A 115,343-nucleotide genomic window follows, 5' to 3' on the forward strand; every position below is an offset into this window, starting at 1 on the left:
ATTCGTTCATGAACACGATGCTCGCGCCAGGCGATCACATGATCGTGCATATGCCGGGCTATCAGTCGCATTACACGTTGGCCGAGGCGCTGGGCGTGAGCGTTGCGCCGTGGAAGGCGCGCGAAGAAGCGGGCTGGTCGCTCGATCCGGCGGAACTCGAAACGCTCGTCACGCCGGCCACACGCGCGCTCGTGATGTGCTTGCCGCACAATCCGACCGGTTATCTGCCGTCGCGCGACGTGTTCGATGCGATCGTCGCGTTCGCGCGCGAGCATGGACTGTGGCTATTCAGCGACGAGGTATATCGCGGGCTCGAACATGATCGCGCGGATCGTCTGCCCGCCGCATGCGATGTGTACGAGCGCGCGATTTCACTCGGTGCGCTCTCGAAGACGCACGGGCTCGCCGGCCTGCGCCTCGGCTGGATCGCGACGAAGAGCGCGCAAGTGCTCGAACGCGTGAGCACGTTCAAGGACTATCTCACCATCAGCAACAGCGCGCCGAGCGAGTATCTGTCGGCGATTGCAGTGCGCCACACTGATGCGCTTATCGAACGCAATGTTTCGATCATCCGCGCGAATCTGGGCGTGCTAGACGCCTTCTTCGCGCACCATGGGGTAAGTGTACTTTCCGTGCAAAAAATGGCGGTTCAAGGGCGCTGAGCCGCCTGCAGCAAGGCTTTGACACTCTCGGGATTTCGCGTAGGCGCTGCAATTGCAAGTTATTGATCTTTCGAGATTTTTCAGAGCTAACCGCCATTTCCTGCACGAAAAGGACGACCACCCCACGTCCTGCTCGCGAAGGGCGCAAAGGTGGTAATCAGCGGACGACGGCCTGACGCGTTGGCGGACGCTGTGCGGCAGCTTCAGGGAGAGGCTTCAACGGTCTGGGGCGTAGCCGCGGACGCAGCAAGCCCTGAAGGCCGCGCAACGACGCTAGAGTACGCCGTGACCGTGCTGGGTGGCCTCGACATTCTGGTAAACAATGCGGGTCGTGTAAGAGCCGGACGCCTGGAGGACACGCCTGAAGTCGAACTGCAGGCCATGATCGATGTGAACTTGGTGTCACCCATCCTATTGACGCGTGCATCCCTCCCATCGCTGCGTGCGAGCGGTGACGCGCTGATCGTGAACATTTCCTCCGGGATTGCCCTAGTCGGCGCACCGTTCTACGCGACCTACGCCGCTGCTAAGGCCGGTGTTGCCCATTTCGGTGAGGCTTTGCGGCGCGAACTCAAGGGAGAGGGTATTCATGTGTTGACCGTTTATCCAGGAGGCACGGACACGCCGATGATGAAAACGAACCGGGCCGGGCCCGAGCTTGGCTTCTCCCGGGAACCTGCAGCGGCCGTCGCCGCCGCGATCGTCGAAGGCATTGAGACGAATGCGTTTGAGGTAATCCGCGGCGGCGAGCTACGGGCCCAGATGATTGCGCTGAACCGCGATAATCCCGCGGCAGTGGACGACCGTCTAGCTGCGCTCAAAGCTGCGCTCGAAGATGCGGTGAAAGACCATTCTGCCCTGTGAGCCGAATCAAATAAAGCGGTTTCCGCCAGTAAATGCATGGAACCCCTGTCGGCCCTGATGATTGACAAGCGCGTCGAGGAACGGAGGCGCGTGGGAAGTAAAGCCTGGCAGACTTATCGAGCCCCCATCGGAACGCCTGATCCACTGCCGAATACCGAGACCATGCGCGCGGCTCTCCAACGGAATCTCTGCATAGACTCGGCCGGCACTAAGGTGCGTCACGAGCTTCAGCCAATGAACGCGCGATTAACCGCTGGGATGAAGGCTGGGCTGATGCATCCATCCCGCCAGACAACGCTCAATTACTACCTCATCCTGGGTCGCTGGTCTATTGATTTGCAATGATTCAAATCTCGGGGATTCTAGCAGTCCGATGTGAGCAGCGGAGTTGTGCGCGTCAAAGTGTACAGGAGACCGGATGGCGGTGGTTTCAGTTGATCCCTCTCTGTGCGGCGTGCGGTGCGGAGGGCGTCGCCCGCAGCGCCGAACGCCGCCCGCCGCTATGCAGCAGCGCGCAAGAAGATCCTCCCAATACGCGTACGCCGCTTTAATCTCTTCGTTCAAGCGCTCGAGCATGTTGGTGAAATTCAGGTGCTTGTGACGCGACGAGGCAGCCGGTAGAACGTCAGCGTCTTGGCAACGTTGCCTTCCTCCCAATACGACGCCGCGTGTCTGCGCTTAGTCAGGGCGTTATACAGTGAAACGTATGAAACGTGGCTGGAAGACAAGCTTCGGTCAGCACCTCACCGATCGCCTTCTTCAGCCCCGCGTGGTCGTCCGAGGCGACGAACTCGACGCCTGGCAGGCCACGATTCTATAGTGCCAGAAGGAACTCTTTCCAGCTCGACTGGCTTTCGCTGTGACCAGTTCCACAGCCAGCACCTGCCGGTAGCCTTCCCAGTTGATGCCGATGGCAATCCGCACCGCCTGCGAACAATCACGCCCGGTTCGCGCACCTTCTCATAGCGCGCATCGACGATCAGATACGGATACGCTTCCTCTAACGGCTGATGCGCGAACTTGGCCAGCGTTGCCCTCCCGCAGCTCCTTGTCGCACATCGCGCGATATGCGGCGAATCGATGACTTTCGACTTGCCGCCTCAGACCCCCAATCGCATATCACCACGTCCGACGGAGGTCGGTTGCAATGCCGCGCCGCTCTGCGGCCGCGAGTGCAAACGAGGTCGAGCACCACACGGCGTTCGGCTTGTAACTTCCATGCGAGATACGTCGATCTACCCTTTGTCACGGCTCCAGTCCGGTCGCCACTACCGGAGATTCGGACCTCGCTAGCCGTCAACTCGGACGCGGCTACTCGCTCCGATCATAAAGAGGACATCGTTATGAAACGGTCTTATCTGATGTGCACCCTTTTCGCCATCTTCGGAGTATTTTGCGCAGCCAGTAATGCTTCGGCCGACGGATTAACCCGTGCCCAGGTCCGCGCTGAGCTGATTCGCCTCGAGCAGGCCGGCTATAGTCCCGGTCACGGTGACGACTTCAACTATCCTGCTGACATTCAGGCTGCAGAGGCGCGTGTCGCAGCCGCCGATAGTGCAAGCAAGTGGGCCCGCGCGGCGGCTGGAACCAGCGTCTCACAATCCTCGGTAACGTCGCCGTTGCCTGCTCCTAGTAGTGCCCTGCAGTGAGCGGCGTCGATGCTTAAACAGTGAACTAACGCTTGCTTATCCCGCGCCTGACGGATCACGTATCGTTTGTAACTTTCGCCCGGCGTCCGGCGATTTACGAATTGTCGCTCCTCCATCCCGCAACGTCATGACCAGGTGTACATAAATAGGATCACTAAGCGTAAGCCGACTTTGCAACCTGTCTCGGTAGGAACGCGACGCCTACTCAAATTGAACTAGAAATTTTCCAGGAGATCTGACACGTGAAACGAATGCTCATTATCTTTGCTGCCGCGATGCCTATCGCGACGCTGGCTAACGCCCAGGGAAGTGTGACCTTATATGGCCTCATCGACGAAGGTTTTGAAGGGATCAGCAACGCTACAACGTCGGGCGGCGCTCCTGGTGGCAGGCAGTTCCGGCTGGACGCGACCAGCGGACTTAACAGTTCGCGATGGGGGCTAAAAGGACGGGAAGATTTGGGCGGCGGACTGGCCGCGTTGTTCCAACTTGAGAACGGGTTCGAACTGAACAATGGCCGACTTGGGCAGGGTGGCGCTCTATTCGGTCGGCAGGCGTTCGTCGGCATTGAAAGCAAGCAGTTGGGTACCGTTACGCTCGGCCGCCAGTACGACAGCGTGATCGACTATGTCGGCAAGCTTGAATTCGGCGATTCAAACGTCGGAACTGGTCATAGCGCACATCCGGCGGACCTTGATAACTTCAACAACAGTCGCCGAACCAACAATGCTGTCAAGTACACCAGCAACGACTACGGTGGGCTAACGTTCGGCGGCATGTACAGTTTGGGCGGCGTTGCAGGTTCAGTCGCGCGCAATCAGGTTTTCTCGCTCGGCAGCGGCTACCGGGCCGGCCCGGTTACATTGGGCGTCGCCTACCTGCAGGCGCGCAACCCGGCGACATCACTGTTTGGGAGCAACCCGAGCGACACGCCCACTTCTAATGGTTTGACAGGGACCCCGGTCTTGAGCGGCTATGCGGGTGCAAGCGCATACAACGTAATCGGTGCTGGGGCGCTCTACACATTGGGCGACGCGATAATTGGCGCGAACTACTCCAATGTCCGCTTCTCTAGCATTCCTGCGCTCGGTAACACCTCTGCCATTTTCAACGACTTCGAAGCCAACCTGCAATATCACTTCTCCCCGAGGCTGCTGGGAGGAATTGCATATAACTATCTACACAGTAGCCACGTATCGGATTCCGTCGGAGGCGCCAACTATAGCCAACTGAGTGCAGGCATGGACTATACGGTGTCAAGGCGCACTGATCTTTATGCGGCTCTCCAGTATCAGACGGCCAATGGGCACGACTCGACGGGAGCCGTCGCCGTAGCCAGTATAGCCGGCGTCTCGCCATCGTCGAGCCGGCAGCAGACTGTCGGACGCGTGGGTCTACGTCATCGATTCTGAATGCACTGCGAGTTCGAGAGGGGCCAAGCCGCATCGTATAGCGGCGTTATTCCCGCCATTGCCACGGATATGGGGCATGGCGGGCTTTTTCGCTTTGACGTGCGAATTCAGATGTGCACTACTAGTCATGGACTCGTGGCGGAGTTTTGCGACGACAAGCAGCTCTCCTCTACATTTATAGGCGGCAACCGCATTAGGTCGCAAGACGAGTCCCTCCGCTGTGCGTCGGCACGACGCGTTCTTCCTCATCAGGCTGTTAGCTTTGCGAAGCTACGATCTGCCGTCGGTACTTTGCGGAGCCGTCATTCCCCAGTAAAGCGGCTTTTAATTTCCACAGCCGCGCAAAGCGTTGAGAGCATCATGAATGACTCTGCTCTGCGTTACTGCCTAACGCAACGAAGAACTAAACCTAATCGGCGTCCTGTCGTAATCAATCGTGTCTGTGAACAGATTGTTCGTTGGGCTGACCGCCAGAGAGGCAATTTGCAATCGAGAGGGTATTGATGGCGCTTTCGAATTCTGAACGACAGGAGAGATATCGCAGGTCTCGCCTCGGCATTGGGGGTGAATATGAACGGATAAGTTGCATCGTAGCAATTTCTACAAAGAGAAGCGTTGAGCGATTAGCTGCGCATTTCGGATGCAGCATTACCGAGATGATCGAGCGCCTCATCACTGAGAAGACAAAATCGGTATTGACGCAACTCGACGACGATGGTCAGCAGCGCTTTTACGCAGAGGCAACCCGAGGTAACAAGTGATACCGCTCGGACTTAGCCAATCACGTGCTTGTTCGCCGCGAATACACCAAGCAAACAATGAACATGACAATCTCCAGATGGCTGGCGGTAGCGCTCGCCATCACGACACTTTCTCTCATCTTGGTTGGAACTGCGGGCCTCGAGGAGCTAAAGCAAGCGCAGCAACGATTTGAAGACTTTCAAGAAAAAATTACAGGGTCTGTCGATGACTTGAATGCCGCTATTTCACATATTTACAAGAACCGTGTGTTGCTGATGCGCTGGGCGCTTCAGCGCGATGCAGCGGCCAAGAAGACAATCGAAACGCAGATTGCGGACAACGTGCAGTCTCTGAATGTGGCGCTCGACAAGTTCGAACGTGATGATCTAAGTGATAGCGTGGAGAGAACTCTGCTAGATGACGAGCGAGCGAAGGTCGCAGCTTTCGTCACGCAGCAGCAAAGTTTCATCTCGGCATACTCAGGCGGGAACATCGAAGGCGCATTGGCCATGTTAGACGACGGCGGTTCCGTCCGAATGGCGAGCTTGGCCATTCAGACAGCTATCGAGCAACATATTGCGAGGAAGGTGAAGGGTGGAGAACTCCTTCGCGAAGAGAATCGCGAGGCCTACAAGACCGCGTTGCTGACTCTTCTGGGAATTATAGCGGTCGGGACGATCATCAGCGGCGCTCTGGCATTGCGTCTGCAACGTTCGATTGTCCACAGTCTCAAGGGCATTCAAGCGACTTTAACCAACGCTCGGGAGACTCTCGACTTGACAAACGAAGTGCGGATCGAGCGTATGGACGAGGTCGGGGAGACAGCCGAGGCCTTCAACGCGTTGCAGAACCAGGTCTCTCAGGTCATCGCGTCCGTGCGTCAGGCCGCTGACGCAGTCCAAATCGCGTCGCGAGAAATCGCAAGCGGGAACGTTAACCTCTCCTCGCGGACCGAGGAACAAGCTGCCTCGCTCGAGGAAACGGCGTCGAGCATGATCCACATCAGCGAAACGGCGAAAGAGAATGCAGCTAACGCGCGTCGCGCGAGCTTATTAGCAGGCAACACGAGCAGCCTTGCTGACGACGGGAATCGGGCCGTTATCGCCATGGTTCAGACGATGCGTGACATTAGCCATAGCTCGGGCAAAATCTCCGAGATCACGAGCGTCATTGAGAGTATTGCCTTTCAGACAAACATTCTCGCGTTGAACGCCTCCGTAGAAGCGGCTAGAGCGGGAGAGGATGGTCGAGGCTTCGCCGTTGTTGCAAGCGATGTCCGATCGCTAGCCCAGCGTTCCTCCACTGCAGCTCGGGAAATCAAAGGTCTCATTGAGTCGTCGGCAGCCACGATACAAGAAGGTTCAGAGCGCACTCGTGAGGTCGGCGCGACGATGAGCCGCGTTAAGGAAGCGATTGAGCAGGTGTCCGGTATCGTCGAAGCTATCGCCGCCGCCTCAAAGGAGCAAGAGACCGGTATCGGCCAGATCAGCCAAGCTGTGAGCCAAATGGACGAAGTCACTCAGCAGAACGCCGCACTTGTGGAGCAAGCTGCCGCTGCTGCCCAATCGCTTGACGAACAAGCAACGTCGCTTCGAAACGAAGTGTCAATGTTTAAGGTGAGGCACGTGTTGCCGCAAACTGTTTCTTCCCACGTTGACTCAATCGCACGTCTATCCTTGCTTGGAGCGGCATCAACAACAAGGCCATTTGCGGAGCACGATTCGATTCCGAACGTGCGAAGCGCTTACCGTCGCGCGACGGCCAACGTTCGAGAGGTAACTTCTTGGGAGAGGTCTTGATACATCAGCATCGCCAGGCGGCGGCGCCGTTACTGCAGAGAAACGGACCTGTCCACCGTGCAAAGGCGCGCGCAAAGCCTCCGGAGCATCAAGAAGCCGGGCCGCCGATTATGCTCGATACACGTACGAAGTAGGAAAAGCCCTTCAAACCTTGCGCCCGTACGCGGCGTTTCCTGGAGCTTGGGAAGCCGCCATGCCGGTCGCCTTGGCGCCGGATCACAGGCTGCAACGCTCCAAGGTCAATGGTGCAGCAAAAGATGCGCGCAAGGGTCCCGGCAAGTCGCAACCTTCGCGAGGCGTCAATTGCTCTTAGCTGACAGTGACAATCCGGCATGATTTGCCGCGAGACACCGGTGGGGCGGACCGCGGCAAATCTCGGGTGACTGGTGCCAGCCAGCGCATCACGTACCGCCCCTCTTGGGAACAAACGTCCGAGAAGGAATGATCCGTTCCCGCCTCAAACGGTCGAAGAGCGCGAAAAACGCATCTCGCGTCGACTTGTAATCAAGGAAACCGGCTTTACGGCTCTTGGTCATATCGGTCAGCACTTCCATCGGCCGCCCCAGGTCGGCATCCGTATGCCACCACGACACGAGCTTGTCGATTTCCGCTTCCTTCAATTGGTAGCGGCGCGCGATATCCGCCCACTGCTTGCCCGCATCCTGCATGCGATGTTCGAGCGGACGCGTCTCACCGTCGAAAGGCGCGGGCTGGATGCCGAAATACTGCGCGATCTGGGACCACATCCATTTCCACCGGAACACGTCGCCGTTGACGACGTTGAAGTCCTGGTTGCGCGCGGCGGGTGTAGTGGATGCCCACTCGAGATGCCGCGCGAGCAGTCGTGCGTCAGTCATATCGGTGAGACTGTTCCATTGCGCCGCCGAGCCCGGAAACACGAACGGCTGCCCCGTTTCCTTGCACAGCGTTGCGTAAACAGCGAGCGTGACGCCCATGTTCATGGCGTTGCCAAGCGCGAAACCGATGATCGTATGCGGTCGATGCACGCTCCAGCCGAAGTTATACTGACGCGCGGCCTCGAACAACCGGTCTTCCTGCTCGTAGTAGAAGTTATCAACGGGTTGCCGGCCTTGTTCCTCGCGAAACGGCGTGATCGGAACGTTGCCTTGCGCATAAGCTTCAAAAGGCCCCAGATAATGCTTCAAACCCGTGACGAGCGTGGCGTGTTCGAGCTTGCCGGATGGACCCAGCGCATCCAGCACGTGGCGGACCATTGCGCCGTTCACTTCAATGTTCTCGCGCTCGGTAGCCTGTCGCGACCACGCGGTGAAGTACACGTGAGTGAAATGCCGCCCTTGCAGCGCATCCATAACGGATTCCGAGGAGGTGAGATCCGCCGTGATGGATTCGACGCCATCGGGCACTTTCGTGCGTCCGCGCGACAGACCCGTTACGTGCCAGCCTCCGGATGCCAGCAGATGTTGCGCGAGATTACCGCCGACGATGCCCGTCGCGCCGATGATGAGTGCCCGTTTGTTCATGAAGATCGATGTCGAGAGTAACAGTGTTGGCAGGAAGAACCTGCGGATGCGCGCTTTCGCCAGCGGAAGCGGACTACACGATAGGAAAGGTCCGGCTGTCGGGCCGTTTGCCGTCGAAAGCACATATCAGCAGGCGATGCACCGCTGCATGCGATAGTGGTCTGGGGTTGTAGTAGGGAGCCAGCATTGCCGCCGTGGCGGCGGCATCGATGTCGGTCAAACGAAGGCCTAGGGCGCGGAGAGACGCGGGGGCATCGATCGAGCGGCCAAGGTCATGCAGCGCTGCCGCGGGTTCTGGCGTTTCCAGTGCCTTGCACAGCCGTTCCCGTGCGTCTGGTGCGGAGGGCAGATTGAATGCCATCGAATAGGGCAGCATGACCGCATGGGTCTCCGCATGCGGCAGATTAAACATTCCGCCGAGCGTGTGACAAAGCTTGTGATGCAGCGCCATGCCGACACTCCCGAGTACGGTTCCGCACAACCACGCACCATACTGGGCGGCTTCGCGTGCCGCAGTATCGTCCGGTTGCCTGACGATACGCGGCAAGGCTTTCGCGAGGCTGCGAATGCCTTCTTCGGCGAACAGCGACATCACGGGATTGGCATCTTGCGCATAGAGCCCCTCGGCCGCATGTGCAATCGCGTTGAGCCCACTCGTCGCCGAGAGCGACGCGGGCAAGGTCAGGGTGAGGCACGGATCGTAGATTACGGTGCGCGGTAGCACGCGATAGCTCTTGCCGGTTTTCTTCTCGCTCGCTGACGTCATGCCGTAGATAGGCGTGACCTCGGAGCCGGCATACGTGGTAGGAATCGCGAGAATCGGCAAAGAGGTTTCGAGCGCAATGGCTTTCGCCAGTCCGAGCGTCGAGCCGCCGCCTGCTGCGACAAGTCCATCCGCACCCGCTGAGAGCGCCGCAGCGACGCCCTCGCGCGCGGTTTCGACGGGTATATGCATGACGGCCCGATCGAATATGTCGGCGCAGCGCTCGCCTGCGAGCTTGCGCACGCGATCAGCAAGAAAGCGCTGCTCGGGCGTGCACAGCACGAGCGCACGCCGGATGCCCAGTTCGTCCAGCTCATCGGCGAGGCGCTCGATCGCCCCTATGCCGAAGACAATGCGGCCGGGCCGGCTGGTGTAGGTAAAGGAAATCATGAGGATTGACTCAGGACGAAGTCGAACGAGAGCGTGCTGAATGGCGTCGTCATCACCGTGCCGTCGGGCGCCGTGCCGCAATCGTGATGGATCCAGGGCGCGATCAGTGACGAACGCACGCCGAATACCGCGTCCGAGTCCAGATAACGATCGCCGTCCCGGAACACGTGCGTGACGAGTCGGTCATATCCGGGCGCCGTGATCATGAAATGCAGATGTGCCGGACGCCAGGGATGACGCGCCAGCGCCTTGAGCATGCGTCCGACCGGACCATCGTGCGGAATGGGATAGGGCTCTGCCACGATCGACCGAAAGTGATAGCGGCCATCGGCGAGGCTATGCAGCACACCTCTTGCGCGATGCGTCTCCGCGTCGCCTGTCTGGACGTCGTAGAAACCATCGGCATCCGCCTGCCAGACTTCGATGCGCGCGCCGCTCACCGGCTCCCCGCCCTGGCCGCGCACCACACCCGACACGAAGCACGGTTCGCCGCGCGCGCCGTTGGCGACGTCCTCGCCGTTACGGTATTCCGGCGCATTCTCGACGAAAAACGGGCCAAAGACGGTTGCTTCCGTGCAGCCATCGGGCTTGTGATGCGCCATTGCCGTCACGAGCATCGACAGGCCCAGCGTATCCGACAGCAGAATGAACTCCTGACGGCGCTCGTCCGTGACATGGCCGACGTCGGTCAGAAAGCGGATGCCGGCTTCCCATTCGCGTTCGGTCAGACCGACTTCGCGAGCGAAGGCGTGCAGATGCCGCACTAGGCTCGTGACGATCGCCTTGAGCCGCTCATCGGCTGTATGCTCGTGGCGGGCAAGTACCGCATCCGTGATGGTGTTCTCGTCGAGGTTTCGCATGAATCGATTGAGTTGGATATGACTAGCGGTTGTCGACGCGCTTGAGGAAAGGACGGATATCCACGCTGCGCCAGATCCCCGCTTCGTTAAACGGATCGTTGCTGTTAAAGCGCATCACCTCGCCGATCTCGTCCGCCTCGAAGAGAAAGAAGCTGCCAATCATCGTTTCCTGGTCGCCCGCCAGCAGCGGGCCCGACATGACCATCTTGACGGGCGAGGTGGCCAGATAAGCCTTGTGTTGTTCGTAATGGGCAAGACGGCGTTCGACCATATTGTCATGGTCGAGGCAGTAGACGGTGTAGTGCATCGCAACTCCTGAATGAGGTGAGAAAAGAATTCAGCGGCAAATCCCGGCTTGCGCTTCGACAGCGCGCACGATGGAGAAGAAGTCCAGATCCGCGCCGTCGCCCTCTCCGTAGCGCGCGAACTGCTCGCGCACGAGCGCCGCCGCTGTCATCGGCACGCCGGCCTGCGCGCCCGCGTCGACCACGAGCGACATGTCCTTGAGCATTTGTCGCGATGAGAAGGCCGGGGAAAAGTCGCGCTTCTTCAGCGGATCGAGTTTGTATTTGACGAGCGGGGACGCCGCGACGCTATCGCCGATCACCTCAAGCATCTCGGCCCAGTCGAGGCCGCCCTTTGTGCCGAGCGTCAGCGCTTCAGCCAGCAGCACGGCCGTCGAGCCGACCAAATGATTGATGGCGAGCTTCAGATAACGTGCCTGCTGGTCCTCGCCGACGTAGTACTGGCGTGCCGACATGGCTTGGAAGACGGGCAACGCGCCGCTGTACGCGTCTCGCGGGCCGGATGCGAACACGGTGAGCTGCGCCTTCTCTGCAAGGACGGTGCTGCCCGAGACGGGCGCGCAAATATAGCCAATTCCGCGCTCGCGCGCCGCGTCGCGAACTTCACCCGACGCTGTCGGCGAGACTGTGCTCATGTCGATATAGACCGCGCCGTCGGGTGCGTTTTTGATCACACTGTGTGCGCCGAGCGCGACCTTACGCAATACGGCGTCGTCGGGGATGATCGAGAACACGAGCGGGACCGAACGCGCGACGCTGGCGAGGTCCTCGGCGCCGCGGGCGCCAAGCCGAACCGCCTCGTCAATGCGCGCTGGGTCGACGTCATAGACGGTCACGTCGAAGCCCGCGGCGAGAAGATTGCGCAGGATTGGCGCGCCCATCTTGCCGAGGCCGATCCAGCCGATCTGTTGTGCGTTGTGTTTCTCTTGCGTTTGGGGCATGTCGTCACCGTAGCTGGGGATTGATGAGAATTTTCATCTTGTCGCTGCCTTTGTCGCTCAGCACGTCAAAGCCTTTTCCGACGACATCGTCGGCATCGATCAGGTCGTGGATGAGCTTTTCCACCGGAAATTTGCCGTTCGCAATCATGCCAATGATGCGCGGCCAGATGGTCACGGGGTAACACCACGTTCCCTCGATTCGAATGTCCTTCAGCGACCATTTCATTGGGTCGACCCTTGCTGTGCCGACGTGCAGACCTGCCTGGACCACGGCGCCCGCCGAACGCACGGCATCGACGCAGGCGTTCAGCGCATGCTGGTTGCCCGCGCATTCAATCGCAACGTCGACGCCCACGCCTTCCGTCAAGTCGCGAATCTTCTGCGGCAGGTCGCCGTCGGAGGGATCGAAGATTTGAGTCGTGACGCCGAAGCCGGCCATCTTCGCGGCGCGCGCCGCGTTGGGTTCGCTGACGAAGATCTTCGTGGCTCCCGCTGCGTGACAGGCGAGGGCAGCAAGCACGCCAATCGGACCCGCCCCTGTAATCAGCACCGTCGAGCCGACCGTGGCGCCACCCCGGTCCACGGCATACAGTGCGACGGCCGCTGGCTCGATCAGCGCACCCTGCTCGTCGCTGACGGTGTCTGGCAGACGGTTCGCGTGATAGTCGTTGAGCACTGTGTATTCGGCCATACCGCCGCCGTCCCAGCTGAGCCCGACGCAACCCATCTTCGTGCAGAGATGGCGCATGCCGCGCGCGCAGTAATAGCACTGACCACACGACGCGAGCGGCATCACCGAGATACGGTCGCCGCGCTGCACGTTCTTCACGTCCTTGCCGACTTCGACGACCTCCGCACTGAACTCATGACCCAGAACCTGAGGCGCTTTTGCTCCCGTCAATGCATGCGGCTCGGTCGGCACGACGATGGGACCCGCCTGATACTCGTGCAGATCGGTGCCGCAGATGCCGCACCACAGCGGTTTGACGATCATCTGGCTCGCGCCCATGCTCATCGGGTCGGGTACGTTTTCGACCCGGATATCGTGCGCACAGTGAAAACGCACTGCTCTCATATTCGACTCCTTGGTTAGACGGGCCATTTCGAATGGCCTCGTATGGATCTGGAAGATTCAGCGTTGCCGGCGGCTCACGTAGCACGCCGATGCGCCGATGATGATGACTCCCTTGACAATGATCTGCGCCTGCACGGGCATTCCGATCAGCAGCACGATGTTGAAGACGATGACGAGAATGGCTGCACCCGCGAGGCCGCCCAGCAGCGAGCCGCGGCCGCCGGAGAGCGCGAGCCCGCCCATCACAGCGGCGACGATCGAATCGAGTTCGAAACCGCGCCCCACCCAGTTGTCGACGATGCCGACATAGCCTGACAGGATCAGTCCCGCCAGCCCCGCAAGCAGCGCACTGATCACGTAACACGCGATACGCACGGTGTCGGGGCTCACGCCGACTAGCCTCGCGGCAACGGCGTTGCCGCCCACCATGTACACGCGCCGTCCGAACGTGGACAGATGCAGCAATGTGCTGAACACGATCGTGCACGCGACTAGCAACAGCACGTTGACGGGCACTGCCGCGATCGAGCCTGTTCCCATCAAGTGAAAGAGCGGTGGTACGTTGCCGGAAGGCGCGCCCTGCGTGTAGGCGAAGCGCAGGCCGTCGAGCACGACGGCGGTGGCGAAGGTCGCGAGAAACGGCGACACCTGACGCTTCGTGACAAGCAGGCCATTGAGCAGCCCGGCACCCATGCACAGCACGAGCGTGACGCCAAACACGGCTGGGGCCGAATGGTTCGTGTCGTCGAACGCAGTGGCGATCACGGCCGCCGTCGCCATCACGGAGGCCACGGACAGATCGAGTCCGCCCACGAGAATCACGAACACCTGGCCAATCACGACGATGCCAAGCGGCGCGAACTGCACCAGCATGTTGACGACGTTATCGGCACGAAGGAAAGTGGGCGACCACGCGCCCGAAAGCGCAATCAGCACCACGAGAAACAGATAGATGCCATAGCGCTGTACGACACGCAGCGACAGCGTGCGCACCCGTGTGGCTTCGCTGCGCGGAGCAATCGAGTTCATGCGAGCCTCCGTTTCTGCTGAACGTTGACGCAGACGGCCGCGATGATCGCGATGCCCTGTACGATGAGCTGATACTGGGACGGCACGCCGGCAAAGTTGATCAGGTTGTTGAGCATGCTGAGCAGGTACACACCAAGCAACGTGCCGACGACGCCGCCGCGCCCCCCGCTCAGAATCGTGCCGCCGACGACCACGGGCGTTATGGATGCAAGCGTGTAGTTGGCGCCGAGATACGGTTGACCCGAGCCGAACTGGGCGGCGAGATAAATGCCCGTGAGGCCGGCGCAGAGCGATGAGAACGTGTAGACCGATAGAATCACCCGTTTGCGCGGAATGCCCGAGAGCGTTGCCGCGTTGTCGTCGTCGCCGACGAGATAGACGTACCGGCCTAGGTGCGTATTGCGCATGAAGTACGACACGCCGGCATAAAGAAGCAGCACGACGGTGGCGGTGACGGGCACGTTGGCGTAGCGGCCGTAAGCCAGCGCGTCGAAGCCGTCCGGCACGCTGCCTGCGGGGCCGTTCGCGTAGTACAGGATGCCGCCTTGCAGAATGGCGCCCATACCCAGCGTGATGATCAGCGGATGCACGCGCAGCGAGAGCACGAGCAGACCATTGGCCAGTCCCACCATCACCGACAACGCAATCGCGGCCGAAATCGCCATGCCCCAACCGCCGTGGGTCGCATCGGAGATGCCGGATGTTAGCGTGGCTGTCACGCTGATCAACGAACCAACGGACAGATCGATGCCGCCTGTCAGAACGGCGAGCGTCTGCCCCAACGCGACGAGCGCAAGGCCCGTCGCCTGCTGATGGACGTTCAGCAGATTGGACAGCGTCGAAAAACGGTCGTTGACGTTTGTGCCCGTGACGAACAGCACCGCGATCAGCACTGCGACGATAAACGGCGCTGCATTCTGCGAGACGTGGCGTCTAATGAGCGTACGCATGAGCGCCTCCCGTCTGCGTGAGCTGCGTGCCGCCCGTTGCGAGCGCCATGATGTCGTGCTCGGTCAACTGGTGGCCGCTGACTTCGCCCGCGATACGCCCTTCGCGCATCACCAGCACGCGGTTGGACATGCCGATGACTTCCTGTAACTCGGAACTGATCATCAGGATGCCGAGGCCGCGATTCGTCAGTTCGCGCATGAGGCGATAGATTTCCGCCTTTGCGCCGATGTCGACCCCACGGGTCGGTTCGTCGAGAATCAGCACGCTGGTGCACACGCGTACCCATCGGCTGATGAGTACTTTTTGCTGGTTGCCGCCCGACAGCGTTGCGACGCTGCCCGCCGGTCGGGCGCCTGCGATGCCGTATTCGCGGATGGCATCCGCGCCTGCCATGCGCTCTTCTTTGGGTCTCAGCAACCCGAAACGGGACACGCGTCGCAGGGTAGTCGCCGTGACGTTCTGCGCGACGTTCAGGTACATCAGCAAACCTTCGGATTTACGGTCTTCCGTGACGAAGCCGAGACCGAGGCGGATCGCCGTTGCCGGCGTCATACGCGTATGGCGCGTGCCACGCACTTCGACCATGCCGCGTGCGGGCAGCGCGCCGAACAAGCCGGATGCGAGTTCCGTGCGGCCCGAGCCGACCATACCCGCGAGCCCGACAATCTCGCCAGCGCGTACACAAAGCGACGCGTCAAAGACGCGATCTTCAACGTTCAGACCTTCGACCTTCATGAGCACCGTGCCCCCAGGGGGCAGCGTGGGCTTGGGCGGATAGATGTCTTTCATTTCGCGGCCGACCATCATGCGCACGAGTTCGGCGCGTGTCGTTTTGGACACGGGGTGTGTACCGATCTTGCGGCCGTCCTTCATGACGGTCACGCGGTCGCACAATTCAAAGATTTCGTCGAGTCGGTGCGAGATGTAGATAATGGCGACGCCTCGCGCGCGCAGCACGCGCAGCCGTTCGAACAGGAGTTGCACCTCCTTGCCGGCAATGACGGCAGTCGGTTCGTCGAGGATGAGGACGCGTATCTCGCTCGCCATCGCCTTTGCGATTTCAACCATCTGCTGGCTCGCGACAGAGAGCGCGCCGACCCGCTCGCGCGGATCGAGTTGTACGCCGAGCTCGTGTAGCAATTTGGCGGCGCGTTCGTTCATCGTGCGGTGGTCGATCGTGCCGAGCCGTGTGCGGGGCTCGATCCCCGCGAAGATGTTCTGCGCGACGCTCGACTGCGGAAACAGCACGAGTTCCTGATAGATGATGTGAACGCCGTGCGCCTTTGCGTCTGCGGGGGACTTCCACGCGACGGGCCGACCGTCGAAGCACAATGCGCCTTCGTCCGGCAGGTACGCGCCAGCGAGCACTTTCATCAGTGTCGATTTGCCCGCGCCATTTTCGCCGACCAGTGCGTGAATTTCGCCGCCGCGCACGCCGAAGCTCACGTCGTCGAGGCTCTTGACGCCAGGGAACTGCTTGACGATGCCACTGACCTGGATGACGTCGGGCGGTGGCGCAACGCCATCACCTGAAAAACCCGATATGTGCGCGTTCATTTCTCACCCGGCAGCTTGATCTTGAACGTCGACGGGTTGTAGTCCGCTCCCATGCCGCCATCGATGATCTTGTCAGGCGGGCCCTTCGCATCGACCACCTGATCGATGTACTGGTCGGGATGCGGCACCGATGCCGTCTCGTCGCCGCGCGTCAGCGCGATCTGCGGGCTGATCTCGTAGATTTTCGGCAGCGGTTGACCCTGCAGCGCCTTGAGCGCGACATCGAGCGACGTGCCGCCCATCGAAGGCGGATAGCCGATCTCGAGCATCGGAATCTTGTACTTCAACGCCAGTTGCAGGGGACCGTTGAGGTCGGCTGTCGTGTGCGGCGGAATCTCACCGGGCTTGAAGCCTGCCGCAAGGAACGCTTCGATCGAGCCCGCGACAGGCAAGCCGTGAGCGCACCATACGGCGTTGATGGTGTGCCCGTACTTTGCGATCATCGCCTGCATCTGCTGCTTTGCCTTCACGGGGCTCCAGTCTGAGTAGACTGTGTCAAGCACTTTGATGCCGGCGTATTGCGAGAACACTTGGTGCGCGGCCGCTTCACGGTCGGCGCTGACGCTGGAGCCCGCCTGGCCCGCCAGCATGATGACGTTGCCCTTGCCATGCAGCTTCTCGACGATCCATTGCGCCCACACGCGGCCCATCATCGCATCGGAACCCGTCACGAATGATACGAAGTTGTCCGATGAAATACGCCGGTCGACCATCACGACGGGAATGCCCTGTTTCATCGCACGCGTGACAACGGGGTCGAGCGCCTTTTGCGTGTTCGCACTCACGATGAGCAGGTCCACGCCGCGCGAGATCAGATCCTGAATGTCCGCGGCCTGTTTAGCGTCGTCCATGTTCCCGTTGGTGATGAGCAACTGCTTGATCTGGTCTGGATGGTCTGCCGCAGCTTTCATCAGCGAGTGTTGCATTACAACCCGCCAGCTGTCGCCGAGTCCCGCATTGGAGAAGCCAATCACATAGGGCGGCTTCTTCTTGAACTTCGAGGTATCGGAGAACGGAATCTGCACCGCGGGATTGAACAGGAAGGTGCGCGCGGCGCCAGTGTAGTCTGCTCGCACGGCACAGGAAGCCGTCAGTGTGATTGCTGCAGCGGCAAATAGGATTGCGCGCTGAAAGCGGGTCGAACGACGCATGAGTGTCTCCGTAAATGTTCTAATATCCGTCGGGAGACGCGCGTCGTTGTTCGGACTTTCCAACGCGTCTAGCGGTCACAGGCACCGGCAACCGCTTCGACGCTCCGCCCTGCGGCCGTCTCAATACAGCGTGCTTCCCGACGGCGTCAATGTGGCACGGTTGACGAAGCGCATCTAGCAATTGGCATTACTAGTAATGGCAGTAACAGGGAAAAGAAGAGGAGACGAAACATGGAAAAACAGCAGCGCCTGAACGAACTGGCCGATTTCCTCAAGACACGTCGAGCACGTCTTCGGCCCGAGGACATCGACTTTCCGAGCGGCACCCGTCGCAAGACACCAGGACTGCGCCGGGAAGAGGTTGCGGAGCGCGCCGGTATCAGCGTGACCTGGTATGCGTGGCTCGAGCAGGGCAGGGAAGTGAATGTATCGTTCAAGACGATTGAAAGCCTCGCCAATGCACTGAAACTTTCGCCGCACGAGCGCACGCATTTGTTTGAGCTGGCCAATCACTACACGCCGCCTGGCCCGTATCCGATCGCACAGAACGTGACGGACACAGTTCGACGCATGCTCGATCAGCTAGGCAACATGCCAGCGTATGTCGTCGACGGCAACTGGAACTATGTGACATGGAACGAAGCCGCTGTGCGGGTGTTCACCGACTTTCGCAAGATGCCTGCGGGTCGCTGCAATCTGCTGTGGTTCACGTTTCAGAAAGACGGCGCGCGTGCGCTTTTTCAGGGGTGGGACGCCTACGCGAAATGCGTGTTGGCGCAGTTTCGCGGCGATTATATTCTTCGGCCCTCCGGAGAGGTTTTTCTGCGCGATCTCGTCGAAGAACTCAGCGATACCGATGCGGACTTCTGCCGCTGGTGGGCGGAGCACGAAGTGCTTAAGCGCAGCGACTGGCGCAAGGTGATCGAGCATCCGGTGGCAGGGTTGCTCGAACTGGATGCGCTATCGCTGGAGGTGCCCGATGCGCCGGGGATGCGCATCATGGTCTACACGCCGGCGCCGTTGACGGATACCACTCAACGGATCGAGGCACTGATGAATGCCAGCAATGCGACTGCCATTCCCGTTCATGCTGCAACGGTACTCGATACCTTCCGAAAATCCCGGGCGTCGAAATCCGGGCGCAGCGGATGATCTTCGAAACGTCGAACTGTTCGATCTTCGGACCATACTAGAGCTAAGGACTTGCTGAATGACAGAGGGCATATTCTCGGTCGTCAGCAAATGTACCCGCGCACACGTCTCCAGCTTACGGAGGGGCGAAGGCAGCCTAGAGGAGCGCTGTGCTATGTTGGGTGAGCGACTGGCCGGCGCGCGCGCCAGGCATCCTGGACGCCCTCCCGAGCAGCGGGCGCGACTTCGAAGCACGGGTGCTCAACCGTACCCTTAAGCACAAACCCGCCGGCGGCTTGCCAAACTCGATCATCCAAAGGCTCGCGCCGAGATCGGCGACGTGTCGCCCTCATGCGTGCGCGTTGGCGCGAGCACGGCATCAAGCCGCAACAGTCGAGAGCAGCACATGGTCTCTAACAGCCCGGGCCGACGTCATCGGGCTCTACCTGGCTCTGCGGGCGCGCGCTGCGGTGTTCGGTGGACTCGACCGCGAGGACCGGATGTTGCCGCGGTCCCGTGGGGGCGACGAGAGGTCCCGCCTTCGACTGAAGCGCAACGGGAGACTTGGCTTGACGTTGACACCGAGAGTGGGTTGTCCGACTTTATGGCGTACCTTGAGCCGGACCAGTCTTCATGGGTAGGTCAAACATAAGGAGCTACGCAAAAGTAGCAAAATCAAATTCTGGAGGCGGCGTCCTGAAGCGGGTGGCCTGTTCAAAGTCGTAGGCAAGCGCCAGAATTTCCGCCTCGGCAAAGCGCTTCGAGCCGACGATATCGATCGCAACAGGGCGACCGTCCTCCGAATACCCTGCGGGCACGGTGACAACGGGAAGGCCAAGCTCGTTGACCTCTGTCCCGACGACTTGATCACCAAGATACTCGGGCGTGTTACCGTTGAGATTAGGGAGCGGTTGTGTTGATCGGGGCATCAACAGAGCGTCGATTTGCTTGTCCGCCATAATTTGCTCATAGCGCTCGGTGAGCGAACGAGCGTCTTGAAGGACAACACTCATCTCCTTGCTGTCTCTGCGTACGTTGATCGCTGGGTTAGCCAGAAGGGCGAAAAGCGGAGCGGTGGTACCCAGCCCAATCGGGAACCCGGCGCGTTCCTCGAACTCCTGGCGCGAGGCCGGGCATCCGTTTCCAAGCGTCGCAAAGAATTCGTCGACACCGTCAAGGTAGGCGTTGCATTGCGGAAACGCGGTTCGAGAAATCCAACGCTCCCGCCAGTCTGTGTCGCCGAACACGGTTTGGACGAGGCTTGCGCCCATCGATCTAACTTTCTCTAGGATCGACGCGTAATGAGCGCGTATGCTCGGATGCAACTCGGCTGCCCAAATCCCAGCCTCGAAGACTCCGATTCTCTTTCCGTGCAAAGCACCAGCAAAAAGCGATTTTGAAATATCCGGCGTCTTACTACCCTGCGCTGCAATTACATCTAATACTGCTGCGACGTCTTTTACCGTCCGAGCGATCGGGCCGGCGACATCATGATTGAACAGGCCCGGATAGATGCCCTCTGTCGCGACAAGCTCGTAGGTGGGCTTTAGCCCAACGAGGCTCTGTGCTGAGGCGGGGAACAGGATCGATCCTGCTGTGTCCGTTCCGAGGCCGACGACGCCCATGCCGGAGGCAACAGCAGAAGCGCTGCCCGAGCTGGACGCGCCGGGCGCAAAATTCGAGTGATACGCGTTGAACGTGTCGCCGTTGTAGCTTGATTGCGCGCGCAGACCATCGAGTCCAAAGTCTGGAAGATTGCTTTTTCCGATAAGGATTGCGCCGGCGTCCTTCAGGGACTTGACGAGCGACGCGTCCCGTGTGGGATACAGGTCAATGCCGTTGAAGGCGCCTTTAGCCGGGTCGAGCACTCGACTGTCTGATGCGAAACCGGCGTAACCCGCCGTTGTGCGGCTCCCACCAGATTCATGTTGTCTTTAAGGACGATGGGCACACCATGCAGCGGGCTCCGCTGTCCTCCGCGCTTGATTTCGGCTGCCGCGCGTTCTGCATCTTGCTGCACCTTTTGGTTGAGCCATATGAAGGCGTTCAAGTAGGGCTCGGCAGCGTTAATTCGAAGCAAGCACGCCGCAGTAGCCTCGATCGGCGTGAATTCCCCCGCCTTGAAAGCAGCGCTGATCGATTCGATCGACAATGCCTGCGGTTCAATCTGGAGGGCAGCCGACCGGATGTCTTCGGATATGCTAAACGGTTTGAAGTGACGCATTGACCCTCCTCGGTTGGGTGAAGAACGAAAACACAGGTGCGCGGTCAGTAGCACACACGCGTTGTTGGGTGTGACGTGGGTCCGCGCCAGTGAATTTTGAGGACAAAGGGGCTGGCGCAGACAACCGTTGAGTCAGCGGCGATGCGGCGCGCTCCTGCACGCCAAAATTAGGACGCTACAACCGTAGCCGCGACCAGCGAAGGAATGCCGTCAAGGCCTTCGACCACATAGTGGGGCCTAACGCCGAGTTGGTCAAACGTGTTACCGACTCGATTAACCCAGCAAACTTGATATCCGAAATGCGCCGCGCCGGCCGCATCCCAAGAGTTGGATGAGACGAAGAGAATCTCATCGCGGGGGAAGTTGATTGTCTGCTCCGCCATCTCGTAAACGGATGTGTGCGGTTTGAAAACCTCAACTCGATCGACGCTGATCAGGTGATCGAAATGGTGCTGCAGGTGAGAACTCTCGACCACCGACCTAATCGAAAAATTCGAACCGTTTGAAAGGATCGCGAGGGGCACGCCCTGAGCCTGTAAAGCGCAAAGCGCCGAGTCGGTTTCAGGGAAGGGTTGCAAGCGCAGATACTCGTCGCACAGCTGGGCGTGCTCTTCTGGAGAAAGCGCCAGCTTGAGATGAGACACGACATAGTCTAGTGCGTCTTCGGTAGCCTTCTCAAACGACACATACTGACCCATAAGGCTTCGCAGCCACGTATATTCGAGTTGCTTTTGCCGCCATAATACGCTGATTTCGAGACCGCGACCGGGATACCATTCGCCGCAGCGGACGGCAACAGAATGGACGTCGTAGAGGGTACCGTAGAGGTCGAAAACGACTGCTTTGATTGGCTTCATGTGGAGTGTCCTTGATTGTCCTAGATGTTACGCAAGAAAAAATGTCGCACGTAAGGAACGTCGGTTATCGTTGTTGACCGCGGAGCGTTGCGTCTGTGCTGTCGAATCCGCTTTGCGCTTTAACGAAGAACGCATCGAAAGCGTCCATGTGGCTCGGCGCCGGGTGAGATAGCACTGTGCATAGCCATGCGCCCAAAAATCCGATCGGCATACTTGCGATTGCTGGATTCACAATAGGAAAGATCGCGTGTTCTTTCATGAATGCTGGCCCCATGAAGGCGAGTGCGATCGAAGAAATGAGACCGGCTGCGACGCCGCCTATCACTCCGGAGGTGTTGAACCGGCGCCAAAAAATCGAGAGCGCGATGATTGGGAAGTTTGCTGATGCGGCAACCGATATCGCAAGGATGACAAGCACGCCTACGTTCATGCCCTGTGCAAGGAGGCCTAGCGAGACCGCCGCAATTCCGACGAGCAACGTCGAGAGACGTGCAACGCGCACTTGCTCTTTTTCACTGACGGACCCGCCGCGTATCACGTTGACGTAGAGGTCATGCGCGATTGCTCCGGAGGATGCCAGTGTCAGCCCGGCTACGACCGCAAGAATCGCAGCAAACGCGATCGCACAGATGCAAGCGAGAAATACCTGGCCCCCAATGGACCCGGCACCCCCTCCCAGGTATTGAGCCAGTAACGGAAGAGCAAGGTTGCCGCCCTTATCCGCGGCCCGGATCGCGTCTTGGCCAACAAAAGTCGCTGAGGCGAAGCCTATTAGCGTAGTCACCATAAAGAAACCGCCAGCGAGGAACATCAGCCACAGTACAGAATTTCTTGCTGTCTTTGCATCCGGCACGGTGTAGAACCGTGTCATGATGTGTGGCAGACCTGCAACGCCAAAGATAAAAGAGATAAATAGCGAGAGCGTGTCGAGCGGATGCTTGAAGTAGCCTCCAGCCGCAAGCATCTTGGCACCGTAGAGCTGCTCTACGGACGAGAAAAGCTTGAGAGGATCAAAGTTGACCGCAGCCAAGAGCATGCACACTAAGACTATCGCTGCGGCAAGGAGCAGTACGGCTTTCACAATCTGCACCCATGTCGTCGCCAGCATGCCACCGAAGAGGACATAGATGATCATGCCCACTCCGACCAGCGTAACAGCGACGTCGTACGGCACGCCTAGCATCAACTTTATTAGCGCGCCCGCGCCTGACATTTGCGGGACCATATACGCGATGTTCACCACAATTGTTCCGATGATCGCCGCCAGTCGCGCACTTGGCCGTTTCATACGCTCAGCGATGACATCGCCGAATGTGAAGCGTCCCGTGTTGCGTACGGGCTCCGCAACGAGCATCAGAACGACAAGGAAGGCAGCCAGCGCTGCCACCGCATACAGTGATCCGTCCATGCCATAAAGCGAGATTAAGCCGGAGAAGCCGAGAAATGCTGCCGCGCTCATCCAGTCGCCTGCAAGAGCGAAGCCGTTCGCGCGGGCGCTTAGCTTGCCTCCTGCCGCGTAGAACTCGGACGTGGTATGGGTCTTACGTGCCGCCCAGAAGGTTATGACCAATGTGACGGCGAGGATGACTAGAAAAATAGCTATCGTTAGAATCTTCATCATGCATCTCCTCGGAACGCGTCCGCTACCAGTTCTGCTTGAACGTCGAACATTCGGTTGGCCAGCACAACATAGGCAACTGACAGCACCCAACACATCACGTAAATCATCGCAACGAGCAGATAGCCGAGCGTGAACGATCCCGCAACCTTCCTTGCCATCAGTTCTGGCGCAAACCCCGACAAGAGCGCAACCCCAAAGGCGTAAGCGAGGCCTACTCCAAGGAGCGGTGCAGACGTACGACGCTTGATCGACATCAACCTGCGAAAAGCTTGCGAGTGAATGACCACTCTCGATCTTTCCGACGATCCGTCTTCAGCAACTGATTCATAGTCGTTAAGCATCGCGACGCGCGATAGTTCGATCATCTCTGTCTCCATGTCTTGTTTAATGAGACGGCAAGCGAGTGAAGCAGCTGGCCGCCTGGGCTGTTATCTGCAAGGTCCGGACCAATTTGACCATTTCGTCTCGGCCACGCGCTGGACGGTATGTCCGCAATGGCGCGGCGGGTTGCAACGATCAGCGAAGCGACGGTAGACAATCAGGGGCGGCGAACCGATACAGAATCGGATGAGTCAGATATGACTCAGGTCAAGATGGCGGGCAAGGCGTGAGCCAAATGCTGGGTTATCCTCTTGCATCGGAGAGGAGTTTGAGATGGCGATTCAATTTTTGGAAGCGCTGCTGGATGAACATCCGATCGGCTTTGTAGCCTGCAGAGCGGATGGAGACGTGGTCTATATGAACGCGACAGCGCGCGAGCTTCATCAGACGTTTCCGGAAGAGGTGCGGCGCACGTGGCCGACGGATGGGGAGGGGCGGCCCGGTGCACGCGCCGAATCGGATTTGCTAAAGGCAGGCAATAAGGAGTATGCCATTGGGCACTACCGAACGGGCGCGGGATCACTAACGATGCTGGTGCCAGTCGGCACGGACGCTGGCGTACTGGAAAGCATTGATCGGCTCCAGCAAGCAGCGCTTGACTTCGAAGAGATTTTTCGACATTCATTCGATGGCATCTTTGTAGCTGATGGAGCTGGCTACACGTTGATGGTCAACGAAGGCTGCGAGCGAAACTACGATCTTCGGGCCTCGGACATGATAGGCAAGCATGTCTCGGAATTTGAAAAAGCCGGTTGGATTCGTCCGGTTGTCGCTGCCCAGGTCGCCAGAACTGGCCAACGCATTTCCACGACGCAATATACTCATACGGGCAAGACCATCCTGGTGACCGGCATTCCGCTGGTTGATGCGGCTGGAAAGGTTCGCAAAGTCATCATCAACTCTCGTGACACGACAGAGCTTAGACAGTTGCAGGACGCACTTGCGCAAACGCGCGAGAAGCTCCGACGTGTAGATGAAGAGAATGAGGCGTTGCGCCTGCAGAACCTGCGCGTTGACAACGTCGTGCTAAGAAGCGAGCCGATGAGGCGAGTTGCAGAACTTGCGGCGCGCGTGGCGCGAGTAGACGCGACGGTCTTGATTACAGGGCAGTCCGGCGTTGGGAAAGATGTCATTGCAAGCCTCATCCATCGCCGCGGCCTGCGTTCGGCGGGCCCCTTTATTAAAATCAATTGTGGAGCGCTTCCGCACGACCTGTTAGAGTCGGAACTCTTTGGCTATGAGCCGGGAGCTTTTACAGGAGCGCAGCGCAGCGGAAAGAGCGGGCTCATCGAACTGGCTAATCGCGGGACGCTCTTTCTTGATGAAATAGGAGATATGCCGCTTGACCTCCAAGTGAAGCTGCTACAGGTGCTTCAAGACCGAACGATTGCCAAGGTCGGCGGCACGAAAACGAGATCTGTCGACGTCCGCATAATTGCTGCGACAAACCGTGACCTCAAGCAAATGGTAGAACAGCGAACGTTCAGAGACGACCTTTACTATCGACTGAATGTGGTGCCGATCCCTGTTCCCCCTTTAGTCGACCGCAAGGATGATATCGCACCTCTGGTGCTTCACTTCGTTCAGGAATTCAATGAGCGCTATGGCTTTCGACGGGTGGTGTCTGAGCAGGCGATGGCGCTCCTTCTGGATTATGGCTGGCCCGGCAATGTGCGTGAATTAAGAAACGTCATTGAGCGGTTAGTCGTGACAAGCGAGAGTGACGTCATCGATCCGCAATTTTTGGATGGCGTCCTGCCCGTCGATGCGATTGATGTCGAGCCTAGTTCATTCCGTCACCGCGTTGAACGCTTCGAGCGCCGTCTCGTCGAGGAAGCGATGCGCAAAGCGGGTAACACTCGAGACGCCGCGCGGGCGTTAGGGTTGAGCCAATCGAGCGTCGTGCGGAAGTTGAGAACTGGCCGAACTTGAACGCCCATTTTTCGAAAGACGCACTTCCACGAATCGCGGCGATCTGCGGGGAACGATAGCCTTGGATCCGGCCTCGCTTCAACATACAGCAATCATGTGGCGATCATCCTTTTTCACTAATTGACGGGAATAAATAAGTCGATTGGAGTGCCTCCCACTCGCGACTATGAGATCAGAGGATCGTGGACCCTCAGGGGCCAACGGCATCGATGTGCCCAAGTGGAAAATGCTCGCATTTCCCGCCAACTGGAGGATCCAAAATGAAAGATACGCCAGTTGGAATTGACATTGCGTAGAGCGTGCTCCCGGTGCATTCAGCCCGAACACTATCGAAGAAGGGGCGTTGCGGCTGCGTCGCCGTCGTCGTCGCTACACCGAAGACTTGAAGGCGCGCGTTGTTGCCGCTGGCCAGGGTACCGGTGTGTCAGTGTCGGCCGTGGCGCTGGAACATCGGCTCAACGCGAGTCGCTCGCGCCGCTGGCTCAATCAGGCAGAAGGCAGACTTCCGAAGCGCTCGTCTGAACGGCTGGTAGAGGCCGTATCGAACCAATACCGGCGTTCGTTCCTGCCGCTATGGGCGCCAACGCGGAAACCTCGCCGGATATCCGTGGCAAAGTTCGCCGGGCAACAGTCGATAACGGTGAGCGGCCCGGTCTCCGAAGCCGCAATGCGCGACGTGGATGACAAAAGATTTGACGAACGTCTGTAACCGAACGCCCCGCACGAACGAACTTCAACACTTGGGTTTTCGGACCCAAATTCCAGTTGAAAATCGCCGACAAGGAGCGAAGGATGAAGCAAAAACGATTGATCGTAGCCGCAACTGCGACTGCGGCGTCTCTGATTTTGGCCGCCTGCGGGGGAGGATCGGACAACAATTCAGCCAAGACGCCCCAGCTATTTGCTCAAACTAACGACGCGACAAATGCAGTGATCCATTTTGTGCGTAACGCAGACGGCACTCTGAATCCTAAAGGAACCGTGCTGACAGGCGGTAAAGGCACGAATGGCGTTAACTACTTTATGGGAAACATCGTTGCGCCCGATGCCCTAACAAGCAACAACAGCGTCATCGTCTCGCCAGATGGATCCCGCCTTTTCGTTGCGAACGCAGGTGACAACACTGTGAGCGTGTTGTCAATTGGCCCGGCCGGCGAATTGGTGTTGCTCGCTGTGTCTCCGACTGGCGGAATTCGGCCGACGTCCTTGGCTTATCTCAACGGCGTGCTTTACGTCACTCATCAGCAAGGTGCTCAAGAGTTAGGAGCCTTTAAGGTCGGTACCGACGGCAAACTGACGGCGATCGGTCAATACGCAGTAGCGGTGCCGGATGCGCTCCCCACGCAAGTTGCAGTCACCCCAAACGGTAAGTTCGTAGTAGTCAACGGATTTTTGAGAACCGTCGCTCCGGCACAGCCGCTAAACATGCTCCTGTCGTATCCCATCAATTCTGACGGGTCCCTTGGGCAACCGGTGTCAAGCCCATCATCAGGCGTGGGACCGTTTGGAGGTCGATTTGGTTCGGGCCCACTGACGTCTGTGTATGCCGTAACGGAAGCCGCAGGCGGGACAGCAAGCTCCTACTCTATGGCCGCAGATGGAAGCTTCGCGAGCCTGAGCGGGCCGATAGACGTGATCGGACAACAAGCGCCATGCTGGATCTCACTAACGCCGGACAATCGATTTGCTTTCGTTGGAAACGGCAGTGGGGCGGTTTCTCTTTTCAGCATCGACACGGCAGGAAAAATGACACTCGCCAATCCGATTGCTGCAACAGAGACCCCTATTTCGGGTCAGACGTCTGCTTTTGCAAACGATTCATGGATAAGCCCGGACGGTAAGTACCTTTACCAAGACTACGCGGGAAATGACAAGATCGTCGCCTATGCAATTTCTGCCGACGGTAGCTTGCGCAAGCTTGGTGAGCAGCCGGCCAATACAGCGTCAAAAATCGGCTTGCAGGGACTGGCCGGCACCTGAGCATTCCGACGCATTTTGGTGTGACGTGCGAGCGCCGCTCGCACGCAATGCATCCGATTCGCTTCAAGAACTTATGTCGCATTTAGTCACACGTCTGCGCCGGGCTCTCTCCGTTTCAAGCGACAGCCGAAATTGGAAGGGATGTCACGGTTGGAAGCCGGGCAAATCAACCGTATATGGCTGATTGAATGCAGCCGAAGTGCTGACTGACCTACCATGCAGCGGCTTCCGCGGTCTGCTGCCTCGTGTATTCTTGCGAAGATCCGGCCCAATCGGTCGCGAAACCGCTCGACTCAACGACAAGGTACTTGATGCGGAGAGGAGCCGTTTCTGACTAGAGCACATGAGTAAGGCCGCCCACCGCGAATTTGCGGCTTGGTAGCAATCGAGGCCAGTTGCGCCGCTGTAGTCGCCCCTGCAATTCAGGGCACGCGGACACCATCAGGTTGACGATGCCGCAGCCCGTCTGCTCTCGCGAGACGGTCACAAGGCGTCTTCCGATGGTGACCGAGTTCACGTATCGTGACTAACGCGTGCCGCTTTTCTTACTCTCTGGATCGAAGTGCGCGCCACGACCGTGCCTGATTCTAAAGAATACGGTCTGCGATGCACGCCGTCTGTTCGTTCACAGCGATGTCGCGCGCGGCCTTCGCCTCGCTGATTCTCAGTTCATGTGGTATCACTATGCCGTTCTTGGCCGCGGTTACTTCGGCGAGTATCGATATCGCAATCTCCGGCGGCGTGCGACTGCCGATATAGATGCCTGCGGGCCCGTGCAACCGGCCCACTTCTTCCGCGCTCAGGTCAAAATACGATTCGAGCCGTTCGCGTCGAGCCATGTTGTTCCTGCGCGAGCCGAGCGCGCCGACGTAGAACGCAGGGGTTTTCAACGCTGCCATCAGCGCGAGATCGTCGAGCTTCGGATCGTGCGTAAGCGCGATCACGGCAGAGCGGTCATCGAGTTTCATGTCGAGCACGGTGTCGTCCGGCATGGTTCGCACGAGCGTCGTGCCCGACACGTGCCATGTATCGCTATACTCCTCGCGCGGATCGCAGACGATGACCCTGTAGTCCAGCCCCAGCGCGATCTCGCACAGATAGCGCGAAAGCTGGCCCGCGCCGATCACGAGCATCCGGTAATGCGGGCCGTGAACCGTCCGCAAGCGGCGCCCATCGAAAACGATGCCTTCGGCCGACGCGCCCGGCGCGAGTGTCACCGCGCCGCTCGTCATATCGAGCGAGCGCATGACCACCTCGCCGGCGATCACGCGGGCGCACAGATCTTCGATCCGGCTATCGTGCGATACCGGCTCGAGCACCAGTTCGATCGTGCCGCCGCACGGCAAGCCGAAACGATGCGCCTCCTCGGCCGAAATCCCGTATTTGATGGCTTCCGGATGCGTCTGCTGAATGCCGAGCCGCCGCACCCGATCGATCAGATCGTCCTCGATGCAGCCGCCGGACACCGAGCCCGCGACCGAGCCGTCTTCGCAGATCGCCAGCATCGCGCCTTCAGGCCGTGGCGACGAACCCCACGTCCTGACGACGGTGACGAGCAGCACGCGGCGCCCGCTTTGGAGCCAGCGGGCGCTGGCCTTGAGCACATCGAGATCGATGCTGTCCATGTTCGGAAGCTGCCCGCTAGTGCCGCGACAGCGCCGAGCGCGAGGACATCTCTCGCGCCACTTCCGGCGTGATCGTCCGGTTGAGCATGAAACAGGCGACGCCCGCCGCCAGCAACGGCAACGCACCGAGCAGGAAGATCGTGGCGATCGGCGTACCGATGGCGATGAGCACACCGGCGAGCAGCGGTCCGATGATCGCACCAATACGCGCCACAGCGAACGACGCGCCCGTCGCCGTCGAGCGGATGAAGGTCGGATAGATCATGCTCGAAATGGCGTTGAGGCCGATGTTGCCGCCCAGCACCAGCAGACCCGACGCCAGCGACATCGCCATCGTGAGACTCGCGCCCGATCCGACGGCCAGCCCGAGGGCCGCGACGGGAAGGGCGCCGAAGATCATCGTCAGCGTCATCACCTGCACGCCTTTCTTGTCGATCATCCAGCCGAAGAAGAAGCTAAAGCCTGCGCCGAGCTGAAACAAGGCCTGGCTGCGGGCCGCATTGGCAAAGCCGATTTCGTCGGTCAATAAGGTCGTCATCCACTGCGACAGGAAGAAGTGCGTGACGAAGGAGAGGCCGAGCCCGAGCCAGAGGAAAGCGGTCATCGCGCCCCGGCCTTCGGTGAAGAGGTGCTTCACCGGCACGCCCGTGCGCACCTGTTCCTGAATCGTGAAACGCGTGTCGTCGGCGAATTGCGCGCTAGGCTTCAGCTTGCGGGCATAGAGCAGAATACGGTCGCTCGTGGGATTGCGCAGCGCGAGATAGCGAATGGACTCGGGCAGACCGATGAACAGGATGATGCCCACCACCACCGCGCCCGCGCCGCCCAGATAGAAGACCGAGCGCCAGCCATAGACCGGAATGATCTCCGCCGCGAGCAGGCCGCCGCCGGACGAACCCGCCGTGTAGCCGAGATAGAGCAGGGTGATGATCAGCCCGCGATTTGCCGAGCGGGCGTAGTCCGTGATGAGCGAGACGGCCATCGGCATGCCGCCTCCGATGCCGAGCGCGGCGCAAAAGCGCATGATCGACAGTTCGACCAGATTGTGAGCGAACGGCACGGCGAACGTGAAGCCGCCGAACACCACGGTGGCGAGCAGAATGGCGCGCCGCCGCCCGATGCGGTCTGCCAGCATGGCGAAGAGGACCGACCCCGCCATCCAGCCGACGATGCTGATGTTGAACACGGGCGTCATCAGCGCCCGGTTGATGCCCAGTTCCTTGATGATGCCGGGCGCGGCGTAATTCAATGCCTGATTGTCGAAACCGTCCGCCAGCATGACGAGGGCGCACAGGATGAACAGGCTCGCAGTGAACCAGCTGCGCCCCTGCGTCTCGACGACTTGAGCGATATCGACGGTAGGTGATTGGGTCATGGCGTCTCCGAATGTCTTTTCTCTGGCAGCCTGGGCAGAACCCGCGGGCGCGTCGCTCGCCGAACCGGTTCGGAAGCGACCACCGCTCGGGTGCGATTGCCGAAGGCGCTTATTCGCCGTGACTGCCCGACGCTTCGCGCACTGGCGTTTCCGGCTTCACGCCGCCGCGCCGGTTGGCCCAGGTGCGCTCGCCGGTCTCGCGCCAGCCGCCCGATGTGGCCGCCTCCGCGTATTCATCCCAGCGTTTGTCCCAGTCGCCCAGGTGATAGCCATACCAAGGCGGCTGCGGCGTGAGACCCGGAAGCTGCAACTCTTCCCAGATCTTGCGTGCGGCGCTCATGTACGGCTCCGTCGGCAGCGCGAGCGGCGGCATGGCGTGCTTGAGCGTCGCGTCGATAAGAAGCGTGCTTTCGAGCGGCGCGCGGCCGGACTTGGGCCCGTGGCCGCTCGTGCGATACGGCGTTACGTGCAGGTCGTGGGTGAAATCCGAGCGATACGCGAGCGACCAGAAAATCGCATCGGCGTTTTCCGGGTTGATGTCCTCGGACACCGCGATAACCAGCTTGCCGCACTGCGCCTGCAGCGTCGCCGCGCCTTGCAGGCCGCGCCACACTTCCGCCTGCTGCGTGCCGCGCGCGAACTGGAGGAAGATCACCTTGCGCAGGTTGGTGAGCGGCTCGTGCATCACCACGCGCTTGATGCCGCGCACGCCCATCACCCTGCTCAGGTGTTCGAAGTACAACGGCTCGTAGGCCACCTTCTTCAGCACCGAGCTTTCGCTGGGCGTCACCTGGCTGATGATCGAGACGAAGACGGGTTTCTTCTTCATCGTGATCGCGGTGACGTGCATCGACATGTTGTAGTCTTCGAGCGCGATGTGGCCGTGGCTCTCGCCGAACGGTCCTTCGGGTTCGAGCGCATCGGTGTCGATCAGGCCTTCGATGACGATTTCGGCGTCGGCGGGCACGGCGAGATCGATGGTCTTGCAGCGCACCACGTCGACCGGCGCGCGCATCAGGCCGCCCGCGACGGCCATTTCGTCCTGATCGATCTGCAGCTTCTGCGGCCCGGTGAAGAGCACGGCGGGCGCGCAGCCCAGCACAATCGCGCAGGGCATCTGCTCACCTCTCGCGCGATATTTCTCCCAATGGAGATAACCGCCCGCGCCCGAAAGACGGCTCGCCATGCGCACGCCGAGCCGGTTTTCCGATTTCAGCGCGGCGCGGTACGTGCCCATGTTCTGCACGCCGTTCTCGGGGTCCTTAGTCACGCAAAGTGTCGCGGTCAGATAGGGCGCTGCGTCGAAGCCGGGCGTGGAGACCGGCACCGGCAGCCGCGACAGGCCTTTTTCCTTCAGCGCGTCGCCGCTGATCACCACTTCCTGACAGGGCGCGCGCTCGATCATCACGGGGGGAACCGGCTCGGCGATCGCGCCCGTCCAAGCACGGCCGATCTGCTCGACCGGCAAGCCGAGACCGGTCGCGTAGATTTCCGGCGATGCGGCCAGACCGCCGATCAGCACCGGAATGTCATAGCGATGACCGTCGCCGTCGACCACGTTGGTAAACAGAAACGCGCGGCGCTGGTCTTCGTGCAGCCCGCCCTGAAACTGCCAGCGCGCGAGCGGGTGCAGCTCCGTGTCCTTGTTGATCGGGCGATCGATGCGCGTCAGCAAACCCTTGGCTTCCAGGCGCGCGATGTGTTCCTGCAAGTCGCGCGGGGCGCCCTCGGCGGCGGCCGCTGGCGAAATGTCGCGAGGCAAAGTTGACATGCTTTCTCCTTCGTGTGAGACCCGGCGAACGGGGTCGTCACGGTGATTGTTGAATTCGTGTCGATGCGAGGGGCGCTCAGAGGCCGCCCATGCACAGGTATTTGAGTTCGAGGTATTCCTCGATGCCGTACTTCGAGCCTTCGCGGCCCAGCCCCGACTGCTTGACGCCGCCGAAGGGCGCGACTTCGTTCGAGATCAGGCCGGTGTTGATCCCGACCATGCCGTATTCGAGCGCCTCCGACACGCGCCAGATCCGCCCGATGTCGCGGCTGTAGAAGTACGCCGCCAGACCGAATTCGGTGGCGTTCGCCGCGTCGATGGCCTCGCGTTCGTCGCGAAAGCGAAAGAGCGGGGCGACCGGGCCGAAGGTTTCCTCGGTCGCGAAGCGCATCGATGCCGTGACGCCGTCCATCACGGTCGGCTCGAAGAAGAGCTTGCCGGCAGCATGACGCTTGCCGCCGGCGATCACGCGTGCGCCGTGCGCGAGCGCGTCCGCGATATGCGCTTCGACTTTCCCGACGGCCGCCTCGTTGATGAGCGGGCCTTGCGTGACGCCGTTCTCGAAACCGTTGCCCACTTTGATACGACTCACCGCCGCCGCGAATTTGTGGGCGAAGGCGTCGTACACGCCGTCCTGCACGTAGAAGCGGTTCGTGCAGACGCAGGTTTGCCCGGCGTTCCGATACTTCGAGGCGAGCGCGCCTTCGACCGCGGCGTCGAGATCTGCGTCGTCGAAGACGATGAACGGCGCGTTGCCGCCCAGTTCGAGCGAGAGCTTCTTGATCGTCGGCGCGCACTGGCTCATTAGCAGGCGGCCGACCGGCGTCGAGCCCGTGAACGACAGCTTGCGCACGATCGGGTTGCCGGTCATCTCCGCGCCGATCTCGCGCGGATCGCCGACGACCACGCTGAACACGCCCGCCGGTACGCCCGCGCGATGCGCGAGTTCGGCCAGCGCGAGCGCCGAGAGCGGCGTGGCCTCGGCCGGCTTGACGATCATCGCGCAACCGGCGGCGAGCGCGGGCGCGGCCTTGCGGGTGATCATCGCGGCGGGGAAATTCCACGGCGTGATCGCGGCGCAGACGCCGATCGGCTCCTTCGTAACCAACAGCCGCTTGTCGGCGGCGGGCGAGGCGAGCACGTCGCCGTCGATGCGCTTGGCCTGCTCGGCGAACCATTCGATGAACGACGCCGCGTAGCCGATCTCGCCTTTCGCTTCCGCGAACGGCTTGCCTTGTTCTGCCGACATGATGATCGCGAGGTCGTCGGTGTTGGCGACCATCAACGCGTGCCAGCGCCTGAGGATCGACGCGCGCTGCGCGCCGGTTTGCGCGCGCCACTCACGCTGCGCGCGTTCGCCGGCTTCGATCGCGCGGCGCGTCTCGATGCCGGTCATGAGCGGAATATCGGCGATGGTCTCGCCGGTGGCGGGATCGTCGACGGCGAACGTGCGGGCGTCGTCGGCCGCGCACCACGCGCCGTCGATATAGGCGAGCGTGCGCAACAGGCTCGGATCGGCGAGCCGGGAAAGCGGATTGGATTCGGTCATGGTCATCGCAATGGGGCGGCTGCCGCCGGACGCGGCGGGCCAGTGATGGTGATAAAGGCGAGGCGGCTCGTTTAGTCCGCTTCCTGCTGCTCTTTCCAGCGCTTGACCACGCCGCTTTCGATATCGAACAGATCGAGCATGCGGCCGACCGTGTGATTCACGATGTCGTCGATCGTCTTCGGTTTCGAATAGAAAGCCGGCACGATCGGCGCGATGACCGCGCCCATGTCGGAGAGCTGGACGAGCGTGCGCAGATGGCCGCCATGCAGCGGCGTCTCGCGCACGCCGAGCACGAGACGCCGGCGCTCTTTGAGGACGACATCGGCGGCGCGGCTCACGAGCGAACTCGTGATGCCGGTGGCGATCTCGCTCATCGAACGCACTGAGCACGGCACGATCAGCATGCCTTTCGTCTTGAACGAGCCCGATGAAATGGCCGCGCCGATATCGCCCGCCGCATACCACTTCGACGCGCGCGCGCGCAGATCGGCCGCGCGGATGTCGGTTTCGTAGGTCATCGTCAGCTCGGCGGCCTTGCTGATCACGAGATGCGTCTCGACGCCCGCCTCGGCGAGCAGTTCGAGCGCGCGAATCCCGTAGATCACGCCGGACGCGCCCGTGATGCCGACGATGATCCGTTCCGGAGTGCCGTTATTGGTTGCCACGATCGTCCTCAAAAGTACGCGCCGGAGAATTCGGCTCGATGCCGCTGCTGTGGGTGCGCTGGCGCGCCTGATACGACGCATCGCGCTGCATCCATTCGCCGCGCGTCGCCTGCTCGGCGTTGCGGTCCCATTCCTCTGTCCAGTCGCCGAGCGAATAGCCGTACCACGGCGACTCGGGCTTGAGCGCCGGCAAGCCGAGACGTTCCCAGAGCTGCTTCGCGTTTTCCATGTACTCTTTCTTCGGCAGCGCGAGCGGCGGCATCGGCGCTTTCATGGTCGCGTCGATGAGCATGGCCGAATCGAGGCCCGTATCGTGGTCCGAGCGCGGGCCGTGGCCATGCTCGCGATACGAGATCAGCTTGACGTCCTCGACCGGATTGCAGCGATAGCCCATTGCCCAGAACACGGCGTCCGCGTTGTTCGGATCGATGTCATCGTCCACCGCGATCACGAACTTGCCGATGGCCGCCTGCAGGGACATCGTGCCGTACAGCGCGCGCCAGATTTCGGTCTTCTTCGAGCCGCGCTCGAACTGCAGGAACACGAAGCGGCGTAGGTTCGTGAGCGGCTCGTGCAGGAACACCTTCTTGATGCCGCGAATGCCGAGATGGTCGCGCAGATGGCGCAGGAACATCGGTTCGTAGGCGAGCCGCTTGATAACGCTCGATTCCGAGGGCGTGACCTGCGAAATGATCGACGTCAGAACGGCGTCCTTGCGGCGCGTGATCGCGGTCACTTCGATCACGAGATTGAAGTCCTCCAGCGCCACGTAGCCGTGGCTCTCGCCGAACGGACCTTCCGGTTCGAGATACGTCGGATCGACATAGCCTTCGACGACGACTTCCGCTTCGGCAGGCACCATCAGATCGACGGTGCGGCCCTTGACGACGCGAATCGGCTCACCGGCGAGACCGCCCGCGACGCTCAGTTCATCGACATTCGGACGCAGCTTTTGCGGACCCTGGAACGCGACGACCGGCGGCGCGCCGAGCACGATCGCGACCGGCATCTTCTCGCCCTTCGCCGCGTACTTGCGCCAGTGGTCGAGGCCGCCCGCGCGCAGGTTCACGAGCATCATCATGCCCAGACGCGTTGCCGATTTCAGATGCCCGCGATACGTGCCCATGTTCTGCACGCCGGTGTCCGGATCGCGCGAGATCACGCCCGTCATCGTCATATAGGGCGCGGCGTCGAAGCCTGGCGTGGAGATCGGCAGCGGCAGCGATTCGAGGCCGTTGCCCGGACCTTCGAGGTCTTTTCCTTCGATCACGATATCGTGCACCGGGCCGCTTTCGACGACGACCGGCGGCACAGGATTGTCGATCGCGCGGTTCCACGCGTCGCCGATGTCGTCGAGCGAGGCCACGTTCATGCCGATGCGGTAAATATCCGGATTCGCCGCGATGCCGCCGACGATCACCGGAATGTCGTACTTGCGCCCCTTGCTGTCGACGATGTTCGTGAAGAGAAACGCCTTGCGTTCCGCTTCCGGAATGCCGCCGCGAAACTGCCATCGCACGAGCGGATGCATTTCCGTGTCTTTATTGACTGGCTCCTCGATTCGATACAGCAGGCCCGCCGCTTCGAGCCGCGCGATGTGTTCGTGCAGGTCCGCGTAGCCCGTGGTCGCGGACGCCGTGGAAGTGGTGTCTTGATCAGCCATGACTGGAATTCCCGTGACGCGCCGCGTTGCGCGGCGCCCTTGTTGCTTGAGAGGAGAGGGGTGACGCGATGTTTCAGCGGCGCATCGACGTCATCGCGTTCGCGAGCGACGCGCCGGCCACTTCGCTTGCGAGCGAGAAGTCGGGAATCGTGATTTCGCGGAAATACGCCTTCAGCGTTGCAATGGCGATGCGGTCGCGCGTGCAGATCGACGCGACCATCGCGTCGGCGCGCGCGCTCAGGTCCGCGCCCGGCACGACTTCCGCGACGATGCCCCATTCGCGCGCATTCGCGGCGTCGATGGTCTCGGTCAGATAGACCAGATGCGCGGACGCCTTCGGCGGCACCTTGTGGCGCAGCACGGACAGGACGAGCGTCGGCGGCAGATTCTTTTGCAGTTCGGGCAGGCTGAAGCGCGCAGTATCCGATGCGACGGCCATATCGCACGCGGTTACGAGCGCGCAGCCGAAGCCTTCGGCATCGCCTTGCACTTCGGCGATGAGCGGCACTTCGCTTTCGTGCATCGCGCGATAGACATCGAGAATCGGATCGGCGACGTTGCGGCGGAATTGCGCGGACGTCGGCGGCGTGGCGGGCGGCGCGCTGACCGCGCGGCCACGGCAGAACGCCGGGCCCGATGCGCGGAGGCGGATGATCTTCACCTCGGGATCGCGACCCGCCTTGCGGATTTCGGCGGCGAGCGCGCGCATCGCGTCGAGCGTCAGCGTGTTGCCAAGGTCCGGCTGGTTCAGGGTGATCCGGTATTCGGATTCGTGGAGCGCTGCGTTGAATTCGGTCGTCATGGCGTAGGCATACAGTCAATGAAAACAGGGAATCGGCACTTCTGGTGAGCGAGCGCCGGTCAGCGAGCGTAGGCGCCGGCCTCCTTGAGCTTCTGGAACACGCGTTGCGGAACGAGCGGCGCTTCCGTGAATTCGACGCCGTATTCCGAGAGCGCGTCCTCGATCGCCGCGACGATCGCGGCCGCGGCCGGAATCGTGCCGCCTTCGCCCGCGCCCTTGACGCCGAGCGGGTTCAGCGGCGAGGGCGTTTCGAGGTGCACGATGTCGATGTTCGGCACGTCGGTCGCCATGGGCAGCAGGTATTCGCCGAAGTTCGTCGTGGTCGGCTGCGCGTTCTCGTCGTACTGCATCCATTCGAGCGTCGCGTTGCCGATGCCGTGCGCGACCGAGCCGATCACCTGGCCATCGACGATCAGCGGGTTGATGAGCCTGCCCGAGTCGTGCGCCATCACATAGTTGAGGATCGTGATGTGGCCGGTTTCCCGATCCACTTCCAGTTCCACGACCGCAGTGCCGTTGCAATACGTCGACTGCGCGGGCGAGAAGTATTTCGTCTCTTCGAGCCCGGCGCTGAGGCCCTTGGGCATGGTGAAGCCCGGCATGCCCTGCGAAATCTTCGCGAGCTGGCCATAGCTCATGCGTTGTTCGATGCCCGCGCGGCGCGCCACGTGTCCTTCGACGAGCAGGAGTTCTTCCGGCTCGCACTTCCACAGATGCGCGGCGAGCGTGAGCATCTTTTCGCCGACGGCCTGCGCGGCAATGTAGACCGAGTTCCCGGCATTCACCGTGACGCGGCTCGCGAAGGTGCCGACGCCCATCGAGATGCCGCCCGTGTCGCCGGTAATGACATCGATGGTTTCGAGCGGCACGTTCAGTTGCTCGGCGCAGATCTGCGCGAAGGTCGTCTTGTGGCCCTGGCCCTGCGGTGACGCGCCCGTAATGACTGCGATGCGGCCGTTCGCCTGCACGCGCACCGTCGCGCCTTCGAACGGCCCCATGCCCGTGCCTTCCACGAAGCTCGCCAAGCCGATGCCGACGAAGCGTCCCTGACGGCGCGCTGCAGCTTTGCGCTCGGCGAAGCTCGCGTAATTCGCCCGTTCGAGCGCGGCCTTCTGGGTCGCCGGATAGTCGCCGCTGTCGTAGCGCAGCGGGCTGCCATCGCGATAGATGAAGCCCGCGTCGTACGGCATCTGCTCCGGCTGGATCAGATTGCGCCAGCGCAATTCCGCGCGGTCCATGCCGAGCGTGCGCGCGGCCTTGTCGAGAATCCGCTCCATCGCGAACACGGCTTGTGGACGGCCCGCGCCGCGCACCGGCGAGGTCGCGCACTTGTTCGTGTAGACGACGTCGAGCTTGGCGCCCATCGCCGGGATCACGTAGGGGCCGGGCGTCGTCGTGATCGAAATGTATGGCGTGATGATGCCCCACGGCAGAAACGCACCGTTGTCATGGACCATCTCGAGTTTCACGCCGCGAATCTTGCCATCGCTTTCCAGCGCCATGCGCACGGTCCACCACTGATCGCGCTCCTGCGTGACCGCGAGAAAGTGCTCGCGCCGGTCTTCGATCCATTTGACGGGACGCTTGAGCGCGACCGCCGCGATCGCGACGAGCGCTTCTTCCGGATAGAACGGCAGCTTCGGGCCGAAGCCGCCGCCGACGTCGTTCATCAGCACGCGCAGCTTTTCCGCGTCCCATTCGAGCAGCTCGACGAGATTCTTCTTCTCGTGATGCGGCGCCTGGCCCGACGACCAGACGGTCAGCTCGCCGTTGGCCGCGTGATATTCGGCGAGATAGCCGCGCGTTTCCATCGGATGCGCGGAGCCGCGGTTCTGCCAGTACGTTTCCTCGACCACATGCGGCGCGCCGTCGAAGGCCGCGTCGATGTCGCCGAAACCCATTTCGATATGGGCGACGACGTTGTCCTTCGCTTCGGTGTGGCACAGCGGCGACTCGGGGCGCAGTCCGTCGCGGCAATCGGCGACGGCGGGCAGGGTGTCGTACTCGACTTCGATCAGGCCGCACGCATCTTCGGCGATGTAACGGTTGTCCGCGACGACGAACGCCACCGCTTCGCCCGCGAACGTGACTTCGGTCGAGGCGAGCAGTTCCTGCGTGCGCTCGAAGCGGATCGCCGGATTCGGCAGCATCGAGGGCGCGCGGCCGCGGGCGCGCCCGCTCAGGTCCGCGTGCGTATAGACGGCATGCACGCCCTTCAGTTCGCGTGCGGCCGCGCAGTCGATCGAGACGATTTTGGCGTGCGCATGCGGGCTGCGCAGCACGGCGGCCTGCAGCATGTTCGGCAGATGCACGTCGTCGACGTACGAGCCTTGGCCTTGCAGCAGCTTCTTGTCCTCGGTGCGCACCACGCGCTTGCCGATGTAGCGCTGGTCGGTGGGCGCGCCTTTCAGATCATCGATTTCCATCGTGTTACTCCGTCGCGTAGTTCGCCGGTGCGGCGGCGCGCTGATCGCGGATGCGCTGCGCGGCGAGCAGGGCCGCGGCCACGATCGGCTGATAGCCCGTGCAGCGGCACAAGTTGCCCGTGATCGCTTCGCGGATGTCGGCTTCGCTCGGCGAATCCGTTTCGTTCAGCAGTTCGGTCAGCGTCATCAGCATGCCGGGCGTGCAGAAGCCGCATTGGAGCGCGTGCGTTTCGGTGAAGGCTTTTTGCAGTTCGTTGAGCGTACCGTCCGCGTGGGCGAGCCCTTCCACGGTGGTGAGCGTGCGGCCGTTCACTTGCGCGGCGAGCGTGAGGCAGGCGCGCGCGGTACGGCCTTCGATCAGCACGGTGCAGGCGCCGCACACGCCGTGTTCGCAGCCGTAGTGCGTGCCGGTAAGTTCGAGGTCGTGACGCAGGAAGTCACCGAGCATGCGGCGCGATTCGACTTCGCGCTCGTAAGCGGTGCCGTTGACGACGACTCTGACGGTACGAGTCTCCATGTCCATCTCCTTAGTCACTCTTTTTACGATTGTCTTGCGACACGCGAGAACGCCCGTTTCAGCGCTCTTTCGGTCAGGACGCCGGCGAGATGCTGGCGGTAGTCGGTGCTCACATGCGCGTCGGTCATGACGTCGAGCGCGCGGGCGGCGTCGCTCGCGACGGTGAGCGCGTCTTCGTTCATCGGACGGCCGTGCAGCGCGCTTTCGACGTCGTGCATGCGCACGGGGCCGGGCGCGACGCCGCAGATCGTCAGCGAAAGGCGGTCCATGTTCCCGCGCGCATCGGCGGTGCAGAGCGCCGCGACGCCGACGATGGCGTAATCGCCATGACGCCGCGCGAATTCTTCGAACGCGTAGCCGTGGCCTTCGGGCCAGATGTCGAGCGAGATGCCGGCGAGCAGTTCGCCTTCTTCGAGCGCGGGCGTCATGTACATCAGCGCCCAGTCGGCCATCGGCAGTTCGCGGTGCGTGACCGCGCCGTCTTCATAGCGCGCGATCGTCAGCACGCCGTCGAGCGCCGCGGTGAAGCACGGCTGCTCGGACGACGGATCGAGCTGGCACAGGCTGCCGCCGAGCGTGCCGCGATTGCGGATCTGCTTGTGGCTCACGAGCTGATACGCCTCGCGGATCAGCGGCGCGCGCTTCGTGACGAGCGGCGACAGTTCGATGTCGCGCTGCCGCGCCATCGCGCCGATATGCAGGCGGCCGTTCCGCTCCTCGATGCGCGTCAAAGCCTCGACGCCGTTCAGGTCGATCAGATGACTCGTCATCAGATAACGGAAGTTCATCATCGGCATCAACGACTGGCCGCCGGCGAGCACGCGCGCATCGTCGAGCGTGCCGAGCAATTGCGCGGCCTCGTCGACGGTGGTCGGCGCGTGATACTGAAATTCACTGGGTTTCATGGGTGCTCCACGGATGCGACGGCCGCTTCGTCAGTGCTGTTGCCCGGGCCGGAAAATCCGGGCGAAGAAGTTTCGGATCGACTGCCACATCGCCTTGCGCATCAGCGCGCCGGCATTGAGCGGGGCGACCGGCGCGGGGGCGGCCGGCACGCGGCGCGGTTCGGCGGGCGGCACCGGTGCGGACGTTCCGGCTGCGTCGTGCGGTGCGGCGGCGTTCGGGGCATCGGCGCCGACGAGCGTGTGCGTCGGCGCTTCGGCGCGCGCCGCATCCGCTTCGATGAGCGCGGTCAGATTCTTGGCGAACTGGTTGAGCAACTGCTGCGAGAGCGCTTCGATCATCCCCGCGCCGCGGCCATACTGCGCGACCGTGCCCGAGAGATTGACCTCCGAGACGACGTCGACTTTTGTCTTGCCACCGCCGGCTTCGGAGACGGCGGCGTTGATCTGCGCATCGGCGCCGCCGCGGCCTTTGGTATCGGTGCCGCTCGCCGACACGACGACCGTGCGGTTGGCGTCGTTCTGATCGGCGATCTTGAATTTGCCCGCGAACTTCAGCGTGAGCGGACCGAGCTTGACGGTGAAGCCGCCCTTGTAGCTGCCGTCGGGCTGCTGTTCCTTGAGCTCCGCGCCCGGAAAGCACGGCGCGGAACGCTCGATGTCGGTCATCGTCTTCCAGACGTCGGCGGGTTGCGCATCGACGGTGAACGACGAACGGATGGTGATTGCCATGCTGCCTCCTCGGAGCGGCCGCCCCATGCGGGCGTCGCTCCACTTATTGAGTTGATACTGAGCCGCGCGGCTCGGTCTTACTGCGCGATGTCCGTCAGGAACCCGTCGAACACGGGCGCAAAGGTCTCGCGCATGTCGAACGCGCCGAAATGCGCCGCGCCCGGGATCACGGCGAAGCGGCCTGCGGGCAGCGCGTCGGCGATTTTTTGCGATACCGCTGGAGGAATGCTCGCGTCGGCGTCGCCGGCCACGACGAGCGCGGGCGTGCGCACGTCGTGCAGCTCGGCGAGATTGTCGAGGCGGGAAATCGCTTCCCAGTTCGCGCTCCAGCTGAACCAGTCGTCGGCAGCGAGGCGCGCGCGGCACTTCGCGACGAGATCGGGGCGCGGCGTGTCCGTCGCGAACCAGCGCGCGATAGTGTCGTCGATGACTTCCGGCATCGCGCCCTCACGGCTCGTGTCGCCGCGCGCTCGAATGCGCGGACGAACGTCGTCGGGGAAACCGCCAGCCGTCGCGCAGAGAATCATCGCGCCGACGAGATCGGGGAACTGGATCGCCACGCGCTGAGCGACCATGCCGCCCATCGATACGCCGATCAGCGTGGCGTTGGCGATGCGCTCCTTGTGCAGCACGGCGGCGACGTCGGCGGCATGATCGGCGAGCGTGATCGTCGAGGTGACTGCGCTCGAGTCGCCGTGACCGCGCATGTCGATGGCGAGCACGTCGTAAGACGCGGCCCAGGTTTCGAGATATTCGTCCCACCAGCTTCGATCGACGCCAATCGGATGAAGCAGCACCAGCGGCGGTCGGCCCGTCCCGCGCCGCGAGTACGCGATACGGCCGGCTGGAATTTCGCAGTAACTTAACTGTGACATGACATGTGCGGGGAAAGCGGGGAAGACGTGCGCGCCCGACGATCGAACGCGCGAAACGGCAACGACGCGCGGGCGCTGGCCCGCGAGCCACCGGCGCGGCACATGCCCGGCGCCGCTCAGGCGGCCTTCGCTCTGAGTTCCAGAATCACCGCCTTCGCGCGGCGCAGCGCTTCCGCCGCGACCGGAATGCCCGCGTACACGCCTGCCTGCAGCAGCACTTCGGCGATTTCCTCTTCGGTCACGCCGTTGTTCACCGCGCCGCGCGTATGCACTTCGAATTCGTGCCAGCGGCCGAGCGAGGCGAGCATCGCGAGGTTCAGCATGCTGCGCGTCGAGCGCGTGAGGCCGGGGCGGTTCCAAACGTTGCCCCAGCAGAAATCCTCGGTGAATTCGAGAAACACGGCGTCGAACAAGTGAGGCTCGGCGTTGCGCTGAGTGTGCGCCGTGCCGAGCACTTCCTTGCGGATCGTTGCCCCGATAGCCCTGCGTTCAGATGACGTGATGTCTTGCATGAAAACCTCTTGGGTGCAGTGGTTTGGACGGTTGTACGATTGTATAATCGCAGACAGTATGAACACGCGCCGAGGCGGTGTCAATATGATTGTATTACGACCTTTGAATAAGAGAGGGTGCTCGAATGTCAGATACGCCAACGTCGGTCAAGGACGGAGTGGGTACGAACAGGCAAGTTGTGCGACCGGCGGCCACGTTGCGGCAGCAGGTCATCGACGGGTTGCGCTCCTGCATCAGCGACATGACGTTCAAGCCGGGCGACCGGCTCATCGAGCGTGAACTCTGCGAAATGCTGGGCGTGAGCCGCACGCTGATTCGCGAGGCGCTGAGCCAGCTGGTGGCCGAAGGGCTAGTGCAGACGATTCCGCACAAAGGCCCGATCGTCGCCGTCATCACGAAGAATGAGGCGAAGGGACTGTATGAAGTGCGCGCCGCGCTGGAGGCGCTGGCCGGGCATCAGTTCACGGAGCGGGCGTCGAACGATCAGCGAGTCGCACTGATGCAGGCGCTGAAGGAACTCGCCGCCCTGCGGAACATGACGTCCGACGATGGCATCCTGTTGTTTCTCAAGCAGAAAGCGAAGTTTTACGACGTCATCCTCGAAGGCGCGGGCAATCCTGTGCTGACGGAAATGCTTCGCCTCGTGCACACGCGCGTGATGATGCTGCGCGCCACGACGCTTTCGCAGGAAGGCCGCCTCGCCGAGAGCTACAACGAGATTTCGGCGATCGTCGACGCGGTCATGCGCAACGACGCCGATCAGGCCGCCGCGGCCTGCAAGCGGCATGTCCAGCAAGCCGAGCGTCTCGCCGTCGAAGTCCTCGCGGACATCAACTGATTTAGTCTTCTGCCCGCCCCCGATGTGCGCCGCGCATCGGGGCGGCTGTCCCGCCTTACTCCCGGTTTTTCTCCCTTCGCGCAGCTTTCGGCCAGTCAAGGCGATATCAATCGCGCCGACAATATTCCGTATTGCAATCACATTGTATTACGGCATATACTCCGGGCAACGCATCGCTGTGTGCCGAAAAGGCCGCACCATGTGCGTCCGGTCGTTAAAACGATAGAAGACCAGGAGACAGCAGGGATGGACACTTCGCAGGAGGTTGGCGAGCGTGTGGCGGCATCGGCCGCGGCGCCGACATTCCGGCTATCGCGCTATCAGTGGCTGACGCTGATTTCCGCGTTCCTCGGCTGGATGTTCGATTCGATGGACCTGAATCTCTTCACGCTCGTGCTCGTGCCGAGCGTGAGCCAGCTGATGCACACCACGGACGCGGCGCAGATCAGCAAGATCGGCAGTTACATCATCGCCGGCAAGCTGCTGACGTGGGGCATCGCCGGCGTGTTGTTCGGCGTGGCCGCCGACCGGCTCGGTCGCTCGCGCGTCATGGCGTGGACCATCCTGATCTATGCCACCTTCACACTGCTGAGCGCGTTCGCGCAGACTTGGACGCAGCTCGCGGCCGCGCAGGCCATGGCCGGCTTCGGCATCGGCGGCGAATGGGCGGCCGGCGCCGCGCTCGTCGCCGAGTCGTGGCCGGAGCGGTATCGCGCCCGCGCCATGCAGATCATGCAGATGGCCTTCGCGTTCGGATTTCTCGCCGCGGCGCTCGACAATCTGCTGCTCGGCAGCTTGGGCTGGCGCTGGGTGCTCGGCATGGGCGCGGCGCCCGCGCTCGTCACGATCCTCATCCGGTTCTTCGTGCCGGAGCCGCAGCGCTGGGTCAAGGTGCGGGCGAGCGTGGACGCCGAGCCAGCCATGCGGACCTTCGCCGCGATCTTCGCGCCGGGCCTGCGCCGCAAGACGATCGTGGGCGTGCTCGTCGCGTCGGCGGCGATGCTGGGCTGCTGGGGCGGACTCACGTTTCTTCCGAGCTGGATTCATCAGTTGTCGGCGGCGGCGTCGGCGCAGCGCGACGTCGGCTCGACGGTGAGCTACGCGTTCATTCTGATGATGATCGGCGCCACGCTCGGCTATCTCACGCTCATCTGGATGCTCGACGCGCTCGGGCGGCGGATGTCGTACTTCATCTTCTCGGTCGGTTCGCTCGCCATTTCGCTCGTGCTGTTCATGACGGTGCACGACATCGGCGGCGTGCTGTGGCTGATGCCCTTGTACGGCTACTTCGTGATCGGCGCGTTCGGCACTTTCGCCGCCTATTTGCCCGAGCTTTTTCCGACGCGCGTTCGCGCGACCGGCCAGGGCTTCTGCTGGAACATGGCGCGTGCGCTGACCAGCATCGGACCGCTTGCCGGCAATGTGGTCGTCGCGAAGTTCGGCTCGTTCCCGGCGGCGTCGGCGGCGGTCTCGCTGCTGTTCGTCGTCGGAATGGTGTCGATCTGGCTCGGTCCCGAAACCAAAGGCGTTCCGCTCGACGACTGATTCGCCTCAATCCAATGCAAACGACCCCGAGTTCAGATATGTCGAAGCCAGGCGTCTCGAGCCAGAGCGCGGTCAGCGAGCGCGTTTTCGATGTCGGCATCAACGAACGCCTGCCGCTTTCGCAACTGACCGTGCTCGGCGTGCAGAACGTGTTCGGCATGACGGGCATGTTCGTGTTTCCCGGCATTCTCGGCCGCGCGTTTCATCTGCCCGATGCGCAGATCGCGTATCTCTATGGCATGACGTTCATCGCGTGCGGGATCATCACGATTCTGCAGTCGGTGTGCCTGCTGCGATTGCCGATTGCGCAAGGTCCGTATGCGGGCAGCTTCGGCGCGCTGCTGACTGTCGGGCATATGCAGGCGGGCGGGCTCGGCACTGCCTTCGGATCGTTTTTCGCCGCGTCGCTGATCTGGTGTCTGCTCACGGTGCCGATTCGCGGGCGCAGCGTGGCGGGCCTCTTCGCACGCCATCTGCGCGTGCCGATCATCTCCGGGATGATCGTAATGCTGATCATGGTGCAGATCGCAAGCGTCGCGCTGCCGACGTGGATTGGCAACCGCGCGAGTCCTGGTTTTCCGGGCGTGAACCTGTTCGCGGGCGGCGTGGCGGTATGCGGCATCGTGTTCGCGATGCTGTGGGGCGGCCGCTGGACACGCCGCGTCTCCATCCTGCTCGGCCTTGCGCTCGGCACGCTCGCCTACACGCTGTTCCAGCCGATTTCGTTCGCCGCGGTGGCCGCCGCGCCGCTCGTCGTCTTGCCGCGCGTCTTTCCGTTCGGTTTCGGCGTGCGTCCCGACTTCGTCGCCGTGTTTCTGCTCGTGCTGATTCCCGCCGGGATGGGCTCGATGGCGCTGTACCAGACGGTTGCGGACTGGGGCGACGAAACGCTCACGCCGGGCCGGACGTCCGAAGGACTTTTCGGGGTCGCGCTCGGTTCGGTTGTCGCGGCGACACTGGGCGGCTTCAGCACGATCGCGTACCCAGACAACATCGGCATTCTGCGCGCGACGCGCGTCGGGTCGCGTTTCGTGACGCTGACGGCGGGCATCTTCCTGATCGTGCTCGGCGGTTGCGTCAAGTTCGACATGCTGCTCGTCGTCGTGCCGATTCCCGTGATCTCGGCTGCCGCGACGTTGCTCTTCGGCGTCGTCTTCATGCACGGTGTGCATATTCTGGCGAAGGTCGAGTGGGACGACCGCAAGCTGATCGCGACGGGACTCTCTTTTCTGATCGGCCTTGGCGGACTCTTCGTCTCGCCGGACGTCATGCACGCGATGCCGCTGATGCTCCAGCTCGTGCTTCAGCAGCCGGTGATCTCGGGCGGCCTCACGCTCGTCGTGCTGCACACGTTGCTGTGCTCGTCGCCGCGGACATCCACACCGCCATCCGTCGCGGCCACGCCTACGCGGCATTGAGCATCGAAGTGAAGTGAATAATTCGTGCGTATGCATCGATTAGTACGCCGAATTGACGACCAACACGAGGATGGGCGATGACATCGCCCATCCTCGCTGCACAAATTGAACGATGTCAACTGGAGGAGGAATGGTGAGAAGTGGAATGAGACGGTCGCTGACCGCATTGACGTTGGTTGGGCTGTCGAGCGGCGCCGCGTACGGACAAAACAGCGTCACGCTGTACGGCTCGCTGGACGGCGGTCTGCGCAATCTGGTGAACGGCACCAAGGCAGGCGGCGCAGCACTGACGATGGCCTCGAACGGGATGTACAAATCGAACCGCTGGGGCTTTGTCGGCACGGAAGACCTGGGCGGCGGATACTACGTTCGCTTCAACCTGGAGGCGGGCTACGTTCTCTCGACCGGCGCGAACAGCAGCACGACCAATCAGCTGTTCCAGCGCAATTCGACGATCGGCGTCGGCGGGGCTTTCGGACGGGTCGATATCGGCCATCAGTTCACCTTGCAGCACAGGCTGATCAAGGAGTTCGAGCCGTTCGATCTCGACTATCTCTCCGTCACCGAAGCCGCGGCGATCTCGGGCGGCACGAGCGGACGGGACGACAACGCGATCTACTATCACGGCGACTTCGGTCCGTGGACGGCGCGCGCGGACTACGCGCCGGGCGGCGTGCCCGGCAGTCTCGCCAGCGGTTCGATGATTGCGGGCGGTTTCAATTACCACACGCAGCGCTTCAATGTCGGCGCGGGCTATACGCGCCGCTCCACGCCGGTTCCGTCGACGTCCAGTGCATATTTCGGAAACGATCAATACACGGCGGGCGGCGGCGTGACGTTCGGGCCCGTCGAAGTCATGGGCGGCTATTCGCTCATGATGCAAGCCGTTCCGTCCACGATGGCGGGAAAGACACGCAATCAGTACATTTGGGGCGGAGTGCGCTATCACGCGGGACCGTTCTTCAATGTGACGGCCGCTTATTACGACAACAAGAATACGACCAATGGCCTGAGCGGCAGAAAGGATGTATCGATTCTGGGTGTCACATATTCGCTCTCGAAGCGCACGTTGCTTTACGCTGATATTGACTACACGCATTTCACGGGCGGCTACGCGACCAATGCGACGCTGAACCCTTCTTTGCACGAGAAGCAGACGGGCCTCTCATTCGGTATGAATCACTGGTTTTGACAGATTCGGACGGCTGACAAGGCTGAGGCGTTGATGGCTGGGGAGACGTAACTAGTCATCAACACTGAGGTCATTAACGAGGTCACGCTTGCTTTGACGGGAACATGGGCCTTACGTGGTCGTGTCGCACGCGATGATTTGCTGCCCGCCGCAAGCGAGCCATTATCGCGTATACATTGGACGCGGAGGTCGTCTCGATCGTTGGTGTCTTCTACGCGGCCAAGATTACGAAGCGGCGCTCAATCCTGATGAGGACCAATGAAACAGCTTGCTAAGGCGATCGCCCGGCTGCGTCTGCATCGGACCTACTGTTCAGTTTACATAAATCTATTTATCGCATGATTCTGTAACCAGCTAACTAAGTCGTCTTCGGCGTGCGTTTCCCGTGAAACTAATAAGGGTACGCCCCTCATTGTCACGAGCAGATGGTGTTCGCTAGCGTTTCTAACCGAAAAATCGTTGGGGTCGTACCTAAGGCGCCCGAACGTCTACCACGTGGTAGCAAATGGTTATTGACCATCTAGTCCCGACTTTCATGGGCGCACTGCAGCGTCGCCCCGAACGGGCCGGAGCGTTGCGCTTGATCACCGCTTTTTGTGGTTCCCTCCCACCGCGTTAGCCCTCAGCGCGGATCGCGCGATGCTGGTATTTGCGCGCGAGAAATTCTACTCTACGCGTGATAATACGACTTATCACGCATGAAATCATGTCCGCCGCTGCGTAGGGAGGGCGGCGGAGCCTCGGGTGCGTGCCATTTCGGACTGGAACAGGGCCCATCTGCCCCCACAGTCCAGCAGGATCACCCTTCGGGCACCTTGGTTGGCGTGATGTCGGGAAAGCTTGTTGATTAGCTCCCGAGATCGCCTTCCGGGCCGGCAGGGCACAAACCAACTTGAGACGGAACTTGGGCAAGATGTGGAGGCCTACGCGCCCCGCGCGCATGTGCGGCTCGGGCAATCGGCGAGCGGCGAGGGGGAGCTGATCGCAAGCGGATCATGTGGTCTATAATGAAGGATCAATTGATCCCTGTGGAGGTTACCATGCTGTTGGTCTCGCCGGAACAGATCGCAGCCGTGATGGCACTGCCTCGCGTCCCGCACTCGTTGGCCGAGCTCGAGGCGCAGGTCCGTGAGGGCCTCCCAAAGTCCGCGCTCCGAGAAGGCGTCGAGCACGCGACGCGCAGCGCCGAGGAACGGCGCGCCTTGCTCGCGCGCATCGTGCCGGAGGCGACCTTCAAACGTCGACGCGACAAGCTCAGTCCCGACGAGTCTGAGAAGACGGAGCGGCTCGCACGAATCGTCGCAACCGCGCGTTATGTATGGGACGACGAGGGTGATGCGCGTGAGTTTCTAAATACGATGCACCCGTTGCTCGAAGGGCGCACGCCGGTGGAGGTCGCCTTGAGCGAGCTCGGCGCGCGCCGCGTCGAGGAACTGTTGTGGAAGCTGTTCTATGGGCTGCCGGCATGACCTCCTACATGGAAGTCGTTGAGGTGTCAGCCTGATGCGGATTTTTAGAATTGCGGATCGGCGTCATCCGGTGTGGAGTGGCACTGGGGCGATGCTGGTTGGTGGCCGCTTCAATAGCCCCGGCCGTCCAGTCATTTACGGCGCGCTGAATTTCGCGGGGGCGATGCTCGAGGTGCTGGTGCACGCGCGGATCGGTAAGGTACCCAAGCACCACGTATGGGTCGAAGTCGAGGTCCCGAAGGACCTGACGATCGAGCGCGTCGGCGTCGAAGACTTGTCAGCGGGCTGGGATGCGCCTGATGCGAAGGTCGCGCGCCTTTTCGGCGACAAGTGGATCGAGGAGGGAAGATCGGCGGTGCTGGTGGTCCCGTCGGTCGTGGCGCGAGCGGAATGTAATGCCGTGGTCAACCCGGCACATCCGGATGCCGGACGTTTAGTCGTCTCGGCGCCCCAGCCTGTCGTGTGGGACCAGAGGCTATTCGCTCGCGGACCGGACGTGTCGCCCGAATAAGTTGAGCCGTGTCGCGCCACAGAGGAAGACCGCTACCAAGAAGATCGTGTTCCGACGTCTATGGGCTTGAGGAATTAGCGAACCTCAGCAACAGTGACAACCAAGAATTTTTTGGCGGCGGTCGTCGGATCGTTGCCCTGGCAAGACGCATCACGCGCGACGCGAACGGTGACTCGAGAAGCGCCGCGTTTAGGACGGCCCTCGACTCGTCAAAGCAGAACTGCTTGTTGCAACAATTCGAGTGCTTTCATTTCGTCCAACCGTCCTGTGCGCGCCTTGCCGGCGAGCGTCTTCAAAAGAGCCTCTGCTATCGGTGCTATCCCGTCAAGACCGTCCAGGCGGGTTTGCAACGTGGAGATGGCGGGCGCGGCGGTTCGCGGGCGTGCAGCCCGGGCGAGCGGTGACTCCGCCGGTCGAGCAACGGCGTCCGCAACTTTGCTTTCGTCTGCGTCAACACGCTCGTCGGCGGGAGCGGCGACTGCCTCGTTGAGTTCATTTTCCTCACGACCAATCACGCCGCCTTGCCCGCCCGGCGCATCGGTCGGCGATGCCGCAGCTTGCGCATCGCTCGAAGTGCTCGACAGGACCACGTCGCTCTGGCTTGCGGGAGCGGCTGCGTCGCGCGTGTCGTGGTTCGGCGCGGCGGCGGATGTTGGCAGCGCGAGACTGTGCCCACGGGCGCGTGATGCAGGTGCGAGAAGCAGCACCACCGACTCAGGGATGTCGGTATCCGAACGAGGCGTGTCTAGCCAGCCTTCGGGAAGACCCAGCCGTTCGGTGAAGCGCTGTGCTTCAACGTCATCCATGCGCTTTTTGCCGTGCAGCCGATGAGCCATATTCGATCCGGTCAATCCCATGACTGCGCCGAGCTTCACCTTGGAGCCGTTGCGTCCGGTGAGGACGTGAAGGTTGGCCCGCCTGATCCCCTCGACTGTGGCCGCGCCGTCCAAGTGGGCTCGTTCTCGCTGTGCCGCTTGACGCGACCCGTTCTGGTTGGAGGCACCTCCAACGATAGATGGTCGGCCGCCTGCGTGCTTAGGGGTCTCAGCTGACCGGGCCTTAGTCGCGGCAGGCGCGCCCTTCGAACTCTTCGATCGCATTTTTGCTTCCTCGGACAAACTGCTCGCAGGCAGTGACGGCTTTTGATTATTCGGGAGCAGGGAGGTCTCTTCAACGTCGCCTTCATCGCTAGCCTCGTCTACGCGCACGAATTCGAGCGGCGACTTCAGGCGAGCGATCACCTCCGGTGCAAGTGCAGGATGATGTTGGTCGAAAAAGCCGGAAGGCAGCCGGAGCGCAGTTTCCATGTGGAAGGCGGTCTCGGGCGTGAAACGTTCGCCCCGCAGAAGTTCTGCTATCCGCGTCAAGCTGGAATCTAGCCCTAACGCAATATTCTCCGCGCCGACGGCATCGACGAGAAACTTCAACGAACGAGTTTTAATAATGGACGCTTGCGCGGGTGCGCTATCACTCGCTTTAAAGGGCGGTTGGACCCGTCCAGTGCGACTCGAGCTAGCCGGATGTTGAGGTTGGCGCCGATTGTTGGACTTGCCGCGATATCCCGCATTTGGCCCGCGGGGTTGACTCATGGTGGAACTCCGATGCAATGCGTGAGTTTCAACGCTCAGGTTATATCGGCGATCGTTGTTACCGAACGGTTGTCGCTGAAAGCGTCGGTTGCTGCTTCAATTCAATATGCTTAGATCAAGCCGACAGTCAGCGTTCGGCAGGCGGCTGTGACTCGTGTGACTACCGGAGCGCAATCGCCGCTGGTGGAATAAATTCACTTCAATGGGCGGCGGACATCAACGGCGAACTGCGCCCGCTCGCGGCAAAGCGCTCGAGCTTCTCCCGCGCTTCGAGATGAACGTATCGGGGCGCACCCGCTAGTTGACGATCTGCCTCTTGCAAGACCGCCTGGAACAGAGGCAGCTCGGCCGCATCGACTGTCCATATTCTCTCCGTTTCCGCCCGCTGCAGGCAGCGCTCCAGAGCCGCTTCGGCGCGCCCATAGATGATGACGTCCGTCTCCCCGTAGCCCGCATCTTGCACGAAATAGGTGACGTAGACCAATTCGATCAACCCGTTGACCAGATACGCAGATCCAGCGCCGGCGCGACAGGCTGCGAAAGTCAAATGGTTGGACAACGCAACGGTCCGCGCCGCTGATAGCGGCAGAGGCAGCAACATCTCTTTACTGAGGCGTTTGCGCGACGGCGAACGAGACACTTGCGAGCGAGGGTTGCGATAAGACATGCTGCAATAAGAGAACGAAAGGGGTCCGCGTTCAATGGGTACCCCGGAATGATAGCAGGCCGCAGGAGCCGACACTGTGGCGCGCGCCTCGCTGCACGCGCATCAGTCGGCCACTCCTTCGGCGAGGTTGAGCGACGGCGAGCGAGGTGGCCGCACGGCGGCCGCGAAAACTGTCAGATTTACGGCCATTAAGGCGTTCTAAGAAGCGGTCAACGGCGCGTGAACGCGCTAGCGAGCATGGCTGGGCGAGGACTGGCCCGCGACTTAAAAGAGCTGGCTATCCAACGGTAGCAGATTGACCAATTTCACCGCAGTGCGGCGCTCGGCTCCATCCGCATGGACGGACCGGATCATGACGCGTTGGCCGCGGGCCTCGCCCAGCACCTCGACAATTCGTTCTCGATAACGAGCCAACGTGCCGCGCGGTGGTTTGCACGTAGTGGGACGGTTGGTCGTCGAGCGAGACATAGGCATATCGCGGCAGAGGCGTTGTCCCATTATGCAACGTTGCGGGCTTCACCGCGACGCATTTTTTCCACTTCCACATGCGAGATGCGTACTGCGGCTCGTGTCGCCGGGACCATGACCGGGGCGCTTCTCACGTCTACGCCAGGTCACATCTATTCGACTTCGTCAGTTCCGCTAGAGGCAACGACTTCCTGCTTCTTGCTGTCAATCAGCGCCCTCATACGTTCCCAAGTCTGCACGCTTAGCGTCTGCTACGAGTTCCTTGAGTGCTTCAATGCCAGCGTCAGTGAAGGCGGTGATCGAGATCACCTCGTCGGGCGGCACGTCAAGGTCATCTATGACGCCCAAGCAGCCGTCCTCCGGTTCGAGGTTCATATTGGCCAGTTCTTCAAGCCATTCCTCCGGTTCATTAAGCATCTTGGCTACGCATGAGATGGTGTAGACGTGAGATGGGGCCGACATTGCATGCTCCAGTTTTGTGAACCGCGAGATTCAGCCGGAGATGGCGACTGTAATCAACGTGCGCATCGCTCTCGAATGCGACGCCACCCGTTGCGAGCCTGGATCGCATCCGCAAGGATGGCCATATATTCGTCATGGTCGACGCGCTCATCCGGAGGCAACCCGTATTCTTGGTGGCGGCTCAGGGCCGCTTGCCGTGCGGCTTCCCCGGGAGCTGACACGAGTATCTGACTGTATGCTTCACAAGCATAGGCGAACATCTCCCGCTTACCAAAGGCGATGTCGAGCGGATTCGGACAGTTCCGGCGTTCTGCCAGCCCTATCGCCGCGCGGCGGCAGTTGTGCAGCACATGGGCGGCTTCATGCACGACGTAGTCAGCGAAGGGATCGGTATCGCGAAAGTAGGTCAGCGAGACATAGCAAGTAGTGTCCTGGCTCATGCCGACAACGCGAGCGGACACCTCACGAGGCGGAATAGCACCCAGACTGTCCAAATAGATGTTCGCCAGTTTCCACGCGGTAGATAGCCACCTCTCGCTGGTCAGTACCTGTACGATGTTGCTCGGCGTGAGAAAGACGATGCCTCCTACGAGTGTGCGGAGAACGACCTCCCGTTCGATAGCGGCAAAAAGGCCATACACCATGGGCTTGAGCTTGTCGCGAAGCCACGGCTCTATCGGCTCTGGCATCGAGCTCGGATGGTCCAAATCCTTCGCGCAGAGCAGAGTGTCAGCGATGAGCGCAGCGCGCAACTGCTGTGTAGCGCGCGATGCAGTGTCAGTGACAGTCTCTCCTGGCCAGCCCACGAAAAAGCTGTCGTAGTTTCCAGTCTTTAGATAGTGCTGAACCTGCAGTTCTATCCATCTTGCCGAGCCGACCGTGGGACTGGCCACTTAAAGCTCCCATGGGTTTCGCGCAACGCCGCCACGTGCGCGCCGAACAGCGATATGACATTGCCGGGGCAGTGGGCATAGACACGACAGGATAGAGACGGACAGTGCCAACATCGTGGCAGTCAACTTACGACCGTTACCGTGATATTTGCAGCGGCCGATCCAGCACTAAGCTAAGGGTATCAGGACGCGATCGGCGCGTCAGCAACGATGGTGATAAAGCTCGCTTGTCGGCCATTGCCGACGTTTGTTGATGGCGCGCGGGACGGCTGTTCAACTCTCGGCACCGGCCGTTCATACCACCGCCAACTCGACCGGCGGTTCGCCATTGAACAACAGGCGGATTTGAGGCCCGTGAGCGACAACCAGATTTGCGGTTCTGTCGATCCTGTCGTGAAACGTGTTCCACGCGTCAGCGAAGACATCGGTGCGTCAAAGAGTTAGATCAGGTCGTGGACCGCGCAAGGCTGCATCTTAACCGGTGACGAATTTGACACCGAGTTGCTGTCAGCTGTGGCGGTATTCGCTGGGGCGTCGTATGAGGGAGGAATTGGCTTTCCGAATCCCGAGCGGCCAAGGACCAATCGCGGCTTGCTGTTTATCCGATGCTTAAACTGCTACAATGCTGTCGTTGTATTCTTTACCTAAAAAAGAAAAACCGGCTGGGCCAAAGCGATGACTGTTGACACTGGATCGGCCGAGATAAATCTCATCAACCGAGAAGCCGGGGATAAGACCAAGGGCTTTAGGTTCCAAAAACTGCGGGCAGCAGTCCGTTTTCTACAATGTGCTGATGCAAACCGAGATGGACAGGTTCTCTGCGCGATGGAGTTGCTTGAGGACTCGGTTCTGTACGATAGCAATAGCCCTGCACTAGTAAATGGTGAAGAAAATAAGCTTTATACCTCAGGGCTGAGTCTAAACGCATCGGCGATCAAGAACACGTTGGTGGCGTTTCTCGATCTTTACTTCGCCTATTCCCGAAGCCCGGAGCTTAGGTTAGCAGTGTTTGCGTCAGCGGACCACCTGGCTCAAGAACGGATTTCCGCGGAACAACGGAAGGCGCTTGGCTATGAAGAGAAGCAGAAAACCTACGATATTTTAAGAAAGCTGGTTGCTAAAGACGCATTAAGCGACGAAGAGCTTGCGATCGCTCGGGCGATTGTAAAGAAAGAATATTGCGACCAGTACAAAGGAAAAACGGAAAAAGGTTTTCGCGCGCTTGTCGAGGAAATGTCAAGCGGGGAGTTTAAGGCTTTCTTAAGTGCAATTGACTGGTCTATCTCAAATGAGACGAACGAAAGCCTGGAGCAGCAGGCCCTAGAACAGGTCAAGGGATGCCGTTTTTATAGTCACAGACACGAGAACCTTGAAAAGCCGATTCTCGCATGCTTGCTTGATGAGCTCGAGAAACGATCAGGGAGACCAGGCGTCACCGACCGTTTATTAACCACTGATACCCTAAAGCTCATTTTTCAAGAGATGCTCCTTGCCGCTCCGATTATCGAGCGTCCAATCGACCCTGCCTCGGAGGGTTGGGATGACATTAAGAGAAATGATTTGCGCAACCTAGAAGAGAAAATCCGCTCTGTCTGTCCCGGCGTCACCGATTCCATGCTAGGCGTGCTGGCAAGGCGGTGCAGCTTGGCTCGTAAAGTAGAACCTGGTGGAGATAGGGAAATGAAGGCGGTGCTGCGCCGTGTCTTAGACGTATGCGAAGAGGAATTAATGGGTATTGTCCTTTCGCCCGAGATGTCTAGTGCTGATATTATACAGATCATCGATACTCTTGCCTCAGCATCTGAGCTAAATTATGCGCATCTACGACAAGCGTTTCGCTACAGGGCTCGAGACAAGGCGGCTTTGAAAGGGGCGGTTCTGACTCTCTTCGACGATTGTTACCTAGCATTTGATCAAAAATAACATGGAGAGATCGAGCAAACGGCCGCTGTATTTCATCTCCGGAGAGGATTTCTATTTCCTCGCGTACTCCATTTTACTGGTACTTGAGTTTCTCGGTGGAGCGAACAAACGATTTCAGGACCATCGGAAAATTACATATCTGATGCAGTTCCTAAGCGACGAGCGCCTCATCGGTATCCTTGAAAGAACACAACACAAAAGGGTAGCTAATCCAGCCGACAGAGAACTTTTGTTCGCCAGTTTCACGAGCGCTGAGTTGCACAAACGAGAAGTTTACAAGATCCTGCTTTCGTTGGCGCAGCGTGGTTATGTCATGGTGGAGCGAACTAAGACCGCCGAGATTCTGGACATCAGACTGAACAGTGGAAGCATCCCGCTTAATTTCTTCGAGTCCAGTGAGTTTGAGAGAGAGCGTGGGAACGCAGACAAGTTAAAGAAGTCGATTCCGAAGATCTCGATCCTGTCGTTCGACACGCTTTTAGAGCGCCTTTACAAAGATAGGGGTATACAAGTATGGGCCGCTTAAGTATTCACAAGGTCGAATATCTCGGTGACAAGTATTTTTTCGAGTCTCCTGAGCTAGACTCCCGACTTTCTATTATTGAAGGACCGAACGGTTCTGGAAAGTCAACATTCTTCAATCTGATCTACTATGGTCTCGGCGGGAGAGTCGAAGAATTCGACCCTTCCTCTCGCGAGGTTCACGCCGAAGTGATGGGCGACACCAACAATCTGGTTCGCCTGGTGATTGGCGTGGATGGAGAATTGTTTACGCTGACCCGTCTCATTCGGGACAACAGCATCACAATCTTCAAGCCAAGTACAGAACTGGACGGAGTGGTCGCTCCACTTCAGTCTGAAACGTTGCCCTTGGCGCGGCGCGGTGACTCGCGGACGTTTTCGGACTGGTTGCTTGAGCACTTGAACATTCCCGTCGTCGATATTTTCCAAGGCGGGAAACAGTTCAAACTCAGTTTTACCGATCTAGCGCGCCTGATTTATTACAATCAAAGTCCGGACGCAAACGGGATATACAAGCCCGCTGACAACACTGGATATGTGTCCGATTCGTTAGAGATTCGCCGAGCGATCTTTCAGATTCTTGTGGGGAAGACGCTACTTGAGCTCTACGAAGCCATAGGTATCCAGAAGATCGCTGAGCGAGACGCGCAGGCCGCGAAGGCAGTGCACGATGAATATCAAGATATAGTGAACCATTTGCTACACGCCAGTGGGCTTAAGGGTATTCAGAACACCAAAGCGCTCAACGACGAGATGGAAGCCTTTGAGCGCCAAATCGCGCAATTGCTTGAAACACGGAAGGCGTTTTCGAGAGGCGAAATCGGAGATGAGGAGGCACGGAGATCGCTGCAGGTGGAGCTTCAGAGGGTTCGGGATATGGAGCTTCGCCGGAGGGAGATCGACGAAAAACATGAGCAGCTCGTGCAAGAAGCGGGACAACTTCTTGACGTTGAGCGCTCACTGCAAGCTGACATACAGCGCATCAACAAAGTTATTTACGCACACAATCAACTGAACCTGTTTTCTGCTGATACGTGTCCGTACTGCCTAAGTAGCGTCTTACGTTCACCCGGGCATTGCGTTTGCGGATGCGCAATTGATGAGCGTGACTATCAGCGATTCTTTTATAGCCCAGCAGAGTATCTCGAGATTCTTAAGAGTAAATCGAAGACACTTGAGACCTTGCACGTGGCGATCAAGTCCATTCAAGGTGAGTCAGCGCAATTGAGGCTTGAGCGCGACGGACTCTTAAAGGATCTATCCGAAAGGCGCGAACGCATAACAGTTGCTAAAGCATATCCAGACACTGTGGATGCCGCGATGGAAGAGCTGGATGCCCGATTGCTCGAAGTTCGCGAAAGGCTCGCAAAGGCCCAAGAAGCATTTCGACTAGAGACTAAGCTTGATGCTATGGCGAAGCGGCACGCAGCGAAGAAGAGGGACTACTCTTTGGCAAAAGCGAACGTAGAGCGACTGGACGGGGAGTCAAAAGTAGAGCTTCAACAACAAGTAGACCTATTCAATCGTGTCTACAACGACCTGATGACAACGGTGGTTCGGGAATGCCGGACAGCATCTATCGACTCTCAGATGTATCTTCCGTTTATAAACGGCGGCCAATATCGTGAATTCAGCGCCAGTGTCCCAAAGCGGTTCCTTTATTACTTGACGCTGCTACAGCTTTCTCTGATGTCGGATATTCCATTTCCGCGGTTGCTTCTGGTAGATACGCCAGAGACGAACGGAATCGACATCGACGGCCTGCTCAAGATGCTAAGGCAGATTGAGACGCTGGAAAATCCAAAAAATCGAGACTTTCAAATTCTTTTCTCAACAGGCGTCGGAAAGTATCCGCCCGAGTTCGATAAGAACGTAGTGCTTCGACTGACCGACGAGGACCGCCTCCTGAAGGAACGGAGTGCTGTTTAACGCGGAAGGAATTTACCGTCGCTTCAATGTGGCGAACCTGACAACAATGGCGTAAACGTGAAAAGCACCTCTAGCGCGAAGAAGACTCCGAAGAAACGAATAGTCAAAAATACGAATCGTGTCAATTTCCCCGCAGACGTCGTGAAGCAAATTGCATACGAAGCCCATTTATTCTGCTCGAATCCAAAATGTTGCCGCTTCACGTCATACCTCACAACCCACGGGAGTGCTAGGGCCATCGCCGAGGCGGCGCACATTAACGCCGCCAGCGGAGGCGGGCCGCGAGCTCACGTTGGTATATCAGACCAACATTTACGCTCGGCCGCGAACGGGATCTGGCTGTGCAAAATTTGTCACACTCAAATTGACCAGGATCCGGACCGCTACCCCGAAGCTACTCTTCTTCGGTGGAAGCGCGAGCATTCCGCGTTCGTTAGGGAGCTTGTCGGCAAAGACTTCGACGTGGTTCACTTCGAGTTGTACGCGCGAAGCCGGAACACAGCACAATGCATTAGTTTTCTTACATTTATTGAAAACCGACGAGTCTTCTTCGAGGCGCTTGATGCCGAGTTTCCTGAGCAGGTCCTTCAATCACTCACAGACGTGCGCACCAGGATAGGCGAAGCTCGCGCGTCTATGTCGAAGGGTACTCTTGCTTTGAAGAATCTAAACGGGATGGGCAAGGCGATTCGCACCTTTCTGACCGCTGCTCCTGATCTTCAAAACCTGAAATGCGACGCGAGCGATGCGACGTTCAACACCTTCATGTCGGGCCTTCAAAGACTCCGTACAACTCTGCTGCCTATGGTGGTCGAGATAGCGAAGGACGTTGATCATGAGCTCAGCGACGAGTTGATAAACGAAGCGCATAGGCTTAGCGGCGTTCGAGATCAGTGAAGTGTGAAGGAGCAGAGGCGGAGCTGTAAATCTCGATTGCAACTTGACCATGGCTGGGAAATCCGCGGAGCTCGTCGTAATGGCGACCGATCCCGATACTTTCATTTGCGACGCAAGGAAAGGCACTGAAGACCGGAAGGCTCAAATAAGTCGGGAACGAAAGCACGCCGTCTTCGTCCCTGCAAAAAGTGGCTGCAAGGTCCGCAGCCGGCGGCACTGCGGAACTCAAAGTGAGTCTCGGCGAACGTCGGCAACGGCCGATCTGCCGGCGGGGGCGTCGGAGGGTCCCTACCAGCACCAGCCGTTCGGCTGCGCTTCCAGCCGGAAAGTCAAATGACCGATCCGGTCCTGAAGCACCGTCGGTCGGCGAATGTCATTTGCGTCGAGCACGACGACGACGCCCTGAATCTCTTACTCACGAGAACGCCCGCGGAAAAGGCCATGCAGCTTACCTCAACGATCGCCGGGACGGTTTTTTGGACTCGCTTGCGAGACTGATGCCCTCTTCATTACCGAGTGCGCGAGCGTGCGAGTCGGATGAAAAACACATCGTAGGAACACCTTTCAAAAAAACCCCTATTGTCCCTTTTTTGAGCCGACGTTGTATCGCTTCAATGCATCGTTCCACCTGCTTGCCACTCCAGAAAGAGAGTTTATGAAATCTTCATGTCGGCAAGCCTTAAATTTTTTAAGTATCTGCCGATAAATAGCGGTGATGCTATGCCGGTACTCCGTCGCCGCCCGAACAATTGGCCGACGGAGCGTCGCTACAGGTGCAGAGCACGTAAGAAACGATCGAAAAAGGAGAACGGGTTTGGCTTTCATTCTTTACCTTATCGTTGGGCTTATGCTTCTCGGCCTGGCGATCAAATTGATACATGCGAGCGCGAAAGCGATCTGGGTCGTGCTTCAGATTGGCATTGCCCTTGTCGTAGGAATTCCAGTCGGCCTCGCATATGCCGCGGAGCGCGCGCTGCGCTCGATACGATGCCGTTTTGCCGGTAGCCTTGCTGCGCCGCTCGTCTTTGGTCTGGTCACAATGGTCCACCTTGGCACTCTCTCCGAACAGCCAGACAACCCGGCTATTCAAATTACCACAGCGACGTTCGGTGCCTCGGCGCTCCTTTCGCTCCTAATGCTGGTGACGCATCGCCGACGTTTCGCAGCACAAAAGCTGGCAGAACCTTCGTCCTTTTTTCAGCAGCAAGACATCACATTCTTCCGAGTGTATTTCTCGGCCTTCTTCCTTGATTCGCTCGCTGCGTTATTCATAAGCGGCCCGATCATGAGGTTGTCCATCTACTTCTGGTTCGTCGGCTACGCCTACCTGTCGTTCGCTGTGCTCGCACAGATCTACTTGGTTCTTACCGAACACCGTATGTGTTCCCGGATAAAGCGTGTCCACATTGCGTTCACCGGTTGCAACAAGATCAACGGCCCTGCATTCCTAGCGCAACTTATCAAGAGCCGCGGAATCTCGAAAGCCAGAAACGAGGCGATTTATCAAAGTGTGGTGGTAAAGCTCCTTTCCGAAGGTAGGATCGTCGAGATGCAACTCGGCGGAACCACTTGGTTCTTCGGTGCTGAGTGGTTTAAGCGTGAGAGCGCGGCCGTCGACAATTACATCGCCTCATTGGACCGCCATTCATACGACGCCGCCCAACGATTGGTTCAGACCCATCTCTCGTTGAATACGGAAGAAGCCGCCGACTACATTGATCAGCACCTTCCCTCGGCAACTGTCTACGCGTTCCCAGAGGGGCCATACATCGTTCATCAGCTGCACGCGCGGCTGGTTAGAACCTGCGCGAGTTGCGGCACCGCGACGAGCGCTAACGATGATCAATTTCGCAACGGCGATTGGTTCTGCACGGAAATTTGCCGAGAAACTGAGGTCATTTGCGAGACAATCCACGCCACCCCGACTGAAAGATTCTATGCTGACGCGGCTACGACCGGCCTCGTCCTCGTTGCGGGCGGACAGGCATGGAATGACAACCATCGTTTTCTTGCGGCCGACGGACAGGGGCATGGGGTTGCCGCCGAACGTGCAAACCACATGGCTGATTGGCTACTTGGCAAAAGCGCGACGCTCCTCGGTGACGATAACGCCAAAGATGGCGCAGACCGCATGGTCAACGGCCGCTTGATCCAGACAAAGTATTACAACACCGCGCAGGGGAGCGTCGATTCGGCGTTTGCCGCTGACACCAACGCCTACCGCTATGTCGATCACAAGACTGGCGCCCTGATGCAATTGGAGGTGCCGAAAGATCAGTATCCGGCGGCTGTGAAAGCCTTACAAAAGAAGATCGACAGCGGCAAAGTGCCAAACGTGCCACAAGGAACGAAAGCCGAGGACTTATTGGTTGAAGGCCACGTCACGTATGAGCAAGCTCGAAATATCGTTAAGTTCGGCACGTTCGAGTCACTTGCCTTTGATGCCTACGAGGGCGCCATCGTAGGGCTCGGCGCTGGCGGCATCAGCTTTGGTGTCACAGCTTGCATCTTCTATCTGAATACGAAGGATGCGAAGCAAGCAGCGCGTGTCGCTGCAGTTCAGGCCGCGCGCACCTTTGGGAAGACTGTTACGGTGTATGTCGGCGCGCAGCAATTGCACCGGCTCGCCGGGGTACAAAACCTGCTGAGCGCGGTTGACGCGAGGAGCTTTTCGCCAGCGGTCGGAAACTTCCTGGAATCTGGCATGGGCGTCACCGGCCGTAACGCGCTTTCGAAGGCTCTTCGCGGAACGATCGTGACTTCGATCGTAGTGATCGCGGTGACAACCGGCCCGGATCTTATACGCATGATCCGTGGACGGATGTCTCAGGCGCAATTCCTCAAAAACCTGGCCGTGGTTTCTTCGAGCGTGGCAGGCGGCGTGATCGGCTCTCTTGTCGGTGGTGCGGCGGGCGCGATGGTCGGGCCCGTCGGAGCCTTCGTCGGCCGTACCCTCGGCGGGATCGCAGGAGGCATGGCCGCCGCGGCGATATCGAGCAAGGTCGCAGGCGCGCTGATGGAAGACGACCGTAAGAAGATGCTCGCAGTGCTTCAATCACACATTGAATACCTCGCGCGCACCTTCATTCTCACGGCGGAGGAGATTGAGGCCGTTCGCGCGAACTTGGATCAGTCGCTTACGTCGAAATCGCTGGAATTGCTCCACGCAGCCCCGAACCGCCGGGCTTTCGCCAACTCGCTGATAAAGCCTGTCGTCGTCACCGCCGTGAAGCAACGCCCGGCCGCTAACTTTACGCTTGACGACGCTCTGTTGGCGTGCGAAGAACTCGCCGCGTAAAAGGAGGAAGTGGGCGGACGGGTTTGTGCTATTGCTGCGTGCGACGTGTCCGCCTCGCCACCCAACACTGGCGTTCAATTTCAAATATCTTTGGCATTACTTTTTCGTCAGCAGTCTACGAGAGTGTTCTAGCGAGAGTCGAGCAACAAATTTCAGATATATCACCATCTACGCGCCTGTACCTACCTTTCTGTTTGCTGCTTTGAGACGTTACTCAATGCGATGATGCGAGAGAAGCTCGGGCAGGATCGTTTGGCTGAACAGGGCATCATCAAAAAGCTTCGTTTTTGCAAACTCGCCGATAAGCTTCAGCAATGGTCGTCCGACGAAACAGTGCTTGATTGAACCCCTTCGCAAACGAAAGCGCACCTTAAGTTATTGGGAAGAGATCGAGAATGTGAGCATGAAGTCGTGACGGTATGATGTGAGTGACCGCGTCAGGCGGATTTGCACCTCCCCTGCGGATCGGACTTGAACATTCACATCTTGGGAATGGATGACGTGCCACGCGGCGGCGAAATGAATGGCCGGTCTCTTTCTTTGAACAGCCGCCCCAGCGCGGATCGATGAACGTCGGTAAAGGCCGAAAAGCATTTTCTGTTTTCGGCGGTCTGAGCGACGGCAAGTGGCGGAACTGAGGGCGACGATCCTCGGCACGACAACAGCGCAAGCGGGCTCTGTGACCTCAACCTGATCGATGCCCCTCGCGCCTCGATGATCCTCGCGAAAAGTATTCGAAAAGCGCCCTCAAGATCCAAGCTGCCGCGCCGTAGAAGCATCAAAACATCCCTTGGAGAGAAGCAATGAGAAGGCTTTTGGTCGCTTTATTCGCAGTATCTTTGTCTGGATCCGCGGTAGCTGCCTGCTACGGCTCGGCGGTGCTCAGCACGTGCAACGATGGCAACGGCAATGCGTACACTGTCAACCGACTGGGCAACACGACAACCGTCAACGGATATAACGCCCACACGGGCAGTTCGTGGAATCAAACGTCCAACACCGTCGGCAATACGACATACATCAATGGCAACGCTGCCAACGGCGCCCACTGGAACGAGAACATCACAAACATGGGCGGCGGCAGCCGGATGATCAATGGAACGGACTCCAACGGGCAGAGCTTCAGCCATTACTGTACCGCGTACGGGTGCAATTGAGACTTGCTGACGGTCGGAACCGCGCGGATCCAGCACCGTTAAGATGCCATCGAGATTGCTTGCCGCGCACGACGATGGCCGCTCTGTCCTTTTGGTTTGGCCATCTTGTACCCCAGGCTGCGGCGAGCGCAGTTTCATCACTTGAGCCGCTTTCATGCCGCCCTGAACGCAATATGTCGGACAGCGCTGCGCCACGCAGTTGATGACCTCGACTAGTACAATTCTGCGGATTGCGAGGTTCGGCGCAGATTCGGCCGCCCTTCACTTCAGACGTGTCCAAGCCAAGTAATTGAAAGCCAAAAGGGAAGTCATGATTTTTGACGAGATTGTTGCCAGTGTCCAAGAACAGCGGCCGGAGATGAAAGTGGAGCCGCGAAGCGACGGGTGTTCGATCTGGCTATCGAATGGCATCGAACCAGCGAAACGCCTGTTGCGCGTGAGCCGGACCGCTGACGGGAAGTCTGTAACGATGAAACTCTCTATTTCTTCTACTTTGGAAGGGAGAGATGTTTTGCGTAAATTCGACGGCACCGTTGCTGAGTTCCTGAGCATTGTCGATGCAGAGAAAGCTCTTTCCAGCAGCAAAGCCGTGGTCGAGCGTCCGCCCGAAGTGACGGAGCCGAAAGTTACAGGGAAATCCCTCAATCAAAGTGCATTTCAGGCAGATATCGAATCTCTGTATAAGACGCCGCCGACGTGGGCCGTCGAGAACTGGATGCCGAGGTTGCATCGTCATCTGATCGCTACGCGTGGCGCATCCGCTGCCCGACTCAGGGACAATGAATTTCTAAAGAATCTGTTCGATTCCGAGAACGTGTCGGCGACAGGCATGTGTACCATCAGAGTGGCGCCAGCGATCGATGATGAAGAATTCGTAGCCTGGTTCTCGGAGAACGCATCCCGGCCTCTTCCTTCGGACCCGAACGAGGCAACGGCGCGGCTGATTGAATTACACGACGAACTTGCAGCCAGATTTCGGAAGTTGTGCGGGAAGCGGCCGCTCCTCAAGATCAACCGGGCGTTGTGCGCACTGTTTCCGGACTTCTTTACTACGCTGGCAGACGAGGGCAAGCTCACAGAGCTTTATCGCGCACTGGGAGGCAAAGGACGAGCCCATGCCGTTCAGATGCACGAGGCTATACGCGGAATGATCAGAGCCATTGTTGGTCCGGCGGAGCCGGGAACGATGGACAGCGTGAAGCAAATGTGCCTGTCGTGGTTCCTCTACGAGCGTATCAACGATGAAAAGGAGCCGGTCGTCGCCCAGTCCGAGGCCGTTCGCGAAGGCGGGCTGGCGCCCTTGCCGGCCGTGCTTCGCCGCAAGGGCCTCACGGCCATCAAAGGCTACTTCCAGACGCTCCTTGGATATCTGCCGGCGCTGAGTGGCGATGGTCTGAGCGACGAGGACTTTCGCGATCTCATTCGTGAATCGAATCCCGCATTAGTGGACAACAGCATCCGGACGGTCATCAACGTCGTCATGCGAGAGTTCGACCTCTGTAAGCGCAATGGCTCGGTTTACCAGCTTTCCGCTCGCGGCATCAACGTTCTCGACTCTCAGGACCCTCGGGAACTGGCTGACCAGCTTCTGACAAAGGTTCTGGGTGTCGACTATGTCATACGGACTTTGGCTGCGGCTTCGAAATCCAAGGCTGAGCTGATCGCGATACTGCAGACTGTCAATCCCGGCTGGACGACAGGCTCTGCGCCATCCGCGTTGCTAGGCTGGCTAATGAGTCTGCAGGTCATCTCGTACGAGCCCGCGAACGGCTACGCCCTGACGGATGAAGGCCGCCAGTGGAACGACCTTATTACATGGGATCCGCCAACTCTTCCCAAGGTTGCCGAGACGGTGATCGAGATTCAGGAGGAGGTGGATGCGAAGCTCACCCTTCCAGATTGGGCGACGCTGCAGTCCCGTCTCGCCGAAGCCGCTGCGGACAACTTCAGGTGGGGCAAAGGTCTCATCGAGCAGTTGCACGGTGGCCTGTGGTTTCATCCCGTGCGTCATTTCGCGGTGATGGCTGGGTTGTCAGGGTCCGGTAAGACGCAGCTCGCGCTCAACTACGCATTGGCGCTGTGCGGCCCGCAGCGAGCAGGACAGGAAAGCGTGAAGGTGTTTCCGATCCAGCCCGGCTGGTTCGATACAGGGCCCTTGCTCGGACAGATGAACACGCTTCTGCAGAACGTCTATGACGGTACGCCTTTCCTGGAGCTTCTCCTGCGAGCAGCTGAGAACCCGACGAGTCCGTATGTCGCCGTTCTGGACGAGATGAATCTGTCTCATCCCGAGCAATATCTCGCTCCGATCCTGTCCGCGATGGAAACACAAGGCGTGATCGACCTTCATCAAATGGATGAAGATGTCGTCGGCGTGCCGACTCAGATCAGATACCCCGCGAATCTTGCCATCATCGGCACCGTCAACATGGACGAGACCACCCATGGGCTATCTGACAAGGTCCTCGATCGCGCATACACGTTGGAATTCTGGAAGATCGACCCGGAAAACTATCCGAAGTGGTCGAACCTCGCGTCCGAAGGGGTTCGAAACAAAGTTAAAGGTGTCCTCGGAAAGTTGATGGATGCGCTCGAACCGGTGCGCCTGCACTTCGGTTTGCGGACAATAGACGATGTCGTGAGTTACCTTGTATTCACACAAGGATTGGGCGTCGATTCAAATAAGGCGCTGGACGATGTCCTCTATGCAAAAGTGTTACCCAAGTTGCGAGGCGAGCACTCCGATCGCTTGGCCCGTGCAATGTCGCAGGCTCTGGGTATTTGCCAGGAGCATGGTCTCGCCCGATGTGCCACTAAAGTTCAGGACATGCTGCGTGATCTGAACGAAGCCGGTTCAACCCGATTCTGGCGATAATATGGAACCGCGACCGTGCCTTGTCATCCATGCCCCGGGCTTGGCTAGGGAAGAGTTGGGCAATGTCGGTCCTGGAGGGCTGATTTGCGGCCTCCGGGAAGACGCCTCTTATTTCCTGAAGGTCAGCGGCGCAACACGTTTGTACGTGGACGATGTGCCGTTGACAGCGGCGAACGACGGATACTTCACATGGACGTCTGGTTTCTTTGCTGGGCGTGTCGAAGTCATTTCGGCTGACCAGAAAGGAGCAGAAACCTCGTTTTATCTCGAAGTCGTTCCGGCAAAAAGCAAACTCCAGACCGCACAGTTCGCGTCGATGATCGACGCCATCCGGCAATTCGATCAGCGGCTCCTTTTGGGGCGGGCTTCCGCATGTCTGGGGTTCGGCAACGCCGGGATGAGCGGCAAGTTCGACGAGCTTGTTCGTTGGGAGCGCGTGAAACGGTACGGCAGCGCGTTTCTGAAACGCGTGGAATCGATCACGCGCATGCCTCATGTGAAGCTAAAGCCAACGCGGCAATTGCTGCCGTTGATGCAGATAAGGCGGCTGCCTTCAGCTGCATTGCGCGACAGACGGATCGTCGCGCTGGCTACGGGGCGGCTATCCGAGCATGAACGTATCGACTCCATCCGGCTGCATACGCAAGTACCCGTCGTGACAGTCGATACTGCAGCGAACCGGGCTATCTTCGCGCTCCTCAACCGTTTCAGACGAGCCATCGTCGGCCTGGAATCGTGGGCCATGTCGGACCGTGGAGAACTATCAGATGCCGAGGCGCTCGGACGGCGCAACAGGCGTCTGGCCGTTCTTCGTTCTCTGGATGCGAACGTCGGCCGTTTGCTGAGCCTCTATCCGTTCCGGGCCGTCAGTAAGCCCGAGATCACCGCAGGCGGACTCACGCAGATTGCTGCGAATCCGCTCTATTCGCGTGCTTTCCGCACGGGTACCGAGGCCCTGCGCCTTGGCGTGGAAGACCATGCCTCGACAGAACATCTGCATGTCAGTCCATCATGGGGCGTATATGAGACATGGTGTTACGTGGCCTTGGCGAACGCATTGGAATCGCGATTGGGCGTCAGGCTGAAGCCGGGAAAGTCGCGATTCGGCGATGTGTCGCCGGAGCTGACCTTGACCGCGCGACTGCCAAACGGTGACGAGCTCGAACTGATGTTCCAGGCGACGTTTCGTTCCGACGGAATACGCAGCAAAAGAAGAGCGTGGAGTTTGTCCAAAGAGCGACGTCCCGACATCGTACTTGTAGCGTCCAGAGGAAGCGCACACCGGATGCTGATCTTTGATGCAAAGTACCGCAGCGGGAAAAGCAATGTGCTGGACGCCATGGAATCGGCGCACATCTACCATGACTCTCTTTTTTTGGACGATCGTCGTCCCGATCTGTCTCTTCTCCTGTTACCCGGCGCGTCAGAGGTCGATTCGCTTGAGCAATGCGAGACTTGGGCGACGTTTGGCGTGGGTGTCGTTAGCGCTTACTCCGAGGGCATGGAGGGCATAGAGCGGTGCGTAGAAGCAATCGCCACTTGGCTATAGCGTCGTATAGTAACCGAACGAGGTGCGGTGACTACAGGTCTGTTAGGGCTCTACGGTTAACGGCTACAAAACAGCATCATCGACGGAATCGCTTTGAAAGCGGTCAGAGGCTGATCGGCGGCTGTTCATCGTGAGTGTAAGGGCGCAGGCGGTCGCGGGCCTGGCGCGTGACGCCGCAAGGTCAGCGATCCTTGTAGCTGCTGACGTTGAACGGAACCTGTCTCAATGTCCGCAAAGGCCGAACGGGAGTCCCTCCGCCGGGGCTGACGTCGTTGCCGTTGCGGAGCTATTAGTGAATCGATCGACCAAGACAATAAATATTAATTGACGAGGGCAGGGGTTAGGTGCCGCATTGCTCAGATTGCTGAAGAAACACGAGCCGTTAGGAGAGTGAGAGCCATCCGAATGTTGTGAGGCGTCGACCAGGCATATCGAACGCGTGCACCGCCGGTATGAACGGGCTCTGTGGAGAGACGTGAGCTTTTACGGGTGAGGATACCGATCGGCACGAGTGTTGATTGCGGCCTGCGAGTGGTTAGGAAGTGTCTCCCACGTGACAGGTATAAGTGTCTGTTGAAATCAGGATATATACCGTTCACCACGCCCAGTACCGTCGTCTGCTCGCACTGGAGTTTGTACGTCGTTCACGGCAATCGGTACCATACGTTTCGGCTCGGGCGAAAATTTGAGTTATCTCGGCCACCCGATATGCATGACGCGCGAACGCACCGGATCCACGCGGCCGTCCATCGAAGGCTCTCGCAGGCACGAAACACGCGCGAGGCGAAAGGAAATTTTCCGCGGTGTTACGAAACTGCCTGGAGTCCCCGGTGAGCATGGCGAGCGTTGCGCTGAGCTCGTCACGGAGCACTCGCGCGTCCAGTTCTCTCGGGTCTGCCTTACGAACGAATATCGACATAGAAGGCTCCCTCTCAACGAATACTTGGTCTTCCAACTCGGATCCATTGCTTGCGACAGAGCGTGAGGCAGCACAAACGCGCAGCGCGTGATTCCTTTCCACCGTCCGGGCACCAGTCGGCTGCACGAGATGCTCGCGTCGCCGCGCAAGCTGCCTTATAGAGCTCAGGCGGAGAGATAGGCAACGGCGGCGCTCTCGCTTTCGCGCGCGCCGGAGTACTGCCCGATTCTATAACGACGATTGCTGATCGAACTGCGGTTCTGCCTTCCCCAAGGCAATGCCGCCAACGGCGGTATTTCGTCGGTCTGCGGGCTCAAACTTCACCCGCTTCCGTTTTACGAACATGCGAGGCGCGCAATCGAGGAAGTGGACTTGCTGAGCATGTCGCGCGCGACGCGTCTACCGGGCTCTCCGGTGTGCTGCGTATCAGCGCCGCCGTGTCCTTCGCGCGCATGCACATCTTACCCAAGCTGAAAACGTTCCTCGACCGGCACCCGAACCTGTTGTCGTTCTGGCTTGCCGCGAAACTGACTAGAATATGCGCGTTATCTAGGGGGATGTGCTCAAGCGCCAAGAGGCAACATTGTAGTTTTGAACTCTTTGTTTGGTGCTGGAACAGTCGGCACTCCAAGCGAAAGCGATCGCGGAAAAGGGCGGTGGTGCGTGTATCGAATTACCCGCCGATGACAATTCGGCGGACCTGCATTTCCATTGTGACCACCTGAAATTCACTGATCGCTGAGTGGCGCATTGAATGCGATCATAGCGCTTTCTCAATCCTTCCCGCCACACGAATTAGGACCGCTAGGAAACGGCCGGTCAATTCATCCACGCTTACGCGCGCTGACGACACGCTCACACTCAAAGCTGCCTCGATGGTGCCTTCTCGATTCCGAACCGGCACCGCGATCGCTCGCATCCCCAGTTCGAGTTCCTCGTCGCTGATGGCGTAGCCGTCTGAATTGACGCGGCGGATTGCATTGAGAACCTGCTCAGGCTCATTGATCGTCCGGGAAGTGAGCTTTGTCATAGGCAACGCCAAGATGACGCGCTCGATCTCTGCGTTCGTCTTCTGGGAGAGCAATACTCGACCTGTCGCGGAACAATAAGCAGGGAGGCGGCCGCCAAGCTTAGCCCCGGTCGATACGATGCGGATTGCCTCGGCGCGTCCGACAAACACTGATTGACCATCATCGAGTACGGCGAGAGATACCGACTCCTGGAGCTCGTCGCGCGCAGCCGCGAGCAGCGGCTGCGCGATCTGCGCAACCGACGACGTACTGAGATATGCGCCGCCCAGCCGCAGCATCCGAGGCAGCGGTGAAAAAAACTTACCGTCGTGGGACAAGTACCCCAGCTCCACAAGTGTCAACAAGCAGCGCCGGGCGGCCGGACGCGTGACGCTAGCTAACCGGGCCGCCTCGGCGACGGTCATCCGTGGGGACCGCGCACTGAATGCCTCGATGATGGCCAAACCCTTTGCAAGTCCACCCATTCCCTCCCGTAAGCGGGATCCGCCCTCGCCTTCAACTTCGGACCCCTGCTCAAAACCCGGCGCGCCGACGGATTCGTCAGCGTTGACTGCTTCGTTGGGGAATGTCATGATAGTTCCGTATTCGAACACTGTACGTTATTCGAACACATTAACCCTCTTGTGTCAATCGAGCGGCACAGATTCGAGGCGCTCGGCGCATCAAATTTCGCGCAAGGAGAAACACTTGAACTTCATTCCCATCAAATCGGCGCCTCGTGCAGACATCATGTGGCCCGAAAAAGGCTTGACGCGCGTGCCCTATACGGTGTTCCAAAGCCAAGCGGTGTACGCGGACGAGCAAGACAAAATTTTTCGAGGCGCGAACTGGAATTTTCTATGCCTCGAAGTGGAAGTGCCGAACGCAGGCGACTTTCGCTCCACGTTCGTTGGCGACGCCCCGGTCGTCGTCACGCGCGATGAAGACGGGGAGCTTTATGCGTTCGAGAATCGCTGTGCGCACCGCGGCGCAATGGTGTGCCTGGAGGATCAAGGCAATGCCAAGGACTTCAGCTGTGTCTATCACGCCTGGACCTATAACTTGCAGGGCGACTTGAAGGGCGTTGCCTTCAAGGACGGTATCAATGGCAAGGGGGGCATGAACGCCAATTTCTGTATGGAAGACCATGGCCTACGCAAGCTGCGAATAGAAACGCTGTACGGGCTCGTATTTGGTAGCTTTTCGGACGATGTGGCGCCGTTGGAGGATTACCTCGGCGAAGAGATCGTGTCGCGCGTCGCACGCATCTTGGATGGTCGAGTGCCGGTGGTGCTCGGTCGATTTACGCAGACGCTTCCCAACAACTGGAAGCTCTACGTTGAGAATGTTAAAGATTCCTATCATGCGAGTATCCTGCATTTATTTTTCACTACATTCCAGTTGAACAAGCTTTCACAGCGCGGCGGAATCATTGTTGACCCAAGCGGCGCGCATCACGTCAGTTACTCCGCGGTCGACCATACGAAGGATGGAGCGCGAAGCGACTATTCGAAACAGAACATTCGCTCCGAGAGCGGGCATCGTTTAGAGGACGTGTCCGTGCTGCAGGGCACCGACGAGTTCGGTGATGGCATTACGCTGCAGATCCTGTCCGTGTTCCCAGGCTTCGTACTACAGCAGATTCAAAACTCCATCGCCGTGCGTCAGATCTTGCCGAGAGGGATCGACGAAACCGAGCTGAACTGGACATATCTCGGATTTGACAATGACACGCCGGAGCTGCGGGAAATGCGCTTACGGCAAGCTAACCTGGTCGGCCCTGCGGGATATGTCTCGATGGAAGATGGCTGCGTCGGAGGCTTTGTCCAGCGTGGTATCGAGGGCGCGGAAGGATCCTGCTCGGTACTTGAAATGGGTGGCGACACAGCCGATAGCAGCGAGAGCCGGGTAACGGAAGCCTCTATTCGGGGCTTCTGGAAGGCGTATCGCCACGCTATGAACTATTGATCGCAGGGGATCTCATCATGCAAGACGCTTTTCATTTGATTGCTCGGGCGCAGGCTGACTATGTGCGCTGCATAGACGATGGAGATCTCGGCAAATGGCCGGACTTTTTCATCGACGAATGCATCTACAAAGTGACCACGGCGGAGAATTACAAGCGAGGCCTTGAGGCAAGCCTGATCTATGCGGCGTCGCGCGGCATGCTAGTGGACCGAGTCGCGTCGCTGCGCGATGCGAACATCTATGAGCGCCATGCGTATCGACATCTACTCGGGCAGCCCTACATCGTGTCGGAGGAAAATGACGTCGTTCGAAGTGAGACCTCTTTCATGATTGTGCGCATCATGCGCGATGGAACGACGAACCTCTTCGTCACAGGGCGCTATCTTGATCTCTACGTGCGCAACCGGGACAGCGTCCGACTGAGTGAGCGCGTTGCCGTGTGTGACAGCTCGCGGATCGATACTCTGCTCGCGCTGCCGTTATGAGAGGTATCGCGTTCATGACTGCGCGCGGTATGCGCAACCTTCACGACGTTGCGCGCGAATCGATAAGACCCGAGCGGGAGCGGTTGCAGAGGTGATTGCGAGCAATGTAAGCGTGCAGCCACTTGTCGCGCGGTCAATGTTCATTAGGAGTGAATGTGGCTCATCAGATCAACGTCGCTGCGAGCGACATCAGCTTCCAGTGTAACGACGGCGAGACTGTCCTCGATGCCGCCGAGCGCGCGGGGTTTGCACTCCCGTATTCATGCCGCAAGGGTGTGTGCGCCGAGTGTGTCGGAGAGGTAGTCAATGTAGAAGGGACCGAGAAGGCGCTTTTCTGCCGCACGCGCCCGACGACGGACCTGACCATCGTGCCCCGCAAGATCGAGAAGCGGGGGCACATCACACGCAAGAAAGTCGATGCTTCGGTCTTTCGAATCATGCAGCCCACGCCCGATGTGACCGTACTTCAACTTCGCCTACCGATCGGAGTGCGGGCAAAGTTCAGAGCCGGCCAGTACCTGCAGGTTCATCTTGATGAGAACACGGTGCGGAACTATTCGATGGCCAATCCGCCGCACCAGAATGATAGCGTACATCTCCACGTGCGCCATGTGCCAGGTGGCCGTTTCTCAGACGGGGTGCTGAAGGAACTCGGGGTGGGAAGCAAGGTGCGCATAGAGCTGCCTTACGGCGAGTTCTTTTTCCGCGACGAGTCTACAAAGCCGGTGATTCTCGTTGCCACGGGAACGGGTTTCGCACCGGTGAAGTCCATCATCGAAGATGCGCTCAAGCGCAAGCTTGCCCGTCCACTGAAGCTTTATTGGGGCGCTCGCAGCGAGCGTGACCTATATTTCTTAGATCTGGCGCGTAAGTGGCAAGACGAAGGTCACGTCAAGTTCGTACCCGTGTTGTCAAGTCCTGGCGCGACATGGGCTGGCCGCACAGGATTTGTTCACCGCGCGGTAGTCGCAGACCATTCCTCGCTTGCTACGTATCAAGTCTACGCATGCGGCAATCCGGCAATGACGCGTGCTGCACGGGAGGAGTTCATGCGCGCGGGATTGCCGGAAGAGGAGTTTTTCTGCGATGCCTTCGTCCAAACGGACATGCTCGAAACTGAGGCATCGTGAGGTTCGATTCACCATTGGATACTTATGGCTACGTCCAAGCGAGGAGAAGATCGATCGAATACCCCTATGTTTCTTCGCGCTAGGTCGGGTGTGTGCGGCTCGATGCGACCTTGTTGCGTTGAAGTTGTACCTTGCTAAACCCTTGGACTCGTCACGTCTTAATTACGCTCGACACGGCATTCGTCTCTGAAAATCGTTTAAATTAACAGACGTCTGCCATGCATTATGATGTCATTTTATATTGCTGACTTCGACCCGAAGAAAGCGGGCCTCCCACGATTTTTCGAAAAGATCATTCATGAAAGCCGCGTTCTACGAAAGACAAGGCGATGCCGTCGATGTCCTCAGGATCGGCGACTTCCCTGACCCATTACCGGCGCATGGCGAAGTACGGGTCAAGATCGCATTCTCCGGTCTGAATCCGTCCGACATCAAGGCCCGTACCGGCTTCACGGGTGCTCCGATGCGTTTCCCACGGGTGATTCCTCACCAGGATGGCAGTGGAACCATAGACGCGGTCGGCTCCGGTGTATCAGAGGAACGGATCGGAGAAAGGGTATGGGTGTTCAAGGCACAAACAGAACGGCCTTTCGGCACTGCGGCAGAATATGTAGTCCTCCCGTCCCGCCTGGCGGTCCCGCTCGGCAACGATGCATCGTTTGAGACAGGGGCGTCTATTGGGATTCCTGCGATTACTGCTCACCGCTGCCTGTTCGCCGATGGCGATTTGCTTGGAGGGCGTGTGCTAGTGCATGGCGGCGGCGGCGGAGTAGGTACGGCCGCGATTCTCCTTGCAAAGTGGGCAGGCGCCTGGGTCGCCGCGACGGTGAGTAACGAGACCCAGGCCGATGCGGCCAGAAACGCAGGAGCCGATGTCGTAATTTTTCGCCATTCAGAGGATGTTGCGCAGCGTGTCCTGACGGCCACAGGGGGTGTAGGCGTCGACCGTATCATTGACGTCGATATAGTCGCGAATGTGCACATCGATCTTGCCTGTCTTGCAACGGACGGTGTTGTGACTGCTTATTCCAGTAGTCGTTCAGATGCGACGCTTGAGATACCCTTCCGTCCAGCGATGTTTGGCGGTCATGTTTTTCGATTCGTGTACCTTTATTCGATGTCCGAGAGGTCGATTCAAGACGCAGTGCGGGATATATCAGCGTGCATCAGCGCCAGGGCATACTCGCCGACGATAGGGCAGCAGTTCCCGCTCGAAAGAATCGTGGATGCACATCTCGCGCAGGAGAGCGGGACGGTGGTAGGGAAGATTCTTGTGGAAATCGGGAGCTAGCCTTCATGGGATGGCTATGATCCGCCCCGGGGTTTAGGTTGCATCGAGGCGTGATGATTTATCGAGTGATCCAACGTCAGAGTCCGATGGCCCGGTGCTGCCTTCGTCCGACGGGCTGAGCGAGCTTGGTGAAATGGTAAACTGAGCGTACTTACGGGGGGGGCGTCGGAGATGAATTCAGAGAAGTCGACAGAAGAAGTCGCGTATCGCAATCAAGCGGCGCAACGAGTCCTGTCGGTTCTGAGCTTCCTGATCGACGAAGAGGGCAGCACGAGTGTCTCGCGGTTGGAAGCCGAACTGTCACTCAGCCGCATTATCATTTCCAGGGCCTTGGAGACGCTAGAGTCAGCGGGCTTCGTGATCTCCTCCCTTGACAAGAAAACGGTTTCGTTGGGTTACCGCGTTCTTGGACTGAGTAACGGCAAGGTCGACGACTTCGACATACGGGCACTTTGCCATCCGTATCTCATTGCCTTGCACGAACTTACCGGCGAGAGCGTCTTTCTCTCGATTATTGCCGGGGACAACCGAGTGCCGGTCGAGGTGATCGAAGCGAAGGGGCCGCGCGTCGCGCATAGTCAGCGAGGGCTTTCCGTGCCTTTGCATGTCGGCAAGACGTCCAGGACGCTGCTTGCATTTCTCGATGACCAAGACATTGAAGACTTTTTGCGCGCGGCTGCGCCAATCGATCAATATGTCGATTTCTCCACCGCGTCCAAGTACGAAACCGTGGATGACGTCTGGAAAGACATCCAAACCGTTCGAAGAGACGGATCAATCATGTGGCACGGCGCAGAACAGTTTGGGGCGCTTTACCTCGCATTCCCATTACTGGACCGGGCTAACCGTCCTCACGCGGCTATCACCATTGGCGGTCCGCGTGAAAGATTCAGTCAAGCGCGGGCTGAAGAATTACTTCCGCAAATACGGACGATCCTGCGCCCGCTTCAAGAGCGAGCCCGATTGATACCGGCATCGCCAATCTTTGTGACACGTGAACACTCATGAGCAGTTCCGCGCTTCGAGCTCTGACGCTCCTTGAGATCATATGCACCGCTGAAGCGCCCATCGGTGTCACGGCTCTCGCCAATCAGCTTGGCCTTTCTGTTGCTACAGTATTTCGCAGTCTAGATGCGCTTGAGCGCCTAGGTTATGTCGCGCGGTTCCAGGCTTCCACTGACTTCGTTGCGGGTGATACGACAAAACGATTGCGTCAGACGGGATTCGCGCGTTTTTTTCTTCGCGATGTCGCTCTGCCGTACATGAGACAGATTGCGTTTGCGACTGGCGAGTCGGTGACGCTGACTATGCCTGTCGGTTGGTATGGTGTGACGGTTGCGACCGTTGCAGGGACCAATCCAATCAGGACTGCCCCCGCGGTGGGTTCTATCGGCGAATTATCGCGCGACCTTCCATCGAAAGTACTCTTGGCTTCGTTGGACGGGCAAGACTATCAGCGCTTTGTCGCATGGGCTAGGAAGGAAGGTGTAACGCTCAAGAACGATCTGCCTCGCGAGCTGGACGCCATACGCTCCAACGGATATGGATGCGAGGCATTCAACTTTGCGGAAGGACGAGCATCGATTGCGCTGCCAATCCGCTTGAGTAGCCGGGCGCTGGGCGTCCTCGCCATCGAAGGCCCTGTGCTTGATTCTCAGAATCAGCGTGCGGACGATAAGAAGATCCGCGACTGGCGTCAGATCGTGACGTCAATCGAGACCAGAATCGCGGACCAGCCGGCATTGTTTGAGAATCCGTATGCTCACATCGATCCCGACACTATCAGCTTACCGGTTACGCAAGTCCGGTAGCGAATGCTGTGGCCGCGTGCCGATCGGCCCAGATGACTGACCGGCATTCGCTTATCGCCTTGAGTGCGTTGCGCCTCGCAAGGCGCGGGATTTTTCATCGGCTGTGTCGATAGACTGCAATTACGTTACCGCGGCCTCTGCACGCTTGCTCTCGCTGTAAATCCAACGCATCACGAACGTCACCGCAGCGCCGAGGAACACTGGAGCCGCCGCGATTCGAAAGATCTCGTCGATTGACAGTTGGGCGCTGTATAGCACCCCAGCGAGCAAGGGCCCGAGAATTCCGCCCAGGCGCCCCATGCCAAGGGCCCAGCCTGTTCCGGTCGCTCTTAAGCCCGTGGGATAAAAATGGATCGCGAGGGCGATTGTTCCCTTTTGTCCGCCGCTTACGCAAAAGCCGACTGCAAACGCTGCGCACATCAATACCTTTGGTTCTGCCGAGATAGACGATGCCATCCAGAACATTGACGCAGCGCCGCCGAGATAAAGCGCGGCGAGTGTCAGGTAGGGCCCGGTCCGATCCATCAACGGCCCGATGAGAAACGCGGCACAGAAGCCGCCTATCGTAGTCAAGGTCGTTACCCATACGATGGAATCTGTCGCGTAATTCAAAGAGTGAAGCATAGTCGGCAGCCAACTTTGAATGAAGTAGAACACGCCCAGATTCAGGAAAACGAGTATCCAGAGACAGATGGTGCCTCTGCGCTCTGCCGATCCAAGCAAGCCCAGCACTCCGATACGATCAGATTCGGTCGTCGAGTTGACGAACCGCGCGCCTCGAATATTGGGCAGGGTGGGGTAGTGGCGGCGCAGAAGTTTCTCGACTGTGTCGGTTCGCCCTTTGCGCAGTGCAAAGTAGATCGATTCCGGCAGAAATTTCCAAAGAAGATACGTCAGGGCGAGCGGTGTTACTCCGCCAACGAGAAACACCGACCCCCAGTGGTAGCGCGACAGCAAGGCGCCAGCAACGAATCCTGACGCGACAAAACCGAGCGAATAGCAGCAGTAGATCAGCATCACCGCCGTAGCACGAAACCTTTTCGGACTGTATTCCGAAGTTAATGCGATCGCGCTCGGAATGGCACCACCTAGGCCGATGCCTGCCAGAAACCGGAACGCGATGACCTCCGACACGTTGGTGGCGAAGGCTGTCGCAAGGGTGAACAGCGAGAACACCACCCAAGAGGCGATCATCAGTCGCTTGTGACCGATGCGCGGGGAAAGTGGCGATACGACGAGAAATCCCACCATCAGTCCGATCAGCGCGGCGGAAAATAACGGACCGAGTTCACCGCGCTTGAGCTGCCATTGGGCGGCCATGTGAGGAACCGCATAACTGATGCACTGCGTGTCGAAACCATCGACGAAGAGGACAAGACCGCAGAGAAGAATGATGAGGTAATGCCGCTTTCCTATCTTCCCTTCATCGATTAAATCTTCGATACATAAGGTGCGTCCCGTCACAATCGTCTCCTTTTTTTCATATAGGAACCCTCACCGATCACCGCGCTTGAAGAGTGGGCACGGCGGTGTGTCATGCCGGCCGCTGGCGGGTTCACGGTGCGAGGTGAGATCTACGTTACGAATCAAACACTATGTGAAAAGTCATTTCACATATATTTATCCTAGGGTGTGGCGGCGTCCGTTGTCAACTAATCTCTTCCGCCTCATTGGGCAGGGCCGAGGCGATGCCAGCGATTGAACGCTTGGTGACCAAAAGCTAAGGATTTGGAGCATTGACGTCGATCCCGGGCAGCTCATATTCTGAATTAAGTGAAACGCGTTTCACATACTGTTAAGGAGAGATATGGCTACTAGCAGGATTACCGTCAACAAACTTGATATCGATGTCCTTCGCGCCGGTCATGGCCGTGCGCTGCTCTTTCTGCATCCGCATCTCGGGCGCGCCAGCTCAGTGGACGTGCTGACTGCTCTAAGCGGGTCATTCGATGTGATCGCACCGTCCCATCCAGGCTTTGATCAGTCGTCTATCAATGACGATTTCGATTCGGTCGACGACCTCGCGTACTTCTATCTCGATCTGTTGGAGGAGCTCGATCTAAAAGATGTCGTTTTGGTCGGAAGCTCATTCGGAGGCTGGGTCGCGCTGGAGATGGCGGTGAAGTCCGTCGAGCGTATCGGTCAGGTCGTTCTGATCAACTCGGTAGGCGTCAAGTTCGGACACCCGACAGATAACGACATTGCCGACGTGTTTTCGATGTCGGAAGCGGCCTTCGCCGAACGTGCCTATTTCGATCTTCGCTTCGCGCCTCCACCGAGGGATCGGCTCACTGACGAGGAGCTGCTGACCGTTGCCACGAACCGCGAGGCTGCCGCGCGATTCGCATGGCTACCGTGCCTTTACAACCCCAAACTCAGGCAGCGATTGGGTCGCGCGGACAGACCTACGTTGGTTATCCAAGGTGCGAACGATGCAATAACCGCGCCTTCATATGGTCGTGAACTTGCTGCAGCGCTGCCGCGCGCCGAGTACCGCGAGATCGTCGACGCGGGCCACTTTCCACATATCGAACAGCCTGCCGTGGTTGCGCGGGAGATCGACAGCTTCGTTCAGCGAGTCGCGTCGCAAGAAGAAGCAGCCGTGTCGATCGAGCAGTGAAACGTCAAGGAGGTTAATAATGAATGTCTTCTATTTTACCGAGCAACCTTACCCCGATGCTTGGAATCCGGAGGCAACGTCGCTGCGTGTGACGCTGCCGAATAGCGAGTGCGATCCTTCCGTGATGGCCGACTTATATGCTCGCTACTTCGACGAATGGATGCTCGCGGATGAACTCGGCTTCGACCTTATGGTCAACGAGCATCACGCCACGGCCACCTGCTTGTCGTCCGTCGCCGGCGTCACGTTATCGATTCTAGCAAGACAAACGAAACGCGCCCGCCTGCTCACGCTCGGTTATCCGATCGCCAATCGGCTGGATCCGGTACGAATCGCGGAGGAACTTGCGATGATCGACGTGATCTCCCGCGGCCGGCTCGAAATGGGCTTCGTCAGAGGCGTCCCTTACGAACTCGGTGTCACGCAGAAATCCGCTGTCGGCATGACCGATCGTTTCTGGGAAGCGCACGACTTGATCTTGAAGGCGCTGAGCACGCGGGACGGCCCGTTCAACTGGCAGGGAAAGCATTTCCAGGCGCGCAATGTCAACGTCTGGCCTCGGCCTTACCAGGATCCGCACCCGCCGGTCTGGATCTCCGGACGAAGCCGAAGCAACATCCGCGATATTGCATCGCGCGGACACGTCTTCGCCACGTTCCTGAGCGGAAAGCAGACGGCAGGCATGTTCGACTACTACCGCGAGGTTGCGGCCGAGCTCGGACATGCCACGCCGTCTGCGGATCGTTTTGCCTACCTCGGGATCGTCGCCGTCGCTGATACGCATGACAAAGCCATGCAGCGTGCGCGGATCCTCGTGAATTACCTGCGAACCTCGGCGCTGGTTGCCGAGCCATTCGACAATCCGCCCGGCTATATGTCAGCGGCCGACAGTGCGCGCATGATGCGGGCGAATGGTAAGCGCACCGCGAAGTCAGCATCCGGCAAAGCGGTCGATGTTCATAGCGGCTCGATCGAAGAACTCATCGATGCCGGTGCGATGTTCGTCGGCACGCCGGATGAGGTGTATGAGCAGATCGCCGCTTTCGATGACGACGTAGGCGGCCTCGGCAACCTTCTCATGATGGGCCATGCCGCGTCGCTCTCGCATGCCGACACGGTGAACAACCTGACTCTATTTGCCAAGGAAGTATTGCCTCGCCTCAAGCAGCGCTCGGCGTCGCGCATCACTGTCTCTCGTGAGCTCGAACAGGCAGGCACGTAAGCAGCAACGGTGGTGGTGGTGAACCTGTCGGGTCCGAGTGCCATCTCGATGGTTCACCGCCGCTCGTCTAGAACTGTTCATGGCCGCTTCTTACCAATCTACGGATTTGCAATACATGTCTCCAATGCAAAGTGCCCAAAGCCGGTTCGAGACGGTCAATGGGCTCAAGACGCACTACCTCGAAGGGGGCAAGGGACCGGCGTTGGTTCTTCTTCATAGCGGGGAGTTCGGTGCTTGTGGCGCGTTGAGCTGGGAATGGAACTTCGACAGGCTGGCGGAACATTTCCGCGTGATCGCGCCCGATTGGCTCGGCTTCGGTCAAAGCGAAAAGGTATTTTTCTTCGAAGACATGTGGAACGCCAGGGTGAACCACATGAGCGCCTTTCTTCGGCAGATCGGGGTAGAGCGCGCTCATTTCATGGGCAATTCGATGGGCGGCACTGTTCTCGTCAATGTTGCCGCGAGCGATGACAAGCGTTGGCCGATCGATCGCATGATACTGGTCAGCGGCGGAGGGCACGTCCCGGAGAACGACGATCGCAAAGTGCTGACCGACTATGACGGCTCGGAGGAAGCAATGCACCGCATGGTCGACGTGCTCATCAAGCGTCCTTCGCTGCGCAACGACCTCGGATATATCAAGCGGCGTCACGCCTTGTCAATCGAGAAGGGCGCCTGGGAGTGCGTGGCGGCCGCTCGATTCAAGGCGCCAGTGCGCGCGGCGCGGCCTCTCGTGGACAAGCATCCAGACTATTCGCGCATCGATATTCCGACGCTAATCGTCGCGGGAGACCAGGACACGCTTCGTGAGCCCGGCTACGCGCGGCAGTTGCAGAAGCAAATCGGCGGTTCCGAGCTCCTGATGCTCGACGGCGGACATTGCCCGCAAATCGACGTGCCCGACGTGTTCAACGAAAGGGTGCTGACGTTCCTTCTATCGTGAATTTAAACAGCTGGGCATCGAAGGGTACTCAAGACAAGTCCCTTACGAGCGACTCGCTACAAAAATATGGAGACAGTCGGTGAGGAAAGCCCTAACCCTGATAACGTGTTCCTTGTTGGCAAGCTCGGCACATGCACAAAGCGCCGTAACTTTGTACGGCCTGGTCTTCGAAGGCTTTGTCTATACGAGTAATCAGAAGGGATCGTCGGTATTTCAAACCGCTACGGCGTTGACGAATCCCAGCCGATGGGGCTTGCGCGGTGAGGAAGAGCTCGGTGCAGGAATCAAGGCTGTCTTCACGCTGGAGAATGGATTTGACCCGAACAACGGGAAGCTCTCTCAAGGGGGGCGAATGTTCGGTCGTCAGGCTTATGTTGGCTTGACTGGGCCCTTTGGTGGATTGACGCTCGGCCGTCAGTACGAGCCGGTGTTCGAGTATATCGGGCTATCGAGTGCGACGGCGCAGTGGGGATTTTTTGGATCGCATCCAGGCGACTTCGACAACATGAACGCCACAGCCCGGATAAACAACGCAATAAAGTACGCGAGTCCCCGGTTGGGCGGCGTCGCAGTCGAAGGCGTGTTTGCTCCCGGCGGAACGCCAGGAAGCTTTGGCAACAACCGCGTGTACAGCTTCGGCGTTGACTATCAAACAGGCCCGATTAAAGCGGCGGTTGCCTTTGCCAATTTGAACAATCCGTCGGTCACCGCGTTCGACGGCAGCGTGTCTCCCGGCACGCCTGGTTACAGCTCACCGGTAACGAGTCCGGTTTACCGAGGGTATGCGTCAGCTGCATCCTTGCAGATCTTCGGCGCTGCATTCACATACAAGATAGGTGACGGAAAGGTCGGACTTGTCTACACGAACACACGCTTCGTCGATATCCGTCCGATCGCCGGTATCCCGTATCGGGAACCGCAGGTACGGTTCGACAGCTACGAAATCAACTCGTTGTATCGACTGACTCCATCGCTGGCGTTGGCCGGATCGTACGATTTTACCAATGCGGACACGGCGCGATATCACCAGGTCGATCTCGGCGCGATCTATTCGCTGTCGAAGAGAACCGATCTGACTTTGGTCGGCGTTTGGCAACGCGCTGAAGGGACCGATTCGACGGGACAGAAAGCAGTGGCGAACATTACTGGTCTGACGGCTTCCAGCAACGCTACGCAGCTAGCCGTCAGAGCGATGATCGCCCACAGGTTCTGACGTGCTTTCCATACCCCTGATCGTCTCCGCGACGAAGCTTTCAGAAGATCGAATCGTGCGCTCAAGAACCGCACAGAAAGGGGAAACGAACACAGACCCGTGTTGGAGTTTGACGGGTGTAACTGAAATCGCAACCTGTAGACAGTGAAAAAACGGAGTTCAAAATGGCACGTCCTTTTATTTTGGGTATTGGTGGAACATTGCGTGACGGGTCTACCTCGGAGAGAGCCTTGCGAATCAGCGTCGATGAAGCCCGGTCCAGAGACTGTGAAGTCGAGGTGGTGTCAGGCGACGACCTCGTTTTACCAATGTATGCGCCCGGCGTAACGGCCACACATGCCGGTGCGCGCCGCCTCGTCGAACTCATCCGTCGATGCGACGGAATTATCGTCTCGACACCGTCTTATCATGGCGGACTTTCTGGACTGTTGAAGAATGCGCTGGACTATCTCGAAGACTTGCGAGACGACAGCCGTCCCTATCTCGACGCGCGGCCAGTTGGATGCATTGTTTGCGCGGGCGGTTGGCAAGGAGTTGGATTAACTCTGACTTCTCTGCGATCGATCGTGCATGCATTGCGCGGATGGCCGACGCCGCTCGGCGTAGGAATCAACACGATCATTTCGCCGGGGAGCGAAGTACGCGACCCCTTGACGGAGCAGGAAAAGCTGCTTCGGGCGGTCGGGGAACAGGTCGCTGGCTTCGCCTGGAATCAGCGAGTGTCTTGCCGAGCCGAGAGCGATGCAGAAGCGTGCTGAAGCTCCGGCGCAACGATGGCGGGATCGACTGGCTGCACTGGCGCTGCGCCGTTAATTGTATCCGGGTGCCTAACGCCGACGTCTGCGAGAAGAGGAATCACACTTGGCAGTTCGCTTAAGCTTGTCGATGTACCTGACGATCAAGCAAGGAATGGAGCGTCCGCACCTTGATACTTCGGACGCGATCGGTGCTGCGATCGTTCCGCGCAAGGTGGCGATGCGCAAGGGGCTTGCGCATCGTAGCAAATGGAACGCACGTCACTCCGCGACTTGAGATTCCCCACGGGAGCGCGCCTATTTCATTGCGCTCCGCTCACAAGATCGGCGTTGTCCAAACGGGATTCAGAAATTCGACCCCTCGTTTAGCGTGCGTTCTTGAAAGACTATCGCTTAGGTTAGGGCACAAAATTTAGCAGACTCACGAGCCTCAATAATGCGCGTTTTTCATGCCGAAGAGCGGGGGAAAGCGCTATCTCAATATCTGGTCTGGCGTCAGCGAGTGCGAGTAGGGTGCTCCTGCACAAATGGACCGGCCGCGGGTGCCGTGGCCGGAGCGCGCGAAGTGTTGTCGACTTATGGATGCTCTGAAATCACGCGATCGCGTGTTATGTCGCGGCGCGCGTTCACCGAGGAAGCAGCATATTGGCTTCTTGCATCAGAACGATCGAGGACTCTGGAAGCCAACAGACGATGGAAGGGGGCGTGGTATTGAGGCATAACCTCCAATCAGTCGCCGATGCCAAAAGGGACGAGAGAGCCGAGGCACACAATCAGGGCGCTCGTCGACGTCATTCATCTGCCACAGGGCCGCATGCAAGCGGGTCTGTGGCCCGGCGACTACCCAGCAATATCGACGGAACCGGCCGCTCGTGCGACCGGCAAAGACCCGCTCTGCCTATTTCACGTGGGGCTTTTACTACGCGAGATACGGTGTTTACCTGCCTATTGCGGCCAACCCAAGGAAACGACCATGAAACTGTACGTTCACCCGCTGTCCGGTCATTCACACCGTGCCCGCCTGCTGATTTCCCTGCTTGCTATTGAGCATGAACTCGTCGAAGTCGATCTTGCAGCCGGGGCGCACAAGTCCCCGGACTTCCTGAAGCTGAACCGTTTTGGTCAAGTTCCGGTGCTCGTCGACGGAGATGTGGCGATCGCCGATTCAAACGCGATTATGGTGTATCTCGCGCGCAAGTCCGGCAGGACTGATTTCCTTCCGCAGAATCCGGTGGAAGAAGCCGCCGTACAGCGCTGGCTGTCGGTAGCGGCGGGCGAAATCGCATTTGGACCGGCGGCCGCGCGGCTTATCACCGTGTTTGGTGCCAAGTTCAATGCCGACGAAGTCATCGCGCGCGCGCATCGTATCCTCAAATTGATCGATGAAGAACTGAGCGGTCGCGGCTTCCTCGTCACGGCGAAACCGACCATCGCTGACGTCGCGTTGTATGGCTACATCGCGCGTGCGCCCGAGGGCAACGTGGACCTGTCTGGCTACCCAAACGTCAATGCGTGGCTTCGACGCATCGAAGCACTGCCGGGCTTTGTCGAATTTGCGAAGACACCGGTCGGACTTGCCGCCGCCGCGTGACTGCTCCCGCCGGCAAGACAGGCCCTTGCAAGATCGAACGCGCATCATCGGTCAAGGAGATAGATCGTGAGTTCTGTATCGAGCCAAATCGGCTCGCCCTGGCATCGGGGCGAACTAGAACTACAAGAAAAGGTCGGTGTAATGCAGAAGATGGACAGCGTCGGCCGACGTTTCGTCCGAGATCACATGCCCGAACAGCACCGAAGCTTCTTTTCTCAACTTCCCTTCATCGTCGTCGGCGCAGTAGCAAAGGATGGTGACGTGTGGGCGTCCTACGCGTGCGGGCGACCGGGCTTCATGCGTTCGCCCACCGATCGGATCCTCTCTATCGATGCCGCGTTCGATCCTAATGACCCAGCCGCCAGTGGCATCGGTGATGGCGCGGCGCTCGGGCTGCTTGGTATCGAGTTGCACACCCGCCGCCGCAATCGGCTGAATGGCATGATCCGCCAGCGGGCCGCGCGCGCATTCGATCTTGAAGTCTTGCAAAGTTTCGGCAACTGTCCGCAATACATCCAGTTGCGCGACTTTGAATTCGTGCGGGACCCGGATGTCTTCTCGGAGACGGCGCCGATAGAATACGATTGCATCGACGACCGCGCCCGCAACATGATCGCGAGCGCCGACACGTTGTTTGTCGCCTCGTATCAGGGCGATGGCGACGCGCGCCAGGTCGATGTTTCGCATCGAGGGGGAAAGGCGGGGTTTGTGCGCATCGGCGATGACGGTGTGCTGACGATTCCTGACTTCGCTGGCAATCTGTTCTTCGCGACGCTCGGCAATTTTGTCGTCAATCCCCGCGCCGGCTTGCTGTTCACCGACTTCGAAACCGGCGATGTCCTGCAAATGGCAGGCGACGCGGAAGTCGATCTCGAGTCGCCAGAGATCGCCGCTTTTCAGGGCGCTGAAAGGCTGTGGCGCTTCAGGCCGCGCAGAGTCATTCACCGCCGCGGGGCGTTGCCGTTGCGCTGGAAGTTTCGGGCGAGCGGTTGGTCGCCCAACTCGCTTATGACAGGGAGTTGGGATGATGCAGCGAGCCGACTAAGGGCGTCAGACCTCGCGCGGTCATGGCGCCCGTTTAGGGTTGCGAAGATCGTTGACGAAAGCGCAGTGATCCGGTCCTTCCATTTGGAACCGATCGACGGTGCTGGGCTGATTCCGCACCTTGCGGGTCAGCATCTGCCGATTCGCGTCAGTATCGTGAGCGATGACACGCCGATCCTGCGCAATTACACATTGTCGAGTGCGCCGTCGGACGGCTTCTACCGAATTAGCGTGAAGCGAGAAGGAAGCGTTTCATCATATCTGCACGACACCTTGCGCAATGGCGACGTGATTGAGGCGCGTGCCCCGGCCGGCCAATTCACGGTCGACGCACTCGAGCGCCGGCCCGCAGTGTTGCTTGCCGCCGGTGTTGGTGTAACGCCCATGCTTGCCATGTTACGTCACATCGTCTACGAGGGCCTACGTAAGCGCGGAATTCGCAAAACGTGGTTCTTTTACTCGGCGCGTTCAATCAAGGACCGTGCGTTCAGCGAGGAGATCAGCCGTCTAGTGGCTTCCGCCGATGGTGCAGTGAAAGTCGTGCGCGCGCTGTCGGACCCGCGCGACGCGCGCGAGGGCGAAGACTTTGACGTTGCGGGACGTGTCGACATGCATTTGCTCCGCGCGACGCTTCCCTTCGACGACTACGACTTTTATTTGTGCGGGCCTGCGGGTTTCATGCGGTCGGTTTATGAAGGGCTGCGCGACCTCAACGTCGCAGACGCCCGCATCCACCTGGAAGCCTTCGGTCCGTCCGGCATTAAACGGCGCACCGATGCGACGATGAGCGTTTCCTTGCGCGCGCCGGCAGATAAGCCAACGCCCGTCGCGTTCGTGAGGACAGGAAAGGAAGCGCGCTGGCAGCCAGATTCCGGATCTCTGCTGGAACTGGCCGAAGCGCGTGGCTTAGCACCGGATTATGGTTGTCGGAGCGGCAGTTGCGGGAGCTGCCGGACGCGCATTGTTGAAGGCGCAGTGGCCTACACTGCAAGCCCAGAATTCAAGGTGCCGGAGGACGAGGCGTTGATCTGCTGCGCCGTGCCTGCCCATCCCAACTCGGGCGGTGGGGATCGTCTGCTCCTCGACGTTTGACAATACTGCTCCTCCCTTAGCGACTAGCCTAAAGTTCTAACCCTCAGAAAGGAATTGATCATGAACGATGTCGACGCAGCGCGGCCGCCGTTTCCGCCCTTTTCGCTGGAAACCGCCATTGAAAAGGTGCGTCTTGCAGAGGACGGATGGAATTCGCGCAACCCGGAGAAGGTATCGCTTGCGTACAGCACGGACAGCGTGTGGCGCAATCGAGCAGAGTTCGCCACGGGTCGCGCTGCGATCGTGGCACTGCTTACGCGCAAATGGCAACGCGAGCTCGACTACCGTCTTATCAAGGAATTGTGGGCATATGAGGGCGCCCGCATTGCTGTTCGCTTCGCATACGAGTGGCACGACGACGCGCAAAACTGGTACCGCTCTTATGGCAACGAAAACTGGGAATTCGGCGCCGACGGTCTCATGCATCACCGCTATGCCTGCATTAACGACCTGCCGATCAAGGAGAGTGAACGGAAATTCTTTTGGCCGCTAGGGCGCAGACCCGACGACCACCCTGGACTGAGCGATCTGGGTTTGTAAGAACCCGCAGCCGCCGCAACCATGCAGGAGTCTCATCGTCGTGAACACCGCCTCCTATGTAGAATCTCCCGTTGAACGTGAAGCTTTGCTACGAAGGCTGGCCGGTGTCACGTTCGTGATCTTCTTCCAGGCTTACATGGTTGCCCCTATCGTGCCGGCGCTTTCGCGCATCTTCGCGGCACCGGAAACAGCTGTCGCTCACATCGTGCCGGCCTATCTGATTCCGTACGGTGTCGCGACGTTAATCTACGGGCTGGTCGCGGATTGGGCCGGTATCCATCGCGTGTTGTACGGGTCGCTCGCCGCGTTCGCAGGGCTCACGCTCCTGAGCGCGAGCGCAACAAGTATCGATCAGCTTGCGGCCTGGCGAGTCGCGACGGGCCTCGGCGCAGGCGGCGTCGTGCCTCTTGCACTCGTGCTTGTTGGCCGCGCCTTCCCCTACGATGAGCGCGGGCGGCCCCTAGGCTGGCTTTTTGGTGCGATGGCAGGCGGCATGGCGTTCGGTTCCCCCTGCGGTGCCTTGCTCATGCCGCTGATTGGCTGGCGCGGACTGTTCGTCATGGTTGGACTTGTCGGCGCCATGCTTCTGCTTGTGTTGCTTCCTTATCGCAGATTCCTCGCAGCGGCGACACCACCACAAACCATAAGGCTTACCGACGTCTTTTCTGGATACAGAGAGCTACTCCGCAATGCTCGTGCTCGACGCACCTACGGCTACGTGCTGGTGAACTCGATGTTTCACTCCGGCGTCTTTACTTGGCTCGCGGTATATCTGGAACAGCGCTATCGACTTGATGCCGTGCACGTCGGCCTTGCCTTGCTCGGATACGGGGTTCCTGGTTTCCTGCTGGGGCCGTTCATCGGACGGCTGGCGGACCGGTATGGTCGCGCGCGCATCGTTCCGCTCGGTCTGGCCCTGAGCGCGCTGGGAGCGGCTGCCCTTTGCTTGAGCGTGCCAGTGCAGGCCATTCCGCTCGTCGCGATGATCCTGTCGCTCGGATATGACATGACACAGCCGCTTTTCGGCGGCATTGTTACTTCTCTTGGCGGTCAACGCCCGGGACAAGCAATGGGGCTCAACGTCTTCACGTTGTTCGTCGGATTCGGCCTCGGTAGTCTGCTCTTCGGCGCGATCCTGGCCCATGGATTTGAGATGGCCCTGGGCCTCTTCGCCGCCTGCGAACTCGTCGCCGCAGTGGTCGCATTGAACCTGTTCAGCTCTGAAAGGCGAACGGACGCAAGCGGTTGAAAGGCTGCTACGGCGGAAAGGCCCCGATGAGTTATCGACTTCCGATTGGGCACCCGAATCTCGGCGCCCGGATGAAAGCCCGTAACGACCCGCACCGATACAGTATTGATTCGACCGCGCTCACATCGACGCTTCGGCTGCTTCAGACCAAGAGTCGCAGTCGCTTATAGCGCTACAAACCAGACTGAAAGAAAAGCGGGGTACAACACGAAGCGGCCAGGATCGTCCCTGGTCAGCTTGACCACAAACTCCATATGGAAACCCTGTGAAACATTTGAAACGAGCATACTGTGCCGGCTGAGGGGGCCGGGGGGCGGCGCTACGCGAATCTGGGATAGGTCAGAGATGGGAATGTGCGGCGCGGTGGGAAGACGCGCCAGGTGCCGTCATCGTGCCGAAAGAAGTACATCTCCGCGGCCCTGCCGCCTTCGGAGGTCATCACCTTCACGAAGCACTGGTTCGTGCGTCCACGATTCTTGAACCGCAGTATGCGCACGAGCGCAGAAGGGGACGGCGAGAGCCAGTATTCGACCGTCTTTCGCAATGAATATTTCCATTCGATCATCGACTTCTCCGTATGGCGGCAACTGCCGCTGACAAGGTCGCCGGTCGGAACGGATCGTTCGATTCACGGCGCATGCGCGACATGTCGAGCATGAAAGGGCGCGCCAGATCGACGCTTTCGGCTAGTGCTAAACGATCGTCGTTTCAAGTTCGCCGAGCGCCTCAATCCACACCTTCATGACGTCGCCGCGCTTGAGGAAGGTGCCGGTTTCCATGCCAACGCCGGCGGGGGTGCCGGTCAACAGAATATCGCCGGGAAACAACGTCATCCGTTCACTCAGGTAAGCAATCTGGTCGGCCACGGAGTACAGATGATTCGACGTATTAGAGTCCTGCTTGATCGCATCGTTGAGCCAGAGCTTGATGCCGAGCTTCTCGGGCGACGCTACAAACTGGGCTGGCGTGAAGTAGGGGCCAAGCGGACATGCGCCTGTAAAGCACTTGTGACCGATCCAGTCGAAACGGAAGGGCGACGATTCATCCACCTTTTCCCGCTTGAGGTTATCTCGCGCCGACAGATCATTCGCGATGCTGTAACCCGCCACGTAGTCTAGGGCATCCGCGACCGCGACGTTCTCCGCGCGCTTGCCGATGATCACTGCGAGCTCCGCTTCCCAGTCCAGGAGCTGCGTGTGGCCCGGATAGCTGACTTTTTGGCGGTGACCCGCGAGTGTGCCGCGTCCTGCCTTAATGAAATGCCAGGGCGGAATGCCGTCCCCGCGCGGGTCAAGCGTGATGCGCATGTTGAATGCGCGCGCCATGGCCTCCACGTGGTCCCGATAGTTCGCGCCGCAAGCGTAGATGACACCGGGGCGGGTGACCGGCGCGTCGAACGAGACGGCGTCCGCCTGAAGGCGCGCGGGCGCACTGTCAAAGGCCGCTGTGTCCAGCGCTTGGACCAGGGCCTGAAGTTGGGCTTGCGCGCCCGCCCAGTTTCCGATCAGTTCGTCGATACCGGCGTCCGAGCGATCAAAGAGCGCAGGACCCGCCCACGCAGAGTCGAGGGCCCGGAGGCTGTAGTGTTGCCCGCGATGCAGGAGACCCGGACAGGTGACGCCTGACGAGTCAATGTAGGTGAAAAGCTGATAAGTCATCACATGCTCTCAGTCGATGCTGGCTCTCTGGTTTGACAGGGTGATCGTGCAGTTGAGGCTTCCTTCCATCAAAAGCCACGGCCTCAACTCCGCTTCGAACACGCCTTCGGCGATGAACGGATCTTGCGCGATAAGGCGCTGCGCTTCCTCCATCGACGGCGCGCGCAGTATGCTCATGCCCCCTTGGGAACCGGGCGGGCCCTCGCCGGTGAAGGGCCCGGAGAGGAAAACTTCGCCGGTACGCTCGGCCTCAAGCATCCACTCGATATGACGCGGTAGCACATCGGCCACGCGCTTAAGATCGAGTGGCTTGCGCAACGCAACGTAGAACGTCTTGTTGAGCATGTTTCGCAGAACGGTCTGGAGGTCGCTCATGGTCGGTTCGAAGATTCAGGTTACAGTCGAGGGGGACGCAAGGCAGCGCGATCAGTCGGGTTCTTCAAAGTTCATGATGAATTCCTTGGGCGCCGGCATGCCCGACCAGACTGCTTCCAGTACGGCCCGTACTTCGTTCTCCGTGGAACCCATCGGTGTCCAGTCTGCGCCTTCGGGAATTACGTCGATGTCCCAAAAGTATTCGATCATGCTGTTCCACGGGTCGCGAATGTAGTGAAAGTAGTTCGAACCGGCGCCGTGCCGCCCGAGGCCGTAGCCGTCGCGGTATCCGGAGGCGAGCAAGTGCTGAGCGCCCATTTCGATCTCGTCGATGTCGCTCACCTCGAAGCTCATGTGATGCAAGCCGGTATGCGACGATTTGGCGATGCCGAGCATGTGATGATCCCCACCGAATGGCGAGCGCATGAATGCGATGATGTCCAAAGCACGGTCGGAAATCAGCAGGCCGAGCACTTCGGTATAGAAACGTACGGCACGGTCGACGTCTGGCGAGAACTTGATGAGGTGCCCGAGACGGCGCGGACGCGTGCGCTTTAGCGACGACGTGGCATCACATGCCCGCATGCCGAGGCGGCGGTAGCGCTGCGGTGAGTTCACTTCTACCGGAGCGGGCAACGTGGAGGGCACATCGTCGGCCTCCTGCACGTTGATCCAGTCACCGTCCGGATCCTTGAACCAGATGCCGTCGAATGGCATGGCAAAAGGTGCATCGCGCATTTCGACGTCAGCCGCTTCGAGCCGCGCGCGGAGTTCGGCAAGGCGACCTTTTGGCGTGGCAAACGATACATAAGCCAGGCGCTTCTTTGGACCTTGAATGAGACGGACTTGGTCCTGGTCGCGACCTTCGCAACGACAAACCAGATGGCCTTCCGACATGCGGGTCTGGAGGCCGGCGCATTCATAGAAAGCTCGACCGATCTCGAGCGAAGGAACGATCAGTCCGATGTGGTTCAGGCTGTGAATCATGACGGCCTCAGCGGATAGGAGAGAAGGGCGCAGGTATCAGCAGTTCGCTGCGCTGTTCGATGACATACGACCCGGCTTTGGTGAGAAACGCCCGCCACGCCTCGGATTGCGACAGCGCCCGGCGGCGTTGAAGGCGGTCCTCGAAGGTGTCGAAGCCCCACAGCTGTACGACACGGTTGAGCTCGCCGGTCTCGGTGACGAAATACCCGACCAGGTTGCCTAGCGCCTCGGCTTGCACGTCAAGTCCGTCGGACTGATACAGCGCGAGGAACGGCTGCACGGTTCCGGGCTTGAGGGTGTACGTTCGCTGCTCGATGATCATGAAATATCCTCACGCGTTTCTGGACTCTTGCTCGAGTAATGTGATGACCGCTGAGATGTCTTTCTCCCCGATGCCTTGATCGACGGCACGGCGAAAGTACGGTGCAGCGGCCGAAAAGAGCGGCATGGCGCTACCGGTCTCGTCCGCCATTTCGGAGGCGAGATGCAGATACTTCTCCAACGCGGTGAAGGGGCCCGGCGCGGGCTGAAACCGCCGGTCCGCCATCATCGGGGCACGAATGTTGAACATGGTCGAGGCGCCCGCGCTTTTGCCGATCGCCTCCACCAGCACATGAGGATCGATGCCGGCGCGCATGCCCAGATTCACCGCTTCGGCGGCAGCGAGGGTGTGCACTGCAAGCAGGGCATTCGCGATCAGCTTCATGCTAAGCGCGGCGCCGATCGGTCCGAGGTGGAACTGGGTTGGCGCGATCAGATCAAGTACATCCTTGCAGCGGGCGTAGAGATCCTGTGATCCGCCGACGAAGAGCGCCGCCTTCTTCTGCAGAACCATCGGCGGTGAGCCGCTCACTTCACATTCGAGCAAATCAAGGCCCGCGTCTCGCAGTCGCTGCTGCATCTCAAGCTTGAACGCGAGGCTGTACGTGCCGAGCTCGACGACAATCTTCCCGCGCACGCCCGCTTGCAGGAGGCCTCGCTCACCGTCGAGCACCTCGAGCTGCGCCTTCTCGCCTGGGAGACAGAGCAGCACGATGTCTGCTTCCTGCAGCAGCGTCGCTGGATCTTCGATGGGAACGCCGCCTATATTGCGGAATTCATGCATGCTGCCGCGCGCGACGCCCAGTACACGCGCTCCGGCTTGGACCAGATTCGACGCAACGGGAAGGCCGAGTTGCCCTAGTCCTATCATTCCGACTGTCTTCATGCCCTGTCTCCTTCTTTATCGATCTGAGGCGTTTCACGAAATTCTGATCGTGACGCCGGACGCCGTCGAGGAAGTGGCGCTTATTCAGAGGGATAAATACAATTTATAGGTCGCTGACGGCCTTTCTACCGAGATCTTCGGCGCAGACGCGTAAACCCGAGTGCGTGCCTACCACCGGGCGCCTATAAACTGCATTAATAGAATTGACAGTTCAGCATTTTCAATGTGGGAGGCGGCTGGCAGAAATGAAAGACTTAAATCTGCTCTATGTATTTGAGGCCATGTGGCGTGATCGATCCGTCACGGCAGCGGCCGAAAACCTCGGACTGACGCAGGCCGCCGTCAGTGCGTCGCTTAAGCGGCTGCGTGAAACTTACGGGGACAAGCTTTTCGTTCTTATCGGGAGGCGGATGGAGCCGACTGCGGTGGCGCTCGAGCTAGCCGGTCCATTGATCGAGTCTCTAAACCTTGTGCGCGGCACGACGGGCGTGCCGCAGCCTTTTCGGCCGGAGAAATCGGAACGAACGTTCACTATAAGGACACGCGATATCGGCGAAGTCGTCTTGCTGCCGATGCTTTATCGAGAGCTTCAGCGCACAGCGCCCGATATCAAGTTGCACACGATGTTCACGCGCATCGAAGACACGATTCCCTCGCTTGGGAACGGGCGGATCGATGTGGCGGTGGGATATCTGCCAACGCTTGAGCAGGACATTCACCGTAAGCCGCTTTTCAAGCAACGGTACGTCTGCGTGATGCGGAGAGGTCATCCGCTCGCACAAGGAGCGCTGGATGCCCAAGTATTCGGTCAGCTCGATCATTTGCTAGTCGAATATGGCGGCAGCGGGCATCTGTTGCTCGAACGGGCGTTGTTCGAAGCAGGGGCTAAGAACCGCATAAAAGTGCGCATCCCGCAGTACCTCGCCGCGCCACATTGCCTACTGACTTCGGATCTGATCTGGGTAGCGCCCGAGATCCTCGCCGCCACGTTAAGCCGTCACTTTCCATTAATCTACCGGCCCGAGCCTCTCGGGCTCGAAGCGTTCGAGATCGCGTTGTACTGGCACGACCGCTACCATCACGACCCAGCAAATCGCTGGTTCCGGTCGTTGATTGTCGACCTTTTTCGCAAGGAAATCTCAAAACCAATGTCAGGTGGCCGCGAGATGTCGGGTGACCGCGACCTCGAAGTTCTTGCCAAGCCCTTCCAGCCGTCAGACGTGGGTGACGAACCCCACCACCTTGCTTAAGCAATGGGTGTAACGCACCCATTGCAGGTTTTTCGACGAGCCCAAATGCTCAGTGGTGTGTCTCGCCGCAGGTGAGCGAATGACGTCAGGCGGAGTATGCCTGGCAGAGAAATTTTGTCTCCATGAACTCGTCAATGCCCTCACGCGCACCTTCCCGGCCAACCCCTGATTCCTTGTAGCCGCCGAACGGTGCGACTTCGGTTGCGATCATGCCAGTATTTATACCGACGATGCCCGCGTGTAACGCACGCGACACGCGGTGGATGCGCGAAGCGTCACGGCTGAACAGGTAGGATGCGAGGCCCATGCGCGTAGCATTGGCGCGTGCGATCAATTCGCGCTCGTCGCTGAAAGTGGCGAGTGCCATCACTGGTCCGAAGGTCTCCTCGCACGACATCGCCATGGACTCCGTGACGCCGCTGATCAGGGTGGGCTCGAAGAAGTGGCCCTTGCGCCGCGCACGCCTGCCGCCGGCAAGGAGAGATGCACCGAGTTCCAGGGCGTTTTCGACATGCCTTTCGATCTTGCGAAGTGCTTCCTCGCTGATGACCGGGCCGAGCGTAACGCCAGGCTCGGTGCCGTCGCCAAGCTTGAGCGATTGCATCGCTTTCAGCATGCGCACGACGAACTCGTCGTGCACGGATGCTTCGACCAGGAAGCGATTCGGCGCGATGCACGTCTGGCCGGCATTGCGGAACTTGGCGAACAGTGCGCTGGACACGGCGACGTCGAGGTCGGCATCGGCAAAGACGATGAACGGCGAATTGCCACCGAGTTCGAGCGATACCCGTTTCATCGTTGCCGCGCATTGCGCGGAGAGGATCTTGCCAACTGAGGTCGATCCGGTGAAGCTCAATTTGCCCACCGCCTCGCTAGAGGTCAGCGTTCGTCCGATCGCCTCCGCCGCGCTGCGGTCAGCAGTCACGACGTTGAGTACCCCGGGTGGTATCCCCGCGCGTTCAGCTAGTGCGCACAGCGCGAGTGCGGACAGTGGCGTGTGCTCGGCGGGCTTAAGCACCATCGTGCAGCCGGCGGCGAGCGCGGGCGCGGCCTTGCGCGTCACCATGGCAGACGGGAGGTTCCAGGGTGTAATGCCTGCCGTCACGCCGATCGGCTCCTTCACCGTCGTGAAACTCATGTCGCGGCGCGCAGCAGGAATGGTGTCGCCATAGGTGCGCCGCGCTTCTTCCGCGAACCATTCAACGAAGGACGCTGCGAAGATCACTTCGTTCTTCGCATCCGACAACGGCTTGCCCTGTTCGCTTGTCAGGATCGCTGCGAGTTCGTCAGCGTGATCAACGATTAGACGCGCCCATTTTTTGAGCGGCTCGGCACGATCCTTAGCCGGGCGGTCGCTCCACTCGTCAAACGCGCGTTGCGCGCTTGCGATGGCGTGCTCAACGTCTTCAGCCGCCATGTGTGGCACGGTGCCGACGAGTTCGCCGGTGGCTGGATTGCGCACCTCGAAGGTCTTGCCGCTCAGGGCGGGGACCCATTCGCCACCGACGTAGGCGCGGTCACGCAACAGGGTATGATGGTTCGATGTCATCGTCTTCCTTGATTACAAGTCCAGTGTCAGATCGCCGCACCGTGCCCGTGATACGCACACGCACATTTGCTTGCGGCTAGTTTTGTCATCGGGAGAGAGCACGTAATCGCGATGGTCGACCTCCCCTTCGATGACTGTCGTTGCGCATAGCCCGCATTCGCCGCGCTTACAGTCGTAAATCGGTTCGACGCCCTTGCGGATTAGCGCATCAAGAATCGACTCGTCACTTGCTACCTCCACTGCCTGCCCGCTTTGCTGAAGCACGACTCGAAAGGCAACGTCACCAGCGGCTGGCGCCGCAGCGCCAAAGAACTCGAAGTGAATCCGTTCGTCCGGCCAATGCGCACGCCGTGCCGCACCGATTACGGCTTCGTTCAGTCCGCGGGGGCCGCATACATAGACGTCCGCGCCCGCAGGTGCGTTGCCTAGCAGTACGTCAAGGTCCACGCTACGGGATGGGTCACCGCCGTCGCAATGCAGTGTCAGCTTGTCGCCGGCAAGGGCCTTCAATTCCTCGACGAAAGCCGCGTCCTCTGAGCTGCGCACGCAATAATTGAGGGTAAATGTGCGTGCCTGCGCGGCAAGGACATGCACCATTGAAAGGATCGGCGTAATGCCTATTCCGCCTGCGATCAAAAGGTAATGCGGCGACTTCGGCACGAGCGGAAAGTGGTTCTTCGGCAGGCTGCACGACATCAGCTGCCCGGCCTGCACGCGTCCGTGCATTGCCGCGGAACCGCCATTTCCCGCGTCCTCTCGCAAAACGCCAAGCAGATAGTGGGTGCGGTCCGCGGGCGAGCTCGCGATGGAATACGATCGCACCGCCAGGTCGCCGGTCGCGAGCGGAATTGAAACGTCGAGATGCGCGCCCGCCTCGAAGGCGGGCAGCGCATCGCCCTGCGGATGGCGCAAAACGAAGCGGCGGATGCGAGCCGTCTCCTGCATGACTTCTGAGACGACGAGCTGTTGACTGTCTTTCATACGCTTTACTCCGGGGTATCACCTAGCCGCCGCCCGACTGGCACGGCCGGCTCACGACGCCAGCACGGTCGATTGCTGCTTAACCAGCTTTTCGACGATCCGGCGCGCCGCGACTGAGCCGCTGTCCGCACGCACGCCGACTTCCGCCTTCATCGAATCGTCGGTGTCGATCATGATCTGCTGAGCTTCCAAGACCTCGACGTCTTCCATGAAGGTGGTGTAGATCGAGTCATGAATCGTCTTCGTGATCTCCGCATCGTCCTGGGCAAAACAGCGCGTGATGGTCCAGTAGTACTTGCTCGTGCGCGCGTCGACGGGCGTGATCGTGTTGACGGAGAACCAACGCAATCCGCGTTCGAGATCGTCGGTGCCGGCCGGATAGGCGCGCGCATCGATGGTTACGCTTGCCGGCGGCTGGAAGCGGATGACCTGCCAGCGGTCGATATTGCCTTCGAGCTTACGTACGCGGGAGAACAGCGGAGGCGGCGGGGCATTCTTGATGATTCGCTGAACATGCACTTCGTTGCCCTCGACGCGCTGTGTCATCGGCGTTTCGACGATCTCGTTGGTACCGATGGTCCGCGTATGCACATACGTCTCGTGGGTGAGATCTAGCAGGTTGTCAGTGAGAAGCTGATAGTTCGCCTTGACGTCGATGCAACCGCCGGTCGAGACCCAGCCTGGCTCGCTGTTATAGCGGAAATCGGGAATCAGCGATTCGTCGGCGGCCTCCGGATCGCCCATCCAAACCCAAATCCACTGCCATTTTTCGACCACCGGATATGTGCGAACCCTCATTGAAGGGGGAATCTGCTGCTGACCCGGAATGGCCACGCACGCGCCGCTGCAATCGAGCGTGACGCCGTGATAGCCGCATTGCACGGTATCGCCAATCAGATTGCCCTTTGAGAGCGCCGCGCGCCGGTGCGGACAGCGATCCGTGAGAGCGACAGCCTTGCCTGCCTGCGTGCGGTACAGCACGAGCGGCTCGCCGATAATCCAGCGTTGCGTCAGAGAGCGCTGGATCTCGTTGCTCCAGCCAGCCACATACCATGAATTCTTTAGGAACATTTTTCAGCCTTAATTAGTGTGATTAACCGAGAGGCAGGAGCAAGCTCAGACGGGGTCGAGAATGCGGGAGGCGACCAAGCCCCCGTCGACCGGCAGATTCACGCCATTGATCCAGGCGCTTTGCGCTTGCAGCAGGAAGACGATTGGGGGTGCCATCGCTTCCGGCGCGCCTACCCCGCCTGCGCGGCGAATCGCGTCGTCGACGTTTGCGGCGCCGAGGGAGGCACGGAAGTCCTTCAGGATCGGCGTGTCGGTCGGCCCGGGGCTGATGCAGTTCATGCGGATGCCTGTGGCACTGCGCAGGGTCGTGGCGCGCGCCATGGTCCAGACGATCAGCGCTTCCTTGAAGTAAGCGTAAGCGCCCGCGTCCGGAACCGGATGCTGTTCGAGCCACTGCAGACCTTCTGTGAAGTCGCGGGTGGCCGCTAGCTCGGTGTGAAGTGCGCGCCGCGCCTGCCAGTTTTGACCGGCCGTAGAAGCCACATTGACGACGGAGCCGTCTGCGCGGAGCTTGGGCAACACGGCTTCTGTGAGCCGACGCAGGCCGAGATAATTAACACGGGCAACGATGTCGCCTCCCGCGTTGCCGGGAACGCCCGCGACGTTACACAACCCGTCGAGCGTGCCGGGCAATTGAGCGGCGGCCGCGTCGATCGACGTCGGGTCGGCAAGATCGATCTTGATGAAACGGGTCACTTCGAAGTCGGGTGCATGACGATCGAGTGCAATGACTCCGACATCCTGCGCGATAAGCAGACGAGCGGTGTGCGCACCGATACCGGACGCGGCACCGGTGATCGCAACCGTCTTCAGCTGCCCAGATTGGGACGCTGACATGTGTTCTCCTGTCTCAAAAGCGAAGTGGCTCACCTTTCTTTTCCAGCTTCACTTTGTTGATGTGTCTCTGATTTCTCTCGTTTTATGTCTGTATCGCCCGGTCGCGCTCGGATTAGCAGTCTTGCGATGCGGCGATGTAATGATTGTCGAAGCGCTTGATTGACGAGTCCATATAACGACGTTGATAGCGAAGGTTCGATGCCGTTTATACGAGCCACAGGTGCAAGTGGGATGGTGCGTTGGGGACGAGACGGCGAAACGTCCACGAATAAATAGGATCGATACAAGGATATTGGCCATGCCAATGGTTGTTCCAGTAGCGCCCACCTAAAATCGGATTCAGTGCATGGGAACCTTTCCATCGCCGCACAACGGTATTCACTCAAAGGAGACAGCAATGATTAGCGTCAGCCGCAAGCTGGAAGTCAACCCTGCAGACGGTTCCGAGAAGGTTCGTCTCAATCGTCAGCAAGTGTGGGACGGTCTGGTTCGCAAGGCGGAAAACGCCGTGCCATACGTTGAAGCCATCAAGAAATGCGACATCGTCGAACAGAAACCGGATCGTTTGATTCGTGAGGTCGTGCTCCACGGGGAAACCCTGCGCGAGCTGATCCTGTTTTTCCCGCAAGAGCGCGTCGAGTTCGTGCGCCTCTCGGGACATGCGAAAGGACAGATCAAGAACATCATCGAGGAAGATGCGGATGGAACGCTGTCCCTGCGCTTCACTTTCGATATTGTGCTCGAGGGCGAAGAGCCGGGCAGTAAGAAGGAAGCGGAATTCGCAGCCGGCATGGAGCAGGCCTACTTGGACGCGGTTCGCACCACGCTTCGACGCATTCGCGAGGATGCTTCGGCGCAGGTCTGAACGATCGCCCATCCGCGGCAAGCAATTACAAGAAAGGAGACAGATATGCGCTGCAATATCGAAGCAATGTTCACCGATATCGACGCGAAGAACGTGCAAGGCTTCCTCTCGAACCTCACGGATAACGTGGTGTTTCAGTTCGCTAATGGCAAGCCGATGAACGGTAAGCGTGAAGTGGAGGAGGGTGTCAGCGGCTTCTACGCGAGCATTGCCGGACTGAATCACCAAATGACGGCCAAGTGGGAAATCGATGAAACGACCGTGTTGCGCTTCAGGACGGTCTACACCCGGCACGATGGCGGTGCTATCGAAGTACCGTGCTCCGTGATACTGCATCACGCCGAGGACGGCCGCATCGACGATTACCGCATTTACACCGACCTCTCTCCTGTCTTTGCTCCTCGGGCGCACTAGCCGGTTAAATCGGAGGAAGAAATGCAACATCCATTGGATGGCAAGGCGATCATCGTCACGGGGGCCGCGCGGGGGATCGGGCGCGCGGCTGCATATGCGCTGGGCGAGGCGGGTGCTTTACTCGCGCTGGCCGATCTCGATGAAGAGGGACTACAGGAAACAGCGGAGTACCTGAAGCGCTCCGGCGTGCAGGTAGTGGCCGTTAAGACGAACGTGGCGCGGGAAACGGACGTTGCGACGCTGGTCGAGCGTGCCGTGACGAAGTTCGGGCGCCTGCACGGGGCGTTCAACAACGCGGGCGTCGAGCAGCGAAACGCGGCGCTGCATGAGATGACCGAGGCGCAATGGGACGTCGTTATGGACGTCAACGTTAAGGGCGTCTTCCTCTGCCTTAAGCATGAAATTGCTGCGATGCTGAAGTCCGGCGGCGGCGCAATCGTCAATACGTCGTCGGGTCTCGGCCGCGTAGCGATTCCTAATGCGGCGGAATACTGCGCATCCAAGGCTGCGGTTCTTGGCCTGACGAAAAGCGCGGCTGTCGAATACGGTGCTCGCGGTATTCGTGTGAACGCCGTCTTACCGGGCATTATCCGCACGCCGATGATTGAGTCGCTCATTAGTCAACCGCAGTTCTCGGACCTGTTGCCGCAGCTTGAATCGCGACATCCGATCGGCCGTCTCGGTTCGCCCCACGAAGTCGGAGACGCCGTGGTTTGGTTGCTTTCTGATCAGTCTTCATTCGTTACGGGGGCTGAAATCGCCGTCGACGGCGGATATCTCGCGCTGTAAGTCATTAGACATTCTCACTTCGGTCACCCTTTAGCGCTTCCGGACGCACGTTGCAACGTGCGTCCGGAAGCGCTTTTTTTCAGCCTTCGAATCCTCGCCATATAGACCGTATTTGTATCGAACCTTAGAGCGTAGCGAATGGTTTATCAAAGCGCAGACCCATAGAATCAAATCGCCGTCTGTCTCTTCGGACAGGCGGAGCAAGTCATTCACCCACTTTGGAAATAATTCAGGCCTGCCTTAACCAAGTGAAAAAGATAAGACCAATCTTGTAACGCATATACAGGAGGAGACGGTCGATGTTAAAGAGGAAATCGGCGGCGCACATGGCGACTGCCCTAGGCGTTTGCGTGTGCAGTACGCATGCCGAAGCACAAAGCAATGTCACGCTCTATGGAATCGTGGATAGCGGATTTTTCTACTCTAGTAAATCGCTTGACTCATCGGGGAATAGTACAGGAAAAAAGTTTGCATTGATTGATAGCGGTCTTTCCCCTTCGCAATTCGGCTTGAAGGGCACTGAGGATCTTGGCGGGGGATTAAAGCTCGACTTCGACCTGGAAAGCGGGATCAACATGACCAACGGTGGGTACAACAGCTCCAATGGCAATTTTTTCGGTCGGCAAGCCTGGATGCAGTTGCGCAGCGATATCGGAAACTTGAAGATGGGTCTGCAATTCTCCCCCTTCTTCCTGACTCTCTATGACCTTGATCCACGCGGCCTTGCACCGTTCGGCACCAGCGTCGTGCATTACATTGACAACGTGGTGGGGACAGGCCTGGCCAACGCCAACGCGATCTCTTACGCCAGCCCCGTGATTGCTGGTCTGCAGGCGAGCGTCATGTACGCATTCGGTGGGTCGCCTGGCGATTTCCAAGCTGGCCAGCAGTATTCGGCCAGCGTGAAATACGACAACGGAAGCCTGCTACTCGCCGCTTCGATTTACAACGGTAATGCAGGCGGCACTGCGGCCACCACTCCCGTGCCTACGACCGTCGCATTCGCCGGCCGAATGATCGGCGGAGGCTATCGCTTCGGGAAACTGACGGTCAAAGCCTCCTACACGAGCTACAAGGTCGCTGGCGCAATGAGCAATAACGTTTGGGGCGGCGGCGCCGACTTTCTCGCTACTCCTGAAGTCGATGTGAACTCTGGCGTCTGGTACACCAGCGACCGCAATAACACGGCCAACCATTCATTGCTCGGATCCGCCGGGATTAACTACTACTTGTCGAAGGCCACCACCTTGTACGGTCAGGTAGCCGTCGTCAACAATCACGGCGCAATGACTACAGGGCTGTCCGTCAATGGGGCGCTGAAAGAGGGGGCGGGTACCTCGGTGGGCGGCGCAATCGGCGTACGGCACATGTTCTAATTTGGCGGGAGACAACGGATGAACGGAAAGCACATGAGCGCCGGCTTGGCTGTCCTGCTTTCGCTGGCGGGGATCGGCGGCGTGAGCGCTCAGGGTAATGAAGCGGTTGCGTCGGACGTTGCCCCGTCCAGCGCGGTCCCGTCGGCTAGAGAAACAAGACTTGCCAATCGACGGCTCGCGAAAACGGTGCGAAGCCGACTCGCGAAGGTGAAGGGCATCGACGTGCTAAATATCGTTGTCGTCGCAAAAAACGGTACGATCACGCTTGGAGGTTCGGTGCCGGAGGCTGATCAGATAGAGCTTGTCATCGCTGCCGCACGCGATACTCCTGGGGTGGAGGCGGTTATTAATGCACTACGGGTGAAGGCGCCGGGGCAGTGAAGGGTGAAGGCAACGTCCCTCGCGTATAGCGAGGGACGTTTCGTGCTTTGCCTCAGGCGCCGGACGAAGTCTCGAGTCCTTTTACTGTATAACCGGCAACTTGCTTGTAGCTCGCAGTAATATTCTGAAGCTCGGCCTCGTCGATAATTCCCGCAAGCGACGTGAAGGGCTGCCCGTTCGTTCTTTCGTGCACCACTTGCAGGATCTTATCAGGCGGCGCCTTGCGGTTGGTAAGCACCACTTCGCCCGTCGCCTTCACGCGCTCCCTGTCGTAAGCCATAAGTGCCTCCGGGCCGACGCCGATGTCGACGAGATATGCGCTGAGCACATCGGCATCGACGATCGCTTGACCCGCGCCGTTAGAGCCACGCGGTACCATCGGATGAGCCGCGTCGCCAAGCAGCGTGAGACGACCGAACGTCCACCGCGGCAGCGGATCTTGATCCACCATCGGGAATTGCAAAATGCCTTCCGTTGATTCGATCATGCCCGCCACGTCGAGCCAGTCGAAATGCCAGTCGGCAAACGCTGGGAAGAAGTCCTCGAGGCGGCCGGCACCATTCCAGTCGCGACGCGCAGGCTGTGGCGCATCGATTTCTGCCACCCAGTTCACGAGCTGCCGGCCCTGGTCGTCGACGTTGTCGCGAATCGGGTAAATGACCATCTTGCCGACGCCAGGCACCAGCGCGCCGGCGCGCACCATTGTGGCGCCGCTGAGAAAGGGCTTCCAATGAACCGCACCGCGCCACATGTTCACGCCTGAGTAACGCGGCGCCCCTTCATCCGGATAGAACTGCTTGCGAAGCGCCGAGTGCAGGCCGTCACATGCCACAGCAACCGAAGCTCTAACGGCGTACGCGCGATCGTTCGCATCCACGAAGTTGACGATGGCTTCGTCATCCGAACTCGATGCACCAACGCACTTGCGGTCGAGCACGACGGCATCGTGACCGAGGCGTTCGCGCACGGCCTCCAAAAGGGTGGTTTGGAGATCTCCGCGATGAATCGAGAACTGCGGTGTCGCATAGCCGGCAGCAACACCCGACGGCTCACGATAAATCAGCTGTCCATGCCTGTTGAAGAAGGCAGATTCCTTCGTTGCCACTGCGACTCGAGCTAGACGTTCGTTGAGGCCGAGACGCCCCAACACCTTCGTGGCATGCGGCAACACGTTGATGCCCACGCCAAGCGGACGAAGCTCGGGGACTGCTTCATAAACGCGGCAGCTGATTCCCGCATCGTGCAGCGCAAGGGCGAGCGTCAATCCGCCGATGCCCGCACCGATCACCGCGACTTCACATTCCTTCGACATATCTCCTCCGTGCACAATCGTGCGATTCACGAACGACACCACTTTTGGTATCGGCAATAATTGACAGACGTCTGCCGAATATTAGTGAGCGCTGATCGACGTGTCAACAACGTTCGCGATAGAAGACGAGCTTGCTGCAAGCGCTGGGTTAAACTTGCTCCGCACAGAGCTTATAACCATCACCCCGAATGACAAAGAGAACCGTCCAATCGCCCACTTCCGACCCGGTGCTCGATGAACTCTATCGGCGCCCGGGCTTTTTGATTCGCCGGGCGCACCAGATCGCGATGGACATGTTCATCGAGGCCTGCGCGCCGCTCGATCTGACGCCAAGTCAATATGGCGTGCTCTATATTTTGAATGTCGCCGGGCCGATGAGTCAGATCGGCGTCGCGCGTCTGATCGGTCTTGACCGGTCTACGACTGCGCTCGTCATCAAGCTCCTCACCGAACGCGGCTTAACGATGAAATCACCCAGTCCGCTCGACGCGCGAAAGGTAGAAATTCTGATTACGGCAGACGGAAAACACACGCTGCGCCAAGCCGCAAAATTCGCAGAACGGGAACGCAAGTCGCTGCTCGCGCCGTTCAACACGGATGAAGCGAGCACTTTTCTCCGATTGCTCGAAAAGTTTGTGGCGCACCACAATGAGAATACGCGCGTGAGTATTGTCGGATCCATCGACGCCTAACTGACTCATCCGCCCTGGGCAATCGATCTGCATCGTAAGAAGGGAGTCACGCATTGTCACTTTCCCATATTGACAGACGTCTGTCGAAATGTGACTATCGCTTCGTGATTGCGCGAGGTTGCTGTCCAAGAGTTGATGCGGGCCATCGCGACACCTCGTCAAAATAATGCTCGTCGCGGAGCAGGAGACTGTATGCAACATATCGATATCACCCGGCTCGTCGACGAAGGCCCATTCGGCAAGACACGCTTTCTCGTGGCCCTGCTGTGTTGTCTAGCTGTGTTCTGCGATGGCTTTGACACGCAAGCCATCGCGTACATCGCGCCAGCGCTTGCGGCGGAATGGCATGTGAGCAAGTCGGCCTTCGGTCCTGTGTTCGCCGCGAGCCTCGCCGGTCTAATGATCGGGGCTCTGTTGTTCGGTTCGCTCTCGGACAGGCGTGGCCGCAAGATCGGACTAATCCTTAGCGTGGTCGTTTTCGGCGTGTGTTCACTACTGACCGCGAGCGTGGAGTCGGTCGGCGCGCTTCTCGTCATGCGATTCCTTACCGGCCTCGGTCTCGGCGGCGTGATGCCGAACGCCATCGCTCTGACGTCGGAATACGCCCCAGCACGGATTCGCAGCACAGTCGTGATGATCATGTTCTGCGGCTTCTCGCTGGGCGCGGCGCTAGGCGGCGTGGTCGCGGCATCGCTGATCGGCCATTTCGGATGGCGCAGCGTGTTGGTAGCCGGGGGAATCGTACCGTTGCTGCTTACGCCCGTGCTAATGCGCTATCTACCGGAATCGCTCGACTACATGGTGGCCAAGGGCATGGCGCGGGAGCGGATCGTGGCGGCGTTGGCGCGCATCGCGCCGACCGTCGACATCGATCCGGACGACCGGTTCATCCGCCATGCGCGTGATGGGAACCGGTCTTCGGTCGCCGAGTTATTTTCGAAGGATCGCGCGCGCACGACGCTGCTGTTTTGGCTCATCTTCTTCATGAGTCTGCTCGAGGTTTATCTGTTTTCGAGCTGGCTGCCGATTCTGCTCAGCGAAAGCGGGCTGTCCGTCGATCGCGCGGTGACCACCAGCAGCCTCTTTCAAGTAGGAGGCGTGGCGGGCACCTTGCTGCTGGGGCGCTTCATTGACCGTCGCCGGCCGTTCGCGCTGCTGTCTCTCGTTTATGCGGGGGCGTCGGCCGCCGTGCTGCTGCTCGGCTTAAATGTGCACGGCGCTTTTTCGGTGATGGTCTGCGCCATTCTCGCCGCTGGCTTCTGCATCGTCGGTGGCCAAATTGCCGCGAACGCCCTTGTCGCGCGCAGCTATCCGACTGCGATTCGCGCGACTGGCGTCGGCTGGGCATTCGGCGTCGGGCGCATCGGCTCCATCATGGGGCCGCTCATTGGCGGCGCCTTGCTTGAGATGCGATGGGATCCCGCGCATCTCTTCACGCTTGGCTGCGTTCCGGCGCTCGTGTCCGCTGCCGCCGCATGGGCACTACACGCGCGCCGGGTAACAGACGAGGCGGTCACGACGCTGGAGCAAGGCAGCGCCTGATGCCGGCTAATGAATGTCGCGGATTTATCGCGAAGCAAGACGCAGCACAGGGCGTTCCTATCCGTCGCACTCGATCGAACAACGTCAGAAGGAGACAGCAATGTCCACGGAACAGATCCGCGCATCGCGCGCGGCGTATTACGCAGAGATTGCACAGCAACGCATGGCACCGCTGTGGGAATCGCTGCATAACTTAGTGCCGAAGTCACCGCAGCCGAAGGCCGAGCCGGCCATCTGGAAGTATGCGCAAGTGCGCGATCTCGTCATGCAGGCGGGTGACGTCATTAGCGCCGAGGAAGCCGTGCGGCGCGTGCTGGTGCTCGAAAACCCAGGCCTGCCAGGAAAGTCGAGCATGACGCCGAACCTTTACGCCGGGCTACAACTGATCTTGCCCGGCGAGATTGCACCGAGTCATCGCCACACGCAGTCGGCTCTACGATTCATCGTCGAAGGCAGGGGGGCGTGGACGGCGGTTGATGGCGAGCGCACCACAATGCATCCGGGCGACTTCATTATCACGCCGTCATGGACCTGGCACGACCACGGCAACCCGTCAGTCGACGAAGGTGGAGAGCCGGTCGTCTGGCTCGACGGTCTGGACATTCCCTTGCTCGCGCAAATTGACGCTGGCTTCGCCGAGAGCTATCCCGAGAAGACGCAGCCCGTGTCGCGAGCGGAAGGCGAAAGTTTTGCGCGCTTCGGACACAACATGGCCCCGGTGCGGCATCTCGTGACCGATCCGACCTCGCCAATATTCAGTTACCCCTACGAGCGCAGCCGCGAAGCGCTCGATACGCTATATCACAACGGAGCAGTCGACGATTGGGACGGCGTGAAGCTCCGCTACGTGAACCCAACGACTGGCGGCTGGCCGATGCCAACGATCGCCACGTTCATGCAGTACCTGCCGGCGGGATTCAAGGGACGAACCTATCGCAGCACCGACGCGACAGTGTATTGCGTCGTCGAAGGCAACGGCGAGGTCGCCATCGGCGAGCGCGCGTTTAGCTTCGCACCGCATGACGTGTTCGTGGCACCGTCGTGGGCACCGGTTCGGCTGAATGCGTCCGCGGAGAGCGTGTTGTTCAGCTACTCGGATCGTCCGGTGCTGTCTGCGCTTAATCTGCTTCGCGAAGAGCGCCACTAAATTTCATATCAACGAGCGTACTGCGCTTCCACTCTCTTCAATCGAGTCGACATCATCATGGAATTCGTCTTTCCTCCTGAAGCACCCGTCGCCGTTCACGTCGCAGGCCGCGATGCCCAATTTGCCGTGCGCCGCGTTTATTGCGTGGGTCGGAACTACGCCGCGCATGCGCGCGAGATGGGCTTCGATCCCGATCGCGAGCCGCCATTCTTCTTCTGCAAGCCCGCCGACGCCGTCGTTCCCGTCACCTATAACGAAACCCTCGAGCTGCCGTATCCGGCGGAGACGCAAAATTATCACTATGAAGCCGAATTGGTCGCGGCGATCGGCAAGGCTGGCTCGGACATCACTGTCGAGAACGCATTGAGTCATGTCTGGGGCTACGCGGTCGGTCTCGATATGACCCGCCGCGACCTGCAGATGAAGATGCGCGAGATGGGTCGCCCCTGGGAAATCGGCAAGTCCTTCGACCGTTCCGCGCCGCTCGGCCCGATTCATCCGGTGAGCGATGCCGGGCACTTCGAGAACGCAGGTTTATGGCTCTCCGTTGACGGTGAAATCAAGCAAAAAAGCGATGTCTCGCATCTCATCTGGTCGGTCGCGGAAACGATCGCATACCTGTCGCGATTCTTCCGACTGGAGCCGGGCGATCTGATTTACACCGGCACGCCGGAAGGTGTTGGCGCGGTCAAGCCGGGCAACACGATGAAGGTCGGCGTCGAACGCCTCGGCGAACTGACCGTACGCGTCGTGTAGCGCGACATCCGTCATCATCGACCATGGGATCCGCCGTGCAATTACATAGCTTCTTCAACAGCTCGACGTCATATCGCGTGCGCATCGCGCTGGCGCTCAAGGGTGTCACTTTTGATACGATGCCGGTCAACATACGCAAAGGCGAGCATCGCGCCGTCGATTACGTTTCGAACGTGAATCCATCCGCAGCGGTGCCGGCCATTATCGACGACGGCTTCACACTGGGCCAGTCCATTGCGATCATCGACTATCTCGACCAGGTTTATCCTGAGCCACGGTTGATTCCGTTGCAAACCCACAGGCGCGCCCGCGTGCTCGAACTGGCGGCGCTGATCGCTTGCGACATTCATCCGGTGAACAATCTTCGAGTGCTGCGCTATCTTGAAACGGAGCTGGGCGTGACGGCGCAGCAAAAGAGCGACTGGTACCGTCACTGGATCGCGGAGGGCATGGGAGGTGTGGAGCGGATGCTCGCTCGCGAGGATCCCGGACCGTGGTGCTTCGGCGAGCAGCCGACGCTCGCGGATGTGTGCCTTGTCCCGCAAATTTCCAACGCCTTGCGAATGGACTGCGATCTCCGTCCGTATGCGAGAAGCATGGCGGTGTATGAATTCGCCGCGGATCATCCGGCGTTCTTGAGCGCGGCGCCGGCGCGTCAGCCGGATTTCGTGGCCTGACAAAAGCTCGTGGAAAACGCTTTGGGGCAGATTCATGACTGAATCTGCCTTTTTCCATTGGTCGGTCAGCAGCGGGAATATTCGTGACCCACGTCTCAGTCTCGATCGGTGAATCGGCAGGTCAGAATTTATGCACCATCCCGAGTTGCACGCCGCGCGCAGGGGCGCCCGGATAGGCGACGGGAATGCCCGCGGTCGTCGCGCCGTTCATGGCGAAGGTAGCACGGTTGTGGTTCTCGATCCAAGATGCGGCAGCGTACACGTTGGTCCGCTTGGACAGGAAATAGTTAAGCATTAGGCCGACCTGATCAGCGTTACTGTCTAGGTTCGACTTGTCGTGCAAGTGTGCTGCTCCGAAGGAGAAGAACGTCGCCGGATTGAACGTGTAGCGCACCGATGCCGTGAATACGTCTCGATTTAGTGGCGTGTCCGATTGCCGGTTGTTGTTGTAACCAAGATAAAAGGTGAGGTTGCCCAAATCATACGAGGCGCCGGCATAAAGCGCTTTCAAGACTGTGCCGGCACTTGAACCTGGCCACACAACCCCCACCGGGTCTTCGACGCGCTGATAGCCGACTACGGCACCGACTGGCCCTTTTGCGTATTGGATGCCGATGTGATAACTAGCGATTCCGTTCTGCGACGAATTGCTCGCATCGCGAAGGCTGATCATCAACTGTGCCTTGGTCCCTGCTATTTCGGGGGACTGGTAGGAGATGGCATTGCTCACGCGGGGCACGATTGCAAGAAAACTGATTAGACCGGAACCGATCGTCTGGCCGTTGAACGCGTCGAGTGCGCCGGAGACCGGAATATACACAGGCGAGTTCTGTCTGCCGAAGCGGACCTCGCCATAGGGACTGCCGAATCCGACCCAAGCTTGACGGCCGAAGGCCGAGTTGGGAACACTTGCCGCCCCCGTCGTGGTGAGGATGCCTTGCTCCAAGACGAAATTAATGGAGTAGCCGCCGCCAATGTCTTCCTTGCCGATCATGCCGAATCGCGAACCGAGATACATGCCCGGATCCATGCGCGCGGTCGTGCCGCCGCCGGTGTTCGCTACTTCTATGCTGTTGTCCAGCAAACCATAAAGCGTGACGTTCTGTGCGTAGGCTTGCGAGGCGCAAGCGAGCAGAGCGGCGCAAAACAAGTGCTTAGTCTCCATCTCTTATTCCTTTTTGGATGCGCGCTTGGCAGCGAAAGGACGGCGCGAAGTTTCCTGGTTCTCTAACCAGTTTTCTTATGACGGTGACCAGTTCGCGAGAAGGTAGGGCGCGCACCACCGCTCGGATCAGCTCATCGGCATCGACACCGAGTTTGTGCACAAAAACCGTTTTGTGCAAGTAAGGCTAATCCCGAACGGTGGGATCGGTCGATCGAATCGTGGGGGTAATCGGTTGAGAGAAAGGGGGCAAGGCGGGCTAGCGATTTACTACGGATAAACCCTTTGTTTGCAGATTCCCTCAGAGCATGCATAATTTGGCCAAGTCAATCCAAGGAGACGATTGTGCCGTTCGTAAATGTTCAGCATTTGGCAGGTGCTTTCACTCGAGAGCAACAGCTCGCAATCATGGAAGACATTGTTGCGGCCTTCGTGCGGCAGGGCGGCGAGGGAATCCGCCCCGGAACAATCGTCACAATTTCCGAAGTTGCGGACGGACTTTGGTCGGTAGGTGGTCAGAGTCTGACCATGAAGGAAGTCGAGCGGCGCCGGGCTGCCCGGGCTGCCTCGTCCGATAAGTCTTGAGTCGCGCTCTTCAATTGTTAAAGGAGAATCAGCCGATGTACGCCATTTCCGCAGCTTTCGAAGTCAATCCGGCTAATGAGCCCGTTCAACTGACCCGCGCCCAGATGTGGAAGGGCCTGGTACAGAAGGCCGAATACGCGGTGCCGTTCGTGCCCGCGATGAAGGAGTGCGAGGTCATCGAGAGGTTCGACGACGGGTTCATTCGCCAGATCTCGCTGCGCGGCAAGACGGTCCGCGAGCGCATCACGTTCACGCCCGAGGTGCAGGTGCACTTCCAGCGCATTGAATCGGCAGACAACGGTTGGATCACGAACGTGCTGAGCGATTCTGAGCGCGGTCTGGCGCTGACGTTCACCTTCGCGCTGGTGTTCGACGGCATCGCGGCCGGGTCGGAGGAAGAAAAGCGCAAGGGCGAAGAAGTGCGCGAGAGTTATGTCGAAGCAATTTCGGCAACCATTGCGGAGACGCGCCGGCGCGTGCGGGCCGGTGAGATCTAATCACAAGACCCGACGATGAACAGAGATACTTTCGCAAACGTTCCTGCGTATCCGGTGCTTGTAACGTATGAGTCGAGCCGTGGCGCGCGAACCGGCGTACTGGTGCGCGACCGGATCTACGACCTTGCCGGCGCGTCCGGCAAAGAGGCATACGCCGATATGAAGGCGGTGCTCGAAAGCTGGCCCGATGTTGAGCCGTGGCTTGCCAGCTTCGACTCCGCGCGGGCAGGCGAGTCGCTGGTTCAAAGGTCTGTCCGGTTGCTGCCGCCGATTGCCAACCCCGGCGGCATCTACGGCGCGGGTGCTAACTACACCGACCATGCCGAAGAGATGGCCAAGATCGCGGGCTCGGACACGCCGACGGCCCGCGGCGATCGGTCATGGCACTTTCTTAAGAGTTCGCATTCGATCGTCGGCCCCGAAGCGACCGTGAGCCTGCCCGAGGGCGCAACATCGATTGATTGGGAGGTGGAGCTGGCGGCAGTAATCGGACGTCAAGGCAAGAATATCGCGCTGGAAGATGCCCTGAATCACGTCGCTGCGTATACCGTCGCTATTGACTTTTCGGCGCGCGACTGGAGCCGCCGCACCGATCTGTCGGAGCGCTCCCCCTTCCGGATGGACTGGCTTTCGCATAAGAGTTTCGACGGCGCGTGTCCGATTGGGCCTTGGCTCGTTCCCGCCTCCCGCGTGCCGGATCCGCAGGACCTCGCGCTGCAATTGTCGGTCAACGAGGTCGTAAAGCAGAACTCGAATACCGGGAAAATGATTTTCTCGCTTGCGGAACAGATTCGCGATTTGTCAACGCGCATCACGCTTTGGCCGGGCGACCTCGTCCTGACCGGCACGCCGGCAGGCGTGGGCAGTAGCCGCGGCGAATTCTTGCGTAATGGCGATGTGGTGGATGCGGCGGTCTCGGGACTCGGCATCCTGCGCGTGAAAATTTCCGCTTGACCCAGGCGATTGCTCCATGACAAGTACCATGAAAGCCGTCGTGATGCACCGCTTCGGCGGTCCTGAAGCCTTGGAAGTGGCGGAGGTGCCGCGCCCCGTGCCTCGAGCGGACGAAGTCTTGATCCGGGTGCACGCGGTCACGGTGAATCGAACGCTCGATCTCGCCGTGAGAGCGGGGCGATACGGCCGGCCCATAACGCTCCCGCATGTGCTCGGCGCCGACCCGGTGGGCGAGATCGTCGAAATCGGCGATGAGGTGGCCGATCGTAAGGTCGGCGATCGTGTGGCGACCTCGCCGTTCGTCAGGGCCGCGACAGGATCCGCGCCTCCGGTGCTGCTCGGCGTATCAGCATGGGGAGGCTATGCCGAATTCGTCGCGGTTCCGGCGCGCATCACGCATCTCCTTCCTGCAAAGCTGGATTTTGCAGATGCCGCCGTCGTCGCGCGTCACGCTCCGCTTGCGTTGCATCTTCTCGAGACAAAAGCGAAAGTGTGCGCTGGCGAGACGGTCCTCGTGATGGGTGCGAGCGGAGGACTGGGTTCCGTGGGCGTTCAGGTGGCGAAATCGCTGGGTGCCACGGTCATCGCGGGGGCCGGCGCGCCCGAACGCGTCGCGCGTGCGGTCGCCGCAGGTGCGGATCACGGCATTGACTACCGGCGCTCCGACCTCGTTCAGAATGTCATGGCGCTGACGGGCGGTCGCGGCGTGGACGTCGTGTTTGAGAACATAGGTGATCCCGATCTGTTTCCGCAAGCGCTGTCGAGTCTTGCGCGGGGCGGGCGTCTGGTCACCGCAGGCTCTCATGGCGGCGGAAAAGTCATGCTCAACGTGACGGAGTTGTATCAAAAGCAACTCACGCTGTATGGATCGACCGGACAGACGAGCGACGACCTCGACCGGGCCCTCGCGCTGGCAGCGGATGGTCTTCTTCAAGCCGAGATCGCCGACACGTTTCCGCTGTCGAGCGCCGCCCGGGCGCATGAAGACTTGGAAAAGGGGCGAATCACTGGAAAAATCGTGCTGCTGCCGCAGAATATAGAAGTTCCTCCATCGGCTAGTGCGCCATAATATCGACATCATGAAACGCGACGAGCCCATCACCATTCAGTCAGCCTTGCCGCATGCTGGCGGCAAGAGCCGGCCGCTTTCAGAGCAGGCGTTCAACACGCTGCGGCGCCGCATCCTGCGCGGCGAAATCGCGCCAGGTACAAAGTTGCGCATCGAGGTTCTGCAGCAGGAGCATTCGTTGTCAAGCAGCCCGCTTCGAGAAGCCCTGAACCGGCTCGTAGCTGAAGGACTTGTGACGGCGGACGACAACAAGGGATTTCGCGCGGCCGCCGTGTCCGCCGAAGACCTCAAGGACATCACCAATTTCAGGCTGCTGGTTGAGCCCGCTGCGCTGGCGCAATCTATCGCCAACGGAGACGGCGAGTGGGAGGGGCGCATCGTCGCAGAGTTCCATCAGCTCGAGCGCCTGCGCAAGCGTGTGGTTTCCGGAGGCGACTGGCCCGACGAAGAATGGACCGAGCGTCACAAGCTCTTCCATATGGCCATGCTCTCAGCTGCGGAGTCGCCGCGCCTGCTCGCGCTGTGTTCGAGCCTATTCGATCAGTCGGAACGCTATCGGCGTTTTTCGGTCATGAACCGGAAAGAGCCGCGCAATACGGACGAGGAGCATCGTCGTATGATGGAAGCGGTTCTTGACCGGAAGTCGGAGCTCGCCTGTGCGATCCTCCGGGACCATATCGCGCAGACCGCGCGGAACGTCATGCTGATCAATAGCGTCCAGGACGCGTAAGCGTTCTGGCTGCACGCGTTTTCCTTCGGGCGTTCGCCCTGAATTCTCCCCGCGGCCACGGTGACCCTCACCATCGCGCCATTCGCGCGCCATCAATTCCTCGCTTGTAGACCGAACGCTCCCACAGCGCTTTCTCTTAATTTGTGCACAAAGCAGTCTTAGTTTGCGCACAAACCAGTCAACTAATCCTAGCTGGTCTGCGCAGTGAAGCCGCTGCGGAATTTCGTTGGCATCAGGGAACATATCTACTTGCACAAAAACATCTTTGTGCACAAAACGGTCCCACAATGAACCGGAGGAAGACGATGGCATCGAGCGACAGCCCACAGTTGGGGCAGCAGGTCAGGCCGATTAGCGGTCAGGATGCATTCAGGGAGAGTTTTGAACCAGCGGCTTTGAATGAAGACAACAGCATCGCCGATCGCGCCGCGTCGGCGGAAATGAAAGCTGCGGCATCGATGCCGCCGCTGTCGAGGGGTTACACGACCCTCACTGTTCTCATCGTTGCCTACATCATTTCATTGGTAGATCGGCAGGTGATGTCGTTGATGGTCGCGCCGATTAAGCAGACCCTTCATATTAACGATGTCCAGATCGGTCTTCTTCAGGGGTTCTCGTTTGCGCTTTTCTATTGCATCCTCGGTCTGCCACTTGGGCGGGCTGCCGATCGCAGCAGCCGGCGCGTACTTATCGCCGTGGGGATGGCGTTTTGGAGTGCCGCGACGATCGCTTGCGCTTTCGCGCACAGCTTCACGGAATTGTTCGTCGCTCGGATTTGCGTCGGCATTGGCGAAGCTGCGCTCGCGCCGGCTGCCTATTCCCTACTCGCCGACCTGTTCCCGCCGAAGCGGCTGATCCGCGCCAACGCGTTATTCTCGATGGGCGCTATGCTGGGCGGCGGCCTTGCGCTCGTGGTCGGGGGCACGGCGCTCGACTACGCTATGAAATTCTCAGGACTGTTGTTCGGCGGGCAGTTTCAGCCATGGCAACTGGTGTTCATCGCGGTTGGTCTGCCCGGAATCCTGCTCACAGCCGTGTTGCTCGCGCTCGTGAAGGAGCCGAAGCGTCTGGACGACACGCCGATCCCTTCCATCCGTGAAGCCTGCAGCCAGCTGTGGACTCTACGCGGTCATTTAGTGCCGTTATATACATGCGCGACATTGTTGGCAATCGTCACGTTCGCCAATTTGGGCTGGCTGCCGA

The 115,343-nt window shown here is 59.5% G+C and carries 102 protein-coding genes and 2 pseudogenes (1 of these 104 running past the window's edge); 57 read left to right on the plus strand and 47 right to left on the minus strand.

From position 1 onward, the window contains the following. Together NCS02_RS29355 and NCS02_RS29360 are read left to right on the plus strand one after the other, a co-directional pair. On the plus strand, positions 1-662 hold a 662-nt coding region (locus NCS02_RS29355), incomplete at its 5' end, for an aminotransferase class I/II-fold pyridoxal phosphate-dependent enzyme (protein WP_250523403.1). 129 nt (positions 663-791) lie between these two features. Beyond that, positions 792-1,526 carry an SDR family NAD(P)-dependent oxidoreductase gene (locus NCS02_RS29360; RefSeq protein WP_284504454.1) on the plus strand — a complete coding sequence of 245 codons (735 nt, stop codon included), beginning with the start codon at positions 792-794 and terminating at the stop codon, positions 1,524-1,526. A 518-nt stretch (positions 1,527-2,044) separates the two neighbouring features. Here NCS02_RS29360 and NCS02_RS36635 read toward each other — a convergent pair. Then, positions 2,045-2,545: pseudogene (locus NCS02_RS36635) on the minus strand (transposase); the annotation flags it as partial. A gap of 324 nt (positions 2,546-2,869) precedes the next feature. Between NCS02_RS36635 and NCS02_RS29370 the strand changes: the two are divergent. The 3 genes from NCS02_RS29370 (at position 2,870) to NCS02_RS29380 (ending at position 7,127) form a co-directional block, all read left to right on the plus strand. Next, positions 2,870-3,175 (plus strand): DUF4148 domain-containing protein, encoded by a 306-nt coding sequence (locus NCS02_RS29370; RefSeq protein WP_284504443.1) that lies wholly within the window; start codon positions 2,870-2,872, stop codon positions 3,173-3,175. Between the two features lie 242 nt (positions 3,176-3,417). Continuing rightward, positions 3,418-4,587, plus strand: a complete 1,170-nt coding sequence (locus NCS02_RS29375) for a porin (protein ID WP_502800911.1) — start codon at positions 3,418-3,420, stop codon at positions 4,585-4,587. Positions 4,588-5,405: 818 nt separating this feature from the next. Continuing rightward, a complete protein-coding gene (locus NCS02_RS29380; protein WP_250523405.1) occupies positions 5,406-7,127 on the plus strand; it encodes a methyl-accepting chemotaxis protein in 1,722 nt (573 codons plus the stop codon). A gap of 401 nt (positions 7,128-7,528) precedes the next feature. On the opposite strand, the gene NCS02_RS29385 is transcribed toward NCS02_RS29380, so the two are convergent. The 10 genes from NCS02_RS29385 to NCS02_RS29430 form a co-directional block, all read right to left on the minus strand. After that, the gene (locus NCS02_RS29385; RefSeq protein WP_250523406.1) at positions 7,529-8,629 is read right to left on the minus strand and encodes an SDR family oxidoreductase; all 1,101 of its coding nucleotides are present in this window, start codon (positions 8,627-8,629) and stop codon (positions 7,529-7,531) included. A gap of 73 nt (positions 8,630-8,702) precedes the next feature. Then, positions 8,703-9,782 carry a maleylacetate reductase gene (locus tag NCS02_RS29390; RefSeq protein WP_250523407.1) on the minus strand — a complete coding sequence of 360 codons (1,080 nt, stop codon included), beginning with the start codon at positions 9,780-9,782 and terminating at the stop codon, positions 8,703-8,705. Continuing rightward, complete coding sequence (locus NCS02_RS29395) at positions 9,779-10,642, minus strand: intradiol ring-cleavage dioxygenase (protein WP_250523408.1); 864 nt, start codon at positions 10,640-10,642, stop codon at positions 9,779-9,781. The genes NCS02_RS29390 and NCS02_RS29395 overlap by 4 nt, the downstream gene beginning before the upstream one ends. 22 nt (positions 10,643-10,664) lie before the next feature. Next, positions 10,665-10,949, minus strand: coding sequence for a YciI family protein (locus NCS02_RS29400; protein ID WP_250523409.1), 285 nt, complete (start codon positions 10,947-10,949; stop codon positions 10,665-10,667). 30 nt (positions 10,950-10,979) lie between these two features. Further along, entirely contained in the window at positions 10,980-11,888 is a 909-nt protein-coding gene (locus NCS02_RS29405) for an NAD(P)-dependent oxidoreductase (protein ID WP_284504444.1), read from the minus strand. Positions 11,889-11,892: 4 nt separating this feature from the next. Then, a complete protein-coding gene (locus NCS02_RS29410) occupies positions 11,893-12,963 on the minus strand; it encodes a 2,3-butanediol dehydrogenase (protein ID WP_250523411.1) in 1,071 nt (356 codons plus the stop codon). Positions 12,964-13,020: 57 nt separating this feature from the next. Continuing rightward, positions 13,021-13,992: an ABC transporter permease gene (locus tag NCS02_RS29415; protein ID WP_250523412.1), complete on the minus strand. Its 972-nt coding sequence runs from the start codon at positions 13,990-13,992 to the stop codon at positions 13,021-13,023. Further along, entirely contained in the window at positions 13,989-14,942 is a 954-nt protein-coding gene (locus tag NCS02_RS29420) for an ABC transporter permease (protein WP_250523413.1), read from the minus strand. The genes NCS02_RS29415 and NCS02_RS29420 overlap by 4 nt, the downstream gene beginning before the upstream one ends. Further along, positions 14,926-16,500: a sugar ABC transporter ATP-binding protein gene (locus tag NCS02_RS29425; protein ID WP_250523414.1), complete on the minus strand. Its 1,575-nt coding sequence runs from the start codon at positions 16,498-16,500 to the stop codon at positions 14,926-14,928. The genes NCS02_RS29420 and NCS02_RS29425 overlap by 17 nt, the downstream gene beginning before the upstream one ends. Beyond that, positions 16,497-17,576, minus strand: a complete 1,080-nt coding sequence (locus NCS02_RS29430; RefSeq protein WP_250523415.1) for an ABC transporter substrate-binding protein — start codon at positions 17,574-17,576, stop codon at positions 16,497-16,499. The genes NCS02_RS29425 and NCS02_RS29430 overlap by 4 nt, the downstream gene beginning before the upstream one ends. Positions 17,577-17,882: 306 nt before the next feature. Here NCS02_RS29430 and NCS02_RS29435 point away from each other — a divergent pair, with 306 nt between their 5' ends. Next, positions 17,883-18,803, plus strand: a complete 921-nt coding sequence (locus tag NCS02_RS29435) for a helix-turn-helix transcriptional regulator (protein ID WP_250523416.1) — start codon at positions 17,883-17,885, stop codon at positions 18,801-18,803. Between the two features lie 635 nt (positions 18,804-19,438). Here NCS02_RS29435 and NCS02_RS29440 read toward each other — a convergent pair. The 5 genes from NCS02_RS29440 to NCS02_RS29460 form a co-directional block, all read right to left on the minus strand. After that, a complete protein-coding gene (locus tag NCS02_RS29440) occupies positions 19,439-20,650 on the minus strand; it encodes an amidase family protein (protein WP_250523417.1) in 1,212 nt (403 codons plus the stop codon). Beyond that, positions 20,572-21,006 (minus strand): amidase family protein, encoded by a 435-nt coding sequence (locus NCS02_RS29445; protein WP_250523418.1) that lies wholly within the window; start codon positions 21,004-21,006, stop codon positions 20,572-20,574. Before NCS02_RS29445 ends, NCS02_RS29440 begins: the two co-directional genes overlap by 79 nt. 167 nt (positions 21,007-21,173) lie before the next feature. Further along, complete coding sequence (locus tag NCS02_RS29450) at positions 21,174-21,863, minus strand: haloacid dehalogenase type II (protein ID WP_250523419.1); 690 nt, start codon at positions 21,861-21,863, stop codon at positions 21,174-21,176. A 64-nt stretch (positions 21,864-21,927) separates the two neighbouring features. Beyond that, positions 21,928-23,484, minus strand: coding sequence for a solute symporter family protein (locus NCS02_RS29455; protein WP_250523420.1), 1,557 nt, complete (start codon positions 23,482-23,484; stop codon positions 21,928-21,930). After that, positions 23,481-23,849, minus strand: coding sequence for a DUF485 domain-containing protein (locus tag NCS02_RS29460; protein WP_250523421.1), 369 nt, complete (start codon positions 23,847-23,849; stop codon positions 23,481-23,483). The genes NCS02_RS29455 and NCS02_RS29460 overlap by 4 nt, the downstream gene beginning before the upstream one ends. A 289-nt stretch (positions 23,850-24,138) precedes the next feature. Between NCS02_RS29460 and NCS02_RS29465 the strand changes: the two genes are divergently transcribed. The 3 genes from NCS02_RS29465 to NCS02_RS29475 all read left to right on the plus strand — a co-directional run bounded on the left by NCS02_RS29465 (position 24,139) and on the right by NCS02_RS29475 (position 27,777). Then, on the plus strand, positions 24,139-25,797 hold the full coding sequence (locus NCS02_RS29465) for a sigma-54 interaction domain-containing protein (RefSeq protein ID WP_250523422.1): 1,659 nt from the start codon (positions 24,139-24,141) through the stop codon (positions 25,795-25,797). Between the two features lie 343 nt (positions 25,798-26,140). Continuing rightward, complete coding sequence (locus tag NCS02_RS29470; protein ID WP_250523423.1) at positions 26,141-26,506, plus strand: transposase; 366 nt, start codon at positions 26,141-26,143, stop codon at positions 26,504-26,506. An 83-nt stretch (positions 26,507-26,589) separates the two neighbouring features. Next, a complete protein-coding gene (locus NCS02_RS29475) occupies positions 26,590-27,777 on the plus strand; it encodes a lactonase family protein (protein WP_250523424.1) in 1,188 nt (395 codons plus the stop codon). A gap of 587 nt (positions 27,778-28,364) precedes the next feature. On the opposite strand, the gene NCS02_RS29480 is transcribed toward NCS02_RS29475, so the two are convergent. From NCS02_RS29480 to NCS02_RS29540, 13 genes are all read right to left on the minus strand, one after another. Further along, the gene (locus tag NCS02_RS29480) at positions 28,365-29,402 is read right to left on the minus strand and encodes an XdhC family protein (protein WP_250523425.1); all 1,038 of its coding nucleotides are present in this window, start codon (positions 29,400-29,402) and stop codon (positions 28,365-28,367) included. Positions 29,403-29,418: 16 nt separating this feature from the next. Further along, positions 29,419-30,777, minus strand: coding sequence for an MFS transporter (locus tag NCS02_RS29485; RefSeq protein ID WP_250523426.1), 1,359 nt, complete (start codon positions 30,775-30,777; stop codon positions 29,419-29,421). A 109-nt stretch (positions 30,778-30,886) separates the two neighbouring features. Beyond that, positions 30,887-32,548 (minus strand): UbiD family decarboxylase, encoded by a 1,662-nt coding sequence (locus NCS02_RS29490; protein ID WP_250523427.1) that lies wholly within the window; start codon positions 32,546-32,548, stop codon positions 30,887-30,889. Between the two features lie 76 nt (positions 32,549-32,624). Further along, positions 32,625-34,097, minus strand: coding sequence for an NAD-dependent succinate-semialdehyde dehydrogenase (locus tag NCS02_RS29495; protein WP_250523428.1), 1,473 nt, complete (start codon positions 34,095-34,097; stop codon positions 32,625-32,627). A gap of 71 nt (positions 34,098-34,168) precedes the next feature. Then, positions 34,169-34,762: a UbiX family flavin prenyltransferase gene (locus NCS02_RS29500; RefSeq protein ID WP_014193100.1), complete on the minus strand. Its 594-nt coding sequence runs from the start codon at positions 34,760-34,762 to the stop codon at positions 34,169-34,171. Then, on the minus strand, positions 34,749-36,425 hold the full coding sequence (locus NCS02_RS29505) for a UbiD family decarboxylase (protein ID WP_250523429.1): 1,677 nt from the start codon (positions 36,423-36,425) through the stop codon (positions 34,749-34,751). Before NCS02_RS29505 ends, NCS02_RS29500 begins: the two co-directional genes overlap by 14 nt. A 73-nt stretch (positions 36,426-36,498) precedes the next feature. Continuing rightward, the gene (locus tag NCS02_RS29510; RefSeq protein WP_250523430.1) at positions 36,499-37,227 is read right to left on the minus strand and encodes an enoyl-CoA hydratase/isomerase family protein; all 729 of its coding nucleotides are present in this window, start codon (positions 37,225-37,227) and stop codon (positions 36,499-36,501) included. A 59-nt stretch (positions 37,228-37,286) separates the two neighbouring features. Further along, on the minus strand, positions 37,287-39,653 hold the full coding sequence (locus NCS02_RS29515) for a xanthine dehydrogenase family protein molybdopterin-binding subunit (protein WP_250523431.1): 2,367 nt from the start codon (positions 39,651-39,653) through the stop codon (positions 37,287-37,289). Positions 39,654-39,657: 4 nt separating this feature from the next. Next, a complete protein-coding gene (locus tag NCS02_RS29520; RefSeq protein ID WP_052485833.1) occupies positions 39,658-40,170 on the minus strand; it encodes a (2Fe-2S)-binding protein in 513 nt (170 codons plus the stop codon). Positions 40,171-40,193: 23 nt separating this feature from the next. After that, positions 40,194-41,075 carry an FAD binding domain-containing protein gene (locus tag NCS02_RS29525; protein ID WP_250523432.1) on the minus strand — a complete coding sequence of 294 codons (882 nt, stop codon included), beginning with the start codon at positions 41,073-41,075 and terminating at the stop codon, positions 40,194-40,196. 30 nt (positions 41,076-41,105) lie between these two features. Beyond that, on the minus strand, positions 41,106-41,804 hold the full coding sequence (locus NCS02_RS29530; RefSeq protein ID WP_250523433.1) for an SRPBCC family protein: 699 nt from the start codon (positions 41,802-41,804) through the stop codon (positions 41,106-41,108). Positions 41,805-41,881: 77 nt separating this feature from the next. After that, positions 41,882-42,679 carry an alpha/beta fold hydrolase gene (locus NCS02_RS29535; RefSeq protein ID WP_250523434.1) on the minus strand — a complete coding sequence of 266 codons (798 nt, stop codon included), beginning with the start codon at positions 42,677-42,679 and terminating at the stop codon, positions 41,882-41,884. A gap of 116 nt (positions 42,680-42,795) precedes the next feature. Beyond that, positions 42,796-43,191 carry a carboxymuconolactone decarboxylase family protein gene (locus NCS02_RS29540; protein WP_041732523.1) on the minus strand — a complete coding sequence of 132 codons (396 nt, stop codon included), beginning with the start codon at positions 43,189-43,191 and terminating at the stop codon, positions 42,796-42,798. 125 nt (positions 43,192-43,316) lie between these two features. On the opposite strand from NCS02_RS29540, the gene NCS02_RS29545 reads away from it, so the two are divergent. From NCS02_RS29545 to NCS02_RS29570, 6 genes are all read left to right on the plus strand, one after another. Further along, complete coding sequence (locus NCS02_RS29545) at positions 43,317-44,030, plus strand: GntR family transcriptional regulator (protein ID WP_250523435.1); 714 nt, start codon at positions 43,317-43,319, stop codon at positions 44,028-44,030. Between the two features lie 246 nt (positions 44,031-44,276). Beyond that, entirely contained in the window at positions 44,277-45,575 is a 1,299-nt protein-coding gene (locus NCS02_RS29550) for an MFS transporter (protein WP_250523436.1), read from the plus strand. A 38-nt stretch (positions 45,576-45,613) separates the two neighbouring features. Beyond that, a complete protein-coding gene (locus tag NCS02_RS29555; protein WP_250523437.1) occupies positions 45,614-46,993 on the plus strand; it encodes a uracil-xanthine permease family protein in 1,380 nt (459 codons plus the stop codon). A 145-nt stretch (positions 46,994-47,138) separates the two neighbouring features. Then, on the plus strand, positions 47,139-48,185 hold the full coding sequence (locus tag NCS02_RS29560; protein ID WP_250523438.1) for a porin: 1,047 nt from the start codon (positions 47,139-47,141) through the stop codon (positions 48,183-48,185). 1,040 nt (positions 48,186-49,225) lie between these two features. Next, positions 49,226-49,654, plus strand: coding sequence for an Xre family toxin-antitoxin system antitoxin (locus tag NCS02_RS29565; protein ID WP_250523439.1), 429 nt, complete (start codon positions 49,226-49,228; stop codon positions 49,652-49,654). Between the two features lie 34 nt (positions 49,655-49,688). Next, positions 49,689-50,165, plus strand: a complete 477-nt coding sequence (locus NCS02_RS29570) for an RES family NAD+ phosphorylase (RefSeq protein WP_250523440.1) — start codon at positions 49,689-49,691, stop codon at positions 50,163-50,165. A gap of 209 nt (positions 50,166-50,374) precedes the next feature. On the opposite strand, the gene NCS02_RS29575 is transcribed toward NCS02_RS29570, so the two are convergent. The 4 genes from NCS02_RS29575 to NCS02_RS29595 all read right to left on the minus strand — a co-directional run bounded on the left by NCS02_RS29575 (position 50,375) and on the right by NCS02_RS29595 (position 54,244). Continuing rightward, entirely contained in the window at positions 50,375-51,754 is a 1,380-nt protein-coding gene (locus NCS02_RS29575) for a hypothetical protein (protein ID WP_250523441.1), read from the minus strand. 199 nt (positions 51,755-51,953) lie between these two features. Continuing rightward, positions 51,954-52,313 (minus strand): hypothetical protein, encoded by a 360-nt coding sequence (locus tag NCS02_RS29580; protein ID WP_250523442.1) that lies wholly within the window; start codon positions 52,311-52,313, stop codon positions 51,954-51,956. 780 nt (positions 52,314-53,093) lie between these two features. Next, entirely contained in the window at positions 53,094-53,351 is a 258-nt protein-coding gene (locus NCS02_RS29590; RefSeq protein WP_250520391.1) for a hypothetical protein, read from the minus strand. A gap of 53 nt (positions 53,352-53,404) precedes the next feature. Continuing rightward, a complete protein-coding gene (locus tag NCS02_RS29595; protein ID WP_250523443.1) occupies positions 53,405-54,244 on the minus strand; it encodes a hypothetical protein in 840 nt (279 codons plus the stop codon). A gap of 675 nt (positions 54,245-54,919) precedes the next feature. Here NCS02_RS29595 and NCS02_RS29600 point away from each other — a divergent pair. The 9 genes and pseudogenes from NCS02_RS29600 to NCS02_RS29640 form a co-directional block, all read left to right on the plus strand. Continuing rightward, positions 54,920-56,167, plus strand: a complete 1,248-nt coding sequence (locus tag NCS02_RS29600; protein ID WP_250523444.1) for a hypothetical protein — start codon at positions 54,920-54,922, stop codon at positions 56,165-56,167. Between the two features lies 1 nt (position 56,168). Then, positions 56,169-56,693: a hypothetical protein gene (locus tag NCS02_RS29605; RefSeq protein WP_250523445.1), complete on the plus strand. Its 525-nt coding sequence runs from the start codon at positions 56,169-56,171 to the stop codon at positions 56,691-56,693. Beyond that, positions 56,681-58,618 carry an AAA family ATPase gene (locus tag NCS02_RS29610; RefSeq protein ID WP_250523446.1) on the plus strand — a complete coding sequence of 646 codons (1,938 nt, stop codon included), beginning with the start codon at positions 56,681-56,683 and terminating at the stop codon, positions 58,616-58,618. Before NCS02_RS29605 ends, NCS02_RS29610 begins: the two co-directional genes overlap by 13 nt. A 57-nt stretch (positions 58,619-58,675) precedes the next feature. Then, positions 58,676-59,515 carry a DUF6650 family protein gene (locus NCS02_RS29615; protein WP_250523447.1) on the plus strand — a complete coding sequence of 280 codons (840 nt, stop codon included), beginning with the start codon at positions 58,676-58,678 and terminating at the stop codon, positions 59,513-59,515. An 814-nt stretch (positions 59,516-60,329) separates the two neighbouring features. Next, complete coding sequence (locus NCS02_RS29620) at positions 60,330-62,813, plus strand: YeeR family protein (RefSeq protein ID WP_250523448.1); 2,484 nt, start codon at positions 60,330-60,332, stop codon at positions 62,811-62,813. An 803-nt stretch (positions 62,814-63,616) separates the two neighbouring features. Next, positions 63,617-63,970, plus strand: a complete 354-nt coding sequence (locus NCS02_RS29625; RefSeq protein WP_250523449.1) for a hypothetical protein — start codon at positions 63,617-63,619, stop codon at positions 63,968-63,970. A 310-nt stretch (positions 63,971-64,280) separates the two neighbouring features. Continuing rightward, positions 64,281-66,845 (plus strand): McrB family protein, encoded by a 2,565-nt coding sequence (locus NCS02_RS29630; RefSeq protein ID WP_250523450.1) that lies wholly within the window; start codon positions 64,281-64,283, stop codon positions 66,843-66,845. Between the two features lies 1 nt (position 66,846). Next, on the plus strand, positions 66,847-68,394 hold the full coding sequence (locus NCS02_RS29635; RefSeq protein ID WP_250523451.1) for a DUF2357 domain-containing protein: 1,548 nt from the start codon (positions 66,847-66,849) through the stop codon (positions 68,392-68,394). A gap of 1,252 nt (positions 68,395-69,646) precedes the next feature. Beyond that, positions 69,647-69,816 (plus strand): annotated as a pseudogene (locus NCS02_RS29640) (LysR family transcriptional regulator); the annotation flags it as partial. A gap of 257 nt (positions 69,817-70,073) precedes the next feature. On the opposite strand, the gene NCS02_RS29645 reads toward NCS02_RS29640, so the two are convergent. After that, a complete protein-coding gene (locus tag NCS02_RS29645) occupies positions 70,074-70,916 on the minus strand; it encodes an IclR family transcriptional regulator domain-containing protein (protein WP_250480931.1) in 843 nt (280 codons plus the stop codon). A gap of 157 nt (positions 70,917-71,073) precedes the next feature. On the opposite strand from NCS02_RS29645, the gene NCS02_RS29650 reads away from it, so the two are divergent. From NCS02_RS29650 to NCS02_RS29675, 6 genes are all read left to right on the plus strand, one after another. Further along, positions 71,074-72,291, plus strand: a complete 1,218-nt coding sequence (locus NCS02_RS29650; RefSeq protein WP_250480972.1) for an aromatic ring-hydroxylating dioxygenase subunit alpha — start codon at positions 71,074-71,076, stop codon at positions 72,289-72,291. 17 nt (positions 72,292-72,308) lie between these two features. Next, a complete protein-coding gene (locus NCS02_RS29655) occupies positions 72,309-72,776 on the plus strand; it encodes an aromatic-ring-hydroxylating dioxygenase subunit beta (RefSeq protein WP_250480932.1) in 468 nt (155 codons plus the stop codon). 155 nt (positions 72,777-72,931) lie between these two features. After that, the gene (locus tag NCS02_RS29660; RefSeq protein WP_250520402.1) at positions 72,932-73,906 is read left to right on the plus strand and encodes a 2Fe-2S iron-sulfur cluster-binding protein; all 975 of its coding nucleotides are present in this window, start codon (positions 72,932-72,934) and stop codon (positions 73,904-73,906) included. A gap of 298 nt (positions 73,907-74,204) precedes the next feature. Next, positions 74,205-75,197: an NADPH:quinone reductase gene (locus NCS02_RS29665; protein WP_250520403.1), complete on the plus strand. Its 993-nt coding sequence runs from the start codon at positions 74,205-74,207 to the stop codon at positions 75,195-75,197. A 171-nt stretch (positions 75,198-75,368) separates the two neighbouring features. After that, positions 75,369-76,205 carry an IclR family transcriptional regulator gene (locus NCS02_RS29670; RefSeq protein WP_250520404.1) on the plus strand — a complete coding sequence of 279 codons (837 nt, stop codon included), beginning with the start codon at positions 75,369-75,371 and terminating at the stop codon, positions 76,203-76,205. Next, complete coding sequence (locus NCS02_RS29675; protein WP_250520405.1) at positions 76,202-77,008, plus strand: IclR family transcriptional regulator; 807 nt, start codon at positions 76,202-76,204, stop codon at positions 77,006-77,008. The genes NCS02_RS29670 and NCS02_RS29675 overlap by 4 nt, the downstream gene beginning before the upstream one ends. Before the next feature lie 120 nt (positions 77,009-77,128). Here the strand turns inward: NCS02_RS29675 and NCS02_RS29680 are convergent, their stop codons facing one another. Next, positions 77,129-78,472, minus strand: coding sequence for an MFS transporter (locus NCS02_RS29680; RefSeq protein ID WP_250520406.1), 1,344 nt, complete (start codon positions 78,470-78,472; stop codon positions 77,129-77,131). Between the two features lie 343 nt (positions 78,473-78,815). On the opposite strand from NCS02_RS29680, the gene NCS02_RS29685 reads away from it, so the two are divergent. The 10 genes from NCS02_RS29685 (at position 78,816) to NCS02_RS29730 (ending at position 89,277) form a co-directional block, all read left to right on the plus strand. Continuing rightward, entirely contained in the window at positions 78,816-79,628 is an 813-nt protein-coding gene (locus NCS02_RS29685; protein ID WP_250520407.1) for an alpha/beta fold hydrolase, read from the plus strand. Between the two features lie 19 nt (positions 79,629-79,647). Next, positions 79,648-80,850 carry an LLM class flavin-dependent oxidoreductase gene (locus NCS02_RS29690; protein WP_250523452.1) on the plus strand — a complete coding sequence of 401 codons (1,203 nt, stop codon included), beginning with the start codon at positions 79,648-79,650 and terminating at the stop codon, positions 80,848-80,850. Positions 80,851-80,929: 79 nt separating this feature from the next. After that, on the plus strand, positions 80,930-81,793 hold the full coding sequence (locus NCS02_RS29695; protein WP_250520408.1) for an alpha/beta fold hydrolase: 864 nt from the start codon (positions 80,930-80,932) through the stop codon (positions 81,791-81,793). Between the two features lie 79 nt (positions 81,794-81,872). Continuing rightward, positions 81,873-83,006, plus strand: a complete 1,134-nt coding sequence (locus NCS02_RS29700; protein ID WP_250520409.1) for a porin — start codon at positions 81,873-81,875, stop codon at positions 83,004-83,006. Between the two features lie 164 nt (positions 83,007-83,170). Beyond that, entirely contained in the window at positions 83,171-83,764 is a 594-nt protein-coding gene (locus NCS02_RS29705) for an NADPH-dependent FMN reductase (RefSeq protein WP_250480942.1), read from the plus strand. Between the two features lie 103 nt (positions 83,765-83,867). Continuing rightward, positions 83,868-84,038, plus strand: a complete 171-nt coding sequence (locus NCS02_RS29710) for a hypothetical protein (protein WP_250480943.1) — start codon at positions 83,868-83,870, stop codon at positions 84,036-84,038. Positions 84,039-84,734: 696 nt separating this feature from the next. After that, a complete protein-coding gene (locus tag NCS02_RS29715; protein WP_250520410.1) occupies positions 84,735-85,352 on the plus strand; it encodes a glutathione S-transferase family protein in 618 nt (205 codons plus the stop codon). Positions 85,353-85,418: 66 nt separating this feature from the next. Then, positions 85,419-87,488: a 2Fe-2S iron-sulfur cluster-binding protein gene (locus NCS02_RS29720; RefSeq protein WP_244808545.1), complete on the plus strand. Its 2,070-nt coding sequence runs from the start codon at positions 85,419-85,421 to the stop codon at positions 87,486-87,488. A 60-nt stretch (positions 87,489-87,548) separates the two neighbouring features. Next, complete coding sequence (locus NCS02_RS29725; RefSeq protein WP_244808546.1) at positions 87,549-88,028, plus strand: nuclear transport factor 2 family protein; 480 nt, start codon at positions 87,549-87,551, stop codon at positions 88,026-88,028. Between the two features lie 40 nt (positions 88,029-88,068). Then, the gene (locus NCS02_RS29730) at positions 88,069-89,277 is read left to right on the plus strand and encodes an MFS transporter (protein ID WP_250520411.1); all 1,209 of its coding nucleotides are present in this window, start codon (positions 88,069-88,071) and stop codon (positions 89,275-89,277) included. A 319-nt stretch (positions 89,278-89,596) separates the two neighbouring features. Here the strand turns inward: NCS02_RS29730 and NCS02_RS29735 are convergent, their stop codons facing one another. The 6 genes from NCS02_RS29735 to NCS02_RS29760 all read right to left on the minus strand — a co-directional run bounded on the left by NCS02_RS29735 (position 89,597) and on the right by NCS02_RS29760 (position 93,504). Further along, positions 89,597-89,842: a hypothetical protein gene (locus NCS02_RS29735; protein WP_244808547.1), complete on the minus strand. Its 246-nt coding sequence runs from the start codon at positions 89,840-89,842 to the stop codon at positions 89,597-89,599. A 127-nt stretch (positions 89,843-89,969) separates the two neighbouring features. Further along, positions 89,970-90,935 carry a fumarylacetoacetate hydrolase family protein gene (locus NCS02_RS29740; protein ID WP_244808548.1) on the minus strand — a complete coding sequence of 322 codons (966 nt, stop codon included), beginning with the start codon at positions 90,933-90,935 and terminating at the stop codon, positions 89,970-89,972. A 9-nt stretch (positions 90,936-90,944) separates the two neighbouring features. Beyond that, on the minus strand, positions 90,945-91,310 hold the full coding sequence (locus tag NCS02_RS29745) for a YciI family protein (RefSeq protein WP_250480950.1): 366 nt from the start codon (positions 91,308-91,310) through the stop codon (positions 90,945-90,947). Positions 91,311-91,361: 51 nt separating this feature from the next. Next, on the minus strand, positions 91,362-92,297 hold the full coding sequence (locus NCS02_RS29750) for a VOC family protein (protein ID WP_250520412.1): 936 nt from the start codon (positions 92,295-92,297) through the stop codon (positions 91,362-91,364). A gap of 7 nt (positions 92,298-92,304) precedes the next feature. Then, complete coding sequence (locus NCS02_RS29755) at positions 92,305-92,619, minus strand: NIPSNAP family protein (RefSeq protein ID WP_244808551.1); 315 nt, start codon at positions 92,617-92,619, stop codon at positions 92,305-92,307. 9 nt (positions 92,620-92,628) lie between these two features. After that, on the minus strand, positions 92,629-93,504 hold the full coding sequence (locus NCS02_RS29760) for an NAD(P)-dependent oxidoreductase (protein ID WP_244808552.1): 876 nt from the start codon (positions 93,502-93,504) through the stop codon (positions 92,629-92,631). A gap of 245 nt (positions 93,505-93,749) precedes the next feature. Between NCS02_RS29760 and NCS02_RS29765 the strand changes: the two genes are divergently transcribed. After that, positions 93,750-94,754, plus strand: a complete 1,005-nt coding sequence (locus NCS02_RS29765; protein WP_244808553.1) for a LysR family transcriptional regulator — start codon at positions 93,750-93,752, stop codon at positions 94,752-94,754. An 85-nt stretch (positions 94,755-94,839) separates the two neighbouring features. Here NCS02_RS29765 and NCS02_RS29770 read toward each other — a convergent pair whose 3' ends face one another. The 4 genes from NCS02_RS29770 to NCS02_RS29785 are packed head-to-tail and all read right to left on the minus strand — an operon-like array spanning position 94,840 to position 99,192. Continuing rightward, the gene (locus tag NCS02_RS29770) at positions 94,840-96,303 is read right to left on the minus strand and encodes an NAD-dependent succinate-semialdehyde dehydrogenase (RefSeq protein ID WP_250520413.1); all 1,464 of its coding nucleotides are present in this window, start codon (positions 96,301-96,303) and stop codon (positions 94,840-94,842) included. Positions 96,304-96,315: 12 nt separating this feature from the next. Continuing rightward, on the minus strand, positions 96,316-97,284 hold the full coding sequence (locus NCS02_RS29775) for a PDR/VanB family oxidoreductase (RefSeq protein WP_250523453.1): 969 nt from the start codon (positions 97,282-97,284) through the stop codon (positions 96,316-96,318). 51 nt (positions 97,285-97,335) lie between these two features. Further along, positions 97,336-98,355, minus strand: a complete 1,020-nt coding sequence (locus NCS02_RS29780) for an aromatic ring-hydroxylating dioxygenase subunit alpha (RefSeq protein ID WP_250523454.1) — start codon at positions 98,353-98,355, stop codon at positions 97,336-97,338. Between the two features lie 45 nt (positions 98,356-98,400). Next, positions 98,401-99,192 carry a coniferyl-alcohol dehydrogenase gene (locus tag NCS02_RS29785; protein WP_244808557.1) on the minus strand — a complete coding sequence of 264 codons (792 nt, stop codon included), beginning with the start codon at positions 99,190-99,192 and terminating at the stop codon, positions 98,401-98,403. Positions 99,193-99,589: 397 nt separating this feature from the next. Between NCS02_RS29785 and NCS02_RS29790 the strand changes: the two genes are divergently transcribed. The 5 genes from NCS02_RS29790 (at position 99,590) to NCS02_RS29810 (ending at position 103,017) form a co-directional block, all read left to right on the plus strand. Beyond that, positions 99,590-100,057, plus strand: a complete 468-nt coding sequence (locus NCS02_RS29790) for an SRPBCC family protein (protein ID WP_244808558.1) — start codon at positions 99,590-99,592, stop codon at positions 100,055-100,057. A gap of 45 nt (positions 100,058-100,102) precedes the next feature. Then, complete coding sequence (locus NCS02_RS29795) at positions 100,103-100,471, plus strand: nuclear transport factor 2 family protein (protein ID WP_244808559.1); 369 nt, start codon at positions 100,103-100,105, stop codon at positions 100,469-100,471. Between the two features lie 21 nt (positions 100,472-100,492). Continuing rightward, complete coding sequence (locus NCS02_RS29800; protein WP_244808560.1) at positions 100,493-101,260, plus strand: SDR family NAD(P)-dependent oxidoreductase; 768 nt, start codon at positions 100,493-100,495, stop codon at positions 101,258-101,260. Positions 101,261-101,559: 299 nt separating this feature from the next. Continuing rightward, on the plus strand, positions 101,560-102,636 hold the full coding sequence (locus NCS02_RS29805; protein WP_250523455.1) for a porin: 1,077 nt from the start codon (positions 101,560-101,562) through the stop codon (positions 102,634-102,636). An 18-nt stretch (positions 102,637-102,654) separates the two neighbouring features. Continuing rightward, complete coding sequence (locus NCS02_RS29810; protein ID WP_250523456.1) at positions 102,655-103,017, plus strand: BON domain-containing protein; 363 nt, start codon at positions 102,655-102,657, stop codon at positions 103,015-103,017. A 52-nt stretch (positions 103,018-103,069) separates the two neighbouring features. Here NCS02_RS29810 and NCS02_RS29815 read toward each other — a convergent pair whose 3' ends face one another. Beyond that, positions 103,070-104,329 carry a flavin-dependent oxidoreductase gene (locus NCS02_RS29815; RefSeq protein ID WP_250520419.1) on the minus strand — a complete coding sequence of 420 codons (1,260 nt, stop codon included), beginning with the start codon at positions 104,327-104,329 and terminating at the stop codon, positions 103,070-103,072. A gap of 188 nt (positions 104,330-104,517) precedes the next feature. On the opposite strand from NCS02_RS29815, the gene NCS02_RS29820 reads away from it, so the two are divergent. The 5 genes from NCS02_RS29820 (at position 104,518) to maiA (ending at position 109,143) form a co-directional block, all read left to right on the plus strand. Then, on the plus strand, positions 104,518-105,021 hold the full coding sequence (locus NCS02_RS29820) for a MarR family winged helix-turn-helix transcriptional regulator (RefSeq protein WP_244808564.1): 504 nt from the start codon (positions 104,518-104,520) through the stop codon (positions 105,019-105,021). Between the two features lie 192 nt (positions 105,022-105,213). Further along, complete coding sequence (locus NCS02_RS29825) at positions 105,214-106,563, plus strand: MFS transporter (protein WP_244808565.1); 1,350 nt, start codon at positions 105,214-105,216, stop codon at positions 106,561-106,563. A 100-nt stretch (positions 106,564-106,663) separates the two neighbouring features. Continuing rightward, positions 106,664-107,710, plus strand: coding sequence for a gentisate 1,2-dioxygenase (gene gtdA / locus NCS02_RS29830; protein WP_250520420.1), 1,047 nt, complete (start codon positions 106,664-106,666; stop codon positions 107,708-107,710). Between the two features lie 57 nt (positions 107,711-107,767). Continuing rightward, the gene (locus NCS02_RS29835; protein WP_244808567.1) at positions 107,768-108,466 is read left to right on the plus strand and encodes a fumarylacetoacetate hydrolase family protein; all 699 of its coding nucleotides are present in this window, start codon (positions 107,768-107,770) and stop codon (positions 108,464-108,466) included. A 35-nt stretch (positions 108,467-108,501) separates the two neighbouring features. Next, entirely contained in the window at positions 108,502-109,143 is a 642-nt protein-coding gene (maiA, locus tag NCS02_RS29840) for a maleylacetoacetate isomerase (RefSeq protein ID WP_244808568.1), read from the plus strand. A gap of 121 nt (positions 109,144-109,264) precedes the next feature. Here maiA and NCS02_RS29845 read toward each other — a convergent pair whose 3' ends face one another. Continuing rightward, a complete protein-coding gene (locus NCS02_RS29845; protein WP_250480957.1) occupies positions 109,265-110,308 on the minus strand; it encodes a porin in 1,044 nt (347 codons plus the stop codon). Between the two features lie 342 nt (positions 110,309-110,650). Here NCS02_RS29845 and NCS02_RS29850 point away from each other — a divergent pair, with 342 nt between their 5' ends. From NCS02_RS29850 to NCS02_RS29875, 6 genes are all read left to right on the plus strand, one after another. Continuing rightward, positions 110,651-110,890 (plus strand): tautomerase family protein, encoded by a 240-nt coding sequence (locus tag NCS02_RS29850; RefSeq protein WP_250523457.1) that lies wholly within the window; start codon positions 110,651-110,653, stop codon positions 110,888-110,890. A 35-nt stretch (positions 110,891-110,925) separates the two neighbouring features. Beyond that, positions 110,926-111,387 (plus strand): SRPBCC family protein, encoded by a 462-nt coding sequence (locus NCS02_RS29855; protein WP_244808570.1) that lies wholly within the window; start codon positions 110,926-110,928, stop codon positions 111,385-111,387. Between the two features lie 15 nt (positions 111,388-111,402). After that, on the plus strand, positions 111,403-112,341 hold the full coding sequence (locus NCS02_RS29860; RefSeq protein WP_244808571.1) for a fumarylacetoacetate hydrolase family protein: 939 nt from the start codon (positions 111,403-111,405) through the stop codon (positions 112,339-112,341). Between the two features lie 28 nt (positions 112,342-112,369). Beyond that, a complete protein-coding gene (locus NCS02_RS29865) occupies positions 112,370-113,410 on the plus strand; it encodes a quinone oxidoreductase family protein (protein WP_250520421.1) in 1,041 nt (346 codons plus the stop codon). Positions 113,411-113,420: 10 nt separating this feature from the next. Beyond that, positions 113,421-114,140, plus strand: coding sequence for a GntR family transcriptional regulator (locus tag NCS02_RS29870; RefSeq protein ID WP_244808573.1), 720 nt, complete (start codon positions 113,421-113,423; stop codon positions 114,138-114,140). 305 nt (positions 114,141-114,445) lie between these two features. Continuing rightward, positions 114,446-115,343: the 5' portion of an MFS transporter gene (locus NCS02_RS29875; protein ID WP_250523458.1), read on the plus strand. Its footprint extends 551 nt past the window's final position; the window shows 898 of its 1,449 coding nt (coding positions 1-898); the start codon lies at positions 114,446-114,448; its stop codon lies beyond the right edge, outside the window.

This window comes from Caballeronia sp. NCF2, from assembly GCF_023631205.1.
Lineage (GTDB): Bacteria > Pseudomonadota > Gammaproteobacteria > Burkholderiales > Burkholderiaceae > Caballeronia > Caballeronia zhejiangensis.

Coding starts and splice junctions, on each gene's coding strand:
- NCS02_RS29750 (WP_250520412.1), bottom strand. CDS start 92,297: ATGATTCACAGCCTGAACCACATCGGACTGATCGTTCCTTCGCTCGAG.
- NCS02_RS29410 (WP_250523411.1), bottom strand. CDS start 12,963: ATGAGAGCAGTGCGTTTTCACTGTGCGCACGATATCCGGGTCGAAAAC.
- NCS02_RS29865 (WP_250520421.1), top strand. CDS start 112,370: ATGAAAGCCGTCGTGATGCACCGCTTCGGCGGTCCTGAAGCCTTGGAA.
- NCS02_RS29600 (WP_250523444.1), top strand. CDS start 54,920: ATGACTGTTGACACTGGATCGGCCGAGATAAATCTCATCAACCGAGAA.
- NCS02_RS29480 (WP_250523425.1), bottom strand. CDS start 29,402: ATGGACAGCATCGATCTCGATGTGCTCAAGGCCAGCGCCCGCTGGCTC.
- NCS02_RS29650 (WP_250480972.1), top strand. CDS start 71,074: ATGTGGCCCGAAAAAGGCTTGACGCGCGTGCCCTATACGGTGTTCCAA.
- NCS02_RS29575 (WP_250523441.1), bottom strand. CDS start 51,754: ATGAGTCAACCCCGCGGGCCAAATGCGGGATATCGCGGCAAGTCCAAC.
- NCS02_RS29370 (WP_284504443.1), top strand. CDS start 2,870: ATGAAACGGTCTTATCTGATGTGCACCCTTTTCGCCATCTTCGGAGTA.
- NCS02_RS29420 (WP_250523413.1), bottom strand. CDS start 14,942: ATGCGTACGCTCATTAGACGCCACGTCTCGCAGAATGCAGCGCCGTTT.
- NCS02_RS29605 (WP_250523445.1), top strand. CDS start 56,169: ATGGAGAGATCGAGCAAACGGCCGCTGTATTTCATCTCCGGAGAGGAT.
- NCS02_RS29520 (WP_052485833.1), bottom strand. CDS start 40,170: ATGGAGACTCGTACCGTCAGAGTCGTCGTCAACGGCACCGCTTACGAG.
- NCS02_RS29515 (WP_250523431.1), bottom strand. CDS start 39,653: ATGGAAATCGATGATCTGAAAGGCGCGCCCACCGACCAGCGCTACATC.
- NCS02_RS29745 (WP_250480950.1), bottom strand. CDS start 91,310: ATGAGCGACCTCCAGACCGTTCTGCGAAACATGCTCAACAAGACGTTC.
- NCS02_RS29695 (WP_250520408.1), top strand. CDS start 80,930: ATGGCCGCTTCTTACCAATCTACGGATTTGCAATACATGTCTCCAATG.
- NCS02_RS29675 (WP_250520405.1), top strand. CDS start 76,202: ATGAGCAGTTCCGCGCTTCGAGCTCTGACGCTCCTTGAGATCATATGC.
- NCS02_RS29460 (WP_250523421.1), bottom strand. CDS start 23,849: ATGATCGAACTATCGCGCGTCGCGATGCTTAACGACTATGAATCAGTT.
- NCS02_RS29835 (WP_244808567.1), top strand. CDS start 107,768: ATGGAATTCGTCTTTCCTCCTGAAGCACCCGTCGCCGTTCACGTCGCA.
- NCS02_RS29770 (WP_250520413.1), bottom strand. CDS start 96,303: ATGACATCGAACCATCATACCCTGTTGCGTGACCGCGCCTACGTCGGT.
- NCS02_RS29530 (WP_250523433.1), bottom strand. CDS start 41,804: ATGGCAATCACCATCCGTTCGTCGTTCACCGTCGATGCGCAACCCGCC.
- NCS02_RS29790 (WP_244808558.1), top strand. CDS start 99,590: ATGATTAGCGTCAGCCGCAAGCTGGAAGTCAACCCTGCAGACGGTTCC.
- NCS02_RS29685 (WP_250520407.1), top strand. CDS start 78,816: ATGGCTACTAGCAGGATTACCGTCAACAAACTTGATATCGATGTCCTT.
- NCS02_RS29630 (WP_250523450.1), top strand. CDS start 64,281: ATGATTTTTGACGAGATTGTTGCCAGTGTCCAAGAACAGCGGCCGGAG.
- NCS02_RS29860 (WP_244808571.1), top strand. CDS start 111,403: ATGAACAGAGATACTTTCGCAAACGTTCCTGCGTATCCGGTGCTTGTA.
- NCS02_RS29590 (WP_250520391.1), bottom strand. CDS start 53,351: ATGTCGGCCCCATCTCACGTCTACACCATCTCATGCGTAGCCAAGATG.
- NCS02_RS29755 (WP_244808551.1), bottom strand. CDS start 92,619: ATGATCATCGAGCAGCGAACGTACACCCTCAAGCCCGGAACCGTGCAG.
- NCS02_RS29645 (WP_250480931.1), bottom strand. CDS start 70,916: ATGACATTCCCCAACGAAGCAGTCAACGCTGACGAATCCGTCGGCGCG.
- NCS02_RS29415 (WP_250523412.1), bottom strand. CDS start 13,992: ATGAACTCGATTGCTCCGCGCAGCGAAGCCACACGGGTGCGCACGCTG.
- NCS02_RS29510 (WP_250523430.1), bottom strand. CDS start 37,227: ATGACGACCGAATTCAACGCAGCGCTCCACGAATCCGAATACCGGATC.
- NCS02_RS29475 (WP_250523424.1), top strand. CDS start 26,590: ATGAAGCAAAAACGATTGATCGTAGCCGCAACTGCGACTGCGGCGTCT.
- NCS02_RS29490 (WP_250523427.1), bottom strand. CDS start 32,548: ATGTCAACTTTGCCTCGCGACATTTCGCCAGCGGCCGCCGCCGAGGGC.
- NCS02_RS29805 (WP_250523455.1), top strand. CDS start 101,560: ATGTTAAAGAGGAAATCGGCGGCGCACATGGCGACTGCCCTAGGCGTT.
- NCS02_RS29555 (WP_250523437.1), top strand. CDS start 45,614: ATGTCGAAGCCAGGCGTCTCGAGCCAGAGCGCGGTCAGCGAGCGCGTT.
- gtdA (WP_250520420.1), top strand. CDS start 106,664: ATGTCCACGGAACAGATCCGCGCATCGCGCGCGGCGTATTACGCAGAG.
- NCS02_RS29385 (WP_250523406.1), bottom strand. CDS start 8,629: ATGAACAAACGGGCACTCATCATCGGCGCGACGGGCATCGTCGGCGGT.
- NCS02_RS29785 (WP_244808557.1), bottom strand. CDS start 99,192: ATGTCAGCGTCCCAATCTGGGCAGCTGAAGACGGTTGCGATCACCGGT.
- NCS02_RS29560 (WP_250523438.1), top strand. CDS start 47,139: ATGAGACGGTCGCTGACCGCATTGACGTTGGTTGGGCTGTCGAGCGGC.
- NCS02_RS29795 (WP_244808559.1), top strand. CDS start 100,103: ATGCGCTGCAATATCGAAGCAATGTTCACCGATATCGACGCGAAGAAC.
- NCS02_RS29610 (WP_250523446.1), top strand. CDS start 56,681: ATGGGCCGCTTAAGTATTCACAAGGTCGAATATCTCGGTGACAAGTAT.
- NCS02_RS29690 (WP_250523452.1), top strand. CDS start 79,648: ATGAATGTCTTCTATTTTACCGAGCAACCTTACCCCGATGCTTGGAAT.
- NCS02_RS29485 (WP_250523426.1), bottom strand. CDS start 30,777: ATGACCCAATCACCTACCGTCGATATCGCTCAAGTCGTCGAGACGCAG.
- NCS02_RS29740 (WP_244808548.1), bottom strand. CDS start 90,935: ATGACTTATCAGCTTTTCACCTACATTGACTCGTCAGGCGTCACCTGT.
- NCS02_RS29570 (WP_250523440.1), top strand. CDS start 49,689: ATGCGGATTTTTAGAATTGCGGATCGGCGTCATCCGGTGTGGAGTGGC.
- NCS02_RS29465 (WP_250523422.1), top strand. CDS start 24,139: ATGGCGATTCAATTTTTGGAAGCGCTGCTGGATGAACATCCGATCGGC.
- NCS02_RS29450 (WP_250523419.1), bottom strand. CDS start 21,863: ATGAAGCCAATCAAAGCAGTCGTTTTCGACCTCTACGGTACCCTCTAC.
- NCS02_RS29395 (WP_250523408.1), bottom strand. CDS start 10,642: ATGCGAAACCTCGACGAGAACACCATCACGGATGCGGTACTTGCCCGC.
- NCS02_RS29400 (WP_250523409.1), bottom strand. CDS start 10,949: ATGCACTACACCGTCTACTGCCTCGACCATGACAATATGGTCGAACGC.
- NCS02_RS29855 (WP_244808570.1), top strand. CDS start 110,926: ATGTACGCCATTTCCGCAGCTTTCGAAGTCAATCCGGCTAATGAGCCC.
- NCS02_RS29435 (WP_250523416.1), top strand. CDS start 17,883: ATGGAAAAACAGCAGCGCCTGAACGAACTGGCCGATTTCCTCAAGACA.
- NCS02_RS29380 (WP_250523405.1), top strand. CDS start 5,406: ATGAACATGACAATCTCCAGATGGCTGGCGGTAGCGCTCGCCATCACG.
- NCS02_RS29550 (WP_250523436.1), top strand. CDS start 44,277: ATGGACACTTCGCAGGAGGTTGGCGAGCGTGTGGCGGCATCGGCCGCG.
- NCS02_RS29760 (WP_244808552.1), bottom strand. CDS start 93,504: ATGAAGACAGTCGGAATGATAGGACTAGGGCAACTCGGCCTTCCCGTT.
- NCS02_RS29825 (WP_244808565.1), top strand. CDS start 105,214: ATGCAACATATCGATATCACCCGGCTCGTCGACGAAGGCCCATTCGGC.
- NCS02_RS29545 (WP_250523435.1), top strand. CDS start 43,317: ATGTCAGATACGCCAACGTCGGTCAAGGACGGAGTGGGTACGAACAGG.
- NCS02_RS29715 (WP_250520410.1), top strand. CDS start 84,735: ATGAAACTGTACGTTCACCCGCTGTCCGGTCATTCACACCGTGCCCGC.
- NCS02_RS29425 (WP_250523414.1), bottom strand. CDS start 16,500: ATGAACGCGCACATATCGGGTTTTTCAGGTGATGGCGTTGCGCCACCG.
- NCS02_RS29810 (WP_250523456.1), top strand. CDS start 102,655: ATGAACGGAAAGCACATGAGCGCCGGCTTGGCTGTCCTGCTTTCGCTG.
- NCS02_RS29670 (WP_250520404.1), top strand. CDS start 75,369: ATGAATTCAGAGAAGTCGACAGAAGAAGTCGCGTATCGCAATCAAGCG.
- NCS02_RS29495 (WP_250523428.1), bottom strand. CDS start 34,097: ATGACCGAATCCAATCCGCTTTCCCGGCTCGCCGATCCGAGCCTGTTG.
- NCS02_RS29765 (WP_244808553.1), top strand. CDS start 93,750: ATGAAAGACTTAAATCTGCTCTATGTATTTGAGGCCATGTGGCGTGAT.
- NCS02_RS29540 (WP_041732523.1), bottom strand. CDS start 43,191: ATGCAAGACATCACGTCATCTGAACGCAGGGCTATCGGGGCAACGATC.
- NCS02_RS29845 (WP_250480957.1), bottom strand. CDS start 110,308: ATGGAGACTAAGCACTTGTTTTGCGCCGCTCTGCTCGCTTGCGCCTCG.
- NCS02_RS29870 (WP_244808573.1), top strand. CDS start 113,421: ATGAAACGCGACGAGCCCATCACCATTCAGTCAGCCTTGCCGCATGCT.
- NCS02_RS29775 (WP_250523453.1), bottom strand. CDS start 97,284: ATGAAAGACAGTCAACAGCTCGTCGTCTCAGAAGTCATGCAGGAGACG.
- NCS02_RS29505 (WP_250523429.1), bottom strand. CDS start 36,425: ATGGCTGATCAAGACACCACTTCCACGGCGTCCGCGACCACGGGCTAC.
- NCS02_RS29525 (WP_250523432.1), bottom strand. CDS start 41,075: ATGAAACCCAGTGAATTTCAGTATCACGCGCCGACCACCGTCGACGAG.
- NCS02_RS29665 (WP_250520403.1), top strand. CDS start 74,205: ATGAAAGCCGCGTTCTACGAAAGACAAGGCGATGCCGTCGATGTCCTC.
- NCS02_RS29535 (WP_250523434.1), bottom strand. CDS start 42,679: ATGTCACAGTTAAGTTACTGCGAAATTCCAGCCGGCCGTATCGCGTAC.
- NCS02_RS29390 (WP_250523407.1), bottom strand. CDS start 9,782: ATGATTTCCTTTACCTACACCAGCCGGCCCGGCCGCATTGTCTTCGGC.
- NCS02_RS29405 (WP_284504444.1), bottom strand. CDS start 11,888: ATGCCCCAAACGCAAGAGAAACACAACGCACAACAGATCGGCTGGATC.
- NCS02_RS29655 (WP_250480932.1), top strand. CDS start 72,309: ATGCAAGACGCTTTTCATTTGATTGCTCGGGCGCAGGCTGACTATGTG.
- NCS02_RS29735 (WP_244808547.1), bottom strand. CDS start 89,842: ATGATCGAATGGAAATATTCATTGCGAAAGACGGTCGAATACTGGCTC.
- NCS02_RS29725 (WP_244808546.1), top strand. CDS start 87,549: ATGAACGATGTCGACGCAGCGCGGCCGCCGTTTCCGCCCTTTTCGCTG.
- NCS02_RS29565 (WP_250523439.1), top strand. CDS start 49,226: ATGCTGTTGGTCTCGCCGGAACAGATCGCAGCCGTGATGGCACTGCCT.
- NCS02_RS29635 (WP_250523451.1), top strand. CDS start 66,847: ATGGAACCGCGACCGTGCCTTGTCATCCATGCCCCGGGCTTGGCTAGG.
- NCS02_RS29625 (WP_250523449.1), top strand. CDS start 63,617: ATGAGAAGGCTTTTGGTCGCTTTATTCGCAGTATCTTTGTCTGGATCC.
- NCS02_RS29800 (WP_244808560.1), top strand. CDS start 100,493: ATGCAACATCCATTGGATGGCAAGGCGATCATCGTCACGGGGGCCGCG.
- NCS02_RS29455 (WP_250523420.1), bottom strand. CDS start 23,484: ATGATGAAGATTCTAACGATAGCTATTTTTCTAGTCATCCTCGCCGTC.
- NCS02_RS29815 (WP_250520419.1), bottom strand. CDS start 104,329: ATGTCGAAGGAATGTGAAGTCGCGGTGATCGGTGCGGGCATCGGCGGA.
- NCS02_RS29820 (WP_244808564.1), top strand. CDS start 104,518: ATGACAAAGAGAACCGTCCAATCGCCCACTTCCGACCCGGTGCTCGAT.
- NCS02_RS29705 (WP_250480942.1), top strand. CDS start 83,171: ATGGCACGTCCTTTTATTTTGGGTATTGGTGGAACATTGCGTGACGGG.
- NCS02_RS29445 (WP_250523418.1), bottom strand. CDS start 21,006: ATGCGTCACTTCAAACCGTTTAGCATATCCGAAGACATCCGGTCGGCT.
- NCS02_RS29780 (WP_250523454.1), bottom strand. CDS start 98,355: ATGTTCCTAAAGAATTCATGGTATGTGGCTGGCTGGAGCAACGAGATC.